The organism is Galbibacter pacificus (assembly GCF_029603165.1).
GTDB lineage: Bacteria > Bacteroidota > Bacteroidia > Flavobacteriales > Flavobacteriaceae > Galbibacter > Galbibacter pacificus.
In genome coordinates this window covers 519,042-634,384 of record NZ_JAQSVC010000003.1, presented here as the reverse complement: position 1 = coordinate 634,384, position 115,343 = coordinate 519,042, and the positions used below count along the sequence as shown (strand labels likewise).

The 115,343-nt window shown below is 37.5% G+C and carries 108 protein-coding genes, 1 tRNA gene and 1 pseudogene (2 of these 110 cut by a window edge); 54 read left to right on the top strand and 56 right to left on the bottom strand.

What is annotated here, in order from left to right; translation table 11 throughout:
- Positions 1 to 22: the beginning of a translation elongation factor 4 gene (gene lepA, locus PSF86_RS11250; protein ID WP_277900171.1), read on the bottom strand. 1,775 nt of this gene lie to the left of the window's left edge; only the first 22 of its 1,797 coding nucleotides appear in the window; it begins with the start codon at positions 20 to 22; the stop codon falls past the left edge of the window.
- A 160-nt stretch (positions 23 to 182) separates the two neighbouring features.
- Here lepA and PSF86_RS11245 point away from each other — a divergent pair, with 160 nt between their 5' ends.
- Both PSF86_RS11245 and PSF86_RS11240 read left to right on the top strand, forming a co-directional pair.
- Complete coding sequence (locus PSF86_RS11245; RefSeq protein WP_277900170.1) at positions 183 to 2,591, top strand: outer membrane beta-barrel protein; 2,409 nt, start codon at positions 183 to 185, stop codon at positions 2,589 to 2,591.
- Positions 2,592 to 2,659: 68 nt separating this feature from the next.
- Positions 2,660 to 3,862, top strand: a complete 1,203-nt coding sequence (locus PSF86_RS11240) for a C40 family peptidase (RefSeq protein WP_277900169.1) — start codon at positions 2,660 to 2,662, stop codon at positions 3,860 to 3,862.
- A 64-nt stretch (positions 3,863 to 3,926) separates the two neighbouring features.
- Here the strand turns inward: PSF86_RS11240 and PSF86_RS11235 are convergent, their stop codons facing one another.
- Positions 3,927 to 5,315: a SusD/RagB family nutrient-binding outer membrane lipoprotein gene (locus PSF86_RS11235; RefSeq protein WP_277900168.1), complete on the bottom strand. Its 1,389-nt coding sequence runs from the start codon at positions 5,313 to 5,315 to the stop codon at positions 3,927 to 3,929.
- Between the two features lie 11 nt (positions 5,316 to 5,326).
- Positions 5,327 to 8,509 carry a SusC/RagA family TonB-linked outer membrane protein gene (locus PSF86_RS11230; RefSeq protein WP_277900167.1) on the bottom strand — a complete coding sequence of 1,061 codons (3,183 nt, stop codon included), beginning with the start codon at positions 8,507 to 8,509 and terminating at the stop codon, positions 5,327 to 5,329.
- Positions 8,510 to 8,717: 208 nt separating this feature from the next.
- Here PSF86_RS11230 and dusB point away from each other — a divergent pair, with 208 nt between their 5' ends.
- Entirely contained in the window at positions 8,718 to 9,710 is a 993-nt protein-coding gene (dusB, locus tag PSF86_RS11225) for a tRNA dihydrouridine synthase DusB (RefSeq protein ID WP_277900166.1), read from the top strand.
- Between the two features lie 133 nt (positions 9,711 to 9,843).
- Here the strand turns inward: dusB and PSF86_RS11220 are convergent, their stop codons facing one another.
- Positions 9,844 to 11,061, bottom strand: a complete 1,218-nt coding sequence (locus tag PSF86_RS11220) for an ABC transporter permease (protein WP_277900165.1) — start codon at positions 11,059 to 11,061, stop codon at positions 9,844 to 9,846.
- Between the two features lie 6 nt (positions 11,062 to 11,067).
- Positions 11,068 to 11,460 carry a 30S ribosome-binding factor RbfA gene (gene rbfA, locus PSF86_RS11215; protein WP_277900164.1) on the bottom strand — a complete coding sequence of 131 codons (393 nt, stop codon included), beginning with the start codon at positions 11,458 to 11,460 and terminating at the stop codon, positions 11,068 to 11,070.
- 132 nt (positions 11,461 to 11,592) lie between these two features.
- Here rbfA and mce point away from each other — a divergent pair, with 132 nt between their 5' ends.
- The 17 genes from mce to PSF86_RS11130 all read left to right on the top strand — a co-directional run bounded on the left by mce (position 11,593) and on the right by PSF86_RS11130 (position 29,905).
- Positions 11,593 to 12,006 carry a methylmalonyl-CoA epimerase gene (gene mce / locus PSF86_RS11210; RefSeq protein ID WP_277900163.1) on the top strand — a complete coding sequence of 138 codons (414 nt, stop codon included), beginning with the start codon at positions 11,593 to 11,595 and terminating at the stop codon, positions 12,004 to 12,006.
- 66 nt (positions 12,007 to 12,072) lie between these two features.
- Positions 12,073 to 12,146, top strand: a tRNA-Ile gene (locus PSF86_RS11205).
- A gap of 380 nt (positions 12,147 to 12,526) precedes the next feature.
- A complete protein-coding gene (locus PSF86_RS11200; protein ID WP_277900162.1) occupies positions 12,527 to 13,423 on the top strand; it encodes a hypothetical protein in 897 nt (298 codons plus the stop codon).
- A 96-nt stretch (positions 13,424 to 13,519) separates the two neighbouring features.
- Complete coding sequence (locus PSF86_RS11195; RefSeq protein WP_277900161.1) at positions 13,520 to 13,828, top strand: helix-turn-helix transcriptional regulator; 309 nt, start codon at positions 13,520 to 13,522, stop codon at positions 13,826 to 13,828.
- Positions 13,815 to 15,866: a hypothetical protein gene (locus tag PSF86_RS11190; protein WP_277900160.1), complete on the top strand. Its 2,052-nt coding sequence runs from the start codon at positions 13,815 to 13,817 to the stop codon at positions 15,864 to 15,866. The genes PSF86_RS11195 and PSF86_RS11190 overlap by 14 nt, the downstream gene beginning before the upstream one ends.
- Positions 15,859 to 17,160, top strand: coding sequence for a DNA polymerase (locus PSF86_RS11185; protein ID WP_277900159.1), 1,302 nt, complete (start codon positions 15,859 to 15,861; stop codon positions 17,158 to 17,160). The genes PSF86_RS11190 and PSF86_RS11185 overlap by 8 nt, the downstream gene beginning before the upstream one ends.
- A 30-nt stretch (positions 17,161 to 17,190) precedes the next feature.
- Complete coding sequence (locus PSF86_RS11180; RefSeq protein ID WP_277900158.1) at positions 17,191 to 18,066, top strand: hypothetical protein; 876 nt, start codon at positions 17,191 to 17,193, stop codon at positions 18,064 to 18,066.
- A gap of 97 nt (positions 18,067 to 18,163) precedes the next feature.
- A complete protein-coding gene (locus PSF86_RS11175) occupies positions 18,164 to 19,441 on the top strand; it encodes a site-specific integrase (protein WP_277900157.1) in 1,278 nt (425 codons plus the stop codon).
- Positions 19,442 to 19,490: 49 nt separating this feature from the next.
- Positions 19,491 to 19,859, top strand: a complete 369-nt coding sequence (locus tag PSF86_RS11170) for a hypothetical protein (protein ID WP_277900156.1) — start codon at positions 19,491 to 19,493, stop codon at positions 19,857 to 19,859.
- 241 nt (positions 19,860 to 20,100) lie between these two features.
- Complete coding sequence (locus PSF86_RS11165; RefSeq protein ID WP_277900155.1) at positions 20,101 to 20,628, top strand: hypothetical protein; 528 nt, start codon at positions 20,101 to 20,103, stop codon at positions 20,626 to 20,628.
- A gap of 382 nt (positions 20,629 to 21,010) precedes the next feature.
- Entirely contained in the window at positions 21,011 to 21,535 is a 525-nt protein-coding gene (locus PSF86_RS11160; RefSeq protein ID WP_277900154.1) for a hypothetical protein, read from the top strand.
- A 21-nt stretch (positions 21,536 to 21,556) separates the two neighbouring features.
- Positions 21,557 to 21,928, top strand: a complete 372-nt coding sequence (locus PSF86_RS11155) for a hypothetical protein (protein WP_277900153.1) — start codon at positions 21,557 to 21,559, stop codon at positions 21,926 to 21,928.
- Between the two features lie 702 nt (positions 21,929 to 22,630).
- Positions 22,631 to 23,080, top strand: a complete 450-nt coding sequence (locus PSF86_RS11150) for a hypothetical protein (protein WP_277900152.1) — start codon at positions 22,631 to 22,633, stop codon at positions 23,078 to 23,080.
- Between the two features lie 273 nt (positions 23,081 to 23,353).
- A complete protein-coding gene (locus PSF86_RS11145) occupies positions 23,354 to 24,187 on the top strand; it encodes a hypothetical protein (protein WP_277900151.1) in 834 nt (277 codons plus the stop codon).
- A gap of 67 nt (positions 24,188 to 24,254) precedes the next feature.
- Positions 24,255 to 25,565, top strand: coding sequence for a hypothetical protein (locus tag PSF86_RS11140; protein WP_277900150.1), 1,311 nt, complete (start codon positions 24,255 to 24,257; stop codon positions 25,563 to 25,565).
- A 4-nt stretch (positions 25,566 to 25,569) separates the two neighbouring features.
- Positions 25,570 to 28,065 (top strand): ATP-binding protein, encoded by a 2,496-nt coding sequence (locus PSF86_RS11135; protein WP_277900149.1) that lies wholly within the window; start codon positions 25,570 to 25,572, stop codon positions 28,063 to 28,065.
- Between the two features lies 1 nt (position 28,066).
- A complete protein-coding gene (locus PSF86_RS11130; RefSeq protein ID WP_277900148.1) occupies positions 28,067 to 29,905 on the top strand; it encodes a hypothetical protein in 1,839 nt (612 codons plus the stop codon).
- A gap of 507 nt (positions 29,906 to 30,412) precedes the next feature.
- Here the strand turns inward: PSF86_RS11130 and PSF86_RS11125 are convergent.
- Together PSF86_RS11125 and PSF86_RS11120 are read right to left on the bottom strand one after the other, a co-directional pair.
- Positions 30,413 to 30,682 (bottom strand): hypothetical protein, encoded by a 270-nt coding sequence (locus tag PSF86_RS11125; RefSeq protein WP_277900147.1) that lies wholly within the window; start codon positions 30,680 to 30,682, stop codon positions 30,413 to 30,415.
- 372 nt (positions 30,683 to 31,054) lie between these two features.
- Positions 31,055 to 31,324: a Fic family protein gene (locus tag PSF86_RS11120; protein WP_277900146.1), complete on the bottom strand. Its 270-nt coding sequence runs from the start codon at positions 31,322 to 31,324 to the stop codon at positions 31,055 to 31,057.
- A 136-nt stretch (positions 31,325 to 31,460) separates the two neighbouring features.
- On the opposite strand from PSF86_RS11120, the gene rhuM reads away from it, so the two are divergent.
- From rhuM to PSF86_RS11080, 9 genes are all read left to right on the top strand, one after another.
- On the top strand, positions 31,461 to 31,673 hold the full coding sequence (gene rhuM, locus PSF86_RS11115; RefSeq protein ID WP_277900145.1) for a RhuM family protein: 213 nt from the start codon (positions 31,461 to 31,463) through the stop codon (positions 31,671 to 31,673).
- A 158-nt stretch (positions 31,674 to 31,831) separates the two neighbouring features.
- Complete coding sequence (locus tag PSF86_RS11110; protein ID WP_277900144.1) at positions 31,832 to 33,022, top strand: AAA family ATPase; 1,191 nt, start codon at positions 31,832 to 31,834, stop codon at positions 33,020 to 33,022.
- 99 nt (positions 33,023 to 33,121) lie between these two features.
- The gene (locus PSF86_RS17880) at positions 33,122 to 33,397 is read left to right on the top strand and encodes a Fic family protein (RefSeq protein ID WP_407933328.1); all 276 of its coding nucleotides are present in this window, start codon (positions 33,122 to 33,124) and stop codon (positions 33,395 to 33,397) included.
- A gap of 332 nt (positions 33,398 to 33,729) precedes the next feature.
- Positions 33,730 to 35,007, top strand: coding sequence for an O-acetylhomoserine aminocarboxypropyltransferase/cysteine synthase family protein (locus PSF86_RS11105; RefSeq protein ID WP_277900143.1), 1,278 nt, complete (start codon positions 33,730 to 33,732; stop codon positions 35,005 to 35,007).
- A gap of 130 nt (positions 35,008 to 35,137) precedes the next feature.
- Positions 35,138 to 36,073: a ketopantoate reductase family protein gene (locus PSF86_RS11100; protein ID WP_277900142.1), complete on the top strand. Its 936-nt coding sequence runs from the start codon at positions 35,138 to 35,140 to the stop codon at positions 36,071 to 36,073.
- Between the two features lie 8 nt (positions 36,074 to 36,081).
- A complete protein-coding gene (locus PSF86_RS11095; RefSeq protein WP_338424026.1) occupies positions 36,082 to 36,690 on the top strand; it encodes a Crp/Fnr family transcriptional regulator in 609 nt (202 codons plus the stop codon).
- A gap of 376 nt (positions 36,691 to 37,066) precedes the next feature.
- On the top strand, positions 37,067 to 37,360 hold the full coding sequence (locus PSF86_RS11090; RefSeq protein WP_277900141.1) for a hypothetical protein: 294 nt from the start codon (positions 37,067 to 37,069) through the stop codon (positions 37,358 to 37,360).
- A gap of 30 nt (positions 37,361 to 37,390) precedes the next feature.
- Positions 37,391 to 37,783, top strand: coding sequence for a group III truncated hemoglobin (locus PSF86_RS11085; protein WP_277900140.1), 393 nt, complete (start codon positions 37,391 to 37,393; stop codon positions 37,781 to 37,783).
- Positions 37,780 to 38,220, top strand: coding sequence for a hypothetical protein (locus tag PSF86_RS11080; RefSeq protein WP_277900139.1), 441 nt, complete (start codon positions 37,780 to 37,782; stop codon positions 38,218 to 38,220). Before PSF86_RS11085 ends, PSF86_RS11080 begins: the two co-directional genes overlap by 4 nt.
- Positions 38,221 to 38,280: 60 nt before the next feature.
- On the opposite strand, the gene PSF86_RS11075 is transcribed toward PSF86_RS11080, so the two are convergent.
- The gene (locus tag PSF86_RS11075) at positions 38,281 to 38,661 is read right to left on the bottom strand and encodes a hypothetical protein (RefSeq protein ID WP_277900138.1); all 381 of its coding nucleotides are present in this window, start codon (positions 38,659 to 38,661) and stop codon (positions 38,281 to 38,283) included.
- Positions 38,658 to 39,074 (bottom strand): GreA/GreB family elongation factor, encoded by a 417-nt coding sequence (locus PSF86_RS11070; protein ID WP_277900137.1) that lies wholly within the window; start codon positions 39,072 to 39,074, stop codon positions 38,658 to 38,660. Before PSF86_RS11070 ends, PSF86_RS11075 begins: the two co-directional genes overlap by 4 nt.
- Positions 39,075 to 39,617: 543 nt before the next feature.
- Here PSF86_RS11070 and PSF86_RS11065 point away from each other — a divergent pair.
- The 4 genes from PSF86_RS11065 to PSF86_RS11050 all read left to right on the top strand — a co-directional run bounded on the left by PSF86_RS11065 (position 39,618) and on the right by PSF86_RS11050 (position 44,099).
- Positions 39,618 to 40,703, top strand: a complete 1,086-nt coding sequence (locus PSF86_RS11065; protein WP_277900136.1) for a sensor histidine kinase — start codon at positions 39,618 to 39,620, stop codon at positions 40,701 to 40,703.
- A gap of 7 nt (positions 40,704 to 40,710) precedes the next feature.
- Complete coding sequence (locus PSF86_RS11060) at positions 40,711 to 42,024, top strand: sigma-54-dependent transcriptional regulator (RefSeq protein ID WP_277900135.1); 1,314 nt, start codon at positions 40,711 to 40,713, stop codon at positions 42,022 to 42,024.
- Between the two features lie 360 nt (positions 42,025 to 42,384).
- Positions 42,385 to 43,674 (top strand): Glu/Leu/Phe/Val family dehydrogenase, encoded by a 1,290-nt coding sequence (locus tag PSF86_RS11055; RefSeq protein WP_277900134.1) that lies wholly within the window; start codon positions 42,385 to 42,387, stop codon positions 43,672 to 43,674.
- A 14-nt stretch (positions 43,675 to 43,688) separates the two neighbouring features.
- Positions 43,689 to 44,099 (top strand): GreA/GreB family elongation factor, encoded by a 411-nt coding sequence (locus PSF86_RS11050; protein WP_277900133.1) that lies wholly within the window; start codon positions 43,689 to 43,691, stop codon positions 44,097 to 44,099.
- Between the two features lie 33 nt (positions 44,100 to 44,132).
- Here the strand turns inward: PSF86_RS11050 and PSF86_RS17875 are convergent, their stop codons facing one another.
- A complete protein-coding gene (locus PSF86_RS17875) occupies positions 44,133 to 44,303 on the bottom strand; it encodes an ATP-binding protein (RefSeq protein WP_407933327.1) in 171 nt (56 codons plus the stop codon).
- A gap of 137 nt (positions 44,304 to 44,440) precedes the next feature.
- Here PSF86_RS17875 and PSF86_RS11045 point away from each other — a divergent pair, with 137 nt between their 5' ends.
- From PSF86_RS11045 to PSF86_RS11030, 4 genes are all read left to right on the top strand, one after another.
- Positions 44,441 to 44,533, top strand: a complete 93-nt coding sequence (locus tag PSF86_RS11045; protein ID WP_407933322.1) for a DUF6364 family protein — start codon at positions 44,441 to 44,443, stop codon at positions 44,531 to 44,533.
- Positions 44,534 to 45,029: 496 nt separating this feature from the next.
- Positions 45,030 to 46,094 carry a sensor histidine kinase gene (locus PSF86_RS11040; protein ID WP_277900132.1) on the top strand — a complete coding sequence of 355 codons (1,065 nt, stop codon included), beginning with the start codon at positions 45,030 to 45,032 and terminating at the stop codon, positions 46,092 to 46,094.
- The gene (locus PSF86_RS11035; RefSeq protein ID WP_277900131.1) at positions 46,091 to 46,810 is read left to right on the top strand and encodes a LytR/AlgR family response regulator transcription factor; all 720 of its coding nucleotides are present in this window, start codon (positions 46,091 to 46,093) and stop codon (positions 46,808 to 46,810) included. Before PSF86_RS11040 ends, PSF86_RS11035 begins: the two co-directional genes overlap by 4 nt.
- A gap of 82 nt (positions 46,811 to 46,892) precedes the next feature.
- Positions 46,893 to 48,704 (top strand): CocE/NonD family hydrolase, encoded by a 1,812-nt coding sequence (locus PSF86_RS11030; RefSeq protein WP_277900130.1) that lies wholly within the window; start codon positions 46,893 to 46,895, stop codon positions 48,702 to 48,704.
- A 333-nt stretch (positions 48,705 to 49,037) separates the two neighbouring features.
- Here PSF86_RS11030 and PSF86_RS11025 read toward each other — a convergent pair whose 3' ends face one another.
- The 21 genes from PSF86_RS11025 to PSF86_RS10925 form a co-directional block, all read right to left on the bottom strand.
- Positions 49,038 to 49,247, bottom strand: a complete 210-nt coding sequence (locus PSF86_RS11025) for a hypothetical protein (protein ID WP_277900129.1) — start codon at positions 49,245 to 49,247, stop codon at positions 49,038 to 49,040.
- Positions 49,248 to 49,495: 248 nt separating this feature from the next.
- Positions 49,496 to 50,287, bottom strand: coding sequence for a hypothetical protein (locus PSF86_RS11020; protein ID WP_277900128.1), 792 nt, complete (start codon positions 50,285 to 50,287; stop codon positions 49,496 to 49,498).
- 19 nt (positions 50,288 to 50,306) lie between these two features.
- Positions 50,307 to 51,224, bottom strand: coding sequence for a hypothetical protein (locus PSF86_RS11015; RefSeq protein ID WP_277900127.1), 918 nt, complete (start codon positions 51,222 to 51,224; stop codon positions 50,307 to 50,309).
- A 39-nt stretch (positions 51,225 to 51,263) separates the two neighbouring features.
- Positions 51,264 to 51,995 (bottom strand): hypothetical protein, encoded by a 732-nt coding sequence (locus PSF86_RS11010; RefSeq protein ID WP_277900126.1) that lies wholly within the window; start codon positions 51,993 to 51,995, stop codon positions 51,264 to 51,266.
- Positions 51,992 to 52,510 (bottom strand): hypothetical protein, encoded by a 519-nt coding sequence (locus tag PSF86_RS11005; protein ID WP_277900125.1) that lies wholly within the window; start codon positions 52,508 to 52,510, stop codon positions 51,992 to 51,994. The genes PSF86_RS11010 and PSF86_RS11005 overlap by 4 nt, the downstream gene beginning before the upstream one ends.
- Positions 52,507 to 53,493, bottom strand: coding sequence for an OmpA family protein (locus PSF86_RS11000; RefSeq protein WP_277900124.1), 987 nt, complete (start codon positions 53,491 to 53,493; stop codon positions 52,507 to 52,509). Before PSF86_RS11000 ends, PSF86_RS11005 begins: the two co-directional genes overlap by 4 nt.
- A gap of 49 nt (positions 53,494 to 53,542) precedes the next feature.
- Positions 53,543 to 53,950 carry an MmpS family transport accessory protein gene (locus tag PSF86_RS10995; RefSeq protein WP_277900123.1) on the bottom strand — a complete coding sequence of 136 codons (408 nt, stop codon included), beginning with the start codon at positions 53,948 to 53,950 and terminating at the stop codon, positions 53,543 to 53,545.
- 590 nt (positions 53,951 to 54,540) lie between these two features.
- Positions 54,541 to 54,753 (bottom strand): helix-turn-helix domain-containing protein, encoded by a 213-nt coding sequence (locus PSF86_RS10990; protein WP_277900122.1) that lies wholly within the window; start codon positions 54,751 to 54,753, stop codon positions 54,541 to 54,543.
- Positions 54,754 to 54,755: 2 nt separating this feature from the next.
- The gene (locus tag PSF86_RS10985; RefSeq protein ID WP_277900121.1) at positions 54,756 to 55,157 is read right to left on the bottom strand and encodes a DUF2975 domain-containing protein; all 402 of its coding nucleotides are present in this window, start codon (positions 55,155 to 55,157) and stop codon (positions 54,756 to 54,758) included.
- A gap of 362 nt (positions 55,158 to 55,519) precedes the next feature.
- Positions 55,520 to 56,347, bottom strand: coding sequence for a DUF4138 domain-containing protein (locus tag PSF86_RS10980; RefSeq protein WP_277900120.1), 828 nt, complete (start codon positions 56,345 to 56,347; stop codon positions 55,520 to 55,522).
- A gap of 11 nt (positions 56,348 to 56,358) precedes the next feature.
- Positions 56,359 to 57,309, bottom strand: coding sequence for a conjugative transposon protein TraM (traM, locus tag PSF86_RS10975; protein WP_277900119.1), 951 nt, complete (start codon positions 57,307 to 57,309; stop codon positions 56,359 to 56,361).
- A gap of 13 nt (positions 57,310 to 57,322) precedes the next feature.
- Positions 57,323 to 57,937 (bottom strand): conjugal transfer protein TraK, encoded by a 615-nt coding sequence (locus PSF86_RS10970; protein WP_277900118.1) that lies wholly within the window; start codon positions 57,935 to 57,937, stop codon positions 57,323 to 57,325.
- Between the two features lie 33 nt (positions 57,938 to 57,970).
- The gene (locus tag PSF86_RS10965) at positions 57,971 to 58,813 is read right to left on the bottom strand and encodes a hypothetical protein (RefSeq protein ID WP_277900117.1); all 843 of its coding nucleotides are present in this window, start codon (positions 58,811 to 58,813) and stop codon (positions 57,971 to 57,973) included.
- 3 nt (positions 58,814 to 58,816) lie between these two features.
- Positions 58,817 to 59,374: a conjugal transfer protein gene (locus tag PSF86_RS10960; protein ID WP_493559036.1), complete on the bottom strand. Its 558-nt coding sequence runs from the start codon at positions 59,372 to 59,374 to the stop codon at positions 58,817 to 58,819.
- A gap of 43 nt (positions 59,375 to 59,417) precedes the next feature.
- On the bottom strand, positions 59,418 to 61,814 hold the full coding sequence (locus PSF86_RS10955) for a TraG family conjugative transposon ATPase (protein ID WP_277900115.1): 2,397 nt from the start codon (positions 61,812 to 61,814) through the stop codon (positions 59,418 to 59,420).
- Positions 61,798 to 62,079 (bottom strand): hypothetical protein, encoded by a 282-nt coding sequence (locus PSF86_RS10950; protein WP_277900114.1) that lies wholly within the window; start codon positions 62,077 to 62,079, stop codon positions 61,798 to 61,800. The genes PSF86_RS10955 and PSF86_RS10950 overlap by 17 nt, the downstream gene beginning before the upstream one ends.
- Positions 62,079 to 62,366, bottom strand: coding sequence for a hypothetical protein (locus tag PSF86_RS10945; protein ID WP_277900113.1), 288 nt, complete (start codon positions 62,364 to 62,366; stop codon positions 62,079 to 62,081). The genes PSF86_RS10950 and PSF86_RS10945 overlap by 1 nt, the downstream gene beginning before the upstream one ends.
- 602 nt (positions 62,367 to 62,968) lie before the next feature.
- Positions 62,969 to 64,282: an OmpA family protein gene (locus tag PSF86_RS10940; RefSeq protein ID WP_277900112.1), complete on the bottom strand. Its 1,314-nt coding sequence runs from the start codon at positions 64,280 to 64,282 to the stop codon at positions 62,969 to 62,971.
- A 23-nt stretch (positions 64,283 to 64,305) separates the two neighbouring features.
- Positions 64,306 to 68,046: an MBG domain-containing protein gene (locus PSF86_RS10935; protein WP_277900111.1), complete on the bottom strand. Its 3,741-nt coding sequence runs from the start codon at positions 68,044 to 68,046 to the stop codon at positions 64,306 to 64,308.
- Between the two features lie 137 nt (positions 68,047 to 68,183).
- A complete protein-coding gene (locus PSF86_RS10930) occupies positions 68,184 to 68,813 on the bottom strand; it encodes a response regulator transcription factor (protein WP_277900110.1) in 630 nt (209 codons plus the stop codon).
- On the bottom strand, positions 68,810 to 70,756 hold the full coding sequence (locus PSF86_RS10925) for a sensor histidine kinase (protein WP_277900109.1): 1,947 nt from the start codon (positions 70,754 to 70,756) through the stop codon (positions 68,810 to 68,812). Before PSF86_RS10925 ends, PSF86_RS10930 begins: the two co-directional genes overlap by 4 nt.
- A 347-nt stretch (positions 70,757 to 71,103) precedes the next feature.
- On the opposite strand from PSF86_RS10925, the gene PSF86_RS10920 reads away from it, so the two are divergent.
- Together PSF86_RS10920 and PSF86_RS10915 are read left to right on the top strand one after the other, a co-directional pair.
- Positions 71,104 to 71,892, top strand: a complete 789-nt coding sequence (locus tag PSF86_RS10920; protein WP_338424028.1) for a GIY-YIG nuclease family protein — start codon at positions 71,104 to 71,106, stop codon at positions 71,890 to 71,892.
- Between the two features lie 128 nt (positions 71,893 to 72,020).
- Positions 72,021 to 72,272, top strand: a complete 252-nt coding sequence (locus tag PSF86_RS10915; RefSeq protein ID WP_277900108.1) for a hypothetical protein — start codon at positions 72,021 to 72,023, stop codon at positions 72,270 to 72,272.
- A 431-nt stretch (positions 72,273 to 72,703) separates the two neighbouring features.
- On the opposite strand, the gene PSF86_RS10910 is transcribed toward PSF86_RS10915, so the two are convergent.
- Genes PSF86_RS10910 through PSF86_RS10895 form a run of 4 tightly spaced genes read right to left on the bottom strand, consistent with a single transcriptional unit; the run spans position 72,704 to position 79,646 of the window.
- Entirely contained in the window at positions 72,704 to 74,185 is a 1,482-nt protein-coding gene (locus PSF86_RS10910) for an SLC13 family permease (RefSeq protein WP_277900107.1), read from the bottom strand.
- Positions 74,182 to 74,940 (bottom strand): SGNH/GDSL hydrolase family protein, encoded by a 759-nt coding sequence (locus PSF86_RS10905; protein WP_277900106.1) that lies wholly within the window; start codon positions 74,938 to 74,940, stop codon positions 74,182 to 74,184. The genes PSF86_RS10910 and PSF86_RS10905 overlap by 4 nt, the downstream gene beginning before the upstream one ends.
- A gap of 31 nt (positions 74,941 to 74,971) precedes the next feature.
- Complete coding sequence (locus PSF86_RS10900) at positions 74,972 to 76,660, bottom strand: RagB/SusD family nutrient uptake outer membrane protein (protein ID WP_277900105.1); 1,689 nt, start codon at positions 76,658 to 76,660, stop codon at positions 74,972 to 74,974.
- Between the two features lie 43 nt (positions 76,661 to 76,703).
- Positions 76,704 to 79,646 carry a SusC/RagA family TonB-linked outer membrane protein gene (locus tag PSF86_RS10895; protein ID WP_277900104.1) on the bottom strand — a complete coding sequence of 981 codons (2,943 nt, stop codon included), beginning with the start codon at positions 79,644 to 79,646 and terminating at the stop codon, positions 76,704 to 76,706.
- A 157-nt stretch (positions 79,647 to 79,803) separates the two neighbouring features.
- Between PSF86_RS10895 and PSF86_RS10890 the strand changes: the two genes are divergently transcribed.
- Positions 79,804 to 80,949, top strand: coding sequence for a hypothetical protein (locus PSF86_RS10890; protein ID WP_277900103.1), 1,146 nt, complete (start codon positions 79,804 to 79,806; stop codon positions 80,947 to 80,949).
- Between the two features lies 1 nt (position 80,950).
- On the opposite strand, the gene pckA is transcribed toward PSF86_RS10890, so the two are convergent.
- Positions 80,951 to 82,543, bottom strand: coding sequence for a phosphoenolpyruvate carboxykinase (ATP) (gene pckA, locus PSF86_RS10885; protein WP_277900102.1), 1,593 nt, complete (start codon positions 82,541 to 82,543; stop codon positions 80,951 to 80,953).
- A gap of 130 nt (positions 82,544 to 82,673) precedes the next feature.
- Here pckA and PSF86_RS10880 point away from each other — a divergent pair, with 130 nt between their 5' ends.
- A complete protein-coding gene (locus PSF86_RS10880; RefSeq protein WP_277900101.1) occupies positions 82,674 to 82,823 on the top strand; it encodes a hypothetical protein in 150 nt (49 codons plus the stop codon).
- 126 nt (positions 82,824 to 82,949) lie between these two features.
- Here the strand turns inward: PSF86_RS10880 and PSF86_RS10875 are convergent, their stop codons facing one another.
- Positions 82,950 to 83,279 (bottom strand): YegP family protein, encoded by a 330-nt coding sequence (locus PSF86_RS10875; protein WP_277900100.1) that lies wholly within the window; start codon positions 83,277 to 83,279, stop codon positions 82,950 to 82,952.
- 331 nt (positions 83,280 to 83,610) lie between these two features.
- On the opposite strand from PSF86_RS10875, the gene PSF86_RS10870 reads away from it, so the two are divergent.
- The 8 genes from PSF86_RS10870 to PSF86_RS10835 all read left to right on the top strand — a co-directional run bounded on the left by PSF86_RS10870 (position 83,611) and on the right by PSF86_RS10835 (position 89,207).
- Positions 83,611 to 83,886: a hypothetical protein gene (locus PSF86_RS10870; RefSeq protein WP_277900099.1), complete on the top strand. Its 276-nt coding sequence runs from the start codon at positions 83,611 to 83,613 to the stop codon at positions 83,884 to 83,886.
- A 268-nt stretch (positions 83,887 to 84,154) separates the two neighbouring features.
- Complete coding sequence (locus tag PSF86_RS10865; protein ID WP_277900098.1) at positions 84,155 to 84,715, top strand: TetR/AcrR family transcriptional regulator; 561 nt, start codon at positions 84,155 to 84,157, stop codon at positions 84,713 to 84,715.
- Positions 84,716 to 84,769: 54 nt separating this feature from the next.
- Positions 84,770 to 85,690: an AraC family transcriptional regulator gene (locus PSF86_RS10860; RefSeq protein WP_277900097.1), complete on the top strand. Its 921-nt coding sequence runs from the start codon at positions 84,770 to 84,772 to the stop codon at positions 85,688 to 85,690.
- Positions 85,691 to 85,792: 102 nt separating this feature from the next.
- Positions 85,793 to 86,548, top strand: a complete 756-nt coding sequence (locus tag PSF86_RS10855) for an SDR family oxidoreductase (RefSeq protein WP_277900096.1) — start codon at positions 85,793 to 85,795, stop codon at positions 86,546 to 86,548.
- 201 nt (positions 86,549 to 86,749) lie between these two features.
- Positions 86,750 to 87,097 carry a DoxX family protein gene (locus tag PSF86_RS10850; RefSeq protein ID WP_277900095.1) on the top strand — a complete coding sequence of 116 codons (348 nt, stop codon included), beginning with the start codon at positions 86,750 to 86,752 and terminating at the stop codon, positions 87,095 to 87,097.
- Between the two features lie 95 nt (positions 87,098 to 87,192).
- On the top strand, positions 87,193 to 87,507 hold the full coding sequence (locus PSF86_RS10845) for a hypothetical protein (protein ID WP_277900094.1): 315 nt from the start codon (positions 87,193 to 87,195) through the stop codon (positions 87,505 to 87,507).
- A gap of 2 nt (positions 87,508 to 87,509) precedes the next feature.
- Positions 87,510 to 88,190, top strand: a complete 681-nt coding sequence (locus PSF86_RS10840; RefSeq protein ID WP_277900093.1) for a potassium channel family protein — start codon at positions 87,510 to 87,512, stop codon at positions 88,188 to 88,190.
- A gap of 3 nt (positions 88,191 to 88,193) precedes the next feature.
- A complete protein-coding gene (locus PSF86_RS10835) occupies positions 88,194 to 89,207 on the top strand; it encodes a bestrophin family protein (RefSeq protein ID WP_277900092.1) in 1,014 nt (337 codons plus the stop codon).
- Between the two features lie 88 nt (positions 89,208 to 89,295).
- Here PSF86_RS10835 and PSF86_RS10830 read toward each other — a convergent pair whose 3' ends face one another.
- From PSF86_RS10830 to PSF86_RS10810, 5 genes are all read right to left on the bottom strand, one after another.
- The gene (locus tag PSF86_RS10830) at positions 89,296 to 90,246 is read right to left on the bottom strand and encodes a HipA domain-containing protein (protein WP_277900091.1); all 951 of its coding nucleotides are present in this window, start codon (positions 90,244 to 90,246) and stop codon (positions 89,296 to 89,298) included.
- Entirely contained in the window at positions 90,246 to 90,560 is a 315-nt protein-coding gene (locus PSF86_RS10825; protein WP_277900090.1) for a HipA N-terminal domain-containing protein, read from the bottom strand. Before PSF86_RS10825 ends, PSF86_RS10830 begins: the two co-directional genes overlap by 1 nt.
- Positions 90,532 to 90,774, bottom strand: a complete 243-nt coding sequence (locus PSF86_RS10820) for a helix-turn-helix transcriptional regulator (protein WP_277900089.1) — start codon at positions 90,772 to 90,774, stop codon at positions 90,532 to 90,534. Before PSF86_RS10820 ends, PSF86_RS10825 begins: the two co-directional genes overlap by 29 nt.
- A 239-nt stretch (positions 90,775 to 91,013) precedes the next feature.
- Positions 91,014 to 92,090 carry a nucleotidyl transferase AbiEii/AbiGii toxin family protein gene (locus tag PSF86_RS10815; protein ID WP_277900088.1) on the bottom strand — a complete coding sequence of 359 codons (1,077 nt, stop codon included), beginning with the start codon at positions 92,088 to 92,090 and terminating at the stop codon, positions 91,014 to 91,016.
- Complete coding sequence (locus PSF86_RS10810; protein WP_277900087.1) at positions 92,087 to 92,857, bottom strand: DUF6577 family protein; 771 nt, start codon at positions 92,855 to 92,857, stop codon at positions 92,087 to 92,089. Before PSF86_RS10810 ends, PSF86_RS10815 begins: the two co-directional genes overlap by 4 nt.
- A gap of 184 nt (positions 92,858 to 93,041) precedes the next feature.
- On the opposite strand from PSF86_RS10810, the pseudogene PSF86_RS10805 reads away from it, so the two are divergent.
- The 3 genes and pseudogenes from PSF86_RS10805 to PSF86_RS10795 all read left to right on the top strand — a co-directional run.
- Positions 93,042 to 93,182 (top strand): annotated as a pseudogene (locus PSF86_RS10805) (transposase domain-containing protein); the annotation flags it as partial.
- Positions 93,183 to 93,602: 420 nt separating this feature from the next.
- Complete coding sequence (locus PSF86_RS10800) at positions 93,603 to 95,435, top strand: amidohydrolase family protein (RefSeq protein WP_277900086.1); 1,833 nt, start codon at positions 93,603 to 93,605, stop codon at positions 95,433 to 95,435.
- A 254-nt stretch (positions 95,436 to 95,689) separates the two neighbouring features.
- Entirely contained in the window at positions 95,690 to 96,829 is a 1,140-nt protein-coding gene (locus tag PSF86_RS10795) for a lanthionine synthetase LanC family protein (RefSeq protein ID WP_277900085.1), read from the top strand.
- Here the strand turns inward: PSF86_RS10795 and PSF86_RS10790 are convergent.
- From PSF86_RS10790 to PSF86_RS10770, 5 genes are read right to left on the bottom strand one after another with little or no spacing between them, the layout of a single operon-like run.
- On the bottom strand, positions 96,821 to 97,231 hold the full coding sequence (locus PSF86_RS10790; RefSeq protein ID WP_277900084.1) for a hypothetical protein: 411 nt from the start codon (positions 97,229 to 97,231) through the stop codon (positions 96,821 to 96,823). The two genes, PSF86_RS10795 and PSF86_RS10790, sit on opposite strands and share 9 nt — an antisense overlap.
- A complete protein-coding gene (locus PSF86_RS10785) occupies positions 97,215 to 99,425 on the bottom strand; it encodes a peptidase domain-containing ABC transporter (RefSeq protein ID WP_277900083.1) in 2,211 nt (736 codons plus the stop codon). The genes PSF86_RS10790 and PSF86_RS10785 overlap by 17 nt, the downstream gene beginning before the upstream one ends.
- Complete coding sequence (locus PSF86_RS10780; protein ID WP_277900082.1) at positions 99,418 to 102,600, bottom strand: lantibiotic dehydratase; 3,183 nt, start codon at positions 102,598 to 102,600, stop codon at positions 99,418 to 99,420. Before PSF86_RS10780 ends, PSF86_RS10785 begins: the two co-directional genes overlap by 8 nt.
- Positions 102,590 to 103,531, bottom strand: coding sequence for an LLM class flavin-dependent oxidoreductase (locus tag PSF86_RS10775; RefSeq protein ID WP_277900081.1), 942 nt, complete (start codon positions 103,529 to 103,531; stop codon positions 102,590 to 102,592). Before PSF86_RS10775 ends, PSF86_RS10780 begins: the two co-directional genes overlap by 11 nt.
- Positions 103,532 to 103,536: 5 nt before the next feature.
- The gene (locus PSF86_RS10770) at positions 103,537 to 104,805 is read right to left on the bottom strand and encodes a lanthionine synthetase LanC family protein (RefSeq protein WP_277900080.1); all 1,269 of its coding nucleotides are present in this window, start codon (positions 104,803 to 104,805) and stop codon (positions 103,537 to 103,539) included.
- 132 nt (positions 104,806 to 104,937) lie between these two features.
- On the opposite strand from PSF86_RS10770, the gene PSF86_RS10765 reads away from it, so the two are divergent.
- Positions 104,938 to 105,477 (top strand): hypothetical protein, encoded by a 540-nt coding sequence (locus tag PSF86_RS10765; RefSeq protein ID WP_277900079.1) that lies wholly within the window; start codon positions 104,938 to 104,940, stop codon positions 105,475 to 105,477.
- 7 nt (positions 105,478 to 105,484) lie between these two features.
- Here the strand turns inward: PSF86_RS10765 and PSF86_RS10760 are convergent, their stop codons facing one another.
- The 9 genes from PSF86_RS10760 to PSF86_RS10720 all read right to left on the bottom strand — a co-directional run bounded on the left by PSF86_RS10760 (position 105,485) and on the right by PSF86_RS10720 (position 114,222).
- A complete protein-coding gene (locus tag PSF86_RS10760) occupies positions 105,485 to 106,153 on the bottom strand; it encodes a response regulator (RefSeq protein ID WP_277900078.1) in 669 nt (222 codons plus the stop codon).
- An 8-nt stretch (positions 106,154 to 106,161) separates the two neighbouring features.
- Entirely contained in the window at positions 106,162 to 108,195 is a 2,034-nt protein-coding gene (locus PSF86_RS10755) for a tetratricopeptide repeat-containing sensor histidine kinase (RefSeq protein ID WP_277900077.1), read from the bottom strand.
- Between the two features lie 12 nt (positions 108,196 to 108,207).
- Positions 108,208 to 108,444: a hypothetical protein gene (locus tag PSF86_RS10750; RefSeq protein WP_277900076.1), complete on the bottom strand. Its 237-nt coding sequence runs from the start codon at positions 108,442 to 108,444 to the stop codon at positions 108,208 to 108,210.
- 210 nt (positions 108,445 to 108,654) lie between these two features.
- Positions 108,655 to 109,548, bottom strand: a complete 894-nt coding sequence (locus tag PSF86_RS10745) for a peptide arginase, FlmR/OhkR family (RefSeq protein WP_277900075.1) — start codon at positions 109,546 to 109,548, stop codon at positions 108,655 to 108,657.
- Positions 109,549 to 109,552: 4 nt separating this feature from the next.
- On the bottom strand, positions 109,553 to 111,979 hold the full coding sequence (locus PSF86_RS10740) for a TonB-dependent receptor (protein ID WP_277900074.1): 2,427 nt from the start codon (positions 111,977 to 111,979) through the stop codon (positions 109,553 to 109,555).
- Between the two features lie 172 nt (positions 111,980 to 112,151).
- The gene (locus PSF86_RS10735) at positions 112,152 to 112,283 is read right to left on the bottom strand and encodes a hypothetical protein (RefSeq protein ID WP_277900073.1); all 132 of its coding nucleotides are present in this window, start codon (positions 112,281 to 112,283) and stop codon (positions 112,152 to 112,154) included.
- Between the two features lie 720 nt (positions 112,284 to 113,003).
- Positions 113,004 to 113,297 carry a hypothetical protein gene (locus PSF86_RS10730; protein WP_277900072.1) on the bottom strand — a complete coding sequence of 98 codons (294 nt, stop codon included), beginning with the start codon at positions 113,295 to 113,297 and terminating at the stop codon, positions 113,004 to 113,006.
- Positions 113,251 to 113,427, bottom strand: a complete 177-nt coding sequence (locus tag PSF86_RS10725) for a hypothetical protein (protein ID WP_277900071.1) — start codon at positions 113,425 to 113,427, stop codon at positions 113,251 to 113,253. Before PSF86_RS10725 ends, PSF86_RS10730 begins: the two co-directional genes overlap by 47 nt.
- A gap of 219 nt (positions 113,428 to 113,646) precedes the next feature.
- Positions 113,647 to 114,222, bottom strand: a complete 576-nt coding sequence (locus PSF86_RS10720) for a hypothetical protein (RefSeq protein WP_277900070.1) — start codon at positions 114,220 to 114,222, stop codon at positions 113,647 to 113,649.
- Between the two features lie 203 nt (positions 114,223 to 114,425).
- Between PSF86_RS10720 and PSF86_RS10715 the strand changes: the two genes are divergently transcribed.
- Positions 114,426 to 115,343: the 5' portion of a site-specific integrase gene (locus PSF86_RS10715; RefSeq protein WP_277900069.1), read on the top strand. It continues 300 nt past the right edge of the window; only the first 918 of its 1,218 coding nucleotides appear in the window; it begins with the start codon at positions 114,426 to 114,428; its stop codon lies off the right edge, out of view.

Below are 115,343 nucleotides of genomic sequence, written 5' to 3'. Positions count from 1 at the left end.
AAAAGTTCCTAATGTGCTTCATAGCCGTATATCAATGCGTTTTTTCAATTCGCAAATATAAGTTATTTTAACACGCTTGAATAAGATATTGTTCATAATTAAGGAGGATATAAAAAAAATGTTTTAAAAAATATGATTAATTGATAAAAAATTCTATATTTAGAAACCAAATTGCTCTGAACATGCTTGACCAAAAGGTTGTTTTCTTCTGTATATCCTTTTTTGCCGTCCATTTTATCTATGCCCAGCATTATAAAATAGAGGGCCATGTAAGCAATAAAAATAACCAGCCCCTGCCCTATGTAAACCTTATTCTTTTGGCCAAGGATTCAACGGCCATTTCCGGAACTTCCACAGAAGAAAACGGAACTTTTATCATGAGCCAAATTTCCAAAGGGAGTTATATTCTGCAAACGTCCTATGTAGGATATAAAAACACATACAGCCCCGTTGAAGTGAATGCCAATGTACAGATTGGGAATCTGGTCATGCTTGAAAATGTTGAAAATCTGGACGGGGTAACCGTAATTCATCAAAGGCCCCGAATAGAAAAAAAAGGAGGTAAACTTATTTTTCAGGTAGAAAATTCCACCTTGTCATCAATGTCCGGATATGAAATATTAAAAAGAACCCCTGCAGTGATTATTGTAAACGATAATATTTCAATAAAAAACTCCAAAACAACCGTTTATATCAACAATAAAAGAGTTTATTTAAATGATACGGAACTAAAAAACCTTCTGGAAAATTTTTCGGGAACAAATATTGCTTCTGTTGAAGTAATTACCAATCCATCTTCTAAATATGATGCAGAAGGGGGCGCCGTTTTAAATATTGTTACGTCCAAAAACATATCTATTGGCTATAAAGGAAGCGTAAACGGCAATTATGAACAGGGGATTTTCCCTAAATATAGGTTTGGTACCGACCATTATTACAAAAGCAGTTTTGTTAACTTATATGCAGGATATACTTTTAACCCCAGAAAGGACTATAAAAGAAGCGATAGTTATACCAACTTTTTTAACGGCAATTTGCCCGGTAATCAATGGAAAGCGTCCTTGTATAAAACCACACGGTCCAAGGTACACAACTTAAATACCATTGTAGATTTTGATCTGGATACTAAAAATACATTAAGCATAACTTCCAATTTTAATTTTAGTCCCGAAAAAACAATAGATAATCTTGTAGACACCCATATTTTTGATGCCGATGAAAATCCAAACGGAGCATTTATTTCTACCAGTAATATTGAAAACGATAATGTAAATTTAAGCTTTAATGCTACCTATAACAGGGAAATGGGAAATGGCACGACGTTAAGCGCACAGGCAAATTATGTATACTATAACGACGAACAATTTCAGGACATTTTAACTGATTATTACAATGAAAACAATGCGTATGAATATAGCAATATTTTTGGCACGCATTGGACACAGCAGAACAATATTTTTACAGGCCAAGTAGATATTTCTGCTATATGGAACGAAAACAATATTGATTTTGGAACTAAATATTCCGGGATAAAGGGAAACAGCGAGATGATCTTCTTTGGAGATTACATGCCCGAACAAGCCAATAATGACGATTTTGATTATGATGAAAATATTTGGGCGGGCTATGTCAATTTAAATCGGGAATGGGAAAAATGGGCGCTGGAATTAGGGTTGAGGGGAGAATATACCAATGCCATTGGGAACTCGGCTGCTTATGGGGAAGTAAACCATCAGGATTATTTCGAGTTGTTCCCGACCATTAGCATACACAATACCATATCTGGCACCCATGAATGGGGAATAAGCTATAAAAGGGCCATAGATCGCCCCCGGTACCAAAGTTTAAATCCGTTTAGGTATTATTTAAATGAAAACAACTTTATAACGGGAAATCCAACCTTAACACCTTCCATAGAAAATAAGGTAACCTTGGACTATACTTATAATGGAAACTATATTTTTTCCCTCTATTACCAACATGAAAACAACGACCTTGGTAGCTTAACATTTCAAAACAACGAAGACGAAATAGCATACAATGCTGTTTTTAATTTAGACGAATCTTTTCAATATAGCATCGACTTGGTACACTACCGCTACCTAACCAAGTGGTGGTATTTAAGCACGTACTTATCTGAATTTTACTATGAACTAAGCTTTTTGGCCAGAGAAAGCAACAACCAAAAACAAACAATGAGTACCTTTGGCTTCTTTGGCCAAGTATACAATTCATTTACCTTGTCCAAAAACCGTACATGGAGCGCAAGTTTATACCTGGAATACCTTTCCCGTTTTTTAGCCGGAAATTATATAATGAAAGACCGCTTTAAGGCCAATATCGGGATAAGAAAAAAATTAGGGGACGGCAGGGCAGAAATCACCTTGAATGCCAACGATATATTCAATACCTTTAACATTCCCTTTGCCACAAAATACCTCAACCAAGACAATGGATATTTGCCAAAACCAGAAACCCGGACGGTATCGGTTGGTTTTAAATACAACTTCGGAAATTACCGTTTAAAAGACAATAAAAGGGAAATCGACTTCAAAGAAGAAGAAAGATTAAACGAAGAAGAAACATTTTAACATACGAAACCAAAAATGTTGTGTTACTTTGCTTTTTAAGCAAATTTTTTCATTCAAAAGAAACAGACATGACAATTTACAATAAGAAAATATTACTATTGCTCGCGGGAGTAGTTTTATCATTTGTTTCATGCAGCACAACAACCGGCAAAAACGATGCCCCAGATGCAGTTGAAACAATAATTACAGAAGTGAAGAATGAATATGCGCCAGACAAAAGAGTTGCTATTTTTAACATTGAGACCAAAAAAACAAAAGACGGATATGTTTTAAAAGGAAGTTCAAACTTGCCAAAAGCGGTTAATAAATTTACCAAAAAGTTAACCGAAGCAAAAATACATTTTACAGATAGTATTGAAATGCTTCCGGCCCCATCTTTAGAAGGAAAAACACAAGGAGTAATAAAACTTTCGGCAGCCAATTTACGGGGCAATCCAAAACATTCGGCAGAATTGGTAACACAGGGAACCTTGGGAATGCCTGTTAACATATACAAAAAGGAGGGAAGCTGGTACCTTGTGCAAACACCAGACCATTATATTGCATGGGTTGATTATGGAGGAGTAGAACCTATGGACAAAGAGGCTTTTGCAAAATGGAAAGCAGGCAAAAAACTTATTTATACAAAAACTTCCGGAAATTCGCATGCCGAAGCCAATGAAGAAGCTCAGGTAATATCCGACTTAGTGGCAGGAAATATTTTAAGTTTACAAGGCGAGAAAGGAAACTTTTACGAGGTAAAATATCCAGACGGGCGCACAGCCTATGTTTCTAAAAAAGAAGCAGCCCCATACAATGAATGGGTGCAATCGCTTGAACAGACCAAAGAGGACCTGGTATCTATCTCCAAAACATTGATGGGACTGCCGTATTTATGGGGAGGGACATCTCCAAAAGGAGTAGATTGTAGCGGGTTTACCAAAACCGTTTATTTTTTAAACGGAATGATTATTCCCAGAGATGCATCGCAACAAATACACGAAGGGATTTTGGTTGATGACAGCAAGGATTTTTCCAAGCTTCAACCTGGAGATTTGCTTTTCTTCGGAAAAAAAGCAACCGATTCTACAAAAGAGCGCGTCATACATGTAGGCATGTGGATAGGCAACAACGAGTTTATTCATTCGGCAGGGAGTGTCCATATAAGCAGTATGGACAAGAATGCCTCAAATTACGATGAATACAATTACAACCGTTATTTACGCTCCAAACGTATTTTAAATGAAGAAAGTAAAGGATTAATAGACTTGAAAGACAAGGAAGTTTTTTAAACGCTAAAACCCCGGAATTTCCGGGGTTTTTATTTTTAAAGTTAAAAAAGAGAGATAAAAAAAATTATTTATCCCACCAAAGAGTTCCGTATATACTGTCTTCTCCTCCAAACTGTCTTTGTACAGCATCCGTATAGTTGGTCTCATTATTAAAAGCTTCGTTATCTGGATAAGCCAATCGGGTTGGTACATTAACACCGTTCGGTTTTACCATAATGTCAGGTAGCCCTGTCCTGCGCCATTCGGCCCAAGCTTCATATCCAAACATATATAAATGTACCCAGCGCTGGGTAGCTATTTGTTCCATGGCATTAGCTGGATCGAATGCAACCTCAGATTGAGCCATAAAATCTGTAACCTCTTCTGTACTTCCTGTCCATTGTTCAATGGAGCTTTCAATAGCCTGATTGTAATAAGTTTCAGTATCTCCAGTTATCCAACCCCTTTCAGAGGCTTCAGCCATTGCAAACTGTACCTGGGCATATGTTAATAAATAAACAGGAGCATCTTGGGCATAAATGGCATCTCCCAACAATGAATATTCTTCGGTACCAATATTGTCTTCTTCTCCAAACAACAGGCCTACATATTCATCGCTATCACGAGCTGGATTCCCGTATATTGGCAGTCTGGGGTCATCTAGAGGTTTCATTACACTAACGAGACTTTCAGTAAGTGCCCACCATTCCCTGTTGTCATTTTCAACCTGATCGTACCAGTAATTTTGATTATTGGCATCGGCTAAATGCTGAAAAAACAAATTATCGTCATTTGAGATAAAGACGCCGTCATTAACAGCATTGTTAAATTCTGCTTCTGCAGTTGCAGGATTCACTTCAGATAAACGAAGCGCCATTATCATACGAATGGTATTGGCAAATCTTTCCCATTTCCCCATATCTCCGTCATAGACAATATCGTTGGAGAGGTTTCCACTTACCATCATATCACTAGCTTCTTTTAGTTCTGCAAACAGGTCGGTGTATATGCTTTCTTGTGTGTCATAAGCGGGTGTGAAATCATCCACTCCCTGTAATGCTTCGCTATAAGGCACATCGCCCCACCGGTCTGTAATGTTCCAAAAATAATATGCTTTTAATATTTTGGCAACAGCCAATTGATTTTCAATGGGACCTTCATTAGCGGTAAGGTCGTCTGCATTCAATACTGCTTGAAGGTCGGCCAACGGCCCTTGATACCAGCTATAAAAACTGGTACTTTGCTGTGGGTAAAGAGAGAGACCAACATATTGTGTTTCTGCTAAATATTGAGCCATAAACTCTCCTTGAGGGGAAGAACTAAGCCCTGGGAGCCATAATTCTGCCTGGGAAATTAACTGCATTCCGGAGGCTTGGCTCGGATCGTTGGTGGTTGTATTAATATCTTCGTCAAAATTGCTGCAGCCTGTAAGAACAGTTACTCCAAACAATATGGTTATATATAATTTTTTCATTTTTTGATAGTTTAAAATGTGACGTTCAAATTTACACCGAATGACCTTACCGAAGGTAATTGACCAGATTCATACCAGCTTATGGCCTGGGCACCGGTTGAGATTTCAGATGGGTTAATGCCCTTAGGAGCTTTTTGCCATATCATTGCAGGGTTTCTTGCAATTAAAGCAAGGCTCATGGTGCTAAAGGGAAGTTTTTCCATAATCTTTTCCCCTAGGTTATATTGAACACGCACTTCCCTAAGTTTAACATAAGAAGCATCATAAAGCCATTCTTCGTAAATTCTTCTTCCAATTACATTTCTATAATAAGATCGGGCATCTACATACGCGGTAACATCTTCACCTGTTGATGCAGAAATTCCGGTGACTTTTACACCTCCGCCATCTTCAAGTGGATCACGGACGTTCATGCCATTATCATTGGTGGCAACGGTTAAAATATCCTGCCCGGTTCTAACCGACAACATTTTAGAACGACTAAAGAACTGACCGCCTCCTTGGAAATCTATCATTGCGGCAATATTGAATTGTCCTATGCGGATATTATTTTGAAAACCGCCATTAAAATCTGGGAGAACGGTTCCAAAGTTATGAGTTGCATCGGTATATAGAGGCATATTCTCATCGTCCAAAAGTATTTTTCCAGAGGCCTCATCTCTTTGATACGCCTGTCCTACCAAGCTTCCAAAAGGCTCCCCTTCATATGAATTTAAATAACTTGTTACACTGGAATAAGTTGTGGACCCATAAGTATAAACGTCTATCCCCGGAGCCAGTTCTACAACTTCGCTATTGTTTTTGTTGATGTTGAACGTGAAATCCCATGAGAAATTATTAATTTTTACCGGGGCCGCATTTACCGAAAGTTCAAAACCATCGTTTTCAATCAAACCTGCGTTAATAATAGTAGAATCATATCCACTTGTTCCTGAAATATCCAAGTCGAGAATCTGATCTTTATTTTTCTGTTGATAATACGTAAAATCAAAACCTAAACGGTTATTAAAGAAATTTAGCTCTAACCCCGCTTCAAAAGAATTTGAAAAAGAAGGTTTTATGTTGGGGTTGTTAAGTTTATCTGGGACATACAAGGTACTCGTACCATTATAGACCGTTCCCACCTCATAAAAAGGAGTAGTAAGATATGGATCTAGATCGGATCCTGCTTTTGCATAACTTGCCCGGACTTTACCAAACGACAGCGGCTCCCATTCTAACAATTCGCTAAAAACAATACTCCCCGAAAAAGAAGGATACCAATAAGAGTTATTGTCATCGGGAAGCGTGGAAGAATTATCATTCCTTAAAGAGGCGTCTATAAAAAATGTTCCATCATACCCTAAAGAAACCAAGCTATAAAAACTGCGTATTTGTTTTTCAAGTAAATATGAATCTACTTCAGGTCTGTCTATGGAGGCATCTATATTGTAAAACCCAGGAGAGGATAATCCGCCAACGGTTGCTTGAGACAAATAGGTATACTCGCGATCATAAATATTGCCACCAACGGTTGCATCTAGCGATAATTTTTCCCATGATTTTTTGTATTGGGCCAAAAGTTCATAGTTAAACTCTTTATTTTGGTATTTTCCAATTGAAAAAGAGGGAACCCGAGTTCCTCCAAATGCTTGGCGGCTTTGAATGTTTTGTGTAAACATATCTGAACGGACAAAACCACTTATCTCCAGTTCGGGTATTATTTTGTATGAAACCCCAATATCGCCAAAGAAACGGTCACGATAATCATCGCTGGTATTTTCATAAGCTTCAAAATAGGGGTTATTCCAATAAAGAGGTTCGAAATCGGTTATTTCCCCGGTATTAGAATCGGGCCTACTTAAATTCCAATGTAGAAAAGTTCCATCGTCATATTTATAATTCCGTAACCGGTTCATGTCAACATTTCTTTGAAACCACTGTACCATGTAATTGGCACCATATTCTGAACCTTGTGATGGACGCCTTCCTTTATTTCCGGCATAATTTATATTAGAAGAAACAGTAACCTTGTCATTTAAGTCCAAACTAACGCTTAAGCCTACATTTGTTCTGTCTAGGTTAGTATTGGGTACAATCCCTTCAATTTGTGTGTTATTAAAACTTAAGCGAACGGAAGTATTTTCATTTCCGCCACTAATGCTAACATTGTTATTAAAGGTTGTTCCTGTATTGTAATAATTTTTTACATTATTGGGATGTGCCACAAAAGGTGTTAGTTGGCCATATTCCGGATCTTGCGGATAAAAGCTGAATACTTGTCTCACAGGAGTACCGTCTAGTTTTGGCCCCCAGCTTTCATCTACACTCATATCTACATAAGGTTGACCGTTTGGAAGTGTCCTGAAAGTTTGACTGGAACCGCCTCCATACATATTTTGTAGCTCTATAAAGTTATATGCCGATTCGACTGAAAAAGTAGAAGAAAAATCAACACTTACTTTTTTTGGTCCTTTTTTTCCTTTTTTGGTGGTAATCATAATTACACCATACTGTCCGCGAATACCATATAGGGCAGAGGCAGCAGGCCCTTTTAAAACATTTACCGATTCAATGTCGTTAGGGTTTACATCTTGTGCTAAGTTACCATAATCTGCCTGGTCGCTACCGGAAAAATTTGCATTGGAAATTGGAGTTCCATCAATGACGATTAATGGTTGATCGCCTGCTCCAATGGAGTTAACTCCACGAATTTTAATTTTCTGGGTTCCCCCCATACTTGCCCCTGAAGCACCAGTAACCTGAACACCGGCAACACGCCCGGAGAGCGATCCTAATACGTTTTGTTCGTTGGTTAAGTTAAAATTTTCCCCGTCCACTTCTTGGGTAGCATATCCTAATGATTTTTTGTCTCGAGATATTCCCAAGGCAGTAACAACAACTTCGTCAAGCCCTTGCATGCTTTCCACTAATGCAATGTTGATAGTTGTTTGCCCGTTTACAGGTACTTCTTGAACAGCAAAGCCAATGGATGAAAAAGATAAAACATCTCCTTGGTTTGTAGTAATGGAATAGTTTCCATCCATATCTGTAGAAGTACCTTGATTGGTTCCTTTAATCATTACGGTAACGCCGGGTAATGGCATACCGTCACTTGCTACTGTAACCGTTCCTGTAATGGGTATCTCTTGCGCAGATAAACCCCAAAAAGGGACACATATCAGTAGCATAATTACTGAAATTTTGTAATTCATTTGTTTGAGTTTGTTAAGGTTAAATTGTTGTATATTTTAAAGATAGTTAAATATTTGTTATATTTTGTTTATGATATTGGATATTGAAATGAATTTAAAATGAATAAAAATTATTTAATACAACTGTATTCTGTTTAAAAAGTAATAAAATGATTTTCGATACCATTTTTATAATTACCTATCTTTGCAGTTCAAAAAAAGACTTGTTTTGGCAAAAATTGGATCGATAGATGTAGGAGCGTTTCCACTTTTATTGGCACCTATGGAAGATGTTAGCGACCCACCGTTTCGGGCGTTATGCAAGGAGCAAGGTGCAGACGTGGTTTATACTGAATTTATTTCTTCGGAAGGATTAATACGCGATGCCGCAAAGAGCACGCAAAAACTTGATATTTACGAAAAGGAACGTCCGGTGGGTATCCAGATATTTGGAGCCGAACTGGATTCTATGCTACAGGCCATAGATATTGTGGAAAGGTCCAACCCCGATATTATTGATATTAATTTTGGCTGCCCGGTAAAAAAGGTGGTCTGTAAAAATGCCGGAGCCGGAATTTTAAGAGACATACCACTTATGGTAAAACTTACCGAAGAAATGGTAAAGCGCACTAAATTGCCGGTAACCGTAAAAACCCGCTTGGGCTGGGACAGCGATTCCGTTAAAATAGTTGAAGTAGCCGAAAGACTTCAAGATGTGGGTATTCAGGCCATATCCATTCACGGGCGGACAAGGGTGCAAATGTATAAGGGGAATGCCGATTGGCAACCGATAGCCGATGTAAAAAACAACCAGCGGATGCATATCCCCGTTTTTGGCAATGGTGATGTAGACACCCCCGAAATGGCACTTAAAATGCGCGATGAATATGGTCTTGACGGGGCAATGATTGGCCGTGCCAGTATTGGGTATCCTTGGTTTTTTAAAGAGGTAAAACATTTTTTTAATACAGGAGAACATTTGGCGCCACCAACAATTCAGGAACGTGTGGCGGCCGCAAGGAGGCACCTGGAAATGTCCATTGACTGGAAAGGCGATAAATTGGGCGTTTTTGAAACCAGGAGGCACTACACGAATTATTTTAAAGGAATACCGCATTTTAAGGAATACCGCATGAAAATGGTAACAAGCGACGATGCTGCCGATGTTTTTGCTGCCTTTGATGAGGTAGAGGAAAAATTTGCTGATTTTCAGTTTGTATAGTTTTTCGAACAGGTTGAGGTTGAGATGTTTTGAGGCATGATCGCTGACGGGAATAACTATTTTTAAAAGGCGCAAGGGGGCAACAGCAACAGCTACTTTCCCGATAGATGGGGCTCCCCCTGTTTTTTAAAAATTACTTGTACTGGATAAGTTGTTTGTTGACCCGGCTGGATGCAATTTTGGCCGCTATGAATCCTAAAACAAAAATGGTCGCAAAGACAATGCCCACGTTAAGGAAATTGTACTCCACGGGATAGGCTAGGGTTGGCGTAAGCTTTATCCACTGAAACGTTATTTGGGTCCATACCAAAGCAGAGGCCAACAGAATGCCCACGATGCCCCCAACAGAAGTTACCAGCAAGCCCTGAAGGAAAAATATGCGCTTAAGCTTTTTAATGGAAACGCCCATACTGTAAAGGGTTGAGGCGTTGTCTTTTTTGTCCAGAATCATCATGATTATGGCCCCGACAACATTAAAGAGCGCTATAATTAGTACTAGCGTAAATATAAGATAGATAGCCAGATTTTCGGTATTCAGCATTTTGTAAAGCGAGTCGTTTAATTGTTGACGCGTTTTTAGGGAAACTTTTTCCTTGAGTATTTCTTTTATGGAACTGCTTACGGCATTGATATCGGCCAGGGGCTTTAATTTAAAGTTGATGCCCGTTATTTGGTTTTCATTTTTTTCTAACAGGGGCTGTACGGTAGAAAGGCGGGCAAATACGTATTTTTTATCGAGGTCGTCGTTTATGGAATACACGCCGGAAACGGTAACGGAAAGCTCGTTGTAGGGTTTTTTGGTGCCAGAAAGCCCGCTGGTAATACTTCCGTCGCCGGGTTTTGGGGCCAATATTTTTAGCGGACTCCTATAATCGTTAATACCGAGCCCCAATAAATTGGCTATGCCGAGCCCAGTAACTACTTGATAGGGATCTTTATTTATCCAGCTGCCATAATACAAAGTGCTATCTACATTGGTTACACGCGTATAATTACTGTCTACAGCTTTTATGTATGCTATGTGCTGGCGTTGCTTGTGGGTAAGAAAAATTCGTTCTTCAATTTCTTTTGAATAGCTTGCTATCCCTTCCAGGTTGTCTAATTTAGCCAATTCTTCTTTGGTAAGCGAAAAATATTTTCCCTTAGCGGTAACGGCCTTTAAGTCTGGGTCGAAGGTATTTGAAAACGAAAGGCTAAACGTTTTGAGCCCGGCAAAAGCCGATAATACAATAAATAAGGAGGCGGCCCCAATAACAATAACCAAAAAGGTCACAAAATTGATGATGTTGACCGCATTTTGGCTGCTTTTGGAAATCAAGTACCTTTTTGCTATGTATAGGGAAATATTCAAAAAAAATTAAGACTTCTTTCTTTTGTCCAACAGGTTGGGGTTTTCAATAGGGTTGTCGCTGCCTTTTAAGGATTGGTCAATCCGGTCGATGTATTCCAGAGAATCATCAATAAAAAATTCCAGTTCGGGCACACGCCTAAGCTGGTTTTTTGTTCGCTGCGATAATTCGTGTTTAATAAGCGGCTGGTTGGAGCGGATGCCCTTAATGAGCTCTTCGCTGTTGTTGTGCGGAAAAATGCTTACATATACCTTGGCCTGGGAAAGGTCGGATGTAACGTTTACCTTGGTAACACTAATTAAGGTTCCAGACATTCCCCCCTCCTTTGCTGCTCTTTGTAGAATTTCCGCCAAATCGCGTTGAATCACGCCACCGATCTTTTTCTGTCTGTTTGTTTCCATAATGCAAAAGTACGAGAATAATAAATACAATTTAAAGTATTATTTTTGAGGTAAGAATGAATTGTTCGGAGCGGTTGCCTAAAATTTTTAACTATAAGGGGTTAAAATCAATAAAAACAAAAAGTTTTAATAATGAATAAAATAGAACATTTGGGAATTGCGGTAAAAGACTTAACGGCCTCCAACACCTTGTTTCAACAGTTATTGGGCGTGGCAAATTACAAAACAGAAGAAGTTGCCACCGAAGGGGTCCGCACATCTTTTTTTAAAACCGGAGAAAGCAAGATAGAGCTTTTAGAGGCAATGACTAGAGACAGCCCAATTGCAAAATTTATTGAAAAAAGAGGCGAAGGATTACATCATGTCGCCTTTGAAGTAGCCGATATCCAAGCAGAAATAAAAAGACTTAAAGATGAAGGGTTTACAGTTTTAAGCGAAACGCCCAAACGCGGTGCAGACAATAAATGGGTTGTATTTTTGCACCCAAAAACTACCAATGGGGTATTAATAGAATTATGCCAAGAGATAGAAACAGAAACGGAGTAAAACAAAAACCGTTAAAAGGTTTGCAGAGATTAAAAATATATAGTAATATTGCATCCGCAAATTGCAGGTCCCATAGCTCAGCTGGTTAGAGCACCTGACTCATAATCAGGGGGTCCATGGTTCGAGCCCATGTGGGACCACTTTTAATTAGATGTAAAGCGTTGTAAATCAATAAGATATACGACGCTTTTTTTATACCAGCTCAAATATATGCTCAAACCTCTCTGAAAACTCCCGCCAATAAAGGGATTCGAGAATCTCCCTTACCTCACATAAACCGCGAGAGAATGATTTTGTGATGATGATTTACTAAAAATTTCATTTTCCATTAGTGCTCAAACCGTATATCTCTAAAGAGATTACCAAAGTTTCTCTTTTTGTCAATTGGGGAATGAGTAGGATTAATTAGGGAATATTTTTAAATTAGTCCAACAAATAGTCCTCTTTTTCAGTGAATCACGATTTATCAGATATACCGATTAAATCAGTAATTAAGATTTTTAAATTTCTAGATGTTCTTTTGGAAGAAGAAAATCTTGCCTCTGATTATTTTAAGAATAACCTTCATAAGTTTACTGTTGGGGAGAAATATTTTTTATTTCTTTATGCTTCAAAATATTTTAGTCTTGATAAAGAAAGTTTTTTAGATCTGTGGCTAACACAAATTTACCATGATTATAGCACTGATGACACTTCTGAATATTTGAGTAAAATTGCACGTAATGCGGAGAAAATACTAAAAACCACAAACTCTGAAAATATTAGATTACTTTCTAAAGAGTTTTCTGCTATTTTAGGAATTTCTGAAAAGGAGAAGGAAAATAGAATAACCTCCGAGATACCCTTGAGGTTTTTTGGAAAAAATGAAAAAAATGAGACAGAAGAGACAGAAGAGACAGAAAAAGAAGAAATAAATTTTAGAATTTATAATCGAATCCCTTTACATGTAGATAAAGAGCATAGAGAAAAATTTAGGAATGATTTTTTTAATGAACTCAACGATTGTTTGGACTATCCTTCAATAGAACAACTATTTTATAACACGTTTGAGACATATAGCAATAATTTGGTTGAACTTAAATTATTGTACTTACATGTGGAATCCAAATCATTACTTGAACAAGCAATCAGAAGGGTAATAAAATCATACAGAGAAAACGTTTCAGACCATTTGAAGAAAAAAGATTACTTTGGTGAGATAAATGAAACAATTGATGAAAAATTATCTTCCTCCAGTTCATTCCTAAAGAAACTTCAGCCCAAGAAGTATAAATATCAGAAAGTAACCCGTTACCATTTTATGATTGCTCTGTATAACGCTTTTCCATATATTAGGGAAGGTTACCAAAAAGCGGTTGAGGAGAGTCCTTCCAAAACACATGAAGAATTTCTTAAAGAAAGAATGAAAAACATTTAAAAAGGCGTAAAAATTTATACGGTTTCATCCCAAGTTTACGCCTTTTCAAAATCCCCTCCTTTTCAACATAATTTAGCCTTCACAAAACAACACATTGTGGAGGATAAAGAGTTAACATATCATCTTTTAAAAATAATCACGGAGCTGGAGCATCGGATAGCAGAGCGAGTAATCGTTTCTCTTCCCGATCTTCCAGCTTCCGTTGTTTCTACTCATAACGAAAAGCTACTTAAGGATGTGGAACTATGCGACCTCTTACAAATATCCACCAGTCATTTTTACAAGCTTAAGAAAAAGCACAAGAACTTCCCAACTCACTGCATAGGGGAAGCCAAACGCTATAAGCAATCAGAAGTAGAACATTTCTTTAAACAATTAAATCAGCAAAAAGATGGGGAAGTATAACAACGGAGATTTTATCTCTTATTGGTATTCGGATAAAAAAGGAACGCTATGTATAGACAACTTGAAGTTCATGAAACACTTAGCTGAAGATCATGGTTACTGTAATGCAATGATCTATGGAACACGTCAGTATGCCAGAATTGAAGATAATGTTGTTGAGGTTTTCGACGATAAGACTTTTATCATTGATTATGAACTTCGTTGGTTGGATGCCAATTTTGACTTTAAAGTTGATGAAGATGTTTTAAAAGATGCAATAAAGGGAAAACTTCTTAATAAAACCCAGTTTTTATTGGGGAACCCTTCACTGATGTTTCTGCCTTTGAAACATATTGATTTACATTTCGATACAGCAACAGAGAGTTATTTCTACTTCAAAAATACGGTTGTTAAGGTAACCGCACAAGAGATTAGCTGTATTGCTTACAAGGATTTGCAAGGCTATGTATTAAAAGAACAAATAGTAGATAGAGTGTACACCCCTCCTAAAGCTGAAGATATTTTAGCAACGCCATACGCTTTGTTCTGCTATAATATCTGCAATCAAGACCCAACACGTTTTGAACCGCTTATGACCGTGACGGGTTACTTGTTAAGCCGTTTTCAAGACCCCGCCAATACGAAAGCAATTGTATTGTTGGATGCCCATATAAATGAGTTGGACGGACAGATAGAGGGTGGGCGTGGGAAATCGTTGAAAGCAAGTTCTCTTGGTTATATGCGCTCGCTAATAGATATCGATGGCAAAGAATTTAGTAGTAGTTACGACTTTAAATTCGGTAGTGTAACAGCTTCAACAAATATCCTTTGTATTAACGATTTAAAACCGAATGAAAATTTCGAAAATCACTTTGGTCTGACCGAAGGAATTACAATTAATCAAAAGTATAAGCCTGTTGTTAAAATTCCATTTAATAGAAGCCCAAAGCGGTTGTTCACTTCAAATCACATGCTTAAAGCCCCTTCAGGAAATAGTACCGATAGACGCCTGTATCTGTTTGAACTTGGCGATTATTACGGAAAACACCTTACAGTATACGATGATTTCGGGCACTATTTCTTCCATGATTGGAATCAGGAACAATGGAATGAGTTTACATTTTTCATGCTTTGCTGCGTTCAATTATACCTTGAAAAAGGGTTGATAAAAGCTCCAAGTATTCACTTAGAGCAACGTCGCCTTGTTACCGAAGTAGGTATCGAGTATATGGATTTCTTTGATGAGTTGCTTACATCGACCACTTCAAGATTTCACAAAAAGGAACAGTACAAAGATTTCATAGCAGGAGGGTATGTACTTGCTAAGAACCGCCCTACCCAACGTACTTTTACCATAAAGCTAAAGAAATACTTAGCATGCAAGGAGATTGATTATATAGAGACTCCGCAGAATACCAAAGCCTATATACAGATTATAGGCGAAGCATATAATAAAGAGCAACAATTCCTTACGCTTAAAGATGTTGACGTTTCTTATAAAACTGTAAATACTCCTATCAAGATGACCAAAATGGTGAAAGCGCTTACCAAACATTTTGAGACTGTAAAGGAGAAGATTATGGCGGTAGATTTAGAAACAACCAGTCTTGATCCATTAGAAGGGAAAATCATAAGCGTTGCCATTTCAGTTGAGAAGCATAAGGGGTATAATGTTTTTTTACCAAAACAGAGTGCTCAAGTAGCATCGTTTCTAGCACCGTTGCTAACGTTTTTAGAAGATGGGACCATCAGCAAAGTGTTCCATAACTATAAATTCGATTGCAAATTTTTGCACCATTACAACATACAGTTAGGTGGAGTAATCCACGATACTATGTTGTTGGATTATTTATTAGACCCAAATCGTAAAATTCATGGACTCAAGGAAATCTCCGAGTTACATCTTGGGTATAAGCAAATAAGTTTTAAAAAGATGCTTGACGGCAAAGATATTACAGAAGTCCCTGTAGATGAACTTACCCAATATGCTGTAGAAGATGCCGATCTAACACTACAGTTATACCATTATTTAACACAAAAATTACAAGAAGATGAATAAACAACAAACAGACAAAACTTTTTGGTGGGCTGATACCTACCAAATGGAACAGCAGTTGACACCCGTTGTTGCACGGATGGAACAATCGGGAATTAAAATAAACGTATCGATGCTACAAAATATGGGAAACGAGCTCTTGCAAATAAAATCAGATTTGGAACAAGCAATTCACCAAATTATAGGAACGACTGTAAATATCAATAGCAACGAGCAGTTAAGTGTTGCTTTGTTCGAGCAATTACAGTTAAAACCTCAGATAACAACCAAGAATAAAAAAGGTTTATTCCCAGTTGATAAAAAACACTTGAACAAAATAAAACAGCAGCATCAGATAATACAGCTTTTACTGGACTATAGAAAGTCAAACAGTCTGTTAAAGTTTGTTGGTCAGTTGAGTGATGTACACCCTAAAACAAAACGCATACATGCGGGGTTTCACCAGATTGGTACAGCCACAGGAAGATTTAGCAGTAGTCGACCAAACTTGCAAAATATTCCTAATGTAAAATTAGATGCGGACGAAACCAACCCATTAAAAATACTGGAATCAAAGTTCAGGGAAGTTGTTATTCCTGCTAAGGGGAAGATTTTTATATGTGCGGATTATTCACAGATAGAGCTACGTATTACAGCTGTATACAGTCAAGATCCTTTTTTACTCGATGCTTACCATAACGGATTGGATATCCATACGTTAACCGCCTCTCAGGTATATGATAGTTCATTGGAAAGTATTACAGATCAGCAGCGCAAGGTTGCCAAGAGCATCAACTTTGGGTTAATCTATGGAATGACATCAGTGGGACTGGCAGAATCTTTAACACAGGTTACAGGTAAAGTGCACAGCAAAGAAGAAGCCGAAAAGTTAATGACAACTTATTTTAATAGATTCTCCAAAGTAAAACAATGCTTGGATGATCTTATCAAACAAGCAGAAGAAAATGGGTTCTCCACCGCCCTATTTGGTAGAAGACGCCCTATACCGCAGTTACGCTCTAACAAATTATCCGAACGCAAAAGCGGTAAGCGAATAGCAATGAACTCTCCTATCCAAGGAACTGCGGCAGATATCATTAAAAAAGCGATGATCAAGCTGGATAATGAAATAATTCAAAAACAATTGAAAGCAAAAATTGTATTACAGGTTCATGATGAAATCCTTGTAGAGTGCCCTAAAGATGAAGCGCATCAAGTTGAAAAGTTAGTTAAAGAAACCATGGAAAATGTTGTAAAACTAACAGTGCCCTTAGAGGTCGGACTTGAAAAAGGAAGTAATTGGGCAATGGCTCATTAAAGCAATAGTAATTTTAAATTAAAGAAAGCAATGAAACAATTACATCACTATCAGTATGACTTTATTGAGATTACATTGCCAAATGTAAATCGAAGTCAAATAAAATGGCAACATTTAAAGCCACATCCAACACTTCATAACTACTATCAACTTAAAGCAAACTCTTCTTTGCATGGTGATCGTTTTGGAATGTTTGTTAACGGAAACGGGTTTTTAAAGATTAAAACAAGTATCCCTTATTTATTGCATAACCATAATTATATAAGTGTTGACGAAAGTGATTTACTACAAACCATATTATTGTTGTCGGATATTATTGGCTTAAAGTTGATTAAGTCACATGTTACGCAGATAGAATATGGGGCCTATGAGCGCATAAATCAAGAAGCCAGAGAGTACCTTTCTAAGATAATTGGGGTTTACGATTATCAAATTGAAAAATCCAGTAACCATTTGAAAATGTTTGGTAATGGTAAATTACATTATAAGATATACGATGCGGTTAAAAATGCAAAATCAAAGAAGACATATCGTAGGGGAAATTACCCGAAAGAAAACCTTATAAAGCATGAGCTCAAACTCACAGATGTTTCGAAGGTTATGAAAAAACCGACTTCAGTGGAACAGCTATGTCAACAATCGACAAAAGAATATTTTGATACAATGCTACATACACATCACAGTTCGCTTTGCCTTGAAAAGCAGCTTTGCATCGAGCCTATCGGAAATACGTTCTCCGATGTTTTGTACGCAGGACTGAAGCAACTGGAACAACAATATGGTCAATCTACATATACACTGGTTTCTAAGTTAATTGACACGATGAAACTCTCTCCTTCTCAAAAGAGTAAGCGTAGGAAATCACTTCAACAGTTAGAAACAATATACAATGAAAAAGCACCGTGAATAAACAAACAGCAACAAAACAAGGGAGGTTAGATGGTAATATTTCCTGAAGGTTGACCCGATAAATTAAAATAAGGTTTAATAAAAAAAGAAAATCATGGCTAGTTTAAAGTTCGTTTTGAATAAATCACAGCATCAAAAAAAGATTAAAAGCAGAAAATCAATGTTGATGTTGCGATATACGCATAAAAAAAAGGTAACCTATTTTACCACGAGTAAAAACATAGAAGATAATTATTGGGATACTAAAAGGGAGTGTGTAAAGAAAAGTTGCCCTGGAAGTGATCGTTTTAATATCTATTTAAAAAAACTACGCCAGAAGGTTGACGATATTGCCAACGATATGATGATAGATGGCATTGACCCGATGACACACCTTGTTAAACAGCAGTATCAAAAAGGAAAAGAAGAGAAGCTAAAAATAATGCAATATACCTTTTTCCAGTATGCAGAAAAGTATTTACAGGACAGCAAATCAAATAAGACCAAGGGTACGGTTAAAACATATCAAACAACACTCAACAAGTTAAAGCAGTACGAAAAATATGCTCGGGTAAAACTTGATTGGAACAGTTTTGATATGGATTTTTACTACGATTTCTTGGAGTTCTATACTGGTGTACAAGGGTATACCAACAATGGGTTTGGCAGATGCATTAAAATATTAAAAGTGATCCTAAACGATGCTTTTGATAAAGGGTATAATGCTTTTACACAATACAAGCACAAAAATTTTAAAACGTTAAAGGAAGAAACCAATAATATTTATCTTACTGAAGCAGAGTTACGGCAAATAATAGGTTTAGATTTATCAGATGACTGCAAACTTGATCAAGTTCGCGATTTGTTCATCGTTGGCTGCTATACAGGGTTGCGTTTTAGTGATTTCAGTAAAATTAGAAAAGAGCATTTTTCAGGAGAGATTCTTAAAATTAAAACTCAAAAAACGGATGAGTGGGTGCAGATTCCCGTACTTGAACCTGTGAAAAAAATTATGGAAAAATATAGAGGTGTAAGTGTGAACTCCCTGCCCAAATCTGTTACCAACCAAACCATGAACAAATATTTAAAAAAGATTGGAGCACTTGCTGGGTTTGATCAAGAAGTGTTGAAAATCCGAAATAGCGGAAAAAATCGAATTGAAGAAGTTTACAAAAAGTACGAGTTAATTTCCACGCATACGGCAAGACGCTCTTTCGCAACCAATATGTTTAAAAGAGGAATTCCTTCCCGTGTTGTCATGCAGATTACAGGACATCGAACAGAAGTAGCGTTTAGATCTTATATAAAAATATCGATGGAAGAAAACGCAGAACTGATGTTAAAATACTTTAACCAAAGTAATCGGGAAAGAATCTCGAGTGAAACAGAATAATTTGTAGAAACAGTTTAAAATACGTAGAAACCAAAAAAAATATAATATAATGACAGGAAAAAAAATAACAATGAAGCAATTAATTAAGTTAATCGATACATGCATTGAAAATATGGCAACCAAAAGAGTGTATTATCCAAGACGATTAAAAACAAAATGGATATCACTTATTGATGATAGTGACAAATTGGTAATGTTTGAGGAATACCTTTCAAAGAAAACAATTTCTATTGGGCTTGATAAACTTATGTCCGTTGACTTATGCCATAAAACATTGGAAGCAGTTCTTTTAGAAAATTTGGGAGTATTGGGTTGGTTATCAAAAAAAGAAATTTTGCAGAACTGTATCAATAAGCTATCGAAACATGAAAATGGGAGGATGTATTTAAAGGCTAACGGTTATTGTATCGACAATTAATTTTTGAAACACTTCTCCCTTGAAAAATGGTTTTAGAAATAAAAAGAGGAACAATGATGAAAACGTAGTTTTCTTCGAACTTGTTCCCAATTTCTTAATTCACTAGTTAATTCATTGTTTATATTAACTTATTATATATAGGGCTAAAATCGGTGGTAGTCGAATCCAAAATCGGTGAGCCGACAGTCCAAATACGGTGAGCATAAAATCCAAAATCGGTGATTGAATAAAAAATAAAAAAATGACATCAACCATATGTTTAATTATACCACAAACAGTTTTATCACTAAAAACGTTAAAGCCTAACGATAAATTAGTATATGGGATACATTATGCCCTTTCTAAAAAGAAAGGGTATACCAGATACACAAATGTAAGTATCGCTCGAATGCTTGGGATTCATCCAAATTTAGTGGGGCAAGCACAAATGAATTTAATTGAAGCGCACTTGATAGAAAAGAATGAGGCGGGTTATGTGATAGTAAAAAATGAACTATATCAAAAAGAACGAAATATTTATATTTTTTATCCTGTATACAGCTATAAATTAAATCCAGGAGCAAAATTATTATGGGGGGAATATAATTCGTTTAGCAAAGGTAGAGAAGTGTATTTTGCTAGTAGAGAGTATAGTGCCTTAAGACTTGGGGTTTCCGTCCAAAGTATTACAGCTTGGACGAAACAATTATTTAAAGAAGGTTTTTTAACACGGTATGAAACCCATAGTGGGGGGAGAAAGATTGTAACAAAAAGTTTTGAATCGTCGTAGGAGGTTTTGCTCACAAATTGAGTGGGAGTAGTTATGACCAAGAAGTGGGCGATTGGTCGACTAGATCCCATAAAACAAATAAAGTATTGAAATATCTTAAAAAGAGTTAGTATTTTCGTACAAAATAAAAACAATATAACAGTATAAGAGGAAACAAACACATCCTATAACATATTGATAAGACTGCATTTTAGCAAACTTATTTTCTGTCTTTGAAAAGTCGAAATTTCATGTGTACAACAGGAAAAGAGTTTAGCAAAATGCTCAGGCTAAGGGCTTGGGCGTTGCTTTACTTTTGTTGTACAGGGCTTCGACTCCCTCAAAGACAGGTAAGGACTAACGTTTCCAAGCCTGTTTTTTTAATTAATTAATACATATTATTATGAAAATGATGATTTTAAGTAAAACCTCACACTTACCTTTATTTGCCTTGTTTACTCTTATGATGATTTCAGCTAAATGTGCCGCTCAAAATCGATATACAGGGTATGAATATGATTTGAATTATGATGATTATTATGAATTTAAGTATACGCGAGAATATAAAGAGGAAGGAAACATTTATACAACGATATATAAAATATTTCACCCAACAAAAAAACAACATATATATACAATTACTGCGGTACATTATAAGTCTGAAAAAAGGATAAAAGTTAATGTTGATAAAGCGGGAGGGGGGATTTTTGCCCATATAAATGATGAAGAAATCACTTATGATAACCCTTCTTTGAAACCTTTTGGTTTTCGTGGCTCGGTTGGAGTACTTGGAGGTAGCCGTGTTCCAAACCAGCTAAAAGTGAAGTTTATTAGTGGAAAATATGAGAATATAAACGTTGCGAATGTTAATTCGACTTCATCAGGGTCAAATAACTTTTATTTCTTCGTTCTGGACGACGTAAAATAACATCTAAAATTAAATTACACGATGAAAAAAGGGATAATCTTAGGATTTCTAGTTATAATATTTATAACTTATTCTTGCGATAGTAAAGTTAAATCAGATAGAATTAGTGAAAGATATGTTGGGGCTTGGAAACTAATAGGAACAATACCGAAAACACCTGAAAACGACCATTCAATGGATGGTATTATTTGTGAAATGGAACAATATAATAGTACTGATAGAACATTTAAGTTTCATCTCTTTTCAGGAAACCTTTTAATACTTTCTGCGAAAAGTGATATTTATTTAAAAGGGGAAAATGCTAATATTGATGTACGATTTGACGAAGCTAAACAATTGCTTTACATGACGGTCTCTCAAAAAAATAAATACATTTTTGAAAAATTAAAGTGATCTATTTAAGATTGGAATGAGAGCAATACAGTATTATAGAGAGATGGGAATCGATTTGGAGAAAATTTCTCAACCTAACAGAATTACAATCGATTCGTTTTTACTCGATGGTTATACATAGACTAAATAGGAACTGATTGAGTAAAGGTAAAATATCAATGAGGTAAGATGAAACAGAGATTAAACGGACATAAACCCAGCACATACGAGCAAAGGCATCGCCTATCAGCGAACCAGTATTACAAACAATACGCAAACGTTGATTTAGATAAAATTTCTGGTTCTGCGATAGGTTCTAACTACCTCGAAGACATATTATATCCAGTTAATGAATTAGTAGAAAAATATGGAGAACAAATTTTGATACAGGAATCATAGGTTACTACAGAAATAAAAGAAGATAGAACAACTTAAAGAAAGAGTTAAAGTAACTGCTTCAAAAATAGATTGAAGGAAGTTCTACGAAAGCAAAACAATAGCAATTGTTTGTGAGACCAATATAATAGTTTGCTTTCAGTGTCTTTTTATTGAAGAGGAAGGCACTCAAAGAAACTTCTGTTGTTGTTTTAACAATAACGTACTAAAGAAATACGACATAACCTCTACTCTATATAGAGGTCATAAAGTCCATCTTTTAAAAACAGGGATACAACAGGTTAATTAAAGATGAAAATGCGGAAAGTTGTAGAAAAACTTTTCGTTATGGAATCAGCACATCAAGACCGTAAATTGATTGGAGATTATAAAAAATATCTAAAATTTAAACAACTCCAATTTACTAATGCGCAAATAGCAGAACAACTTGATTATTCAAAACAAGAACTTGCCAACTTAATAAGTACATATACCTTTAGGAGTAATCTTGAATATAAATTACAGGAAGAAGAAGGAGATTATTACTTTAATGGTGTGTTTTATGTTACTCAAACAGTTCGAAACACATTGACTGCAAATGAGATTTTGGAAATTTACATTTTCACTCAAGATTTGGTGGAGCAACATAAAGGGATAGATTATCTGCAAGTATTTTATTTAATTGAACACGATTGTAAGCTGTTTTTTATTGATCAGTTAAGTAAAGCTATGATTGAAAGCAACCAATATTCTACAGAGGATAATTATTGTACGTTAATGCTCTCGTCTGAATATTGATTTTACAGGCAAAATCAGTGTTCTTGGTTGTCTTAGGACCACATTAAACTATTATCTACTCCTTTAAATAAAGGGGTTAATACTTTCACAATACTGAAAGCTCAAGGATATGCTTAAACTTTTGGCTAGTTTGTTTGAATCGTTAAAAGAAATTATTTTTATAATTAAGTAGGATATTGTACATTACAAGATTACGTTTGTTTAAAAGAGTATATATTAATTTTAAGAACTAATGATTAGTTATGAAACTGTTATCATAAGTTACTTTAATAATTGGCAAATAAGCATCAAGAATTGAATAAAACATTCTACATTTTAATCGATGAAGCACAGTTCACAAGAGATATTCTCGGAAGTGGAATAACACAAATTGGAAGAGCAAATTATGGGCAGCGAGGTATGTATTTTCAAGCCTTCACAGGGATATCAACTGGATTAGAAAGAATTGGTAAACTATGTTTATTACTAGATTATTATATTCAACACAATGGTACTTTTCCCGACGATAAATATCTTAAAAATGAAATTGGGCATGATTTAATTAAAATTTATGAGAAGTCTAAATTGATAATTGATCGGAACGAAATTGAATTTTCATTTCAGAACGGAGTTATAGACCCCATTCAAATAGAAATTTTAAAGATTCTATCTAAATTTGCTAAAGGCGATAGGTATTCGAATATCGACTTTCTTGTGAATAGTAAATATCAGAGTGATCCTATACGAAATTGGCACGAAAAGATTGATAAGGAACTTTATAAAAAGAGAGTTTCTAAACAGAAAAAAGAGAAGATTGAGTTTAATGCAAAAATCATTGGCAAGTTACTGGATCCAGTATCCTCTGTTCGACACTATAGCGAGTCACGAGAAGAAATTAATAATATGGAAAGTGCGAGTTTTTTAACGGGAATGATGGAATCTATAGCTAAATACAGGCAACTTTATATCTTACAAATTGTGAGATACTGGGTTGAAGTAATTAGAAGCTTACAATCCAAAGCAAGAAAATTAGGATATAATGATATTCCTTGGTTTACTGAAGTGTTTGCAATTTTCAATAATAAAGATTCATATTTTTTGACAAGAAAAACGTACGAAACAGACTGATGAGTATTTAACAATATAAGATATATATAAAAGTCGTATCTTTTCAGATTAAAATGATTTATAAGCTGTGATATCCACCATAAATTTAAAAAAAGAGTTGAGTTCCATTAGTGCTGAAGTATTAAATGGTAATAGTTTTGATAGAAATGACTATGCAAGAAAAATATTGAATTATCCTGCTATGATGGTTCCAAGTGTTCAGGAGCCTATAATAAAAACATTAATTGACGCTTTACCAGAAAACTCTTCAATGATAGATCCTTTTATGGGAGCCTCAAACACTATCATTACATCAATGCGTTATGGTATAAATTCATTTGGTCAGGATATAAACCCATTGTCGCTATTAATAAGTCAAGTAAAGACTTATATTTATTCAGAAGATTTAAAAGTAAGTTTTTCTAAATTAAAAAAGCGTATACATAGAGCTCGTTCGGAAAAAATAGACATTAGTTTTAAAAATATTGATAAATGGTTTAAAAAAGAGGTTCAGATTGAATTATCACAGATTAGAAGATTAATTATTCAAGAAGAAAATTTATTTATAAGAAAATTTTATTGGGTTGCTTTAGCGGAAGTTATTCGTTTAACGAATAACGATAGAACATCAACATTTAAAATGCATATTAGAAAACAAGAAGAAATTCACAGTAGACAGGTGTCCCCTGTTAAGTATTTTCTAAAGGTATGTAAAAGAAGTATTGATGATGTTTTTATGGTTAAACAGAAGTTGATTGAGAATGATCTTATAATAAATGACAAATATATTTATGATGTTCAAGTTGCATGGGGTGATTCTAAAAAGAAATTAAATACTAATAAAGAATACAATCTTCTCGTAACTTCACCTCCTTATGGGGACAACCATACTACAGTTACCTACGGTCAGTTCTCATATTTACCTTTACAATGGATTCCAGTAGCAGATATTGATAGCTCAATTGATATGAACTATTTAGACGTGATACAAGAAATTGACAGAAGAAGTTTAGGTGGGAAATTAATATCTGACTATCGTAAAATAGAAGAAGAGTACTTTGACATTTCTAATTCTCTAAAGGATTTTTTCCAAGGATTTACCGAAGAAGAGAAAATGAAAGCACGAAAAGTAGTTGTTTTTATAAATGATTTAAGCATTACAATTGATAATGCTCTAAAAAAGATGATGCCTAATTCTTATATGGCATGGACAGTAGGTAATAGAAATGTTAACACAAAAGAGGTTCAGAACGATTCAATTTTAATCGAGTTGATGGAGCACAAAGGAGTACAGCTATTAACCGATTTAGACAGGGATATTCTTAGTAAACGAATGCCTGGTAAAAATAACTTTTCTAAAACTATGAATAAGGAGAAAATTTTAATTTTTAAGGTATAGTATTATGTCTGAAAAGTATAAGTTTGATATAACACCTCATATTGTAAAACAGCTTGGAGAGCAGCTTGTTCCTGATGAGGTAACTGCTTTGTTGGAGTTGATTAAAAACTCTTATGATGCTGATGCCTCATATGTTTCAATAGATATAAGTACAGCAGGTCAGTATAAAAAAGAAAAACTTATATACCCTAATCATAATGGATTTATTGCGATAGAAGATGATGGATTTGGTATGAATGAAGAAACCATACTTAAATCATGGTTAATAATATCAAACTCCGAAAAAAGAAAGTTTAAAGAAGAAAAAAAGAAAACACCTGAAGGAAGAACCCCATTAGGAGATAAAGGACTTGGAAGGTTAAGTACTCAAAGGCTTGCTAATAAATGTGAAATTCTTACAAAAAAGATTGATGATAAAGGAGTTCATTTAGCATTTGATTGGAAAGATTTTGATAAAGTTGAAAAGTTGAGTGATGTTGATATTAAATCTTCAAGTTTTGAAACAAATAAAAAAACGGGGACAATATTAGTTCTTGGAGATATCAGCTACCCCGAAGTATGGAAAGGGAAAAACCTTGAACGCTTTAAAGGGCAAGTTTCTCAACTGATATCTCCCTACAAAGAAAACAGACCCTTTAAAGTTTATATTTCAATAAATGGTATTCCAGTTGATATTGAAGAATCAAATGAACATTTAAGAGACCTTGCTATTTCAAGATTTGAGTTCTATTTTCAACTAAATAAAAATAGTAATTTTGAGCTTATAGTAAAAGGAAAAACTAAGCTTACAAAGTTTCGGGGTAATAAAACAGAGAGTTGGGAAGATTATAATACTTATATACAACCTGATAATGGTAAAAAATTCGGGGATCTTATTGCTAAAAAATATAATTATATAAGTCTGTCTAATAATGCTGGGTACTTTTTAGAGTTTGAGCAATCATTTTCTTTCGACAAGGATATTCCGAACATTGAAAAAGTTGAAACCTTTGTTAATGGAGAAAAGAAAATGAGGCATGCAAATCCAGGGTTCTTTGAAGGTAAAATAGATGAGTATAGTTTTTCAAGTAAAGAAGATATATCATCCGAGGTTTTTGGAAGCAAGGCAGATTATAAAGCGTTTGCTAAAAACCAATTAGGTATTAAAATTTATCGAAATGGGTTTGCCGTTTTACCATACGGAATTGAAAATCAAGACTGGTTGAAAATGTCAGAGTCTCAAACCAAAACTACTTTCTATGATTTGCGTCCTGGAAATACAATTGGTTATTTTGCTATTGACGAAGCAGAAAACTTTCATTTAAAAGAGAAAACTGATAGACAAGGTTTTGTTTCTAACCCCTATACTTCAAATTTTTTTAAAATCGCTCATTTTATTATTGATACCTTAAATATTTATCAAAGAACAATCAGGAGGGGTTATGATAAATTTTTAAAAGACTACAAGGTAGAAAATAATGGAATAAGGACAACAACAGAGTCTTTTGAAGAGCTTAAGGGAATTAAAGAGGCTTCTTTACAGATAAATCAAAAGGAGATTGCAGAAGCTACAAAATCATTAGATAAAACAGTTAAGGAACAGAAAATAATTGTTGAAGAAGTAGAGAATAATGCTTTGTTCGCTTCTGAAGAAAACCATAGGGAATACGAAAAGGCAAAGGAACTATTAGACCGATTAAAAAAAGTTCAAGATAATTTTATAAAACTTCAAGCAATAGTTGACAAATCAAAAAGAGTTGAGGAAGTAATCAATATTCTTGAACCTAAAATACAGGTTTTAGAGGAACAGATTGATGATTTTTCAGAGTTGGCTGCTTTAGGTCTTACTGCTGAAACAATAAGTCATGAATTTGCTAATATAGCAGATAATCTTTCTGAAAAATCGAATTTTTACTCAAATAAATTGCACTCCAATACTCTCTCTAATAATGACAGTTATGTACTAATGGAGTATATAAATAATACAGTTAACGGATTGAAAGTGCAGCTAAAACATTTAGACCCTGCACTTAAATATAGTAGAGAGAAAAGAGACACATTTTCTATTGAGTCTTTTTTTAAAGAAGAAAAAGCATATTATGAAAATCGATTCAAAAACTCTAAGATTTCATTTAATATTAAGTCTGTGGAAGATTTTAGTGTTAAGGTTAATAAAGGGCGGCTTACTCAAATAATTGACAATATTGTTATTAATTCAGAGTATTGGCTTAAGCATAAAAGGAGTAATATCAATTTTTCTCCAGAAATGACCATTGCTATAGATTCTCCTTGGATATATATAAGTGACAATGGATATGGGATTCCTACTTCTGTAGAAAACCATTTATTTGAACCCTTTGTAACCACTAAGCCAAAAGGAGAAGGTAGAGGGTTAGGGTTATTTATTGTAAATCAATTATTAGATAGTATTAATTGTAGTATAGCATTAGAAGGGGAAAGAAACGCTGAAGGGCGGAAGTATATTTTTGCTATAAACCTTGCTAATGTAATTAAGGACTAACATGGAACAATTAAATCAACTTGAAAAACAAAGGGTAGTTTTAGAAAAAAAGATTGCTGAACTTAGGATTCAAAATCAAAATAGAGAGAATAGGCAAAAAGCTATTGATTCCGTACTTGAAATTTTAGAAAAAGAAGGTGTATCTAAAATTTATTACATTGATGATAGGTTCAAACCTGATGAAATTAAAACCTCGTTTAATTCTAAAATGAAAAGGATAAAAAATGAGGTAGAAAGATCTGAAAGAGAAATTGACACAATAGAGGGTTTTAACTCTATTGAATGGACAGCTCCTATGCCGAAGTTTGAGAGTGATATCTCTGATTTATGGGAAAATGGGAATAAAATAGAACTTTATCATAATATATGCTCTATTATTGGAGATGATGAAAGCTCAAATGTAGTGCCACTTATGGAAATTCAAAAGGATTTTGAAGATATAGTTGAAGTGTTTACCCCAGATGAATGGCAAGAAAAAGAGGATGAAATTTTAAACGGATTACAGGAAACTACAAAGGGATTGTTTCTGTTTGATTTTGAGTTTATTAAAGATTGGAAAGGTAAGCGAGGGGAAAGAAATGGAGTCGACCTTGCCAAAAGAATTGTGGAAAGCGATAAATCAGAGTCTGTTTATTGTGGTATATTTTCACATACTTTTAGTGTAGAGCAAGAAGATGAATATCGAATTCAGTATACGAGGGAGTACGATATTGAAAAAAATTCTTTTTATACAGTTTCAAAGAAAAGATATGCCTATGACCCTAGATTATCTGCATTTGCAGATGGAGTTAAAAATATTGTAGCATTAAGGTATATTGAAAATTTGAAAGAAATTTCTGAGAAAATACTACAAAAAAGTATAGATGATTCCTTTGATGAACTGAAAGCAATATCTCCTAAAACATTCAATCAGATAATTCAGAAGTCTGCAAGAGAAGAAGGGACTTTGGAAGTTAAAGAACTTTTTAGAGTTTTTAGTTTGATGATTAATTCTAATAACCACCAAAGCTTAATTGATGTGGAAATGAGGAGACAATTTAACAATGCTGTTTCAAGAATTAGAGATATTGATGTAGATACAGGCTATAAATATTCTAATAAGGATGCTAAAGCAATTGAATTAAGAACAAAGGAAATATATTTTTCTGATGAAATAATAAACCAGTTGAATATACCAATATCTAACGGGGATGTTTTTAAGATTGGTAATAAAGAATTTATACTTTTAATTCAACCTTGTAATGTTTCTCTAAGGACAAATAACAGTCAATTTGGTAAGAGAAATTATAATTATAACAAAGGGCATTTAGTTCCCATTAGAAAAATAAGTTCTGGAAAGGTTAGTCCATTAACTCATCAAGTATTAGAAACAACTGATAACTCTGATAATGAAAAATATTGTGTTGAATTTCCAAAATTTACTATTGTTGAACTTGATATTCTTGACTTAGCAGTATTTAATCCAAATGGCATTTGTAAAATAGACTTGAATGTTGATGAACCCGCAAATGAATTAATTCAATCGCATTGGAAAAGGAGATATGAAAAACTTCATTCTATATATTCCAATCACGAAAAAGCTATAATTGCTTTTAATGAAATAAGTGATTCCGTAGCAGATAAAGAAAAATTGGGACTACTAAAACCATATATTAAAAAGCCTTATTGTATTAAAGATTTTAATATTGGTAACAATGATGTTTATAATAAACAAAATAGGACATTTGACTTCAAGATGAAGCGAACTAAAAATTATAGAACGCCATATTCTACTGATTTACTTCAAAACTTTATGGCTTATTTATCAAGGAATGCTTTTAACCATGATTTTACAATTTAAAATTAAAGCTATAGGTTTAAAATAACTAAATATTTCCAATCGATGCTCAAACCTTTATACATCTATATGGGTGTATATAACCCTTCGATATACAGAATTGAAAGTACAAACACTCTATTATACTGTGATTTACAGTATGTGAGTATAATAAACAACAATACATGTGGGACCACCAGTAAATTCAAGGCTTCGGAGAAATTCACTTCTGAAGCCTTTTTATTTGCACGCCATTTGCAATTCCTTAAAATTTTAACAGTTTTTAACAATAAAGTTAAGGATGATGAGGTTAAATTCATTGGCGTGTATCTCAAGATATTTTTATGAACCCTTCGTTATTGTCCAAAAGTTTCCGTTGGCTTTTTTTTCAATTTTTTGTCAGAATTAATGGCATCTCGAACCATTTTTTCAGAATTTTGAAGCTTGGATTCTTCTGTGCTGCTTGGTGGTCGAGTAAATCGTTTAAGTTATTCTTTGATGAATTTTCCCATTAAATATATGTCTAGTAGTTTATACACCAACGAACTCAGTTGCTTTTACAGCTACAGCTTTTTCCAATTTCACGTTTAAATTGGCACAAATAATTTTTAAATCATTAATAGCTTGATTAGATGATTTTTTTTGATGCCATAACGTTGTATTTGGTAGATGATAGGTTTTAGGGTCATTACTGTTTTTAAATTTATCCATATAACCTAAATTTTCTAAAGTTGTTTTAACTTGAGTGTGTAATTTATCAACATCATATGAAATCAATATATTTCCAATTGTTGTTCCCATAATTTTAAATTATTTTTTATAAAGTTACGAACAAGTATCAAGTATAAATTACGGTTTTCCTTAATGTTGTGTCTCTCCATTTTTGAGACACAATAAAAGTATAAAAATGGCCATATTAAGAGAAAATAAGATCAATAAGTCATCAACAATCATTTGATTTACAATGTTTTATTGATGAATGGAATCAAATAAAATCTCAGTCTATTTGCTCGATACAATATGTAACTTTCCTTATTTCATAAGGGCTAATAGGGTGTGAGATGCAAATGAGAAACAAAAAATTAGTGCTGTTTTTTTAAGCTGGTAATATCTTTTTCATTTTTTGGCTGATAGGTGATATTTAAGTTGAAATTAATAAAATCACCATTAAAGTCACTTAATCTGTTTTCCTTTTTCCGTTAGCCTATATAGTTGCTTACTACTTTTTGGTTTGTCCGGGATTGTCATTTCTATCAATTCTGCATCAATTGCCGGTTGTAAATAATTTTTTCTGAAGTTTTCTCTGTCTGCTAAGCCAAGTAGCTCTTGTAACTCCTGTCTGTCATGCTCCTGAGTTATGACATTCAATAAGCGCTCAACTTGCGGGGTAATCTCTTCTGAGACAGGAAAAGTCATTTTAGAGAGGACAAGAATTAAATTCACATCTGGTTTTAATTTTATAATATTGTATACCATTATGGAAAAGCAGAAACAAATACTTATATATGAGGCCGAGAATGGGCAAACGTAGATAGATGTTAGGCTTGAAAAAGAGACAGTTTGGTTAACTCAGGCGCAAATGATAGAGCTGTTCGATTCCAGTAAAGCTAATATTAGCGAGCATATTAAGCATATATTAAGTTCAGGTGAATTAGATGAAGAGGCAACTGTTCGGAATTTTCGAACAGTTCAACAAGAAGGAAATCGAAGCGTTACCAGAAATAGACTCCACTATAATTTGGATATGATTATATCTGTAGGCTGTAGAGTTAATTCTAAAATTGCAAAATAGAGCTTGAGACTAAGCTACTAGAACAATTTAAGACTCAAAAGCAATACTTTTTACAAAACCTATTCATTTAAACTGCTTTTTATGTAAAGCAAAAAATGATAAAAATGCTATATAGAAACAACAAAAATAAATATATTTGCTTTCTATAAAGAGCAAGTATGGAGAGTTTATTATTAGAATTTCAGTCAAAAATTGCACAAATACCGTTAGATATACAACGGTATCTTGTTGACCAAATAGATTTAAGCAACAGGCTGATTGCCGTAAAAGGTGCAAGAGGTGCGGGAAAAACCACTTTGCTGTTACAGCTTACAAAATTGCATTTGCCACTGTCATCAAGCCTTTATGTGAGTTTAGACCACATCTATTTCTTTGAGAACAAACTGTACGATTTGGCGAAACAGTTTACCCAATTTGGAGGAACGCATTTATTGCTCGATGAGGTTCATAAATACCCCAATTGGTCAAGAGAAATAAAGCTGATCTACGATAATTTTCCGGAACTCAAGGTAATTTTTACTTCATCTTCAATGCTTGAAATCTATAGATCTGAATCGGATTTGAGCCGAAGAGCGGTTACGTATTACCTTAAAGAGCTGTCTTTTAGAGAGTTTATTACATTTGAAATCCAAAAATCATTTCAAAATTATACTTTCCAGGAAATTTTAGAGAACCACAACCAAATTGCCAGCCAACTTTTAGAAGAAATAAAACCCTTACCGTTATTTGAAAAATATTTAAAAATAGGCGTTTACCCTTATTACAAGGAAAATGAAACACTCTATCTCCAAAAACTGCAAAACACTATCAACCTCATTATAGAAATAGATATTAATGCGGTAGAATATTTGCAATATGATACCTTGATAAAGCTTAAAAAGCTATTGATAAGCGTGGCTTCGAGTGCCCCGTTTACCCCCAACATTACAAAACTGAGCGAAAAAGTAGGTGTTTCCCGCAATATGTTGGTGCAAAGCATAAAAATTTTGGAACGTGCGGGCTTGGTTAACGAGTTGTATAAAGATACTTCGGGCATTGGTGTATTGACCAAACCGGAAAAGCTGTATTTAAACAACAGTAACTTGATGTATGCCTTAGCAAAAGAAAATAGCAATATAGGGAATGTTCGGGAAACATTTTTCTTAAATCAATTTAAAGGATTACACGAAATAAACCGCTCAGAAATAGCCGATTTTTTAATTGATAAAACCTACACCTTTGAAATAGGTGGAAAAAACAAAGCCAAAAAGCAAATAGCAGGTACACAAAATGCCTATGTTGCAAAAGACGGCATAGAAATAGGTTTTGGAAACATCGTTCCTGTTTGGCTTTTTGGCTTTATGTATTAAATAAACAGATTTTGCAAAAAGTTTTTTTTCTGTTGTTGGTATCTATTAACCGTATCAAAAATAGAGGAGATTCATAATATTCTGACCAAGGAGCTTTGAATTGAACAAAATCTAAGAAAGAGACGTGTTGGTGTTTCAGGAACGAATTACAAGCCTCTTGACAATGAGTTTCAGACATTGGAAGCTGTTAGCAGTACTTGTGATATATGTAACAACAAAGAAAATATATATGAAAAGGCATTACTTGCTTTGGTTTTGATTTCCTCCATCCTGTCATTTATGGGTGGAAATAAAAGAACAGCAAAAATTGTAAGCAATGCTATTTTGATAAACCATGGTTATTGTCCTTTGTCATTCAGAACCGTTGCTTTATAGATTATTAAAAAGCAATATTTCTAATTTTAAAGACCTTTTTATTGGCCAATTTGAATTTGCAGTTAAAGCATACTTTTAAAGAGAAACGGCTCTACTGTAATTTGCTTTTACCCTATTATCATGATAGATTTTGTAGTTTTTAAAATTTCACATACTTTTGCAACAGTATCCTAGCAAAGATAGTATGGTCAAAAAGTTTGTAAATAACAGATGCATGTATTATTCAATGATTCATTGAGGCGAATGCACTTTTATATATACCGAACAATATTTAAAGTTATATCCTCAAGAAATTGAGGATTTTTTTTTAACATTAATCCATTCAAATAATTATGAGTTCAGAAAAATTTTCAACTTTAGCGTTACATGCAGGTCATGATGTAACTGCTCACGGAGGCACAAGAGCGGTACCCATATACCAATCTTCCTCCTATGTTTTTAAAGATTCAGACCATGCGGCCAATTTATTTAATTTATCAGAACCCGGGTTTATTTACACAAGGCTTAACAACCCTACAAACGACATTCTGGAACAGCGGCTAACAGCGTTGGAGGGAGGGATCGGTGCGGTAACCACCGCCTCAGGAATGGCTGCCATAGCAACTACGCTACTGACCCTTTTAAAAACAGGAGATCATATTGTGGCATCCAACAGTCTCTATGGAGGAACCTACAATTTATTCAATGTTACCCTTCCTAGACTGGGGATCACAACGACTTTTATCGACCCTTCAAAACCAGGAAATTTTAAAGAAGCGATTCAAGACAATACCAAAGCATTGTTTCTTGAATCTTTAGGAAATCCCAAACTTGACATCCCTAATATTTCCGGGATAGCGGAAATTGCGCATACAGCTTCCGTTCCATTGATCGTGGACAATACGGTGGCTACCCCTTATCTTTTAAAACCGATTCGGTACGGCGCCGATATTGTGGTCCATTCCCTGACCAAATACATAAGCGGCAACGGTACTTCTATTGGGGGAGCCATTATTGATGCAGGGAATTTTGATTGGAGCAGTGGTAAGTTTCCGGAATTCACGGACCCTTCTCCCGGTTATCACGGATTGATATACCATGAACAACTTGGGCCTGCCGCCTTTATTGCTAAGGCCAGAATAGAAGGGCTCAGGGATTTGGGGGCTTCTATTAGTCCCTACAACGCCTTTCAAATAATCCAAGGTTTGGAAACACTGGAGGTGCGAATAAAAAAGCACAGTCAGAATGCACTGGCCATTGCAAAATGGCTTGAAACCAGGGAAGAAGTAGTATGGGTCAATTACCCCGGACTTCAAAGCAGTCCTTACCATCAACAGGCAATGGAATACCTTCCTGAAGGACAAAGCGGGATTGTTACCTTTGGCGTTAAAGGCGGTTATAAAGCCGCAAAGCAAATTGCGGACAATACCCGATTATTCTCCTTATTGGCAAACATAGGGGATACCAAATCCCTGATTATTCACCCTGCAAGTACGACCCATCAGCAATTAAATCCGGAGCAACAAAAGACCACAGGCGTTACGGAAGATTTAATCAGGCTTTCCGTTGGGCTGGAAGACATTGAGGACCTTAAGAATGACTTGATCCAGGCATTCCAACATTTGAAATAGCCTTAAAGGTGCAGTCCATATACCAAGAAGGAAATCTCCTTCTTGGTATATACTGTATTTAACGTTTCCGTATGTTTTTTAAGTGCATATGACTGCCATAATTCATAACTTTACAAAACACAATAATCCTATGAACATTCTAATATACGGTATCGGTGGTGTTGGGGGATATTTTGGAGGAAAACTTGCCAATACAAAACACCATGTTTCTTTTATAGCCCGGGGGGGACACCTGAAAGCGATTCAAGAAAAAGGCCTTTTCGTTAAAAGTTTTCTTGGAGATTTTAAGGCAACACCTGATCTGGCAACGGACCGCCTGACCAACATCCCTACTCCCGATCTGATTTTAATGGGGGTAAAAAGTTGGCAACTGGAACAGGCGGCTAAAGAATTGGCGCCCCATATTTCCAATGGTACCTTAGTCCTGCCACTGCAAAACGGGGTCAACAATCCTGAAAAATTGATGACATCCATTTCGGAAGATCAGATTTTAAACGGTTTTTGTAATTTGATCAGTTTTATTGAAGCCCCCGGGATCATATGCCATCAAGCGTTTCGCCCTACTTTGAGCATGGGGGAATTGGACAACCGAAGAACAGATAGGATCGAAAGGATCCATGCTGTTTTTTTAGAGGCCGGGGTTGAAAGCAAGATTCCGGAAGATATCCATCGCGAACAATGGAAGAAATTTATGTTCATTACTACCATCAGCGCCATAGGAGGACTTACCCGATCGACCATTGGGGAGATGCGCAGCAGTCCCTACCTTTATCAAATGATGAGAGATACTGCCTTTGAAATCCTTAAAGTAGCACAGGCCAAACACATCAATATTGCTCGTGATGATGTAGACAAAGTTTTTGAGATTATAGCTAAACAAGACCCACAATCCACGGCATCAACCCAACGGGACCTAATGCATGGGAAGCCTTCCGAATTGGAAAATTTCAATGGATATATTGTCGAGCAGGCTAAAAAACACGGGATTCAAGCCCCTGTCAACGAACTCATCCTGGCATGTTTGCTTCCCATGGAACGCAGAGCCAGGGCCGGTTTGAAAAGTTAATTCAATACATGGTTGCAAGTATGATTGAAGAATCGCTATTAATAACATACGGAGCAAAAATTAAGAAATATAAAAAAAACGAGTACGTTTTCAAAGAAGGTCAGAAAGCACGGTATTATTATCAAGTTTCTTCGGGAGAAGTGAAGATGAACAATTTTCTTGAAAACGGAAAAGAATTTGTTCAAAGTTTCTTTAATGCACCCCGAAGCTTTGGAGAGCCACCCCTGTTTTCAGACATTCTATACCCTGCAAATGCTGTTGCTACCAAGGATTCGGAAATCCTCCAATTGGAAAAGACCACTTTTTTAAACCTGCTAAGGGAAAACCCGGACATCCACCTTAAAGTTACCCAGGCCATAGCCTTGCGGTTGTATTATAAGGCCATTATGGCAACCGAAATATCTTCTCAAGAGCCCGAACACTGTATCTTGAGAGTTTTAGATTATTTAAAGAAAGATGTATATGGGCTATCCGGGCCTTTTTCATTTAAGGTGAACTTAACGCGTCAACAAATAGCCCACCTGACCGGGCTACGGGTAGAGACTGTTATCAGGGCTACTAAAAGCCTGGAAAAGAAAAATGAATTGCTCATAAAAAACAGAAAATTATACCGATAGCTTAAGTGCAAATAGTTCTTAGCGTTTGACAGAAACGTATTCTTTTTCCCGTTACAATTTATTTCCTGGTAAAATAATTCATGGTAATTCCCACCGATGGGGGGGTGGGATAAAGAGCCGCGTATACCGTTGTGGTCACATTAAAAATATCATGCTCCAAAACCGCCGTTAATTCTTTGAACGTTAGTTCCGGGATGGCGGCTAATGAAGCCTACAATCAATACAGCCACCACCAACTCATAACCCCCTTAGGCATTTTGAATTTAAATACAAAAAACAAGAACAGCGGGACATTCACATGAATGAATGCCTTATGATTCAAATCATAAAATTCAACAAATAACCCCACTAATTTTACCATAAATTAAAAACACGTATGATGACACTCTATCATAAATATTTATCCGTTTTTGAGAAATCGTTCTACCTGTACATTTCTTTTGGGATTTTACTTTCCAGTTGCATGGGAGGTGCTGCAGCCATGGTCGTATTAATGAAAGGTTTTGGGTTTGTGGAAATGTTTCAACTCTTTATTATTACCTGTATTTGCATGGGGTACAACACGGCCGTTTTGGCAAACCTAAAGCCCAAGACCACCTACACGATCCTTCTGATAAGTGTTCTGTTGAGCATATTGGTAATTACCTTTAATTTATGTACAATAGTTTAAGTTCTGTAAGCTTGTTCAAAGAAATTTACAATGGCAACTAAAAAGCGTATCGAAACCCTGGCAGATATAAAACATTTGATTGATAGCTTTTACGATAAGGTAAGGCGTGACAATCTTCTCGGCCCTGTTTTCAATGAAAAAATCGGCAATCAATGGGCTTCACACCTGGAAAAAATGTACCGTTTCTGGCAAACGGTCCTATTGGAAGAGCATACCTATAATGGTACACCGTTTATGGCCCATGGTTCCTTACCCATACATCAAATACATTTTGATACATGGCTTGACTTATTTGAAAATACCGTTGACTCCCTTTTTACCGGAGAGAAGGCAAGGGAGGCTAAATGGAGGGCCCGAAAAATGGCTGAAATGTTCCAACTTAAACTGCAGTACCATCGATCCGATCAAACCAAACCGCTATGATGAATTTAAAAGCTTCGTATGCGTATCGAATAGGGGCCGTTTATATATGGATCGGCCTTATAATAGCCATTAGTTTTATGGAGGCCTGGCTAAAGTTTCAAGCCCCGGGAATTACATTAGCGCTTGGTCTTGGCATTGGGAAGCTTGTCTTTCATGCACTTAATTATATGGAATGCGTTCTTTTACTTATTGTGCTATTACATATTGTATACACAAAGGAAGGCCTTTTGTATAAAAGCAATTGCTTTATCATTATAATTGCCTTCTTACTGCTTCTACAGACTTTTTGGTTGCTCCCCGCCCTGGATTCCAACGCACAAATAATCATAGCTGGAAAAGATCCTCCGGGATCATTGCTTCATTATCTGTATGTCGGATTTGAAATGATAAAAACAGGGTGCCTTTTTCTCTATGGAAGAAAGCAGTTGTACCCATAAGAATGAGCTGTCCATGACCGGGGATATGCCTTTTGATGCATGTGGAAATCTCGTCAACGTTCATTTACGAATATACCGATTGTATAGTTCATTTTTGATACTTCTAACTTGTTGAACATGACCCCGATATATTTTTCTGTTTTTTTCATGCAAATAATGATAAAAATTATCACAGGAAACAGTATCGCATTCCATACTTTTTTGCAACGCGTTTGAATAGGTATATATCTTTGTCAGCAATAAAGTATTGTCCCTTCTTATGGACACTATTTGCTCCTTTAATGACGCTGAATTAGGTTGTTTTTTCAGGAATGACATCAGTGCAGCAAGCGTTTCATTTATAGATTCCAAATGAAGGCCCCAATCCGCTACCTCTTGACGGTCCTTTTTAATGATTATTGATTTTTCCGAATCATTTGGGTAAATTTTGATGTCGCTCATAATTCCAACGTTTTTTGATTTCGAACGATGTTCTCCACATGGAGAATTGTGATCTGTTGCTTGCCCAACGGAAATTTCCAGCTAAAGACATCCCCTTTTCGATGACCGTATAAGGCAATACCCATAGGCGATAATACAGAGATCAAGTCCTCTTTCAAATTGCCTTCTTTGGGAAGCACGATCTTAAATTGTTTCTCCCACCCGTTATTTAACCTTACGGACACCTTCGAATACAACCGGATTACATCCTCGGGGATGCTGTCTTCTTCTACGACGACGGCATCTTTAAATTCTTCCATCAAATGTCTGACGGACTCCTTTAACAGCACATCGTTATAATAATTTGATTCAAAGGCCAATTTTTTTAAAAAGGCTAATTCTATTCGCTCTACAATGAGTATTGCTTTTTTCATTTTTTACTTTTTTGGATGGAAAAATCATATTCACTACAACTATAAACAGCCCCTTTATCATGTGTGATTACGCAATATTCAACATGCACGCATGCATTACATATGCTGTTGCCTTCTTTAACCATAACGTTTGTTTATATTTAAATGATGGCTATACCAATTCCTATGCCCGATTGTTATGGCCCTCCTAAAAATAAATGTAAGAAACTAACTATTAGTTAATTACAATAAAAAAAAGCTGCTTTTAACGCCTTTTAAATGAGGAATATTTACCCATGCGGGACAATATTCCTCAGTGCTTTACAACAGCGAAGGCATTTAACCGCCCCCGGGGTAATTGAACCCATTTTTCGCAGTTCAGTATAGGGCCTTGTGGCTTTGAGTGAGTAAAAGGGACCTTTCCTTTGCCATAGCGATTACCAGGGATTTGGTACGGGGTAAAAATGAAACAAGTATTTTTATGTAACCGGCCGTTGGGCTACAAACTGAATGCCGCACATGTAACAAACAAACATTTATTTGCTTAATTTTGGACGATACGATATGGACTCAACAGAATATAAGTTAAGAGAACGCATTAAAGAACTTACCTGTATGTACGAGGTCACTTCTATTATTGTGAACAGTGATTTTGAAAAGCTTGAAATGAGCCTGGAGTCGATTGCTTATTGCTTAAAAAAAGCTTTCCAATATCCAAAAGACACCTATGTGCACATAGCGTGCCCCGACCATTTGGTGAGCGTGGGCACCTATTGTGACGACACGGTTTTTTTAAGGGCGCCGATCAAGATATTTAATGAAGAAAACGGGTTTATTTCGGTTAATTATCCTTCAAATACCTATCGGTCAAGTGATTTTTTGGAAGAGGAAAGCAAGCTCTTGACCAATGTCTGTTTGGAGGTGGGGAACCTATTGGAGCGGAAGCAGATAAAAGAAAAAGAGGCCCGTATCCGTAAACAAATGGAGCACAGCGACCGGCTTACCATTTTGGGAGAAATTACTGCCGGGATTGCGCATGAGCTTAATACGCCCCTTACCAATATCATTGGTTTTACGGAGCTTTTGGATGAAGAAATTAAAAAGGGACCGGTACATAACGATTTAAATAAGATTAAAGAAAATGCCCTTTTTTGCCGGGAAATCGTAAAAAAGCTTATGTTTTTTGCATGTGAGATACCGCAACAAATACAGGAGACCGCCCTGTTCCCGGTACTTGAAAATGTACTGAATTTATTGGGTCCCACGTTTAAGGAAAAGGAAGTCTCGTTTGATTTGCTGTGCCCCGACAAAAGTATCGGTATCAAGGCTGATGAAATACAGCTTACACAGGTTTTATTTAACGTAATTATGAATGCACTCTATTATGCCCCCAAACGATCTACCATAACGGTAACCGTACAAAGCACCCATAAGGATGTCGAAATATGCATTGGGGATCAAGGGAAGGGAATCTCACCGAAAATTTCTGATAAAATTTTTGAACCCTTTTTCACCACCAAACCGGTAGGGGACGGCTCGGGATTGGGATTAAGTGTCGTTCATGGAATCATGAACAGTCATAAAGGAAGCATTTCCTTTAAGAAAAATAAACCCACAGGAACGATATTTAAGCTTGCTTTTCCTAAATAAGACAAACATGAATTATCATAAGGAGAACATACTGATTGTTGATGATGACATTCACATACTTGAGCTGCTAAAGCGTCATTTACAATCCTTGCATTATTATACCTTTAAAGCAGTATCGGTAAAAGAAGCATTGGCCATATTGAAAAGTAAGCGCATCGATTTGTTGATTACCGATATTAAGATGCCAGAGGTAGATGGATTTGAACTGATCAAATATGTTTCGGAACATTACCCATTGCTGCCGGTATTGGTTATAAGCGGTTATATTTCTGCAAAAGGCGCCTTGGAAATGGGAAAATCCGGGGTGGTCGATTACTTGGTAAAGCCCTTTACCAAGGAAGAATTAAAAGGCGCTGTAGCACATTCAATCCAGTCAAATGTTTCTACAAAAAAAGTAAAAGAACAGCCGGCTTATCAATTTAAAGAGCTTATCGGGAATTCTAAAGCATTTAATAATGTAAAAGAAATTATTCACCGTATAAAAGATATTAAGGCAACCGTGCTTATTCAAGGCGAAAGCGGTACCGGAAAGGAGTTAATTGCCAGGGCTATTCACTACCATGGGAAATACTCCAGGAAACCTTTTGTAGCAGTTAATTGCGGAGCCATTCCCGAAGATTTATTGGAAGCTGAATTATTTGGGTATGAAAAAGGAGCATTTACCGGGGCCAACGATACACGTAACGGTTTCTTTCAGGCAGCAGAGGGGGGCACTATTTTTTTAGACGAGATAGGGAATGCTTCCCCTAAAGCCCAAAACAGCCTGCTTCGTGTTTTACAGGAAAAAGAAGTGTCAAAAGTGGGGGCCCAAAAAGCCAGTAAGATCGATATCAGGGTCATTGCAGCGACCAACATCAATTTACTGGAGGCCGTTGGGCAAGGTAAATTCAGAGAAGATTTATATTACCGGCTCTCCGTGGTGGAAATAGAAGCGCCTCCATTGCGCCGCCGCAGTGAAGATATTCCTTTACTTGTCGCCAGGTTTGTGCAAAAATATGCCCTAGAGTACAAAGATCAGGTGATGGGAATCGCTCCCGAGGCCATTCAGATTTTACAGCGCTATAGTTGGCCCGGGAACATACGGGAGCTGGAAAATTGCATTCAGCGTGCCGTAATTATGAGCGACCGTAAAATTATGCCGCAACACCTACCGGATTTATATAAGTTCCAGATTGATTTTCCTGAAACCCAGCTCAAAAGCCTGTCCGAAATGGAAAAAGAATATATAACCAAGGTGCTGGCCCTTGTCAACAATAATAAAACCAAGGCCGCAGAGATTTTAGGGATTGATCGCAAAACACTGCGCGCCAAACTCAATTGAACGGTAAACAGCTTCAGGAGCATTTGTCTGAACCGGGTCGTTTTTCCCCGGATGAGGAATTTTTCCCCGACTTTAATCTTTTCGTAAACGCCGTAATTGGCTACAACAAGCTGTTAATCATATTTTTATATGTTTTTTATGTAGCCGGTTTTTTTATGGTATGGCTATTGCCATAGGTGTTTCGTATGATAAAAAACAACATGAAAAGATGAATAAAGGCGTAAGTATCTGCATCACGTGTGTGTATTTTCAGAATTGCACCTATACAAGCAACAAAAGTGATATTGTATTTTGTAATGAATTTGACAGTCAGGACATTCAACAAAATACCCTTTTATTGGTTTAATTAATTAGTTATTGATGATCACGGAAAAATTAAAAGAAAAGAAAGCGACAAAACAGGGAATGTTATCGAACGTAATGCGACAATTTAACAATGCATCCGATAAAATTCAATTAAACAGCAATATCAGAAAGATATTGGAAATCACTAATAATGAATTGGTAGTTCATTTTCCCGTTAAAATGGACAATGGTGAAGTAGCCGTTTTTACGGGCTATAGGGTACAGCATAACAATGCATTAGGGCCCTACAAAGGCGGACTGCGTTACCATCCGACAGTCGATATAGATGCAGCACGTGCCCTGGCAATGTGGATGACCTGGAAAACGGCATTGGCAGGATTGCCCTATGGAGGTGCCAAGGGCGGGATTCAAATTGACCCCAAGAAATATTCAACCGCCGAATTAGAACGGATTACGCGCAGGTTTACATATGCCTTGGGAGATAATATCGGTCCGGAGCTGGACATTCCCGCTCCTGACGTAAATACCAATCCACAGACAATGGCTTGGATTTTAGACACCTATATGTCGACTAAATCTCCTAACGAACGTTCTACTAATTTACATGTGGTAACCGGTAAGCCTATTGGTGCAGGAGGTTCTGAGGGCAGGGACAGGGCTACGGGATACGGTGTTTTCTTGTGCATAAAATTTTGGGCAGAACAAAACGAAGTTTCGTTAAGGGATAAAAAATTTATTGTTCAAGGGTTTGGAAACGTAGGATATTGGGCCGCTTATTTTTTGGAATCGGAAGGGGCCAAAATGATCGGGGTGCAGGATGCTTCCGGAACTTTGTATAACAACAACGGGATTTCGGTAGGGAGCTTAGCAGCGTATCAAAATGCGACGGGGGCTTTGTCCGGATACACGAATGCCGAGGCCATTCCAGGCAATGATTTTTTTGGCCTGGATTGTGACATTTGTATTCCGGCCGCTTTGGGAAATCAAATAACCGAACACAATGCCGGGGATATAAAGGCAAAGGTAATAGCCGAAGGGGCCAATGGGCCCACCGATGTACCGGCGGAAGCAATGCTCTTGGAAAGGGGCATAACCATAATTCCGGACATTTTATGCAATTCCGGTGGTGTTATAGGGAGTTATTATGAATGGCTCCAAAACAGAAACGGAGAAATATGGACCCTGGAAGAGGTGATGGAAAAGCTGGAAAAGAAACTCCGAACCTCTTTCGAGAAAATCAATAAAGTGGTAGGGGAGCGTAAGGTAGATGCCCGAACGGCTGCTTTTATCATAGCAATAGAACGTTTGGAACAAGCCTATTTACAAAGGGGGATATTTCCATAAAATAAAAGAGGAGCATGTCAGAGGAGAGGTTTCTTATTGAAAAAAAGGAATATGTGCTTTTGAAACAGGCCGTGAGCTTGTCCAGTCACCATACCCCTTTAACTGAAAACAAACCAGTTGTAAACTTGAAGGAAAAACTTCAAAGGGCAAAGATTATGGATGATGAATATATGCCGCTGGATGTTGTTCGGCTTAATACCATGGTAACGGTATCGCTAAGGGGAGGAGCTCAAAGGCGATTCCTATTAGTGATGCCAAGCCCCGGTGTCTGTCACAAAGATGAAGTCTCGGTATTATCCCCCTTGGGGATTACCTTATTGGGCAGTAGCGTAGGTCGTGTGCTGTCCATGGAAAAGCAGCACCTGACGATAACGCATATTGAACAAAAGAGGATGACAGAAAACAGCACATTCAACTCTTTTTGAGCGATTAAAAAACCGTGATACTGGCACTAAAATTCAGCGGATTATTACCAATAGTATATTACACTGTTTATGATCAATTTGTTTAAGACCAAAATCGTCGGTAATAAGCAGTTTTGTCTTAGTTATTTTATCCATAAACTTAAAATAGCTACCGTCTGACTTGGCCGGGGTCATTTGATCCAGGAGTTTATTGGCCGTAAATATATAGTTTTAAGTTCCTGGGCATACGTCTGGAACCCCAAAGCACAGGCTATAAATGATTTCCCTACCCCAGTGGGTCGTTAGGAACCGTTAGCTCTCATTTCAAGAAAACACGCGTATTTGTCATAAAAGGGAATAGTATGAATACCAAATTAACTTTGGCAATAGAAAAAGAGGTTATCGAAATCGCAAAGGAATATGCAAAAGAAAAAGGCAAAGCCTTTCAGAAATGATAGCGAACTATTTCAGGTTTGTGACTGTAAAAAGGATTAAACTCAGATTTTTTGTTTTCTTTCTTCACGATTTTTTCGAGACGTGAAATTACATCTTCACTTTGAATTTTTAAAAACTCTTGAATAAGTTCTAATTTTCTCGTTTGCAAATTCATTTTATTAGCTTTTTTATCAAAGACACAAAATTATAAATTCGGTTGTTTTTATAATTGTCGATTTTTTAGCTTGTTGCCAACGCCTTTCGTTTCAACTTCATATATTGATGGTTTGACCTTTTTCAACCAGGATTTTCCCTATCGGTTCTCTTTATTGCTCTGGCCCTTTTAGGTTAAAGCGAGGAATGTGGGCGGAAAAGATAAGAAAGCATGGTTCAAATGGGGTAAGTTATAACGGCAACCCCTGTCTGATTTGGGACAATATTCAACGTTTAGCCCCGATAATAGGCATTGGTATATTTTAGCTTTGTTCGATAGTATGTTATTTGTTTCTTTGTGGTATGCCAGAAACCAAAAGAGCACAACTATTGCCCCTTTATTGGAAATGCCAGATCATCGGTTGGGGAATTGTTTCCCTATTATGGCTATATATTGCCTTGGTAAGGGATCGATTTAGTATTATGGATGCGCTGACCAACTATGTACTTGATATTGCCATTTGCATTGGCCTAACTCATTCCTATCGGACCATTTCTTTAAAAAAGGGATGGGGTCGATTGGGCATCAAAGAGTTGATAAAGAGGGTGATTCCTTCTATTTTGATACTCTCCGTTATGTTTATGCTTTTAATGAACATTAAAATGGCCGCTTATATTTATATGCTCAATGGAAACAATACCTTTTCGGAAAACTTGCTTTTATGGAATCCGGTACTGATTACAGGGGTAAGGCACATGTCCATATGGGTACTTGCTTATCATGCCTATAAATTTTATGTCAGAGAGATCAATACCGCAAAAAAGAATGCCCAGCTTTCGGTTATTGCCAAGCAGACCCAATTGGACAAGCTGTCCATGCAATTAAACCCACATTTTTTATTCAACTCGCTCAATTCCATCAAAGCTTTAACCCTTGAAAGCCCAAAAACTGCGCGTAGAGCTATCGATTTGTTATCTGACCTTTTGCGTTCGTCACTTTATGAAAAGGAGCATGCCACCATAACTATTGCAGAAGAGTTGTCCTTGGTCAAAGACTATGTGGAATTGGAGCAATTACGATTTGAGGAGCGGTTGAGGGTGATCATGAATGTTGATGAAACCATAAAGGGCTTTGCCGTTCCCCCGCTGTGCATCCAACTTCTGGTTGAAAATGCCATCAAACATGGAATAGACCAACAATTGGATGGTGGAACGGTGAAGATTTCAGTCCAGACGGACACTTGTTTTATAATTATCAATGTCAAAAACCCGGGGGGCCTTTCAAAGAAGGAGCATAAGGGACTTGGACTGAAAAACCTAAGGGAACGTCTTTTATTACAGTATGAGGGAAAGGCACAATTGGAGATTGGGGCCCCCACGGAGCATTTGATCTCGACAACACTAAAGATTCCAATCGATAAAACATGATTTATAAGACATTGATCGTTGATGATGAACGCTTGGCCCGCGAAGAAGTACGAAGGGCCCTGAAAGGGTATCCTGAATTTTGCATCGTGGGAGAGGCGAACAATGTAGAAGTGGCCATTGGCCTGATCGAGACAGAACAACCCGACATCCTGTTTCTGGATATTTATATGCCCGAAAAATCAGGGTTTGACCTGTTGGATGAGTTGGGGACCGTACCAGAAGTAATCTTCACCACGGCCTATGATCAATATGCCGTAAAGGCCTTTGAAGTAAATGCCCTAGATTATTTGGTGAAACCTTTGAGGGAAGAGCGTTTTGCCAAGGCTATAAAAAAGGTCAAAATAGAATTGAAAAAGAAAGCCGGGGAAAAGGAAGCGCCTTTTGCCAGCCATCAAAAAATTTTTATCAAAGATGGTGAAAAGGTACATTTTATTGCATTGGGGGACATCTCCTTGATCGAATCCATGGACAATTATGCACAACTGCACTTCGGCAACGAGAAGGCCATGATCAAACGTTCATTGAACCTATTGGAAAAAAAACTGGATCCTCATGTGTTTTTCAGGGCCAACAGGGGCCAGATCATCAATACTGAATATATCAGGGACATTCAGCCGTATTTTAATAACAGACTACGGATTGTGCTGACAACAGGGAAAACCATCGAAGTTTCAAGTAGGCAGTCGGTGTTGTTCAAGAAATTGAAAAGTCTGTAGTCAACAAGCCTATTAAGAAAATCCATATCGCCGACGGCAAGAGCACCAGGAGAATGGGGAAATATATTTAACACCGGTCCGAATGAAAAAAAGAATCATGATATCTTTTATTGTCCCAATCACAATCTTTTGTTTTTTAATTTATTACAATCAAAAAGATTCTATACAGTCTCCATATACGGTCATTGAAAACAACACCACCTATCTCATCCAAGACAGTATTTTGATCCAGACGAGGGAAGGGGCTAAAATCCATGCCATGGTGGTCAGGGATTCCACAATGACCATGCCGGGTCCTGCACTGCTTTTCCATACGATATATTCTCGAAAAAGTGATTTACAAAAGGCAAAAATAGCTGTAGAGCATGGTTATGTTGGAGTCATATCATACACCCGGGGGAAAGGATTAAGTCAGGATTCCATAATCCCCTTTAAAAAAGAAGCGACGGACACTTATGATGTTATAGAATGGATAAGCAAACAGGAATGGAGCAACCAAAAAGTGGGTATGTATGGCGGGAGTTATCTGGGTTTTGCCCAATGGGCCTCGGTCAAGCACAAAGTGCACCCGGCATTGAAGACCATTGTCCCATCAGTATCTGTGGCCCCGGGAATTGCCGAGCCCATGGAAAATGGTGTCTATCAAAACTTTCATTTTCCCTGGCATCATTATGTCTCGAATGACAGGTACTTGGATACCATGCTATATTCCAATGCGAAAAGGTGGCAAAGCCTGAACATGAAATGGTACATGGAGGGGGTTGCCTATAACAAAATGGACAGTCTGGACGGATTGCCCAACCCACAGTTCAAGGAGCGGTTATTACATCCTACCTATGATAGCTACTGGCAAGGCATGATGCCCTATAAAGAAGAGTTTTCGCACATAGACATTCCGATCTTGGCTACAACAGGATATTATGATGGAGGTCAAACAGGAACAAGGTATTATTTGAACGAGCATACGACATACAACAAAGATGCGGCTCATTATTTGGTCATTGGCCCCTATACCCATTTTGGTGCCCAGGGAAAGCCCAAGGCCCATATTTTAGGATATGATATAGACCCTGTGGCCCAAATAGATATTACCAATTTGATTTTTGAATGGTTTGATTATGTATTGAAGGGGATGGAGAAACCGCCTTTGTTGAAGGACAAAATCAATTACGAGGTTATGGGGGCCAATAAATGGGAACATGTCCCTTCATTGGAACAGATGGCGAATGATACACTCACCTATTACCTGAGCAATCGACGATCGGGAGTGGGCTTCAGGTCCACTTATGATTCTGGAAACAATGGGGAGAATATCCACTTCACTTTGGATGAACGCCTCAGTAACCCTGACGGGTATTTGGAACAGACAATAGACTTTTCAGATCGGAGGAACTTCACTTGGAATTCAAGCGGGTGGGGAAGCATCATTGCAGAGCATCTAACTATTGGCCAAGGTTTTTCCTTTGTTACCGAGCCCTTTCCCTCCGATTTTGAGCTCAACGGCTCTTTTGGAGGGGAAATGTCGGTATCCATCAATAAAAAGGATTTTGATTACAGTGTAGCATTGTATGAGCAGACCCCTGATGGAAAGTTCTTTGCATTGACATTGCCCTATGTGGGTAGAGCCAGTTATGTATTGAACCGGGAACAAAGGCAATTATTGAAACCGAACGTCAAAACAACAATCCCTTTTGGCATTGTCCGGATGACCAGCAAAAAAATCAGTAAAGGCAGCAGGTTAGTAGTTGTGATCAATGGGATCAAGGAACCTTTTACGGAGATCAACTATGGTTCGGGCAAGCCGGTAAGTGAAGAGTCCATATCAGATGGCAAAAACCCCCTTGTGATTACATGGTATAGTAGCAGTCATATTAAGATTCCCGTAAAAAAGTAAGAGGATGTATATGATGGCAAATAAAGGTAATAACTTCGCACATCTTACCCGACAGACATTTAAACCATTGGAGTGTTGACCGTAGAAATTTAACGGCTTATTTCTTCATGGAAGAAAGATTTTGTCTGGCATCAAATATCTTAACGATATGGAATGTTTTTTTGGTTTTATCCACTATATAGCGTATTTTTTGGTTCCTGGCTACGATTCTTCTATAAGCAGGGAAGTATTCCTTTATTTGTATTTGCTCTGAGAAGTGCAATGATTTTACAGCGCTCCTTTATATCCAATACAACGCTCTTTGCTCCCTGTACGGATTTTTGCCTAATAAAATTATAGAAATCCCTTAAATCGGTTTTTCGTAGTATGGGCAATTTCCTTTATAAATAGTAGCGGCCATTTACCAATTTCAAGCGATTCAGCCAAATTATTATCAGAAGCAACCCGACCAGCTTCAATATCATCCAGCTCCTTTTGTATCTCTGCCTTATATTGAGCCACATTCAATGGCTCTCCTTTGGCCATATAGGCCACAATGTCCATCTTTTGCTCCTTGCGGATGTAACCTTCTTGATTTTGTTTATAACAGAACCTTAGGCAGTATCAAGAATGTATTTTTCCAATTGTTCTCTGGTAAATTTATGGCCTCCATAACAACAAATGCACAATCATCATATCCAATGTACATTTCACGTATCTAAAAATATAGAAGCCTTTTTATTGCACGTCCACAGCGAGGTTGTTCGACTAAGGAGATACTTTCTCATACCTCATATTATTCCCTGATTTATTTATAACGCATCCGTTTTCATTGAAGAAAAACTTGAAGTTAAAGCGCCATGGGCATCAAAAAAATTGATTTTTCCCACTCCTAATGAATCTACCTTCAACTGGAGTCTCACTGTTCCCATTCGATCGGAAAGGTTTAGTACAGCAGATTTTTGTTTGTCCTTCCCAATAAAAACCCTGTTGGCGAAGGCTTTCTGACCCTTTTTAGGCTCCATTAACTCCCTGAGTAACTTGTCTTTTTCAGGGCTATCGGGAAGTTTTTCCGCTTCTTTGTACGTTTTTCTGAATTCGTGAAAAGGGGGTTCCTCCTGCCAGTCATCTACATATAGGCCAACTTTTCTGGAACCATTATCATCCAGGTATTGTAAATAAAGGGTTTGGTTTTGGTTGTATTGGTCAAATGAAAGATGTCCGCTTTGAAAATAGTCACCACTTTTAGGGTCCTTGACTCCCGAAAATACCAAGCCTCCAATTTCAGATTCTTCATCATCTAAAAATATAAACCCGGGCCTGTTGCCACCAGGGATACCCATAGGTTTTCCTTTGTACAGGTTTGCTATGGACCGCTCTTTATTTGAAATGGACAAACGTAGTTTTCCATCTTCTTCGATTACATTGATTTTTTTTACATTGATTTCATCAAAATCTGTTACCGGTAAAGTAGAAAAAGTATTAAAACTTCGTACCAGAGCGGTTAAACCAATTGCTCCTAAAATGAGTGTGATGCCAACTGCATATCGGGTTAAAAAAGAAACTTGCTTTTTTAATTTCGTAATATCTTCTTGTGTATTCATTTTTTTGCATGTTTAGTGTTTAATTTGCTCCGAACATGATTCCCATAAGCTTGCCGGATATTTTCTGGAAATCGGTTTTAGCCTTGTAAACCGGTTTTTTTTCAACAATACTTAAATCTGAAGCACTCAGCTTTTTTTTGGAAACGGTTTTAAATTCATACACCATAGCGGTACCATCTATACCATTTGCAAATAAGTCTATTTTCATGATGCCATTGGGCTCCTCTATGTAGTAAGGATGAATAAAGTTAAGCGATTTGGGCATTTGTTCTGAAGTCCAGACCTCTAATTTTGCTACACTCATGGGAGCATTTGTTTTTGAGATATAAATGCTTTTTTTGCATATGTAGCCAGCGATGACCTTGGTTTCACGGGTTGTCTGCCTGGTATAAGTTTCCGTGTCAATTTTTGTTTGAAATTGGCTCTTTCCAAAAAAGTCTTTATCGTAATCAATAGTAATGGCATTGGAAGTATCGGCTCGTGAAACAACGTACACGGTTCCGGTATTTGAATGGGTATCTACCGTGTTTTCAATATGATAACTTAATCCATCGCATTTGGCAGTTGCTATGTTTTCTTTAACATATATGATACTATGCAATGGTGCCATCAGAACTTGCATGGCCACAAATGGGTTGCTTGCAGTAACGGTATTTATTTTTTGTTGTTCTTCAGAAGAAAGTACTTCGATTAATGACTTTAACTGCTGTTCGATACTTCCTTTTCCTGGCTCAATCTTATTCAATATGTTGCTTAATTGACTTCCTGGAAAATGGATGTCCACATCTATGATTCCTTCCCTAAAGTCTTCTTTTAAAGTAACGGGAAGCGTTTGTGAAACCGAAAGGGTAGCTTTTTCCTCAACGTTTTTATTCTCTCCCTGTTTACAGGAAATTATAACGGTATTTAAAATGAGTAAAATAAGAATGTTTTTCATATTTCCAGGGTTTGGGACTGTCTGTATGTTGACAGTTTTTTATTTAAATCGATGGCTTAGGTATGTATTTAAATCTTCTGCATATTTATTAAAAAAGTCCTCAATCAGGGCTTTATTAACTGGATTTACCACATTTCCCTCGGGGTCAAATATGCTGTCAGGATATGCCTGTTTAAGCGAATGTTTTTTTCGTTTTGCTCTTGACCCCAAGAAAATTTTTGAAGCGGTGGAACCTGATGACAAATATATTTTATCGGCAGGTTGTACGTATTTATATTTGTTGAATGGGGCATCCGAATCTGAAGCCACATTGTCGTCCATGGTAATCCGAAGTACGGCATCATTTAACGAGGCGAATATTTCACTGGTGCTTACATCAAGTTTTACCGTTCCGTCTTCTTCAGGAATAATATACATATACACCAGCCCCGTTAGACCTGCAAAGCATTGTTCCTTATTCCCAATGGTTGCAAAATCCCTGTATATAATAAGGTGCTCATTCGTAAACTTTGGCTTTAAAATCAAAGTGGGCCGCTTCTTTAAGTAATCCATAATGGCTTTGTGAAGCGTTCCCTTGCTTATGTCTTTAAAGTGCAATGTTGCATAGGGTTGGTCATCAAGGGGTTTTATACGGCCATAATAGATGTATCCCCGATCATCGTATGGGTGGGTGTTTTTTTCAGCTACTATTTCAAAATACTTGCCCTGTGAATAGGTTGCGGTTATTGAAAGAAAGAAAATCAGTATTGCAATATATTCTTGTTTTCTCATCTCTTGTTTTCTGTATAAGAATTGTCGTATTTTATCTCTCTGATAATGCCGCTATTATCGGCATACACACCAATGGTCTCAAAATAGGAACTGGACCAACGGGTATCTTCTGATTTTTTTTCCTCGACCACATTTCCAAATCCGTTTGTAATCACATACCCTGGTGTATAGGTGCCGCCGGAGTTAAAAGAAGCCTTCTCATATACCGCTATCTTACCATCTGCACCATCGGAAACCATTCTTGAAGGGGGTCCCCAAGTGGCAATCAAATCCGATAATTCCAAACCGATCCAGGTGCCCCTGTTAAATGCGGCCCTCCTGCTTTCGGCATAGGCTTTATCACTTTTGTACCGTTCTTCTAAGGCGAAACGCAGCTCTTTTGCTGCTGCTTTTTTCTTTACTTGCGCGAAAACCGGCATTCCAAATGCAAAAAAAAAGATAGGAAAAAAGAATTTAAAGCGCTTGTGAACTGTATGGATGTTCGTCATTTCAAGGAAATTAAATTTTACGGTCATTTTTTGATGAGTTCCACCCGTCGATTTTTTGCCCTTCCTTCGGGTGTTGTGTTATCGGCAATGGGGCTTTGCGAGCCAAATCCTTCCGCTGTCAAGCGGGATTTACTTATGCCCAAGGACGCCAATTCCGTAACTACGGCTTGTGCCCGTTGCTCGGATAAGGTGATATTATGAGCCTGGTTTCCTATGTTATCGGTATAACCATGAACGGCCATTTTTAAATTGGTATTGTTTTTAAGGACATGGCCGATTTCCCATATGGCCGTTTTCCCTTCTGGTTTTAGAGTCGCTTTGTCCGTATCGAAGTTGATATACAAAATGGATTTTCCTTTTTCATTCAAATCTTTTTCAATTTGGTCTGCTTTTATCAACCCTATGGTTTGCCTAAAGGCTTCTTTTTGAAGAATCTGAATGGCTCCATATTTTGCATCAAACTGGATGTAAACATCCTCGCCGTCCGGTCTGCGGATGATATACGAATGGATGGGGTTGTTGTAAAAATCCAACGAGCCCTCTTCGCCCAGATATTCAGCATTCTCTTTCATAAATTTCACGTGCTCGAGTGAGAATTTACCCTCAAAAAGCTTTACGCCACCGACTTCTTTGATGGCCTCATCATAGCTTCTTTTAAAATACGCCTGGTTCCATTCACTATTTCCTGAACCCGTGACATATGCCTTAAAGGAACGTCCGCTAATTTTCTCCAACTTACCTGTTCCGCTTACAGGGAAATAGATTTCATCAAAGTCCCGTTGCATCGGCTTGTTTACATATTGCGTGTTTTTGGGCAAACCAAAAAAAGGAAAATCCCCTAAATCTGCCGTTGAGAGGGGAATGGTATCTTGGGAAGCATTATAAGTGTGGCTTGTCGATTGGTTTTTTTTTGAAAAGGAGCACTCTTTTTGCTTGCTGTTGCTAAAAGCCATTGCAAGGATTGAACAGCTAAGAACGGCCGATAGTGCGAATATTGATTGGATGTTCATTTTAATGGGTTTTATTTTTCCTATTAGAGTACAAGACAATAGTTTTTCTTTATAAATCAAATGAATATGATATACCTAATTCTATGAACCCATTATTTGTTGCCGTCGCGGTTGATTCTTCGACCGCTTCTTCATTTCGGTAAATTTTCAATGTAATGGTTTCTCCTGATTCTCCAGGATTGTCAACACCGCTATTGCCTGCTGACAGTGCAATAGCCGAGATGTCGCTATCGATAGACAACGATTCTGACCAAGGCAGCGAATTGACATTGATGGTTTGAATATTTCCACTTTTATCCGCAAAGGAAACGGTTAATCTTCCGCCATAATTTCCGGTTATTTCATATTTAATATTTCTTGGCTGTGGAGTGGAATCATCATCTTCTGAACAACTTGTAAAAGTGAATAATAAAGCCAGGATACTGGCTAAAAGCAAAATTGATCTTGTGTGTTTCATAAATAAAGATTGTTTAAATTAAAAATTAATGTTACAAATATATAAATTAAAATAAAACAATAATTAATTAACTATAAACAATTATTATTTATTTCTATATTCGATTAAAAGAGAGTTCGGGAGGAATCCTGTATGCGTTCCTTGCCAAAATTAAATATGACTACTGTCTTTTTCCATACTGTAATTGACAGCTCTATGGAAACATGTTTCGCAGGAGATAGCCTATTTGCTTTTGAGATAACCGAGAGTTTTTACCCTTACATTTTTGCTATCTTTCCAAAAAATTTTCAAACCCCTTATAGATACAATGGAATACAATAGCGCCCTTTGAATTCAATAATGGCCGGGTTACTTGTTTTTTCTGGTGCAATACAAAGAAACTAATAACATACGATCGATTAAAGTTAAAATACACGATTGTCATAAATCGGGGTCAAACGTTGATGAATAAGGGATTAGAGTGAAAAAGAAGAAAATAAAGATCCGTAAATCATCTATAGGCCTTTCTTCAAAAAAGCGATTATAAGGGACTGATTATGATTCCAATTACTAGGTGTCATTTCCTATCGATAATCATAAATTAACGGTTCTTAAGTCGTATTGACCTTACGTTCAAGAATATCTCCAGGCTGGCAATCCAAAACCTCGCAAATGGCATCAAGTGTTTCAAACCGGACCCCTTTTGCCTTTCCTGTTTTTAATATGGAAAGATTGACCGTGGTTATTCCTATCCGCTCAGCTAATTCCTTACTTTGCATTTTTCGCTTTGCGAGCATCACATCTAAATTAACGACTATTGCCATAACTATATATACAAATCATGTTCGTCTTGCAGACCAATTCCCTGGGTGAAAATTTCGGCAAGAAAGTAAATAAAAACCCCAAGAATAAAGTGTACCAGTGACAACATCCAGATACCATTGGGGATTTTGATAAAAAAGCTACATAAAATGGCAATTGGAAATGGTAAGAACAAATTGATACCATAAAATAGCTGAAGGTATTTTATGTTCTCTTTGGTGAACAACCTATCTAAAGTGAAAACTTTAAACACATTGGAGGCCACCAAAAAGAAAAAAGCATAGAGTAGTAAAGGCAATATAAAACCAAAGAGGAGATATGGTTTATGATTCTCCAGATTCAAAAATGGATTTTCTGAAAAAGGATAAAGGATACTTGCAATATCCGTATCTCTTGTTATTTTCATATTTATTCCTGTAAGAAGGCAGAACAAGGAATAACCGATGATAATGAAATAAACAAGCGCCAAAACTCTTGCTATTGCATATAGTATTTTTGCTAACGATTTTGATTTTTTCTTCATTGATCCATAAAAATTTAGCCATATATTTAATAAGAAAAAATAATGTCTCAAATATACTAATTAAAATAACTCGATAAATAAGCAGCAATATTGATGATTAACTCCTTAAATATTCCCCCTCTATACTTAGCCGCTATAATTCCCAAGTGAATTGAACAGCATGTACCAGGATTTACCCTTTTAGAGAAAGGCAATACAATTAAATCGGTCTGATAAAGCCTATATAAAATACAAGCTCAACTTATTTATGGAATAGTTAATAGGCTTATATGGGGGTGTCTTAATGTTACCTGCATCGATCTGCTCCCGTTTCGTTCCTCTACAGAAATCCTTAAGCGTTCATTCCCCGTAAAAACATACTTGGGAAGTACGAACACAAATTTTTTGATAGCTCCTTTTTGTATAATGGTAGGTGCCTGCCATGAAAAAATAGGTTGTATGGGCACCTCTTGATAGGAAGATTTCCGTTTTTTATTACCGACCACGCTTGCTATCCTTACCGCATCTACCTCATAATCTATCTTGGATTTATTGATAAGGGCCATCACCAGAAACATTTCATCGCTTTCATAAACCAGCTTGTGGATTTTTAATGCAAGTTTATTTTTCCTTTTCATGGCCAGTCTCTCCGACTTTTGCTTTACTAAAAACCTTGAAAATTTAGTGTAGTACACCTTTGTTAAAGAATCGGGTCTGGATGCTGAAACAGGCTTTTTAACTTCCGGTTTTTCCCGGCCGATACGCTCTTTTTTATCCAAGAAATAATTCAACCGGGGAAGGCTTTCCGTATATTTTATAATATAGGTATATACGTTTCCCTTGGTGGTAATGGCCAAAAGGTTTCCGGGGGGTCCCGGTAGCGCTTGCAACAGTCCAAAATACTGCCCGGACTCCCTGTTGTAGTTAAACGTAAAATGTTCGCCGCCTACAATGGCCTGTCTTATGGGGGCGGGGAAAAATACCGCCACCACCTTTTTGTCATTTCCGTATAAGGTATCCAATACCTCCGTCTGAGTTTGTGCATGGGCCAAAAAAGTGAGCATCAGTATTCCTGTACATATGGGTGTTTTCATCGTTTCTTTTTTTAATGATCAGTTGGTTTTAACAGTAAATGGTAGTTGTCATGGACTGTGACCTTTACCTTTCGGTTGTTTCTTTGAAAAATCCGTTTGATCCCGTTTACCTGGGGCAACCCGGCTATGTTTATATCTTCCACCACATCGCCCAAGACTTCCTTTCGGGCCTGTTCCCGAAAACTGTTCTTGATATAGATGCCTTCCCCGCCGTCCTGCAGGTCATAGGCCGTCATTGCTATTGGAATGCCCGTGATATTATCAATACGCAATAAGGTCCGGTTGGGCTTAAAGGATACTATCCCGTACACCGGGGTGTGCCGTTTAAAGTGTCTTCTGCCTATGGTAACCGCTTTTTCAAGTTTTAACGCCAAACGCTCGTGTGCCTTAACGCGTTGTGTCCCCTTAACGGTTACGGGAATAGCGGCCATTTGTTTTCCGGCTACCGATAAGGCCGGGATTGTTTGGGGGTTGGAGGCAAAAAACAGTTGATGCGCCAGTGCCAGTTCCTTAATGTGGGTCTTTTTTTCTTTTATTTGCTCCTTTTTGGATTGCGCTCGCTTTTTAACAGCGCTGTTAGTCGCTGCTTTTGAAGTTGGACTCCGGTATGAATGCAGTTTTTGATACCGCTGTTTTCCCAACTCGTACACACTGTCCATGATCCGTTTCTTTTCCATGTCCGACAGGTTTTTGTTGTAATATCCCGAGCTGTCGAGATACTTTTCCGGGTATACACTCGGCACCGTGGTCTCCCGCTCATCTTCCAGGGCATCTACGGCTTCCAGGCGCGACTTATATGCTTCTGTATCTTTTTCCAGTTCGGGAACCGTTACCGTTCCCTTCTCTAAAAAGGGCTCTTTGCCCCCTCCAAAAGTCAGGATTCCATAGGCCCCGATAAATAGGAGGGCAAAGAGCACCATTCCCATAAAGATCAGTTTCTTTTTGTCTTTTGTCCATTCCATAATCTTAAAAAGTTTAAGGGTTTAATTTTTGCAGGCTGTTTTCATAGAAATCCGTTATCAAAAGCCCATGCGGGTTGTGCGGAAAATTCCGTGCAATACGGATAAGTTTCCCGCTGGTCACCAGCTTGTACCGGTCGGTCACCCCGCCTCTTTTGATTTCAAAGTACACTTGCGTTTCAAATACAAAGGGCTTCTTGTCAAGATGGACTTTGGGCTGTACATCGGTTACTTTTTGCAAAAGGGCATATTGCAGCAACCGGTTATAGACCCCTTCAACTTTTTTTTGGCGGTAGACTTCATCCACCGAGCTGTCCCCCAACCAGAGGGCCTTTTCAAGTTGTGATCTGTAATTTCCCGTATCCAGCCCATAAAAACAGCGGTGAAAACGATCCAGGTGCGCCAGTGCCTCTACCTTTAGGCTCTCCCGTTCCGTGGCTACCTTTAAGGGGATCACATCCCCATGACGGCCAATCACAAAGGCATTTCGAAGGGTTTCTTTATGGAGTCTGATGACCAGTAGCAGGGAGACTACCGAGGTAATCACACTCCCAATTATAGAAGCAAGCACAAGGAGCCGGTTTTGCCCCAGTACCCGGTAAATGTTCTTATAAGGTGTTTTTAGTTTCATCTGAGAAGTCTTGTAATTTGTATGGTTTGTTACTTAGTTTCCTGTAAACAGTCTAAAGACAAAGGAGGTCGCCCTCTTGTACAGTTTAAATTTGATGAGCACGATAAAGCCCACAGTGGCCAGTTCGATCAGCGGCGCAAAAAATTCAGACCCCCAGTCAGTTCCAAAAAGATCATTCCAGAAATTCCCGCTGATTTCCCGATAGAGGTTGTTGACAAAGACATTGACTAGGAAAAAGGCCGGTACCAGCATGTACACGCCGGTATAGAGCTTAAAATAATTATAGGCGAGCCCCCGGAATTTTTCAAAAACCGCCAAACTGATGACCAGTGGAAAGAAAGCCTGCATGATCCCCAAAAGAAAATAGCGCTCTGTCAAAAACAGCGGATAGATAAACAGGTCCATCAACCACAAGAAAACGGCTAGGATAAAGGCCAGGAGCTTCATGCCATAGAGCGGGGTCACCAGGGATTCATACAGCAGGGCCAATGCCTTTTTGGCGGCTTCCACGGCGCCCACTTCCCGCTCGATCTCCACATCCTGTAACTGCAAGGGAAGGAGCGCTGGGGCCGTATCCCTGTAACTGCTTTCTACCGCTACTAGAACTGCATCAAAAAAGCCGAGTATCCGGGTCGAGAAGATAACCAGTAGCACCACGGCAAAGTTTTTGACCAGTTCCCCCGGGGACAGTCCCCAGGTATATCCGTCGCGTGCTACCGCGCCTTCATGGTATTTCTTTAGGATATTGACCAAGAACAAAAGCACTGCCAGGGATTTGACCCCGGTAATGGTATAGCGGGAGAAGTCGCTATTTTTGATTGCCTGGAAAACAGCGTCCACATATTCCAGTCCGATATATAAAAGCATCCCCTGCATGTTTTAGTAATCTGTTTTCCTGCCGTTGATAATGGCCTGCATCTTCCGAAATGAAATAATCTCATGATACCTGCGCAGCTTGTTTTCAATCTCGGCCACCATCTCCTTGGACCGTTGTTCTTTTTCCGTCAAGAGCCGTACCCGGTCCGCATCGGTCATCTTCAACAGATTATTGGATAAGAGCTGCTCTACATATTCCAGGCTTTCCACGGCGTTTACCATGATGGCATCAAAGGAATCCGATATCCGCCCTGTTTCATCCGCTTTGATATAAGGGGAGCGCAAGACCTCTTGCAGGTCGGACCGTACCATTTCAAAAAGGCGCTGGTTGTTTGCCGTCAGTTCCTTGAGCGCCCGGAGTTGCCGTATCACCGAATTGACCTTTACCAGGTTTTCCTTTTGCTGTTTTAAAAATTCCACGGTCCGGATCATCTGGGAGGTCTGCTTTCCGGATTCGATAAGCTGTTTGGCCAGGCTGATAAAGTTGGTGTTGTCATACACCGGCATCCCCTGGGCGGTAGCGCCGCCGGACAGGCATAGAACAGTTATGCATAATAACATTAAATTTAGACGACTTTCTTTCTTTATAATTCTTTTCATAGTCTCATGTTTGTTGTTGTTTTACAAATACCCGGATGGCCTTTTCCATACAACCCGACCGCTTATACAATTGCAGGATGTGCTCGTTTTCTTTCCCGTCGGTCAGATAGGCGGCGTAGACCTCCGGGGGTACTTCCAATCGGAATACATTGCCCTGTTTGCCAATTTTGATAAAGACCTCGGTGTATGTCCGTGCTCCCGTAAAGTTGTTCCGGAGCGAGGCGAGTTGATCATGGTCATGACCGGAGAGCTGGAGCCGTTGTACCAGTGCGTCATACCCCTTTTCATTGCGCAGGCTGTAGATTACCTGCGTATTCTCCAAAATACTGGCCGAGGCACTGTTCTGTGGCAGTTGGTTGATGGATTGCAGGATGATCCCGATGGCACCGTTCTGCTTCCGGATGGCCTGGTAATAAAACTCCACGCTCTCCAATACGTTTTTGAACTTCAATTGCTTGGCAAATTCATCGAAGAGGATGATGCCCCGTTCGGACCGGTTCCGCCAAATGGTACGCTGCACCGCGGTCTTTATGAGTTTGAGCATCACCGAGAGCACCTCCTTGTTGTCCCGGATCTCGTCCAGTTCAAAAACGATGAGCCGTTTGTCCTCCAGCCGGAAACTCCGGTCTTCTTCCATACCAAAGAGAAAACCGTACAGCCCTCCCTTTACATATTCCGAGAGGATGTGCAAAAAGGCATAGGGGCTAAAGTCGGTTTCCCTGATAGCCAGCGCTTTTAAAATGCTTTCTTTTCTTGCCCTCACAAATCCGTACAGGGAATTCAGGGAATGCCCCTTACGCACCTTTCTGTAGTAATACAGCAGCACTTTTTTTAAAGCGACTTCTTTACCCTTGGAAAAAGGTGCGTCACCGGCCATCAGCTCGGAAAGAAAGACCATTAGGTTCTCCAGGCGCTCCGGGGTCAGGTCGCTCTCCGAGGCCAGGTAAAAAGGATTGATGCCGAGGCTTTTCCCTTCTTGGTAGCGCAACAGGAGGTGGTCATCGGGATAGAGTTTGGCAAACTTCGTATAGGAACCGCCCAAGTCAATGATGACCAATCGGACACCGTCCTCAAAATATTGCCGGAGGATGTGATTGGCCAAAAAGGATTTTCCTTCCCCGGTGGGGGCAAAGATGGCAAAGTTGCGTGCCTTGATACGTTTTTTATCCCTGTCCCAGACATCTTTTTTTACCGGGATGTTAAACTGCCGGTCATTAAAAACAATCCCTTTCTTATCGGACCGGTAATTGGTGGTATTGACCCATAGGCAAAGGGCGTGCTTTAAGTCCGTCACATACAGGTCGGCATTTGAGAAATTGGAACTGTGGGTAAAAAATGAATTCAGAAAATAGCTTTTCCGGTCTTCGCCCTTAGGGGCATAGGGCATGATATCCAGTTCCTTAAAAACGGCCTTTACTTTTGAAGAAATGTTATTGAGCCACCCGGCTTCCGGGCTCCAAAAAAGAACGTTCAGGTGCCCGCGAACAATCCGGGCACTTTCATCGGTATTGAGCCTTTCCAGAACCTGCCCGACCTTGTCAAGGGTCACTTTGTTCCGGGAACCGAAACGAACACTTTTGCGCAGTTCTTCCACCCGCTTGTCCAATAACCTGCGCCATTGGTGCCTGTCATCGATATACAGGATATGGTTGATGATATGATCCGCTTTTATATCCAGTCCGAGCCCGTCGATAAAACCCTGATGAAACTCAAAGGTATCCGAGGTATACTTGGGGTTTGCCTTACTGCTCTGTACTCCTTCCCCAAAACAGCCCTCATGGGTGACCGCCAGTACGTCCACATACTGATCGCCGGCCTGAATTGCCTGCCCTCCCAACAGCACATCGGTATCCACCTCCCTTTGAAACCCGTTGAAATAACCCTTTGTAAGTTCTTTTACAAGCTCACAAGACATGGGCGATAAGTATAGCTGTCGGCTGTTATTGATATAGGCCACGGCATCGGAAACCGCCCGGGTGAACTCCCGGATTTTTTCATCGGTTTTTCTGTAGGACCCCTTTCCAAGTTTTCGAAAGGGATTGGCCGAGACGGCTTTAAGGGGCATCGGACAGGTAAAAAACAGATAACTCTCATGGGATAGGTATTCCCGGTCTTTAAAATGACGAAAGGTGGCTTTTTGTAAAAAATGTTTTCGGGGGAGTTCTGCTCCCTGGTAGTTCTTTTTTCGGTACCATTCCTGTTTATGGATTACCGTTCCCACAGGCAGGGCCTTTAATCCCTGGAACCAGGTCCCATGGAGTTTTTCAAAATCGGATTCCGATAGGGAATATACCTCGGGAAGTGACGCTTTATAGCACAGTACCAGATTGCCGTTAGCGGCAAAGACGGTATGGCCCTGTATGTCCAGAATGGGATGGTATGTGTTAAAATTGATCTTCATTGTTTAAAAAGTTTGATTTTTTATTGGAAATGGTCCGGGGCAGTCGTGACCGAAGCGTGAATGAAAAGCATGCACTGTTTAACAGCCCTGCATACAGCGCTCCATTAAAGAGAAAAAGGCTTATGATAATCCAAAGCTTAAAGGAAAATATAATGACCAAGAGCGACCCGATGACCGAAGCCATCATAAGGGCGAACAGGGAGATGGACAGCCCCATGATGACAGCACCCTTTCGGATATTTCTATAGACGGCGAACTGTTTCATCAGACCACGATTCCGATGAGATAGGTAAAGATCCCGACCACGGCCCCGGCTATCAGTACAAAGACCAATACCCGGGTAATCCCTCTCTTCAGGTCGGCGTTCTCCCCGAAGAAATGTCCGGCATTGAACAAGAAGCCCACTAAAAAGATGACCCCTAAAGTCATGGGAAAAATTGTCCGGATGGTATCGGAGATATTGGCTACCGAATCTTCGATGCCGCCAATCTGTGCAAAGAGGATTTTTGAAGCTCCCAAAAATGCACTTATAGATAATTGTAATTTTCGCATAACAAAACTTGTTTAAATTCTACGTCTGTTTTTTGATATGTGAAAGCTACTGTATATATCGATTCAAATTACTGATGTTCAGTAATTTGAGGATAACATATGCGTTGCTGCAGTTTATGTCCTTTTAAGGGGTATTCGTTGCAAATCATATGAGAAACCAATAAGGGAGTGTTGATAAGTGAAGAACTCAAAATGGTGGCGGAGGAAAAAAACGTCAAGTTTATAGGACGGGAGGGAATTAAAACTATATATGCAGGCCCTTTATGCATGGATTAAGATGTAATAAATAAAGCACATAATCTGGCAATTTCCGATTATCTTATAAAATAATTACATAATGAACTTTAGAATAATGATAGAATTGTATGCGGAAGCCCCCTATATCCAGACATTTAATTTTACAGTTGCTTAGCAATTATAAGAGCCCAAAATGATAAGATTAGTGAGTTGCTCAAAAGCAAAGATCTTATGGCTATTAGAAGAGGGTTATATATGACCGGTTCTACACTGTATCTACCATCACCGGAACCATTTTTAATAGCAAACCATCTGAGGGAACTGTGGTGCTTCATTAATTGCCTTTTTAAAAGACACTGTCCCTTTTATTCTTCCGAAATCACATCGATGGAAACCCTCCTGTTCTTTTCCCTGTTTTCAGCAGAGGTGTTGGGCAGCAAAGGTTCCGATTCCCCTTTCGACAGCAGTTCCATCCGGTCCCTGGACACCCCTTGTGCCTCTAGATAAGTTGCCACCGCCACCGCCCTTTCCATCCCGATCCTTTTGTTTAAAGATTCATTCCCCACATTGCACGTATGGCCCGTGATCCGGAGCTGTGCGGTCTCCTCTTTATTCAACATATCGGCAATGGTGTCCAACCGTCCTGTCAATGGTTCGGGTATGTCCGTCCGGTCGATATTGCCGAAGACCAATGGCCCCTCTATATAAGCGATTTCCGTACCGGTAAAGACGGGCCGCTTTGCTGCCCCTCCCTTAGGCTCCTTTACAACTACCGGTGCCTGCTCCTTCACCTCCACAGTTTCTTTTACGACTATTCGTTCTTCCCCTTGTTCTGGAACATCCCTCTTCCCGGGCTGAAAGCCCAACTTCACCTGGATCCCCGCGGAGAGGTAATTGCTGTTCTTTACGGTCCCTTCGGTACTCATCACGCCATTGGCAGCGGTTGCCTCAATGCCCCCGGCGCTATAACTCACCAAGTTTGACGATGGGCCTTTCCCTTGTAGGTCCGTAAGGCCGTAATCGGCATATACTCCCGTATACAGCCTTAGGTTCTTCCTTAACCGGAAACTAAGCCCGCCCTCCATGCTCAATAACACCGATGTTCTTAGCGATACACTGGTATCGTCCTCCCAGTCATTGACAGTACCGAACCCATGCACCGGAAGGTCGTTTATCTCCAGGTCCAGATCGGGATAATAACCGCTCAGGGACAATGTCTGCGCACCGGCCTTTATTTTCTGTCCGGTCGGGAACAATACCTTTCCCCCAAGACCTATATAAAATCCCGTTTTTGACGAGACGCTCCCCCGGTACTGCAACAGCAACGGAACGGCAAAGGAATAAAAGTGCTGTTCTTCTTTATAACTTACGGCGCTTGCCCTGTACTCAAACGCGGACCCCTGATCGTCTATCTCATCGGAGGTGACCTGCCGGCCATCGTCCAGCTCAAAGGTGTTACCGTTATATTGTGCCTCGATCCCGGTCTGGATGCCCCAACGACCGTTTAAAAAATAGGTATATCCAAGACCGGTACCCCCTCCAAGACCCAAAGATCCATTTCCCACGGGGCTCTCATAAGAGATCCCTGATAGTCCCCCGTTTAATTTGAACGTTATTTCCTGGGCCCGTCCAAATAGTACCCCTATCAGTGACAGGCCTGTTAATATTTTTATTTTCATCGGTTGCTGATTGATTTGCTGTTTTATCTTACCAAAAGGTTTACTGTCCTTCTCTCGCCATTGGGCAGGCTTAGCGATACCACATATATTCCCGATTGCGAGGGCGCGCCAAGCCTTGTCCGGTTACCGGTCGCCGGGAGCGTTTGCAGGGCCCTTCCGTTGAGGTCGATGATACTGACGGTGGCCCCGTTTAGTAGCGACCCTTCAAAATCGCTCTCCAGGACAAATGCTGCGTTCGCCGCTACGGGATTGGGTAGGATGCTGACTTTTTTAGTGAATTCTTCTCCCGACAGTTCCAGCGAACAAGAGGTGATGACCGCTCCGCCTTCCGTGGTTGCCGTTACGCGATAGCTGCCGTCCAAAGGGCCGTTCTCATGATAATACTGCCCGGTGGCACCCGGGACGGCCACACCGTCCTTATACCACTGGTAACCCACAAAGTCCCCGCTGCTGTTATCAAATACCAGGACATCCCCCCAATGTTGGCGAATAAGGCCGGCCTGGCTTACAAGCACCTGTTTTTCCACAGAAGTGGCCGGAAGATGGTTCTCATCGCCCGGTTGATGTGCCATGGCCAAGGTGCCCCCCGACAGCTTTTTATGTAAAACGCCCGCCATGACCCCTGCAATGGACGGGTCCCGTACCGTATAGGAAACGGGCAGTCCGCTACTGGCCGTTGCGGTCAGGGCGATTTCAGGACCGCTGTCACAGCTGAAGTTCAATTCCTGGTCCCAGGTTATCTCCTGAGCGGCTTTGGCTATTACGAATTCAGAAGTTTCAAAGGCAATGTCGTAATTGTCCCCTGCGCTTAAATCCCCCAGATCGATCGGATAGCTTCCCGCTCCTTCTCCCGGGGCCCTCGACAGGGCCCCCGTTAAGACGTTTTCGGTATCGTTGTTTACAAGGCCGTCAACTGTATAGGCCAGCTCAGGGTCGGGCGCCCCATAGACCTTCATCTGACCGGCATTGGCCGAGACCGTCAAAGTGGCCGGCGTGATCTCAAGTTCACCTGTAGTGTAATTGATCGTATAATTTACTGAAGTCTTACCACTGGCCGTGATTGCATAAGTCCCCGCATCTTCGCCTGTGGCACGGGCTACCGTCAGGCTGCCGCCAAGGTCCGCCTCATCATCATCGCTCACAAAGCCCGAATAGCTTACCGTCAACGTTGGGTCGGCTTCCCCGTAAACCTTGGACTTGCCTTCTGCTGCTACCGTCAGGGTTGCCGGGTTCACCGTTAATGTTCGGTGTACCGATACTGCAACATTGGTCGTTTCGTCTCCGTTCTGGGCCGCGGTAATTACTGTGGTTCCCGCTTTGAGGACGGTGGCCTGATTGCCGCTGATGCCGACTATCGACGGGTCGTCTGCCACATACGTGACGGTCAAACCTTCGTCTGTCTGTAGTTCGCCCAAGGCGAACGGTACAGCTCCATACGTCTTGGGGGCAATGGCCCCGAAGGCAATGGCCTGGTCCACCTTTACCGGGCCCTCCGGCGCGCTCTCTGCGGTCGTACCCAGGTCAATCCCGTCATTGGGGGTTACCCCAAAGCTGATGTATTTTCCCCTGTCTTCGTTTTGCAGCGCATATTGGCCGGAAACCGCCCCTGCAATTGCCGTTTTCCCGCTTCCAGAACTATCATCGGCACGGTACCACTTATATGCCGTCCCGCTTTCCGTATCCCCGTCGGGGTCACTGAAGGTGTAGCCGGCCGTCAAGGCCTCTCCTACCGTAAGCGGCCCAACTATAGAAAGGTTGTTCGCCGAAGGGGCTTCATTGGTGTCCTTTGTACTGGTATCCGTCACCGGAGAGCCCACATTCCCGGCAGGATCCTCCAAGGTTACGGAAAGGGTGACCGTCCCATCTTCCAGTCCGGAAAGGTCAATCCCCGTAATTTGGGCGGTAGCCGTGCTGATGGCTCCGGTTCCGGTAACGGCCGTGCCGCCCCCGCCACTGGAGAACGTATAATTATAGGTGGCCCCCGCTTCGGCCCCTGCAAAGGTATAGCCTATGGCAGGTTGATTGGATCTATCGATTGGGTCCTGGTCTATCGATACACTATAGCCATTTGGCGCGGTCTGGTCCAGGACGGCCGAATTGTCGGTGACAACATTTCCCGTATTCCCGCTGTCATCGGTAAGGGAAGCGGTGACCGTCAAGTGGCCGTCCATCAAACTGCTCAGGTCCACTGTAAGGGTTTCTTCTGAGCTACCAACCAATTTGTTACTCGTGATAGTCGCCGTATTCCCGTCCCCGCTGGAGGAAATGACATAATTTAGCGTCGAGCCCACTTCCGCACCGGAAATGGTGAACGAAGTAGCTGCCGCTTCCGTGGCGTTTATCAGGGCATCGTCCCAGGCCGCAGAATATCCGGAAGGGGCCCCAGCGTCTTTGGTGCCCGTAGCAACGGCATCCGCCCCGTGGTTTCCTGCCGGATCGCTCAGGTATGCCGTCAAGGTAATATGGCCATCGGCCAGGCCGGAGAGGTCAAACCCGGCACCACCGTTATCAAACTGCTGGTTAGCGGAAGTGACCGTACGGGTACCTGATACCACACTGCCCCCTGCGTCACTTTCAAAGGAATAGTGCAAGGTGGCGCCCACCTCCAGCCCCGAGCCCGAAAACTCGATCATGGACTGATTGGAACTATTAATGACTAATTCGCCCAATAAGTCCAGCGTTACCGAATAGCCGGAAGGTGGGGTGTTATCGGGAGTAATCAACGTTATATTCTCCATGGTAGTACAATCGTTACTATCTGTTATGGTACAGGTATATGTCCCCCCTGCAAGACCGGTAGCCGTAGGAGCAGTTCCTCCGGAAGGAGACCAATAATAGCTATAAGGGGATACGCCTCCGGTTGCTGTAACGCTTGCCGTTCCGTCATTGACAAATTCCGTAGTAGGATCGGTTTTTGTAATACTACTGTTCAGTGCCGTAGGTTCTGTTATTGTGAAGTTTTTCACTATGGACCTATCACTATTATCTGTAATTGTACATGTGTATGTTCCTGCAGAAAGCCCTGTAGCAAGACTTCCGGTCCCCCCGGAAGGACTCCAAGCATAAGTATAGGGTGGATCTCCGCTTACTACCACTACGGAAGCACTCCCTGAATTATCTCCATTGCACCCTACATTGCCTTTAGAGGTAGAAGCTATTAGCGGTGGCAGATCATCGTCGGAGGATACGCTTATATCATCGATCCAAAAATCACTATTAGCCTGCAGGTTGATGCTTATACTGGTTACTTCAATATGCTGAGTTATTTCATTCTGATAAACAGTATATGTCCCAGAACTCATCGGGGTATTGTCGGTATAGGTTTCTGTCCCACCTCCGGCTTTATGATAGTTGATTATATAAAATGGCGGAAGGGATATTCCTCCCGATCCATCGTATGAATTTATTCCCTCCCCCTTCAACCAAAAGCCATAAAAATAGAATGGTTGGTTATCTACCCGTTTGAATAGTAAGGTTTCTGTACTTGCTCCTTGTTTTCTTAAACATGCTGAATTGTTTTTCCCTCCGGTAGTTGGAGCAGTCAGATCTCCATTAATACCATTGCTAATAGAATATTCAACGCCATTTACAGTAAAAACAGCTTTATCATCCCACGTACCTCCTTCACTTGATAATATAGGTGGGGTAGAAAAATCATAAGTGGTTTGTGCTATTGCATTCCATGTAAAGAAGGCAAATAACATGACGGATAAGAACTTTCGATTTCCTGTAATCAAGGTTATCGAGTAGACAAAAATTGTCATAATCAGTAGTTTAGGTTAGTTCCGTTAATAATTAAGAAAAAACGTTCTGCGAATAGTTTCTTCAGATAACAATCACAAAACTACGACAAGATCCATGAGCAAGAAATAAGTACCACTACGTATTATTCATTTTAAAATTATAACAAGCTGTCAATGTTTTTTTGTACCCATAAGACTAAAGCGTGAGGACTGCTATCCAAATTTAATTTTTTAACTACATTGCTGCGGTGTTTTTCCACCGTTCGTTTGGAAAGGAATAAACTGTCTGCGATTTCTTGTGAAGTCATGTTTTTTGCAATCAGTCTGAGTATTTTTACTTCTGACACTGTTAGATTCTTTATTTCCTCGTTTTTAGGGTCATACAAGTTGGCATTTTTGATCGTAGAACTAACATAATTCTTATGTGATAAAAGCACATCGATACATGTCAACAATTCAGATAATGCATCTTCTTTAAGGATGTAGCCATCGATGCAAAGACCAATGTTCCTTAAAATATCTTCATTCTTGTGCAGGGATAGTATTATTATTTTTATGTGGAACTGTTTCCCCTTTAACGCGCGGGCAACTTCAATACCATTTAGAACAGGCATATCCATGTCCAGGATCGCAAAATCCGGCTGCTCCTTCAGGATTTGATTAAATGCATCATTCCCATTGGTGGCAACTCCTTTTATTAAAAATCCGTTTTTACTCAAAAAAGCAGCATTCCCTTCTAATATAAGTGGATGGTCATCTGCTAAAATAAAGGATAAACCGTTACTCATTTTTTTGGAATTTTTAAATGCACTATCGTACCTTCATTGACAATACTGGTTATCTTAAAAGATGCCCCAATGGCCATAGCCCTCCCTCGCATGGTTCTCATTCCTAACGAATTATTTACATCCGTCCTTTTAGGGGACACAAACCCCTTCCCGTTGTCTTTTACAATAAAATTAATAGCGTCAACCTCGGAATTCACTACCAGGGAACAAGCTTTTGCTTCAGAGTGCTTTATGACGTTATTAAGTGCTTCTTGAATAATCCTAAAAACATGTAAGTGCTTTTCTTTACATAAGTTACGTCCTATGTTTTCTTTTTGATCAATTTGTTCGGAGAAAAAGATTACGGTGTTCTCCTGCAATACTTTAATGGTGTCTTTCAGTGATTGTATTAACCCGATTTTTTCAAACTTATACGGATGAAGGTCTTGGGAGATATCCCTAATGCCCTTTATGGTATTGTCTACAATAGATACATCTTCATTTTCATCTTTACTTAAGAACTTATTTTTAATGATCAGCAGGTTCTGTCCTATACTGTCATGCAAATCACCAGCGATACTCTCACGCTCTTTTTCGATTGACAGGAGCATGTTTTCGTAAAACGCCTTTTGAAGTCTTTGATTGTGCTTTTGAAATGCTCGCGACCGCAATAAATAAATCACTGAAAATATGCTCACCAAGCAAATACCGCCTATAAGTATCCATTGTGATTTGAGTTTGTTTTTAGCTCCTAACAGCGAGATGTATTGTTTTTGTTCCGAAATTTCTAAATCCTTTTTTTGCATTTCAAATTGGCTTTGAACATATGCAAAACGCTTTCTGGAGGTGCTTTTTTCTATGGAGTCCTTTAATTTTATATAATTTTTATAATGCATCAACGAACTTCCCAAGTCCCCTGTTTCTTGATAGTTTTGTGCCAATAAATATTCAAAAGCCAAAATGTTTTCAGGTTCCTTGGATTGTTTCACATTTTCAAGCACGGCCAACAGATAGCCATTTGAATTTTTATAATCTTTATGCGCAAAAGCATTTTGGGCCCGGGCAAGCGAATAATAGGTTTTTAAAAAAGTACTTCCCTGTTCCCCTTCCATCAAAGCGATCATCTTTTTTAAATGGTGGTCAGATTCATCCAATAAGTTTTGACGGGCAAATACATAGGTGGCACAAGCACTCGTTAGGATTGCTATAATATTTTTTGCATTCGAAGTCATTTGATCCTTCAGTAAAAGTGCTTGCCTGACATGGTAAAGTTCTTTATCGGATTGATGTTGCGTGGTTGCTTCAATAGCGGCCGTTATATGTGCCATTACAACCACCTCTACTTCATCAATTTTATCGCTCCATAAAAAAATAGGGGTTCGTGCCTCATCAGCTTCATTAAACAATCCATTATTCCCCAACAATCTGCTTAAGCCATTTTGAGACCATAGAAAAGAAATGGTGTCCTTTTGTTGTAGAAAAATCTCAGAAGCTTTTTTAAAATAGGTAACACTCGCTATCAAGCTATTTATTTTAGAGCTATTTTCACCGGCCTTTAAATATATATAAGCATACGCACTGATGACCGAATCTCTTTTTGGCTCCAAATGGGACATGGCCTGTTCAAGGATTTCCAACGAGGCATGGTATTTTTGGAGGTATGTTGCTGCCTCTGCATAGGCGATGTAATACTTGGCAACTTGTTGAATATTATGGATTTTTGGAAGATGTTGCTTGAAATTTTTTAATGAATCATAGACAGCTTTATGATTCATTCTGTAATAGATATCATAATTAGCCAGAGCATTTTGTATAACAATCGCAGCTTCCCAATCTTCATTTTTCTTGGCGATTGACAGATATTCTTCAAAGCTTCGGGCATCGCCTTCATTATCTATAACTTTTCCGGATTTAATTTCTTCAACGCTTAACCGAAATTGTTCTATAGGTATTTGACTCGGCACGACACTTTTGTGGGCATAACATGAAACACATAAAATCAACCATATAAAGAAGGGTTTTTTCCTAAAAATTTGTAGACAGTTCCTCTTCTTGGCTAAGAACTCTTTACGATCTGATGTATCCATTATTGATTGAAAGTTTGTAATATGCTATTAACCTGGGCGTCGTCTGTCCGTAAAATTAACAAAACAGTCTTATTTTTAGTGTTCCATCATCAGTTTATGGATTGAATTTACGCTTTCCACCACAGAAATGTTTAAAGTTAATATTATTTTTACATATTTAAGCCATTTGGCTTTATGGGACGCTTATTATTGCATCATCATTTAGATTGATTTAAAAAGGCTATATTTTTATCAAACAAGTATCACAAATATCGGAATTACCGACACTGCCCGGCGTTTATTTCTTTTATGACCGGAGCGGTCAACTTATCTATATCGGTAAGAGTATCAATATACAGAAACGGGTACAGCAGCATTTCTCCGGCAAAGACAGAAAATCACAAAAGCTACAGTTCTTTACCAAAAGAATTTGCTATGAAGGTATGGGCAGTGAACTTATTTCTTTACTTTACGAATCCCATCTCATCAAAGAATACCATCCGATCTATAACCGTTCGCAACGCCGTAAAATAAATCAATATGGTCTTTTTCTCCATGAACGTTCTGGCTATAAGGCGCTTATGATTGACAAAATAAAGCCGGAAACTAATGCCATTACTGTATTTTCTTCATTGACAGAAGCAAAAAACACCCTCTTTCGAATTACAGGGAAACACAAGCTCTGCCAAAAAATAAATGGGTTGTATAAAACCAAAAATTATTGCTTTCAATACCAGATAAAGGAATGTTACGGTGCCTGTATATCCGTTGAGCCGGTAAATTCCTACAACAGCCGGGTTGAGGACTTTTTAAAGAATGCCAATTTAGAAAAACTGACCAAACTGGTTGAACTCCAAGGGAGAAATGATAATGAAACCGGACTGGTTTACATTGAAAATGGAGCCTACAAAGGGTTTGGATTTTGCCCTAAAGGCACCCCTATAGACGCCCGATTGTCTTACATAAAGGCTTATGATGACAATAGGGATATTCAACGAATTTTGCAAAACTACCTTCAAAGGTTACCCCTTTAAGGACTCCTCCTGACTTGTCCGAGGTGATTTTTACTAATGCTTAATCGACTGATAACATGTGTGTTAGATTCTAATATTTTGTTTCGTTTACTTGACATTTAAACATTGTTCCTTACCTGTGCAGAACAATGGGGATTTCACAAAAAATACAGAAGCAAATTAGCAAGTTAGCCGAAGGCACAACATTCAAATACGAACGGTTGTCGGTTGAACCACAGGAATTTGTTGCAGCAGCCAAAGCCATTGAACGGCTGATTGCCAAAGGTATTATCAAGCGGGTTTCAACAGGTGTCTTTTACAAACCCAAGAAAACCGTTTTTGGTGAACTCAAGCCCAACGACAGCAATCATATTTTCAGACACAGCAGACACTTGGGATAAAATCAAAGATGTTTACACAAGCAGTTTCAGCGAATTGGTCTTTGGCGAACTTCCATCCGAAACCGACATACTGAAAACCTTGAAAACAGTAGCGGACAGATTAAAACCAATCAAACGGAACATAAAACCTTAACCCAAGTTAAAACTATAAACATTGCCAAGTCGCACAGGTCCACCCCCTCAAAAATATGGATAGGCTATCTGGCGACAACCATTCAATTAACAGAAGAACAAATTCCTAGTTTAGATAATATAAGTAATGTATCATTAGGCTATCCTCACGATTTATTAGCTACTGTAAGAAGTTAAAAAAGTATAACAATTATCTCAATAAATTCGTTATTAATTAATTATTTTCTAATAAATATGACAAGTATAAGAGACCGCCCTTATAGAACAGTCTCTTAAAGGAAGCTAACCGGATTGTATGATTATGGAGCTATTAACCTCATAAAATGCTGGACGTCTTTGGGGTCGAACCCCCAGATCAGTGGCAAAAGAAAATAAACCGTCAGGGTTAAGATTAAAATAGAAATTACGTTCATCCATAGGCCCGTTTTTATCATATCGGGGATTTTTAAATATCCCGAACCGAACACAACGGCATTTGGAGGAGTCGCTACCGGGAGCATAAATGCACAAGAAGCAGCGAGGGTAGTGGCAACCATTAAAACGTAAGGATTAATCTCCAGAGACAGGGCTACAGGTGCCAGTATGGGTAATAGCATGGCGGTAGTTGCTAAATTGGAAGTTACCTCCGTAATAAAATTAACAGCTGTGATTATTACAAGAATGAGCGCCAACAAGGGTAAACCGTTTAAAAGCTTTACCTGGCTTCCGAACCATGTCGCCAAGCCGGTAATTTCAAAACCGGAAGCCAATGCCATGCCACCGCCAAAGAGTAAAATAATCCCCCAGGGCATTTTAACGGCTTCTTTCCATGTAATGATGGGATGCCCTTTCCTGGTGGTAGGCAATATAAACAGCAGGAGGCCAGCGGTGATTGCTATTATTGTATCATCGATGTTTGAGATGATATGCTGTAACAGAAAAGACCGGGTGATCCAACAAAAAGCAGTAAGAATAAAAAGGCCCAGGACGGTCTTCTCTTCCGGTTTCATCGGTCCCAGCTCATGGAGCAATCGTTGAATCTCTTCTTTACCACCGGGAAATTTTTTCTGTTTGAAGGTAAAGGCATGATGTGTGAGGTAATACCATCCGATTATTAAAAGCACCACGGAAATCGGGAAGCCTATTTTCATCCATGTCATAAACGAAATTTCAATATGATAAGTCTCCTCTATAAAGCCAGCAAATACAAGATTTGGCGGGGTTCCGATTAATGTAGCCACGCCGCCTATGGAAGCACTGTAGGCAATTGAAAGCATCAAGGCCTTGCCGAAAATTAGATTCTCATTTTCTTCGGTCAGGGGATTGTCTTTCAACTGGGATACGATGGACATTCCAATGGGCAGCATCATCACTGAAGTAGCCGTATTTGAAATCCACATGGATAAAAAAGCTGTGGCTACCATAAAACCCAATATGATTCGCGTGACATTTACCCCTATGAGTTTTATAATGTGGAGCGCAATGCGTTTATGTAAATTCCACTTTTCAATGGCAATTGCCAACATAAACCCTCCCATATACAGAAAAATATATTTGTGTCCGAAGGAAGCGGTCGTTGTTGAAATATCCACCGCTCCGGTTATCGGAAATAAGATAATGGGCAGTAGGGCCGTCACTCCGATCGGGATGACTTCCGTTATCCACCAAACGGCCATCCATAAAGTGATGGCCAGCATATCAAAGGCACTTTCCGACATCCCTTCAGGGGTACGCATACACTGAAGCGAAAAGAATATCAGCGGGCCTAAAATCAAAAAAACGATACGTCTTTGGGAGATCATTCTTGAATAAGCTTGGTTGTAAACTCGGTTTCCTCGACAAGTTGTCGTAAAAACTCTCCTGTTTCATGGTGAATAAAAGATAAAATGACCTGTTCTCCGCGCTGGTCTTTTGACAACAATCGGTCCGGAACGTCTTTTACCGAATTGCCCGTCAAAGCTTTATACATGATTAAGCCTATTAGATAGGAACCGATGGACGAGGGGTGTTTGTCATCAAAATAAAAATTGAGGTCCGGACGTAATTTTCGGGCTTTCATAAAAATGTCCCCCACCGGAATGGCCTCCGTATTTAATTCATGGGCCAATGCATTGTATTTATTTGAAATAACGTCCTGCATTAACGGGTTCGATAAATAAGCCCATGTCATCATTAAATAGGGTTTGGCCCCTGCTTTGACCACGGCCCCGGCCAACTTTTTTCCATATTCGTCAAATCGACCGGGGGCTTCGATAGTACTCAAGCTATGGTCCTGTAAGATGACGTAATCCCATGGTTTGCTTTTTAACAAAAGGCGTGTCTGCGAGCCTCTTTTTTCATTGTAATGTTCTTCCCAGGTTGCCCCTCCTATGGTAGATTGGTGAACTTCCATAGGGTAGCCGTCTTCCGCGGCCATGGCATTTACCATTTGCGGCATGTTCCAAAAGTACGTAAAACTGTTTCCTACCATGAGGACCTTTTTCGGCATGGCTTTTTGAGCAGTGAGCCATAGGGGAGCCGTTATGAACAGTAGAAGGAATATTTTTAGATGTTTCATTTTTTATGTGTTATTGTTTACGATTGTTTTTTTAATAGCCGGTGTTCTGCGCCATTACCGAGCCGGTGTTCGAATCGATAACCGATTGGGGGATCGGCCATAGCTTATGGTAATCCTTTAAGTGAAAATACATAAATCTATTGTGTTTCCTGGCCCTTTCCAGGAATTTGCCCGTTCTGACCAGTGCATGCCGTCTGGCCACCTCTCCGAATAGCTCCCGAGCTCTTTCATCCAGTATAAAATCAATATCGACCGTGCCCGTATATTCAGAGGCGTTGGAGCGCCTGCGTAAAACATTTAAGGTCTCCTTGGCGGCTTCGGGTTGTCCATTTCCCAATTGCGCTTCGGCATATATCAAATAGGTTTCAGCCAATCGGATATAAATAAAATCATTATAGGAATTTACCCCCTTGGGGTCCGATGGATTTACATAATCCCATTTTCGGGTATAAGGCCACTCCGCACTGGCTCCCCCGGTTCCTTCCTCCTTTTCGGTTTGATAGAACTCATCATCAAAAGTAGTGGTATGTGTGTACAACAGGGTGTCTATTTGGGAAGGGTTTTCCATATTGGGAAAGACAATGTATTTTGCCATGGTATATGCATCTGTCCGCATATCCTGCTCTTCATACAAACCATACGCCCATTCTGTAATGGCGGCCCGTTGGGCGCCTTTCCCTCCATTGTATTCATATACCATTAACTGGTCATCGGTAGGGACGTTGTTGTCTTTCATGTAATCCTTTACTGGGGTAGCATTGCTGTAATAGGAGTAATATTGATCTCTTATACGGTTGTTGAAATTGCCTTCGGGGTTTACATCCTGTTCAATATTTAAAAACCCCCATAAGGTTTCTGTATTGCCATTGGCATAAAAAGGCTCTCGGAACATATCGATAAATAGGTTGCCAGGATTGGAAGCATTTCTTCCAAATCGATTTCTTACCAGGGCATAGCCGGAATTTTTTATTACATTTTCCGCTGCGGCAACTGCTTTTTCATAGTCTTGGGCCGCGCAATAGGTTTCCGCCAAATAGTGCAGGGCCACCGCTTTATTGGCCCTGCCCGGGTTCGGGTACTTCCAGGGCAGGTATTCCCCGGCAAAGCTCAGGTCTTCGATCATTTGGGCCCTTACCTCCGCTACCGGGGCCCTTACCCAATCCGTTTTGTAATTGGCACCATCAATTTCGTCCAAGCTCAAGGGCACATCCCCATAGAGATAGGTCAGGTGCCTGTATGCCCAAGCTCTTAACAGGCGTGCATGCGCTATGACTTCGTTCTTTTTAGCCTCGTTTTCCGAAGCGTTGCTTCCCTGCCAGTCAACCTCGGGATTTGATGCCCTGGCAATAATTTTGTTCACCGAATTGATCTCCCTGTAGAGCCACATAAAGATGTCTTCTATCGCATCGTTATCAGGAGCTAGGTCCGTGCTCCAGTTTAACCAATCCGAATCGGAACCGCTCGTATTGGGACTCCATGCAATATCGGTTCCCGAAAGCATATATACCTGTGCGCCGAGGGAGGTGTTGGCAGTGGTGGCAAATTCTTCCCGGACCATGGCATAAGAGGCGTTTAATGCCATTTGAAACCCGTTGTAATCCGAATACAGCTGATCCGCATAAATATCATCTCTTGGTTCTTCGGTTAAAAATTCATCCTCATCGCACGCACTGCACAAGCTCAGGAGAAAGAATATCATTAAATATTTTGATGTTTTCATTTTTTATTTCTTTACAGTTAGTATACGTATATCCCTTTTTGAACTACAGGCTTACCTTTAGGCCTATTAAATAGCTTTTGGGCATTGGGTTTCCCTGATTGGAGACATGCTCCGGGTCGACGCCTATCCAATCCGTCCAGGTATGTACATTCTTTAAATCGATATATACCTGCAGGCTGTTCAATCCCATTTTGTCCATTAAGTCCTTTTCAAAATTATAGCTAAGGGTAATATCCTGCAACCGTACAAAAGTTGCACTATCAAAATAATCCGTGTCGTACTTATTGGATCCGGGGGTATTCTTCGGGTAAATGGTATTGGTGTTGTCCTCCCGCCAATAATCGACAATATCATAAACATTTTCCAGTTGAGGGATGAAGTTGTTCAGGACCGGATTCCTTCTGTCAATACCGAAGATGCCGTTTAAAAAGAAACTGAAGCTGAAGTTTTTATAGGATATAATGTTGGTGAGCCCTGCCGAGAAAGTAGGAACGGCACTTCCGATAATGGTTTGATCGCTGGCGTCCACATCCCCGTCCCCGTCCACATCCTTGTATTTCATGTCTCCCGGACGGTATCCTTCTTTCATACTATCGGGAATAGCGGGGTCATTAAAATCCGCTACCTGCCATACCCCGTCAATGAGATAATCGTAATTGACATTTATGGGCTGTCCTATAAACCACCTGCTGGCAACATCATCAATGTAATTTCCGTTGTCATCGGTCAACCCGACATTTACAATTTCCGTTTTGTACCTGGAAAAGACAACATTGGTTCTCCACGTAAAATCCGTTTTGGCAATATTAATGGTGTTGAGGGTTATATCGACCCCCTGGTTTTTGGTTTCCCCCACATTTTCGGTAATTTGGTCGGTGCCGTTGAGTGCGGGAATGGTCCTGTTTAACAATAAATCGGTGGTCTTGGAGAAATACACGTCCACGTTTCCCGACACCCTGTTTTTCCAGAGCGAAAAATCCGTTCCAATATTAAAGGAACGCGTGGTTTCCCAACTCAGCTCTGGATTTCCTAGTTTTTCCGGGTAGTACCCGACAGCCGTTTGATGATTTTCATCCAGGTTGGCCTTTGGGTAGAGTGGGGCCAACGAACTGTAAGGGGCAATCGCTTCATTTCCGTTCTCCCCGTATGAGAGCCTTAGTTTAAGCTGGGATATAAAACCGAGTTTTTCCGAATTTTTAATAAAACCTTCATTGGCCAGGTTCCATCCAAAGGCAAAGGAAGGAAATACCCCAAACTTATTATCCTTTCCAAAGCCGGAATAGCCGTCCCGTCGGACGGTAAAAGTCAGCAGGTAACGGTCATCAAAGGTATAATTGCTTCTAAACATTTGAGACACATAATTCCTTTGGGTATAGTTGGCATCTCCCGATAAGGAACTCGCATTGGATGGTTGGTAATATCCCAAAAGATCATTGGGAAACCCACGTCCGGTAAGCGTATTGAACTGATATGAATTTTCTTGGGTACTGTAAAGGCCGGTCAAAAACAGGGAGTGCTTGCCAAAGGTCCGGTTGTAGCTGATAATGTTCTCAACGACCCAATCTTTGTCATACTGGTACGAGTTATAGAGTTCTCCGTTGACCTTGTTGCCGGTCCTGGTATCCATCCCGTAATAACGTTCGTATTGCCGGTGGCTGTAATTGTAACCAACGTTCAGTTTATAGGAAAGTCCCGCTACAAAGGGAATTTTGATATCGAAATAATTATTGGTAATGATCCTCCAGGTATCATTGTTGTTATCGGCAGCGGTATCTGCCATGGGATTTGCTGCCCAAAAGGCATCTTCCCAGGAATCTAGCGTGTAGGACCCATCCTCATTATAAGCATCTCCCAAAGGGTTAGAATTAAAGGCTTTATCGACATCAGCCGATATACCGTCCCGGTCGTAAAAACCAAGCTGGGTAGTGGTTCCAAAGGTAATCCAATCGGCAATCTCAGTTTCGATATTGGTCCTTAGGCTGACTCTTTTAAAATCGTCCCCAACCACAATTCCCGTGTTGTCGTTGATTCCTGCAGATATATAATAGTTGATTTTTTCGGAAGCCCCCCGGACCGATAGGTTATGTTGTACGGATGCTCCCGTTCTCGTAGCGATATCCATCCAATCGGTAGTATGTCCGGCATCGTAATTTTTCTGCTCGATATTGGTCAGGGGCTCTCCGTAGGTTACCTTGGCATCACCGAATCGCCGACCGTCCATCATCGCTGGATAATAGCCCACGGCATCCAAACGGTAATAGGTATCATAGGTAATCATCGGCTTTCCTGTTTTCCCCTTTTTGGTGGTAATCAGGATAACACCGTTTGCCCCTCGGGAACCGTAAATGGCCGTGGAGGAGGCATCTTTGAGTACGTCCATGGATTGAATGTCCACCGGATTAATCTCGGAAAGATTTCCGTAATAGGGAATACCATCCAAAATGATCAGGGGTGAATTGGATGCTGAAATGGAGTTTTGACCCCTGATCTGGATACTTGTTCCGGAGCCTTCGGCATCACTGGCATTAACGCGGATGTTCAATCCCGACACCTGTCCCTGAAGTGCTTCGGCAGCATTTGTTTTGGGAAAGCGCTCTAATTGTTCCGCATCAACAGAGGAGACCGCTCCCGTCAAATCACTTTTTTTCATCTTACCATACCCTACTACGACTACTTCATCAAGTATTTCCCGGTTCTCTTCAAGGGTTACATCCATGATATCCTGACCCCGGACGGGGATTTCTTGTGTCTTAAAACCGATATAACTAAAGATTAAAACGGCATTGTCGGAGTCCGTTGCCAGGGAATAGGTCCCATCAAAATCGGAAACCGTTCCGTTATCCGTTCCCGCTTCCATAATGGTGACCCCGGGAATAGGTACTTGGGAAGCATCTGTGATTTTTCCTTTAACAGTGCTTTGGGCAAAGGCCAATTGGGCACTGAAAAATACAATTCCAAGAATTGCTTTCTTTAAGTCGGCTTTCATTTCAGTTAGTTTTTTAAAGTTGTTTTTATACATTTACAAAATCAAAAAAGACAAATAATCAATTTTTTAATGTAAATTTTGACAATTATATAATTTTTAATTAAAAAAATTATCACTTTACTAATTTTTATCAATTTTTATCAATTTTTATTGTAGAATGAATAACCAAACCGAACTTCATAAAACCTTTATTTCGAAACTGGAGATTTATTACGGGCCCTTCAGTCCGGAAAATAACAGGTTTCAGTCTACCAGTAATTCTAAGATTGCAAGAGACCTATTTTACAGCGATTCTCAATTTTCAAGATTGATAAACAACACGGCCTCGGAGGGGGAATTGCAACGGGCACTGGCCAATGTAGAACGGCTTTTAAAGGTAAATTCCTTACAGCAAAAAATTGATAAGATTCAAAACAGTCGGTCACATCCCGGGATGGCCCTGTGGAAAAAATGGGCCTTTATAGGCGTGACTACCGGTATCATTGCCCTTATGGCCCTTTTTTTACTGAGAAGTATGCAAGAGGGGCAGCAACGGACCATGCCTTCGACATCCCGCTATGAGATGTTAAAATGGAGCTTTGAAAATAATTACATACGCCCCTATATCACGTTGAAAGAGCTCCCGGAAGACTGTTATTTTCCCTGCTATAAGTACCAGGGCAGATGGGAGCTAGATAAGGAGTATAAAATCCCCTTCTTTCGGGAAAGAAACGGCTTCCATTATGTGGCCAAACAAGCCACCATGTATGCTACCTGCAGCGATAAGACCGCTACAAGCGGTGAACTCTTTGAAGGATACGAATATCAAAAGCATGAAATATGGTATGATCTACGAGAGTTCCCCATCGATTCTTTTTTGGTAAAGGGTTCCAAGACAGCCGTCCGCCCGGCATATAACGAGGCCGTATTGGAGGAAGATCCGAACTTTGTAAAGCTGGCGTATGTACATACATTTTTTAAAACAGCGTTTCACCTTGACAGTACGAGCATACAACGTACGGGAAAAACCATAGGGCGCGACATTGAATTTTTACCGGAGAATGCAGTAATATCACAATTGGAGTCCAAAGAACTGCTCAATGAATTAAAAACTGAGATCAATGCCATTGCCAGGAACCGTTTGGAGGATTTTTCCAAACCTGTTATGTGCAATCCCGCTACCGCTCCCAAAGAAGATTTTAACCTCATTGAGGAAGGGGATATTTTAAGTTTTGATTGTCAGTTCAGTACCGGTCGGTTTCTGGTGGGATATACCAAAAATTATGTTCTTGAAGATCAATACATCAACAACTATTGCAGGTAAATTAGATGAAAGGCCCTGATTTATATATCGATTCGCTGACCAGCCCTTTATATTTCTCAAAGTTTCGTTGAAAGGCATCGGCGAGTTTTTTTTCAGTTTTGTGATAAGCACCCTTATCCTTCCAGTTTCTGACAGGGTTTAAGATACCCTCGGGGACGGCACCGCACTTTTTGGGCATTGCTAGCTTAAAAGTAGGGTGTACGGTATAGCGTCCCTGGTCCGACATTTTAAGTTCCCCCTTGAGAACGGCATTTATCATTGCTCTTGTATACTTTAACGGGATGCGTTCCCCAACTCCATATGAGCCTCCGATCCACCCTGTGTTTACCAGCCATACCGATACCTTATCCTGCTTTAACTTTTCCAATAGCATAGCCGTATATTTCACGGGGCTTAATGGTAGGAAAGGGGCTCCGAAACAAGCTGAAAATGAAGGAACCGGTTCAGTGATCCCCTTTTCGGTTCCCGCAACTTTGGCCGTGTAACCGGAAATGAAATAATAAGCTGCCTGATCCTGGTTTAATTTGGCAATGGGGGGTAAGACCCCAAAAGCATCTGCGGTTAAAAGAAAAATATGTTTTGGGGCTGTTCCAGTGGAAGGCTGCTGAATGTTGCGCAGAAAATGGATCGGGTAACTGACCCTTGTATTTTGGGTGATGGAAGCATCCGTGTAATCAACGCTTCCGTTGGGCATGAACGAGACGTTCTCCAGCAGCGCCCCTTTTTTGATGGCATCAAAAATTTCCGGTTCTTTTTCAGGGGAGAGGCCGATGACTTTTGCATAGCACCCCCCTTCAAAGTTAAAGACCCCTTCTTTGGACCAGCCGTGTTCATCATCGCCGATCAGCTTGCGGTTCACATCGGCCGAGAGCGTGGTCTTTCCCGTACCGGAGAGCCCGAAAAAAAGTGCTGTTTCACCATTTTTTCCGACATTTGCTGCACAATGCATCGGGAAAACGCCTTCTTTCACCGGCAGCAAAAAATTGAGGGCCGAAAAGACGCCCTTCTTAATTTCCCCGGTATATCCGGTCCCCCCGATTAAGATGATCCTTTTTGAAAAATTAATAATGGTAAAGTTTGTATTCTTGGTTTTATGCTCCCCGGGAGTGGCCTTGTACCCAGGCGCATTTATGACGGTCCATTCCGGTTTGAAGGTGTCGAGTTCCTGCGCTTCCGGTCTTAAGAACATATTATAGGCAAATAAATTGGACCAAGGATATTCCGTAATTACACGGATGTTCATTTTATAGTTTTCCCCTGCACATACCTGCGCATCCCTCACATAAACAGTATCTTGCAAATAGGCGGTCACTTGCCGGTATAGCATATCAAAGGATTTTTGATCAAAGGGCAGATTGACTGCTCCCCAATCTACGGTTTTCCGGGTTAGGGCATCAACTACGATATACCTGTCCTCAGGGGACCTTCCCGTGAATTTACCGGTATGTACCGCAAGGGTCCCGTTTTCGGTCTCTCGGCCCATGTTTAGTAAGATGGTCTGCTTTTGAAGGGCTTCGGGGGACCACTGATAATGGATAAGGTTCGCGTTTATCCCCAGGTCAAGGTTCAGGCTTTCTTTAATTTTGGCTGTCATAACAGGTGTTTTAATGGCGTGCTATTCCATATGGTTTGTCTCTAAAATCAAACAAGTTTAACAACTAAAAACCTAAAAGTCAGTACTTTATTAAATTTTATTGTTTTTTACTGATATTTAGCAAGCTCCCATGGACAAGGCCGCTGGAGCACCCTTTTATAAAGCAGCCCTGACCGGTATCCATGTAAGAAACGGTAGGGCAACCATCGGGTTTTATGCCCATGGGGCCCCAGGGGCAAGCTGCCAAATAGATGATGTGGTCTTTACCCGAACAAAATAAAGGTAAAAATTAAGGGACAGGACTTTACCTTTTCAAGAGACATCAAACAAAAAACAGACCACCGATAAGGCAGTCTGTCCTGTGATGATCTATAAGATCATAAGTAAAAAGAGAATCTTTATAATTTTATGAGTTGTCTTCTATTTCAGCTTTGGGGGCATTTGTTTTGACCGAAGCAATGCCATTCTCCATGGCACTGTTGCCGGAATACATTTCACTGGTGCCGATTACCTGGCCGTTGGAAGCCTTTAGATTGAAATAAGGACTGCCGTCAGTTGCTGTCAAACGTTCAAAATGATCATCGTTTTGAGAATTGGTACGAACGGATTCAATTCCATTTTCACAAGACGCCTTTGAGGAATACCCTTGGCTGCTTAAGATAACCTGTCCGTTGGATGCCTTTAAATTAAACCGGAACTTTCCGCCTTTGTCAGTTTTGATTTCAAATTTTCCCATAATTAAAATTTTGTTTTTTCTAAGATATGAAATTTTTATTTGTTATAGAATTTTATCGAGGGGCTTTGGATACAATCGAACTCCTCGAGAATTTAGACAACAAGTACCGCATGTATGAAAAATCAAATTTTGACGCTTGCTATACTATTTTTAATTCGCCCTAACCCCGCACTTTTTAAAAGTGTACAGAACCCAAAAAGTAGCTTCACCATGTAATAGCCAATAGTAAGAAGGAAAGCTCTAAACCAATTATGAAGAACTTGATCCGAACAAAAATTTGTCTTCCGTTTGTGCTGTCCTTAAATATTGTTTAACTAAAAATTTCATTATCATGGAAATAAAAACAAAATCGAACGGAACAGCTAAAAGAGCAAATGGAGCCGTTAAAAAGGAAGTACAGAACAAGTTGACCAATGAGGCCATTGGAAAAATAGTAGTATCTGAAAAGAAAGTAACGGTTGAAAGGCCCGTTATCAACTTGGATGACCGTATCCAGAAGTTTGAAAAATGTCGAGGATTGGCCACGCACCGTGAAGGGCTGACGGAAACATTGAAGGAACAGACCAAGTTAATTACAACCCAGATGGTTCGAGTTCGTTCCACATAAGGAATTCCAAATACTTAGAGGTCAAGATTACCAACTCCAATCTGATAAATTGGTTACTACGCATTTACAGTCCACCTTGGAACATCGAAAATCCGAAATTGAACAGGAGATTGTAGAATTCGAGCTTTGATCTTAAAAGTTCATTAAATGTGAAAGCCTGCTCGCATGAGTGGGGTTTCTTTTTCATGTAAAATTTTGGAATAGACACAAAAGTTTTAATTACCATATATTTAGGGTTTATTAATAATCAGGTCAAATTTACGTTACCATGCCAAAAAAAGAATCCATACTTATCGCCTCATTAAAACTAATTGTCCAAAAAGGTTTGCACGCAGTTACAATGGCAGAAATAGCAAAAGAAGCCAAAGTAGGTATAGGTACTATATATAAACACTTTAAAGACAAAGAGGATATCGTTCAACAGCTTTGGATATTTCAAAAACAGGACGAATCAGAGTTTATTTTCAAGGATTATATTGTCGAAGGTATTGTGAAAGAACGGTTCTGGTTTCTTTGGGAAAAGGTTATTCAATACTTTATATCACACCACGATGAATATTACTTTTCATATCACTTTGCTGCTTCCCCTATTTTAACTAAAGAAATTCATAACATTGCTATGAAAGATTTTTTAGCTTTTGATGTGATGTTTGAAGAAGGCCTTAAAGAAGGCTTATTTAAAGAGAACATGAGCGCTCGACATTTAAGGCTTTATACATTTAGTACAATCAATGGTTGGATATTATGGTCTTTTGATCAAAAAATTGATTTTACAGACGAAAAGATAGATCAGTTTATTACGATGGCTTGGGATGCTATCAAGGGTTAGTCTTTTTAATATTTTTCTGAATGAATATTCAGTCAGTTTATTATATTTGTGTTAATGACACAGAAACAAGACATTATATATTTTGAAAGCGTAAGTGATTTATACCAATCATTGGGGATGCCAATTGAGCAAGATGCTCAATTCACAATTAATAACTTATTGAACATTCATAGAGAGATTCCGTACAAATCACCAATTTTTCGAGCTAATTATTATTCATTCATATTTGTAAAAGAGGGAAAAGGTAATTATACAACAGATGCCAATACGTTCAACTACACTTCAAAAGCACTTTATTTTACCAATCCAGGCCATCTAAAAGCATTTGAGTTTCTAGAGCTTCAAGAAGGTTACCTTATTACTTTGAGTGAAGAATTTTTAAAGCGAAATGTGAAAAAAGGAGTTTTTAATGATTTTCCATTTTTATTGTCTGAAATCGTACCACCCAGACAACTAACAGATGAAGAGTATAACGAGTTTGAAACACTATACCTACAAATTTTTAAAGAATACAGTAAAGTCTCACCTTATAAATATAAGATTATAGGCAGCCTATTTGTCGTTTTATTATTAAGGATAAAAGAATTGTTTTGGTCAAATTATTACCCGTTGGAAGAAGGTGATAGAAGTTCCCATATAGTAAAGAATTTTAAGACAGCGTTGGAGAGGTACTATCGTTCACTTTACGAGGGTATAGAAAATAAACCTATGCAAGTGAATGATTATGCAAAAAAACAAAATTTAAACTCAGCTTATTTCAGTCAAGTTATCAAAAGTAAAACAGGTCGTTCAGTATCAACTTGGATTTCAGAAAAAACGATTACATATGCTAAATCACAACTTAAAAATTCAACATTCTCAATTAAAGAAATATGCTATCAATTAGGGTTTTCGGAACCTGCTTATTTCAGTAATTTTTTCAAAAAGAAAACCGGTGTTTCACCTACCAAATACAGAAAATTAATGCGAAAGTAATAAACCTATAAAAAATATAAGTATTTCTATAAATCCCGTAACCTTTCAGCCAAATATTAATAGGAATTTTACGTAAATAATGAATCACATAATTTTAATAAAATGAGTAAAATCGATTTAAAGGACAAAGTAGTTTTAATAGCTGGTGGAGGTAAAAATCTTGGCGGCTTGTTAAGTAGAAATTTTGCAGCTAAAGGAGCGAAATTGGCTATTCATTACAATAGTGATAGTTCTAAAGTGGCAAGTGAAGAAACATTGGCAGCGGTTAAAGCAGCTGGTGGTGAAGGGTTTTTATATCAAGGAGATCTAACCAAGGTAGAAAACATTACCAAATTTTTTGACGAAGCCATCTCTAAATATGGGGGTATTGATGTGGCCATCAATACTGTGGGGATGGTGCTAAAAAAGCCATTTGAAGATACTACCGAGGCAGAATATGATACCATGTTTGCCATAAACTCAAAAGTGGCATATTTCTTTATTCAGGAAGCAGGCAGAAAATTAAATGATAATGGAAAGCTATGTACCATAGTAACATCGCTATTGGCAGCTTATACAGGCCTATATTCTACCTATGCAGGAGCTAAAGCGCCGGTAGAGCATTTCACAAGAATGGCGTCCAAAGAGTTTGGTGGTAGAGGGATTTCCGTAACTGCCGTAGGTCCGGGGCCAATGGATACGCCTTTCTTTTACGGGCAAGAGTCTGATGATGCTGTAGCATACCACAAATCTGCGTCAGCGTTAGGAGGTTTAACAGACATTAAAGACATAGCGCCATTAATTGAGTTTTTAGTGACCGATGGTTGGTGGATTACTGGTCAGACAATCTTCGCAAACGGAGGTTATACAACTAGGTAATCTTATGATAAATACACTTGGCAATTATTGCACTAATAGTTGCCAAGTTTTTCAATTTTTAAAAACACAAGACCATGAATGCCTTCCAGTCCATTTTTGACAAAGAGAAGAGAATTATTTTTCAGATTCTACCAAATTTTATCAAGGAAAGGATATTGGTAAAGCATTTAGCTTATTTTCTTAATTAAAAACGATAACACAATGGTATCTAAAATAAGTAGTACTGTATTAATATTAGTAATACTCTTTATGGGTATTAAACAAGGTTTGGCAATGGTTACCGGAAAACCAGAAATGCTTGAAATGTTTGGTAAATGGGGTTTTAATAAAACCGGTGTAATGGTTTTTGGAGTACTAACCCTTTTAAGTACAGCATTAATTGCTATTCCAAAAACATTTATATGGGGTAATTTTTTAATGGCAGCAACAATATTGTTGATTATCTGCTTTCAGCTATTTGATGGAAATCTAAAAGGAGCTGCTATTGAAGTGCCTTTCCTGCTTCTTAACTTACTAGTATTGTATTTAAAACATCCTCTAAACAATTAATAATGAAAAAGGCTTTTGGCACATCACTTCTATCAGTAACGATAGTTGCATAAGCCCAAAACAATAAAAATAAATCAAAAACTAAAACTATGGATTTGAGTATAATTACAAATGAAACCGTCAAAGGTGCAATAGAAGCACTTCAAAATAAAGATAAAAACAAATGGCTAACTTATTTCACGGCAGATACAAAAATGACTGATGATGGAAACCCTAGGGATTTCCATAGTTTTTCCAGAAATGCGGTTGGAAATGAATGGTTTACAGAAATACATCGCGTAGAAAACAACGGAAAAGACATTTATGGACACCTAACAACCAAACAATGGGGTGCGTTTAATGTGTATTTTAAGTTTCACGTTAATAATGAAGGAAAAATACATCAACTTGATATAGGGCAAGCAAATTAACAATGCTCAAAAAATTTTATCATATAACACATACATACAAATATGAAATATTGCTGATTGCACTATTGGCACATTTGTATATAGGTATTGTATTAAGCGATTTAACATTTTATACTGCTGTAATCTGGCCGGTGAATATGCTTATTTTAGGTGTAGCCAGTATTGGTGTATTTATTGAAAAAGGCAGGATAAAAAAACTAATTAAAAATGGGCTACTGGGAATGGTTATAGCTTTGCCAATAAGTATTCCGTTTTTTGGTCATGTCCAGTATTTTATGACCATGTTAAGCGCTGTGTACTGTCTGTTTTTTGGTTTTATTTTAATTGAAATCCTACGATTCTTAATAAAACCGAGCTATATCAATACAGATATTATTTCAGCTTCTGCTTGTGGCTTTTTCTTATTGATAGAAATGGCTGTTTTCTTACTACAGGCCATTTTTTATTTGGACAATTCAACGATCAATAATATAGATAGCTCTCAAGCTGCCACAATTTATATGGATTTGGTGTACTTTAGTTCCATTACCGTAACAACAATTGGATTTGGTGACATTACCCCTAATACATATAGTACAAAGCTTATAGTTTCTCTTATGGGAGTTGTCAGTCAATTTTATACCGCTGTTTTAATAGGAATTCTCATTAGCAAATTTGTGTCTCAAGAACAACAAAATAAATAACTTATGAATACAGGAAGTCATTACAAAATTCATCATTTCATTCCTTGGACAAGAAGGAATATTTTCAGGCTATTAATAATTGCAACAATCCCTACGGTCATCTATGCCATTTTTGATATAGATTGGATAGCTATCCCCTGGACAATTATTGGTTTAGTAGGTATAGGAGCTACTTTCATTACAGGATTTAGAAATACCCAGACTTATAATCGTTTATGGGAAGCGAGAATGATTTGGGGAGCTATTGTAAATGATAGTAGAACTTGGGGGGTAATGGTTAAAGATTTTATAGTAGGGGGTAATAAGACAGAAGAGAACGAAGATATCAAAGCCATTCATAAGCGATTGGTATATAGACACATTGCGTGGCTTACAGCTTTGCGTCATCAATTGCGTAAACCACAGGCCTGGGAAAATCAAAACAAACCTTATTTTAAGGAATACCTTAAACATTATAAAGTTCCTGAATGGGAAACAAGTATACAGGATGACCTTAAGCCTTACTTATCTCAACAAGACTTGAATTATGTAATGGCAAAGAAAAATAGGGCAACACAAGTTTTGAGTTTACAATCGGCCGATCTAAAAAGAATAAGACAGCAAAGACTCATTGAGGCATATCCATATGTTAGTATAGAAGTTATGTTAAAAGACTTTTTTACACATCAAGGAAAAGCAGAGCGTATTAAGAACTTTCCATACCCGCGTCAGTTCACAAGTATAAGCCTGTACTTCATATGGTTGCTTGTAATATTAATTCCTTTTGGGTTATTAGAGCCATTGAGTAAGCTAGGGGAATATGGTGTTTGGTTAAATATCCCTTTTAGTGTTATAGTAGGATGGGTATTTACATCATTAGAGCAAGTAGGTGAAAGTACCGAAAACCCTTTTGAAGGAGGGGCAAACGATATTCCAATGGCTGCATTGTCAAGAACTATAGAGATAGATTTAAGGGAAATGTTAGAAGAAACCAATTTACCACCGGCTGCAGAAGCAATCAATAAAATATTAATGTAAGAACACACCTATGAAAAATCAAAAGACACTATCCTAATGCAAAAACTATCGAAGAGAGGTGTAAACTGAACTCCGTCAGAATACTTACTTATCTTAAATTCAATTCAACCTGACTTGCCCTTGTACTGATAAGTTCTAATAATATTTCTTTTTCTTGTTTGTTTAGAAAACTGTTTTGTACCATTAACGGCCAATTTTTCATACCCTTTTCAATCCTGTTCCAAAGGTTTTCTATTGCCTTTTCTGGGATATGTGCTTTGGCCATGGCCTCATTAAAATCTTTTCGTTTTAGCTTTCTTTTTTTACCGTTAAGATTTAGAGCCAATTCCTCTGGATCATCGGGTATTAATAATTTAACTGCTACCATATCGTAGGCCGGGGATAACTGATACTGGTTGTCTTTAAATGCTATTAATGAAAAGTTTTTTAAGTGCATATCGTTGTTTCCAATAAGAAAGGATACGATTACTTGCTGGTAAAACTTCACCACTTCCAACAGCGGGTTTTGTGCATAGGTTATTATCCCCTTTGCTATCTGCTCATACGAGCCACGATATTTGTGTTCTGTTAAGCGCTCGGTAAATTGACATGCATCTTCCATTGGGTGTTTTTCATTTTTTTCAGTACGGTCTATGCGCCTTGTCAAGTATGCCAGCTCTCCACTTTTCATTGGAATTAATAAAAAAGGTACTGTATCAATACTGCACGCCTGGGTTAATAACATTGATAAGGCTTCTATTTCTGGCATTTGAGGATATAATTCAAAAGGCGGTTTTAGAATGTATCTACCATTTAATGCTCCTACAATTGTCAATCTATTCTTCTTTTCCTCTCCGGTAAACCCTAATGATAATTTTGGCTGTACTCCAGTCACTATAACCTGTTGTGCTATATTTTCTTTGGCCAATTCTTCTATTTTGGAAAGCTCATAGTCTAACTCCAGGACAGGTGTATCTTCTTGCCAAAATGCTTTTAAGCAACTTTTGTGGTACCTTATGTCACCTTCTAACTCTTTATTACAGGCTAAACAATAGTTCATTATGTACTTCTCACACTTATATTACCTATACAATCCCGACAGGTTGTTAGTAACAGTCCCATACGATCCCTAGGGTTTATTTTCCAATTTTTATGTGCGATGTCCAACAACCATCCTTCTGGTATGAGACCGTCAAAAAAAGGAAATAAACTTTCTGAATGAAATGGGTCTTTATGTAATGGCAAGGTCAATGATACCGGAGACGCTTTTTCTTGCTCTAAATACTCTTTGTTGTAATTAAAGTGATAGCCGTTATCATCTTCAGTCAATACTCCCGCCAATTGATTATTCACCCAAATTTCTCCTTGTCTCATCACTTATAGGTGTTGGCGTTAATGTATGCCCAAAAAACAGCAATATTTGATTAATCTTATCCGTCATTAAATTGGGTTTTCCTTGTTCTAACTCGCGTACAAAACGAACTCCTACACCCGTTACATCTGCTAGTTCTATTTGGGTTAGGTTTGATTTTTTACGCCTATTTCGTACAAACTCTGCTATCTCACTATTTCTATTCCACTCTTGCATAGTTATACCTTTATGGGTGCAATATAATAAATCTATATTAATATTATACCTTTATGGGTGTAATTCATATTAAAAACATACTTTTACACCCTTTTGGGTGTAAAAAAATATTTGGCTATAAATATAATAGCATACAACTTTGGCAAATTTTGGATTATTTGCCAAAGTTTAATTGGGTTTTTGCCTAGAATTTTCGGTGTTCTCATTCATTTCATCAAGACTTTCTTGATCAAAAGCAATTAAATTAAAGAGTTACTCGACTCGTTAAGAGCCGTATACCAATAGAAAAATGCAGCTTTGTCTCTTGATTTTTTGAGTTTGTTCAAGAAGTTTAGCTCACCAGTAATTTCTAGTTTACTTACATCCTGACCATTAAATTTAACTATAGCCGAATAGTCTTTGTTTTTCAATTTTTTAGCTAGGTAAGCTGCTTTACCTGCTGCCAATATAGCATCTTCTATTTTGAAATTTTCAGCGATTAAAAATCCTTCGAACCTTCGTATTCCATTAGTGAGTTCCATAAACCTTGTTTTGTCTGGCTCTTCAGTATTCTTGGTTCGTTTAGCTATAAGTAAAGAAGTAGTAAAAATATCATCTAGTATATCTCCTAAACCAATTTCAAGTTCACGGTATCTAATTTCCTTACTTCCAATTTTCTCAAAGCTCAATGCTATTTCTTCTACGTTTTCGACTTCATCAAAAAGGCAACCTATATCAAAAAGTTGCTTAATAATCTCCTGCTCTTTGCCTTTGTCATAAAGGATTCCAACAGTATTTGGAGCAAATGCAGTAAGTTTATCGCCAAAAATAGATTCTATGGAGGGTACGGCTACCTCCAATATTTCTTCAGATTCAATCCACTCCGATCGTATAGGAGCTAACAACAATCTTGGGTAATCGGTTTTCTCAAATAAAATATCTAACAGCACAAAATGAGCACTTTGGTTCAGGCTCGATTCATAATCAAATTCGTAATGAGCCTTTGGCACACCTTCTTTGTAACTTCTTCGATCTTGTAAATCCCATTTGGTGAAATGTGAACTCGCTACCACTTTGTCCAAAATAGCTTCTACTTCTTTACGGGTTTGAGTAGTAATTATATCGATATCAACAGAAAACCTTCTCGACTTAGCAAGTAGTAAAACGAGGCTTGTCCCTCCTTTAAAGGTAAAATCCAGACCATGAGCTTTTAACTGTTGTAAAAGTGATAGTGCTTGTATCATCTTCTCTAGAACTGGAGGATTGATACGCTTCAAATGCTTTTGCTGTTTAAAACCGTTGATCCACTCTTTAGTAAAACAATGTGCTTTTATCATTCTAAAATACCTTTTACAAAGTCACCAAAGTTGTTCTCTAAGTAACTTTTAATTTGAATCTCCTTATTTCTTCTTCTGGCGTAGCTAATGAGTTTGGTAAAGTTTATTTGATAGCGTTTCAAGGCATTTTCAAACAGTGTATCCATTTCACTTCCCTGAATAGCATAGAAGGTTACAGCATCGCTATACACATCAATTAGTATTTTCTCCAAGGTCGGCACATAGATGTTATCCTTGGACTTTTCCTTAACTGTAATTTTCTGTTTTGGCGAACGGCTGATTAATGGTTTAATGACTATAGAAATTTCGCTTTCTACATACCTTTCCATGATGTCCTCTGTAGGATCGAGGTACACCCTATACTGTTTAGATTCTGAATACGCATTGAATATTTCCTCTATAAAATCCTTTTCCACCTCCAGTATATAAAAGAAGGTTCCCAATTGATGCCGTGTAAAATCATTCAACCATTCAGTACTCCAAAGACAATAATCCAATTCGTCAAATTCTTTGGCCACAATCTTTGATAATTGAGCCAGTTTATTCGATACAAATGGTTTATAAGCTTCTTTATTTGAAATGGTATATACTCCCAACTTCACTTGATCAATCACCTTTCTCTTGACCAAATCATGAATTCTCCATGTTAATGCACTTTCCGTGAATTCCGGATTCAAATCATTCAAAAAGGAACTAAGGGTATCTCGGTCGAAATACCCTTTACTTTTAAAATGTTTTGATATTTGACGATCAATAATTTTAGACATAGCTCAATTTTGCCAGTATTTAATATTTTTGGCATATTTATGAATTACTCATTTTTGCCTTTACTACAAATATAGTGACATTTTTTAAAATTACTCATTTTTACCAGTAAAATCTATTTACTGGCATTTTTGAGTAAAAACGCCAAGACCTATCGACCCTATATCTAAAATGGCATTTTAAAATTCGCAAATAGCGATCTGCAAAAAACACGAGGTAAACCCATATCAGTGGCTCAAATATACCTTAGAGAATATCATGTCCATCAATCATAAAGATATCCGAAATCTTTATCCTCAGAACTACAAGAAATTAAAGCAAGTTTAGATCAAACAAAACCAGTAAATAAACTTACCCTAAGTTAAAAGATGTACTTGATGGGGTGCATACGTACCCAAAGGATATAAAAAAAGCCTTCCATATCCGAAGCCTTGAATTTACTGGTGGTCCCACATGGGCTCGAACCATGGACCCCCTGATTATGAGTTTTTTAAAATAGGGATTTTCGGAAACTTATAAAATTGTAATATACTGATTATCAATATATTGATAATTTTTGTGTTTAAATCAATACAGAAAACATCAAACTTTTGTTTGCAAATGGCGTGCAAATTTTTTCAGTAACTTGTTGCTTATGAAAACATTTTTATCACTCACACTAGATTGTCAGAAGCAGTATCTTTTAGTAATTGAATATTTCGTAACAATTTTTTAAATGTATCGTCTTTAGTATATAAAGCCAATACCATGAAGAAATTAGTTTTAATTCTCTTGGGAATTTTAGTATTCTCTGCCTGTAAAAAAGATACAAATTATGATGTAGCGATACGGAACGTAACAGTTTTCGATAGTAAGCATAAAAAAATACTTCACAAAAAAACAGTTTTAATTAATAAGGACACTATAGCTGCCATTATCAATGCTTCCCAAAAATCCAAGGCAACCCGTGTTATTGAAGGAAACGGACGTTTACTGATCCCGGGGTTTATTGACACCCATACACATCTTTGTCAACTCTATGCCATAGGAGATGATGTGGCTCCAGAATTTATTGATGATTCTTACCGAAAAAGACTGTCTGAAACGTATTTAAAATTCGGCACTACTACCATCGTAAGTATGGGAGATCCTGAACCGTGGATGGATGTTACCCTTAACTGGCAACAAAATCCATCTCCGGATTATCCCAATCTGTTTATCAGTGGAGGGGCTTTAATTTCAGATGAAGAAAGAGAACCCGTTCAACATCATGTAGAAATCATGAGTCCGGAAGATGGTAAAAAGAAAATCCGTGAATACGCTGAATTAGGAGTAAAGCATATTAAGTTGTATTCAAGATTGCGTGAACCCGAAATGAAGGCGATCCTAAGGGAAGCCAAAAAAGAACATATGAATGTTTCAGGTCACATCCAGTATAGAGTTAGCCTTCAAGATGCTATGGACTCAGGACTTAAAAATTTCGAGCATTTTTTCACCTTGGCAGCCAATGTCTTTAATTATGAAAAGCATTGGGAACCATTTGTTAAAAAATATAAATTGGAACGGACAGGGACGCTGGATGAGTTTGCCGCGGACATGGCATTGTTCTTTGACTATATAAAAGATACCCCCGAATTGAATGCTGAGATAGAGGCATTATTGGACAGAATGGCCAGGAAAGGTGCTACAATAAGCACAACCGTCAACGTACTGGCCTCTGCTACCGGAGATACAGATTTCTATACCTCATTCAACAGCTTTCCATTAAGAGATACACCCTACATCCCAACCAATACCAATCGTTTTAAAAAACAAACCTCCAAAGGTTTTAACGCTATGATGGAGGTCCTGAAAACAGCACATGATAAAGGGGTTAAAATTAGAATTGGCACCGATTGTAAATATGGTGGTAGAGCGCTTTTGTCTGAGCTTCTCCAGCTTAGTAAAGCAGGTTTTCCTATGGAAGACATCCTTCAGATAGCGACATGGAACGGAGCAAAGGCCATGAATATTACAGGAGAATACGGTTCTATCGAAATAGGAAAAAAGGCAGATTTGGTGCTCTTTGATAAAAGCCCGTTTACAAATCATGAAAATTTCTTATCCGATAAAACAGTTATAAAAGGAGGAAAAGTTTATGTCCCTGAAGAAAGTAACATACAACAAATGGTAACCAACATCAATGAGAATGGGGTCACATCAGCCATTCAATGGTATAACAGCCTCGAAGAAAAACCGTTAAACGGAATCGAATTAAATGAAGTGGGGCATCAACTACTAAAGTCAGGTAAGATACAGGAAGCGATAAGTATTTTTAAATTGAATGCTGCCTTTTTTCAAAACCGAAAAATTTATACTACCCACCATATGATGGAAGAAAGTTTAATTAATGAAGGGAACTATTTAGTCTATAAAGGAATGAACAAAGAAGCTATGGAAATATACAAATACACTGTTGAGATATTTCCTAATTCATCAGAAGCCCATCAGAGTTCGGCCGAAGAATACTTAGCTGAAGGAAATAAAGAACTAGCCATTCAGCACTATAAAAAGGTGATAGAACTTGACCCTGAAAACAATAGTGCAGTCTACACGAATTAGAGCACTTATTGTTAAACCTTCCGGATTGCGGGAGTAAACAAGAAGAACAATTTTGTAATAAATTTGCTTACTGAATCAGGGTGCTATTTTTTTCATAATTTTATAATTAGAAGATTAAACAATAGGTAATGGCGGCCAATGAGGAGAACATTCATCAGAAAGCCATCTTTAGCTTTTGTTTAAAAACAAGAAGGTATTTGGATGTATATAGGATTAGTTGAATTCCCTGTACTAAAAAATAAACAATTTTAAAAATGCACAAATTACCATATTTAGATCAATGGCAGGATATCCTACTCCAAAATCAATATCAGTTTAAAAGAAATGATATTGGTTATGGTAAATCCGGAACCATCCTCTTTTTATGGTATAAATACTTAGTATATAAAAAAGAGACTGATTTATATGTGTGTCAGGATTTATGTGAGGATTTAATGCAATCAATCCAAAATTCACTAGAAAAACCCAGTTCATTTTTATTTATTGAATTAACGGAGGTAAGCTTGTTATTAGATATCTTGGATTTAGAGGCTTTCCAAAAACTCGACTTACAAAGTTTTAAATCTGAGGTTTACAATCTCCTGCTGTCCTATTCCCGAAATTTTCTTGTAAGCGATAATATTGATCCATATACCGGAGGAGGTTATATTTATTATCTTTTCTTATTAAGAAAGGATAAATTAAAGATACAGGAATTCATTTCTTATTTAGAATTAAATAAAAAGGTTACTATAGAAGGAGCATATATACGTAATCAAAATGATAGATCAGTACAATTAGGTCTTGCTCATGGTATCAGTTTTATAGTGACTTACTTAAGCTTGGTAAATAAAGTGTATCCGGAACTAGGCAGTAAGAACCTTCTAGAACAATTTACACTATTTTTAATCAATCAAAAACAGGATCATGGTCTTTATCAATCTGTATTTCCTGATAAATATGGTCAAAAGCCAATTAGCCGATTAAATATTTGTTACGGTGACGCCGGAATCTTATATGCGCTCCAACATAGTAATAAAGCTTTGGATGGTCTTATCCAAAAGGAATTGAATGAAATTGAGCCCTTTATATTAAATCGTATACAAACTACTATTATGGAAGGTCCAAAACCAGGGCTATTATATGGTCAAACCGGCCTTGCTACTTTTCTGGAAATTTACCAAAGCTTATCAATCGACAAGAATAGTTTATCTATACTTTGTGATCAGAATTACCGATTTTTAACAAATCAGATAATTGAATCAAAGATCCGGAAAAGTAGTATTAATTCATTTACCATAAAGAACATGTCTTTCGCTGAAGGAATAATAGGGCAATTAATATTCATGATGGGAAAGAAAGCCAACGACTATAGATATGCTAAATCATTTTTCCTTTTGGAAAATTTAATATGACAATAAATCGCTCAGAATTACTTTTTCAGACGCTTTCCTTTTAAAAATTGTACCCTCTAATACTGTATAATGATTAATCATCTTTGGACTGGAATCACTTATTTTAATTTTTAGAAATTGGGAGTGCCCCTTAAGAATTTCAAAATTAATAAAATGTTCTTCACCATTTGATTTAATCTTCATCACCTGTTTTCTTTCCGTGAAATTTATAGAATCTTCGGCATAAAGATCTCCAGTCCAAAATTCATTTTGTTTATGAAGATTGTCAATTCTAATATTAACAGATTTGTAATCAACTGTTTTACAACATAATAATACATAAAGTAAGGTTGTGATAAAACCTATATAAACTAACGTTGCTCCTACAAGAAGATAATAAGGTTTTCTATTGAGAAATTGCATATGTTGATTGATTTAATTGGCGTTGAACCAGATTGTAATAAATTCCACCTGAATTGATCAATTCATCATGACTACCAGATTCTCCAATCATGCCGTCTTTGAAAACATATATTTTATTGGCATGTTTTACAGTACTTAGCCTGTGGGCTATAAGAACTACCGTTTTCTTTGAGGCATGGCCGTTGAGGTTATTAATAATATTTGTCTCGGTTTCAGAATCCAGTGCGTTAGTCGCCTCATCCAATAATAAAATTTCAGGTTGCTTATAAACTGCTCTGGCAATTAATATTCTTTGTTTTTGACCTTGGCTTAAACCCATTCCGTCATCACCGATAACTGTATTATATTTTAATGGTAAAGTTTTAACATACTGATCAAGGTCAGCTATTCTAACTGCCTCTCTTATTTTATTCATATCAAATTTTTCTGATAAGGCAATATTTTTTGCCAAAGTATCCGAAAAAATATAGTTATCCTGAAGTACCACTCCGCATTTCTTTCTCCAACTTTCAATATTCAAAGAATTCAATTCTCTGTTATCAATAGAGATAGAGCCATTGTAATCTGAATAATATCCTAGTAATAACTTTAAAATAGTGGTTTTTCCACTACCACTACTTCCTACAATGGCTATAGTTTCTCCTTTCCTGATTTCAATATTGACATCATTTAAAATAAAACTTGACTGATGACCACCATGCTTAAATCGCACATTTTTAAACGCTATTTTAGATTCAAAATCTTCTATTTTATTATCTTGATGATTTTCTTCAGGAGCATCCCATAAATCAAATATTCTATCAAAACTTAATTTGGCTTCGACTCCAAAAATTACAGACATCAATAATTGTTGAACAGGTGATATCAACTGACCAATAATGAATTGAATAGACAACATTGAACCAATGGTTAATTGATTCATAATAATCAATCGTGCAGAGAAAAACAATATTACAATTTGCGACAATTGATAAATATATGATGCGCCAGTCTCCTGTATTTGAGTGATTTTTAATGTTTTAAAAGCGTTTTTTATATAATCTTTCTGATTTGATTTCCATTTACTTAGGAGATAGGGAAATGCACCATAAATTTTCAAGTCTTGAATTCCACTAATAGCCTGAACTAAAATTGTTTGATTTCTGGATCCTACTTCAAATCTCTCCCAATCAATTTTTTTCCGAGTTGGCAGAAAAATCATGATCCATGAAACATATAACACTGTAGCTCCGAGAAATAGAAAGAAAAAAATCTTATTAAAAATGAATAGAACGGTAGAGAAGACCATTACTGTTAAAATTGATATCGAGACATTCAAAAGGGACTTGGTTAAAAAAAACTCCACTCTTTGATGATCCTTAATTCTCTGTAGTAAATCACCTATTTTTCTTTTCTCAAAAAAAGGAACTGTCAACTTAAAAAGTTTTTCAATAAAATTGGCCAATAGAGAATAATTGATTCTCACACTTAAATGTTGTATAATATAATTTCTAGAAGCTTCAAATATGGCTTTGCTAATAATTAAGAAAAATTGGCCCATCAAAAGATACTTGATCATATCAAGATCACCATTCTTGATTCCAACGTCTACAACATTCTTAGTGAGAAAAGGCAATACGAATTGAATACTCATTAACGCCAACAATCCCAAAAAGATTACGACAAAATAAAATTTTTTATCCCGTAAATGTTTCTTTATAAAGTCAATTTTTGGCAATCGTTGAGATTTATCATCTTGAATTTTTTCAAAAGCTTCGGTTGGCTCCAGAGTTAAAATATTTGCTGCTGGAGCTTGTGCACTACCTCTATCCGTTTTAAAGGCTTTTTTATAAAATTCTTTATATGAAACGCGCAAAATACCCTTTGCGGGATCTCCAATTACAATGCTCCTTTTACCCAGACTATAGACAGTGACAAAATGTTTACGGTTCCAGTGTACAATAAAGGGTAAATCCTTTGATAGAAGTTTTAGCTGGTCAAGTTCAGTTAATCTGAATCCCTGTACATCAAGTCCTATGCTCTCTCCGGTTTTCTTTATACCGGCCATGGAAATACCAACATTTTCCACTTCGACTATATTCAATAGTGTCGATGCAGCTATTCGCTTCCCATAATATTTACAAATCATACGCAAACAGGTGATTCCACAATCCATGGAATTTTTCTGTCGATAAAAGGGTCTTTTTTTATACATGTGATTTACTATTAGCTTTTGATTTACCCACCTTAATACGGTAATGACACTCAATAATTGAAAAAATAAAGTATTCATGTAGTCTGTTTTTTGATGGGAGTATTCTAATCAAGGACATATGAATATAACTTACTAAAAGTCTTATTTCCAATGACCTGGAGTTGCCTTGAATATCGCTTTGATAAAAATTACTAAGATCCTTTTCAAAAGCTTCGAATTCTTCAACCAATTTCTTTGGGAAAATACTTTGAGGTTTATTTATTACCTTATTAATTGCTTGCTCATTATCTTTATATTTATTTAATATTTTTCTTTTTTGAATTTTATTTGCATTAAATTCTCTACTCAGATCTTCTTTTTTTCTTTTGGAAAATTGAAGCTTTAATGCATCTCCAAAATCAAAGGCATTCATATAGATATCACATATTTTTAATGCAATTAACCAATAATTTTCCCTAAGTACCGGATGATTGTTAATGCTTTTTAACAGAGATAATGACCATTCACTATCAATTTGAAATATAGTCTCAGACTGGTTCATTAGCTGATCACCTCCGTAACGTTCAATTTCTCTTTCGTAGGTATCCAGGTTTATGCGTGATATTTTTTTGGACTTTAAATGGCCTTCGAATAATTTAAAGACGGATTCGATGACTACCCCGGTTTGCTGCCTTTTAAATAACTTAAATCTAAGCCTCAAATGATTTTCAGGATCCGAATATTTAATGAAGAACCACTTCTGAATTATTCCTTTTGATTTTAAATAATCAATTAATGGTGAGAGTTGTTGTATGATAATCTCTCTTGTATGTATACCTGAAAAAATTTTAAAATAAACCCATTCAGATCCTGGATGAAATTTTCTTTGAGTAACATATGAATCATAATTATTATCGTCCGTAAATTTGGCGTCCTCAAGCCGAGAATGGTTTTTAAATGGTACTATAAGTTCATGTAAAAAATTACCCTTTTCATTATTTATTACACTGCTGAAATTTTCTCCATATGGGTTTTCTTCAATAATGATAGCCCCGTATTTATGAATTTCTTCTGAAAATAATAACAAGGATGGGTAAGGAATATTTTGAAAATCTATCAATAGTTTATTATCACCACTGGTAATGAAAAATTGTTTAGGAAGGTGGTTCTTTTTTAAATATTGCTTTATTGCATCCAATCTTTTGCTTTCGGGTGTATTAAACAACCAATCAAAATCTTTCTTTCGTAGCTTCCATGTTGCCAGTCTGAGAATAGTTTTCTTATGGGTAATCCTCGGTATATGATCGAGTAAAGTAGTAATAGGACCCAAATTTAAATTCATATACAACCGCTCTTGATCAGATTCATTCTGAATATCGCATAGAAACTTATAAATCGGCAAGCTGTCTTTTTTGAAATTGTGAGCATTGGATAATATTGGAATAATTTGCCGCTTATTTTCAATATCCAGAATTTTAAATTTCCCATCAACCAATTTAACATACAGTTTATTAATGTCAATTAAACCTGTTTCGTTGGAATTTGATTTTGTAACATAAGGTATTTCATGTTTTCTAAACTTACTTCGTGAAATTATATTACCAATTTTAGCATTTGGCAAATGATTAATTTCTGATAATATTTTATGACTGGGAAGACATTTTTGCTCAAAAGAAGAAATATCCTTAACCAATTCGTCCATTTCAGGTGATAACGATGTAAAACGCCCCAAAATAGTAGTTGCCGAATCTGAACCCCAATTTTTTAAATGAATGAGATATTCGTTGTTTTGGTCAGGAATAAGTTGAAGAAAAGCTGTAATGGTAGCCGGTATGTGTGATTGATCAAAACTATAGCTTTCTAGATCTTGAACTTCTATTTTAACGTGATCGTGAGTTTTTAGTGCATTCAGGATTTTATTAAATAGCATTGTATGTACCTTATTATTCCAAACCAGTAAATCGGAATCACTTTTTCTTTTGGATATGGGAATATCATCAATAATGGGACAAGGATATAATTGATTATCTGAAAACTGCCCATAGCTGAGTCCTAATTCGGGGTCCAGTAGCTCTACTAATCGTACCGATTTAGAACCATAACGTTCTTTAAAGCTATTTTTAAATGAAATTATCTCGTTATTCTGGTTGCTTAAAGAGGTTAATTGGAGAAACACTTTCATAGATTTCTTGATATCCCAAACGGTCTTCTTCGGTAGATTTGAATGGCTATGCAGCATTTCAGAATCAATTTGAAAATAATTCTTAACCTTCTTATCTATAATAGTTTTAAGGCTGTTTTCAATTTGGAGTAAATAGCTATAAACGAGTGTAGTAGTGTTTAGTGATTCAAGGTCTCTTACAGCAGATTTTAGAGTAGACAATGTGTTTTTTTGTTTTGCACTTAGAAGGCTCCCCTTAGATTCTAAGGTGTTAATAAGTCTATATTCATAGGAAGAATCACTTATAATATGAGGTTCAAGTTCCGAAATTAAAATTTTAGAATCTATTAGGTCGTCAATATACTCAATAGCGCTGTCCTTTGCGATATTGGAATCAAGCAAAAATTTTAGTATCTCCTGATAGGTTAAGCCCTTCTTGGATTGTTCCAATATCCAAGACAAATAAGGAGTCTTCATAATACTTGAGAGGGTATGATTCCGTTTTTTTTGGGTATTATTGTATGCAATGTATCTATATTCATCTGATAATTCATATACGGTGTTATTTGTATAAAACCTAAACAACCTCCGATCTTCCGGGTTTTTAAGAATTCCTTCTTTGACCAATTCCAAAAATTCCATATCAAATCGCACTTTTCGATTTATCCTGTTTTCAGAGCGTGGTGTAACTTGAATACTTTCCCCATCAACATTCCCAACACCACAACCGGCAAACACTCCGAATGGTGTAGGTCTGGTACAAATCCTATTAAGATATTTCAAAGCAGTAGTTCTAAAACTAATCATCCTTTTGGAATTCTTTTCGGCATAATCATCATTGTCAATAAATTTTAAAACCTCGTCCAGAAAAGCCGGTGAGGCAAGATATAATGCTTCTTGAAATTCCTTATTACTTAAAAGCTTCTTTAAATTTCTATCATATGCATCAACAGATCCCAATGTCATTAATTCTTCTACATTTAAAGCAGGAATCCTGTATATAAAACGGTTAAATGGTTCAATATTAAATTTCATTATAAAGGGATTTTTCTTTAGTTAAATTGAAAGTATGACTAAGTTTTTTTAAAGTATCTATTCGCCTTGAATTAAGGGGATCACAATCATGAAATATAAATTCATCCACATCAAAATTATATTGGTGCTCCTTCAATTGCTCATAAAACATTTCTGGGGTACCAATAATGGCATTAAAAAAGTTTTTATATCCAGACTCCTTTGCAATATTCTTAGCCTTTTGTTCTGTCTCTGCACAAACACCTGTGAAGGCTATTGAAACTTTGGGGAAATCCCCATATCGATTATAAAACTTTTCTCTATATTGCTGAATCGTATCCTTTTGGTATACCAAACTAAACTTGTTATGAAAAATAGATTTTGAAATATTGAGCTTTAATTTTAAAGCTTCCTCTGTTTTATTGAAAGAATTACTCAACATATATAATTGAGGGACACGTCCTTTAAATGGAGGGATAATTATATGATCATTTTTCGCTATTTCATCTTCGGCATGATAAAAGTCCGAAATCTCCTGTAATTTTGTCGGCAAGGTATTTGGACGCTCATCAAATTTATTTTGACACAAAAGTTGTGAGATTTTCATGGGAGGCGTCCCAGCTGCAAAACCTAAATCCACTCGTGAGGGAAATAAATTTGCTAACATCTTGAAATTTGTAGCTGTCGAATAAGATGAGTAATAGTTAAGCAGTACACCAGCCATTCCCACATTAATTCTTTGGGTTTCAGAAAGAATCAGTGGAAGTAGCATCTGCGGACTTGACCATGCTTCTTCCCTGGAAAAATTATGATGTTCTGAAAGCCAGAATCTTGAAAACCCCAATTGATCTGCTTCTATTGCATAATCAATCACATCAAGCACTTTTCCCATACTACTGTATTCTGATTTTCTTTTACCAAAATCTAGTAATCCTAATTGAATTTTTTTCATAATATTTAGTTTAATAAGAATATTTCATTCCAATCTTCTCCACTCGGTTTTGTTCTTGCCAATGCAGCTAATACCGGTCCTCCTAATCCGTTTAATAAGCAGCGCGTGGCACTAATCTTTATAAAATCATTTATATTTTTTTGTGTATGACCTAGCATATGATGATACCAAAAGTCACTTGCATCTTTGAAAAGCTGCCTTGAAGTTTCCTGATATAATCTTAAAAAGGTGTAAGCCACTCCACTTGAACCGTGACAGAAAAAAACATTGGTGATTTTGGTGTCACCCTTATTAATCCTCATTGCAGAGAACTCACCTATTTTCTCAGCTTTCCTTAAGAACTCTTTTTTTCCAAAAATTTTATATAGTTTTATATAAAGCATTGCCATATTTAAGTCTCCATAGCACCAACCCAGACGAGAATTATAAAATTCTAAATTTCGCATATCATTTTGGGGAAGGTTTTCTATAAAGCTAACGGGATACATTGCTCTATATCCTTGGTGACCTGGATCAATCACCTTATTTTCAATGTATTTCAATCCACTTTCAATAAGAGATTTTACTTTTTTGGTTTTAATACCTTTTTTGTACACCTCCAGAAAAATCATAAGATGTCCAATAATACCATGTGCCAGACCTAGGTCATATTCGTTCGACTCTCGCTCCAATAAAGAACGATTTACTATCCGAAGACCTGAGCTGTCTATTAATGCAGCACTGGAATAAGCTTCCAACATGGATTCTATATATTGACGGTTTTTCGAACTATTTGGTTGGTTAAGAAAATAATATAGAACACCAAGTCCCCCGTGTAAGTAATCAATATCGTTTTTAGAAATTGCCTTAATCCCTCTTTCGAAAAGAAACTCTTCAATTTCAGATAGTCCATGAATTTTTTCTGATAAAAATCCTTTTTTTTGTAAATGGGAAAGCGAAAAAAGAACTCCCGAAAGACCATTGCAAAATGAATAAATATTGGAAAGACTAAAAGTCTGTGAGTTTAAACATTTTATAATATGAGTAACCATGCGATCACCTTCAATAATGAAAGCTTTCTTTTCTAAATAATTACCAACATAAAAATTAACTAAAGCAGAGCCTGCAAGTCCCGTCATTAATCCGATTTGGTTCCATTCTGCTGTGGGATTATCACTTTTCCAATAAGTCTCATTAATTGCTTTAGTTCTGGCAATTATAAATTTTTTCAGTCTAAAATCGGTATCTCCATCTGATATAGAGTGAGGTATGAATGACTTAATAGCAGTTTTCATTTTATGAAGTTTTGAGTAAAATTACCCTGAAAAGTATTCAAATACCCCTGCAGTCACCTTACAGTTTTACGGTAAAACCATATATATGAATTAATATTTAGACATACCTTAGTCTAGCTAATTATAGAAACTATGGTAATTAAAAAACACAATTCGCCTTTAAAACTTGGATATCCTATACATATAGTTGATGACTTATATAGTTTCTCAACCATTGAAGGGAACAAAATAGCAGCTACTTTTACCAAGGTATCTTTTGAATTAAGTGACATTATCGGATACTTTAAAGAAGAAATTGAAATATTTGAATATAGTTTTGAGAGAACAAAATTTGTATCCAGCAAATTTGATAAAAGAATCTCTCTTACAATTTTAAATATAGCAGTTGACTTTTTAAGCCGAAATAAGATAGCTTTTTTTACTGCTGATAGTCCAACTAGGAAGGATAAGGAATTATTTAAACTCTATGATATCTGGTACAGAAATTATTTAACCCAATACATTAATAAACTCAATAAGGTTGTGGTGATAGGTACAAATGAAATATACTTCTCCTGCATTATGCGAAAGGATTTCGTACTAACCCATGAAGAATTGGATAAAATTTTTGAACAGGTGCTTTTAGAATTATATCCAAATTCTTATATCAGAAAATATGAAGATTCTATATAATCATTTTTTAGATAAAGCCATTCTCTCTCGACCTTTCGATCAGTGCCTGATCACCTGCCGAAGAGACATCGAAAATAATTTTTAGATTCTTTTTCCTCTTTTCAATAGCAGCTAAGGATAATGGGACATAATTAGGCAAATCCTTAGTTTTAACACCCTTTGAAATATGAAATAGAATTCCCCGGTCAAAGTCATCCAATAAAAAATCATTAGATATTTGAGTCCTCAAATGCCTATTTACCGTATGGCTATAATATGGTGGTCTCTCAAGTATCGTTTTAACAGCTGTTATTATTTCTTCTGAATCTACATCCGATTTAATTAACAAGCCTTCTGGGTCTATATTTTTTAGAATATTATATATTCTGTAATTATTGTTGAACATAGTTAATATGGCAATTTTAGCCTCAGGCAACAGTCTTTTTGCTCTTAATGCTAAATCTTCCCCTGAAACTATTTTACCGTCTTTGGAAGGGGGGAGTTTTATGTCTAAAAGTATAATATCATAACCAATGGATACAGACGCTTTTTTAATTTTATGCAAACCCGTATCACAGGAATCCGCTATATCAATTTTAAAAATATAATCACCGCCATCCATATTTTCAATAGCATTTTTGTATCCTTCAACAATCATTGGATGATCATCCACAATTAAAATTTTAACTTCTTTCATAGCCTTAATTAATTTACACTTGGAATTGTAATAATAATTGATGTACCCTCTTTTTCTTTGGACTGGATACTTAAAATCCCATTCATTTTTGAAACCCTATTTCTCATACTATTAATACCAATGCCTTGAGCGTTTTTAGCGGTATTGAAACCTTTTCCATCGTCTGAAATAGTTAAAATCAAGTCATTCTTTTTATTCTCAAAATTAATATAAACATTTTTTGCATTAGCATGTTTAATGACGTTTTGTAAAGCTTCTTGAATAAGACGATAAATATTAATTTTCAAATCATTCCCTAGATAATGCCAAGGTATATCATTTGCAATATGTACATGAAATTTGAATTTTCCTAATTTTGACTTCCTTTCAATCAATTCTTGGATTAAATCACCAAAATCAGTTTCTTTAATTTTAGAGTCATTGAATAATTCATGTGATAAATCCCTAATTTCTTCTTCAATTTTGCGAATTTCATCAATATAACGGGCCCTTACCCCTATAGAATAGTCATCCTTCTTGTTATTCAGACCATCCAAGCTTAATCGAAGTCCAAATATTTTCCCCAAAATGCCATCATGTAATTCAGAGGAAATCCTATTTTTTTCCTGCTGTCTGACCTCTTGCAATTTTGATTGCTGTGATAGCATCAAGGCGTAAACTTCTTCATTTGCTTGTTGTCTTTCCTTTTCAGACTGTAATATTTTATATTTACTACGGTTATTTTTGATAACGAAAACGAGTCCAACGGAGACAGCAAACATTACTAATAGTCCAATCAAATAAATTTTTTGTTTTCTTAACTGCTGATTCCTATATTTAAATTGCTCTGTCTCGTAGGCTATGCGTATAAACTTATTTCGTTGGGCTCTTTCAACCCTGTTTAGGCTATCGGCAATCTTCGAATATTCATTTAAATATTTAAATCTGGTTACAGCTCGAATTTCGGATAAAATTTTTAATGACCTCAATAGATTTTTATAGTCCTCTATTTTTTTTGAAATGTCTCTAGCGTCTAATGCATATTTATATGCTTCAACTGAATTACCCTGTTCTTTAAAATATTCGGATAAATGAATATTGCTAATGGCAAGACCATTATAATCTTTAATGCTATCTCGGATATGTTTTGCTAGTTGAAAGTTATGTTCTATTTTTTTATTTATAATCTTTCCTTTGAACTGATTGTAGGTCAGGTTATCTAAAATCATAGCATATAATTTTATATTTCTATGCCGTAAATTATTATCTTGAAGCAATCCCTTAAATATGGCTATTGCCTGAGGGTAAAAGCCCTGATTTTGCCTAACAATCCCAATATTATTTTTCGTGTTTTCTTCAAAATTATTATTGTTATCTGTTCCCTCAATAATATTTAAGGCTTTTTCATGATAGGAAATAGATTTCTGGTATTCTCCCAGCTCATTGTATATAATACCCAAGTTATTATAGCACCTATAAAGTTGAAAAGGTTTTTCTTCATTTGCCTGATTTAGTAATTCGAGCGCCTTTATAGAATTAATTTCACTTCCTACATAATCTTTTATTGAGTTTTGAACAATGGCTTTATTTATCAACATTCGACTTTCTAAAAAAGATCGATCCAAATTTTTAAAGAGTTTTTGAGCTTGAGAATAGTAAAAAAATGCACTATCCTTCAGTATCCCTTTCGCATAATAATTTCCAATATCCCAGTATAAATTCGCTAAAGAAATGGAATCTTGCTTTTCTCTGGCAATTTTCTGAGATTGATGATTGATTGCCAAAAAGACAGAATCTGTATGTTCCTTATATAAATTATAGGATATTTTGCTAAGCAGCCTTGACTTTATAGAATCGTTTGCATTTTCAATGATAAGATTATAAGCCTTTACAAGGCTATCCTTTCTTGCCGAGGAAGTTTCCAGATTGTCTAGATTATCAATTAATTCTGTAATTCTACCAATCAAGTGATCCTGTACTGAAGAATCATTCTTTTCCAAAAATTCTTCAGTACAGGATATTAATAAAAAAATTAAAGTGAAAAGAAATAATTGTCTTTTCATAAATGTTAAAATTTAGTCTTCAGTTTCTCTATCGTCATCTATAGGATTTCCTTGGTCCCCGGTATCATCTGCTCTTGTACTATCTACAACATTATTAACTAAGCTATCAATCGTTTTTTCCGGGATAGAATCAACAGGCTTGGATTGAATTTCTACAGGATAATAATCAATTTCTTCTGGTTCACAGGAAACAATAAAAGTCAAAGATAATAATACAGTTAATACCGCGATAAAATTTAGTTTATTCATTTTAGCTTTATTTTTAAGTTATTATATGCTAAAATTAACATCGATTTAACGGTTTATGGAACGTAAAACTGTATCAGAAGTACAGATAAACAGTACTTTACAATATCTCGATTTATAATGTATATTCACTTTTAAAATCACTAAGGACGACATAAAATGTCGCCCTTAGTGATAGATTATGATGATCTGACCGTTAAATATATAAATTCATTAAAAACTTGCGATGGAGTTTTCTCTCATCTTATATATTTGACTTAAACCATTCTTTAATTCCTGTTCTATAAATCTCCACTGATCTCTGGGAGTATATCCGCTATAAACAGATCTGCATATAGTAATTAAATCTGGATTGATGGAAAATTCTTTTAATTTCCCTATGAAATCCTGAATTCTTTTTTTAATAATTGCCTCACTCACCTTTCTAGGACTGGGAAATATATCTTGATAATAATTAATAATTAAAAAATATGAGTTTTCATGAACTCTGGATTGTATACTATTACAAATAAATCTAATAGGATGATATTTATCGTGGTTAAAATTCAAGTATTCTTCTTCGCTTACTTCAATTATAATTTCATTATTATTTTCTGGTTGTATAATACATGAAAAAAAATCTAAATCAATATCCAGCAATACTTTTTTAGCATCATGTTCTTCAAAATCTTTTAACCCGACAATTTCGTAATTTACGATTTGGTGAGGGTTATTTAATAATGGATTAGCGTCCAATTGGTTGCCTGAAATTAAATTTTTCGCATCATTATTATAAGAGGTGATAAAAAAATCTTTTTTCATTTTGACCTTATGGTCCACTTTGCACCAGATAATTTTATTAAACACACCAATAAATGATGCTACTTTTATGAAAGATGCGATTGTTAATTCTTCGTATGTAAATCTGCTTAACTTCTTATCTGACCATTCAAAGACGTTTTCGAGTGGAGTATTCACCCTTAGCGTTGTCATATCACTATGATCATCAAAATGCAATAGGGTATAATTTTTTTTATCCTTTCTATGTTTTAAAAAATTAATCCATATATAAAAAGCTTCATTGTGCTCTTCAACAATAAATAAAGGAATAGTGGCTTTATTTTTCATATATCTAATTCTTAAATCTCGTTATCTCTTTTGAATTATCCGTAGATGTTGATTTTTTATTTTTATTCCATCCCGTTGAAAAAGAATATACTACCGATAGTTTAAATCTGGTAAGGCTTAAATCGGTTTCATAATTATTTTGATAGCCATCAAAATAGGAGATATTGTCATAATTATAAGTATTAAATATGTCATCAACACCTGCGGTAATTTTTAAAGAATCATTAAATAGATTTCCTGTAACCCCTAAATCAAGTCGCCATCGACTGGCCTGATAAATCTGGTAAAATGTTGAATTGGATCGGTACGAAAAACGATTGAATATTTCAATATTTGGAGTAATCTCATAACTATTATTAAATTTTACGGAGTAATATTGAAATTGATCCAAATCCCTCGTATCTGTAACGAATTGTGGTTTGATATCGTAATTGTAGGTTTCTCCATAGAAGCTTAACTGACCACTCCATTTATTATCAAGTAAACGATAATAAATACCTACACTAGCATAAAAATCATTGATAGAAGTGGCATTTTCGGGTCTAGTTCTGGTATAAAGACTATTCTCAAGTCGACGACTAACCAACATAATCATATCATTATAACGATGGTAGCCCAAATCAATATCCAAAAAATCAAATAGTGAATTTTCCAAAGAAATGGTGTTTCTTTTAACTGGTTTTAAATCTGGATTACCTACCCTATAAGAAAATTCTGAGATATAATATTCATATGGATTCAAATAAACATAGTCAGGTCTAGTTAGTCCTGATGTGAATTTTAAAGCAGAAGAAAGATTTTTTGTTTTGTAACTTACAACAAAATTAGGTAAGAAATTTGTATAAGAGTTCGCAGAGATGGTTTGCGTTGATAGAAATGCGGATGCATTCTCTGTATGTTCTATTCTAACGCCTCCTTTAAATGACATATTACCAACAGAGGTACTCAAAAGACTATAACCTGCAAAAACCTTTTCATCGTATATTAGACTATCTGACCTACTACCGTTCAGCATTTCTAAGCCATCAATATCGTCAAAATAGGTTGCGTTATTTTCAATCTCACTATCGGTATATTTTGCACCGGCTTCAATTAAAAAAACCGAAACGGGTATTTCAAAATCAAGACCCATTATAAATTGGTGTCCATCTAAAGGAATTTCTGCACGGCCTTTATTAAGAGAATCAATTGTACTTCCCGTAATAAACTTATTTTCGAAGTTTTGTGTTTCATCTATAAAACCTGTTAGGTATCCTATATTTGATTTAATTTTAAAATCAGAGCTATCTTTTGTGTAAGTATGTGAGAGATTCATACTTGTTAGGTTGTCCTCAGCATTTTTTAAATTTTTAAATTTTAGGATAAAATTTTGTTCGCCGTAATAAGAATTTTGCTGTTGTATGTTGGTCTGCTTATTTGTACTATAGCTACTAAAATTGAAATTCAACTCGTTGCTTTGATCTATTTTGTAATTTAGATTTGAATATAAGCTGAGAACCTTACTATCTATATCATAGTTTTTTAGGTAGTCTTGTTGAGTATCTTCATCAGAATTATCGTAAAAAATATTTCCGTTTTCAGTTCCATAACTTTTTGAATTTCTATAGCCAACAGATGCTGAGCCGCTGAATCGCCCGCTAACTAAGTTTACATAAGCATTTTGAAAATCACTTATCTCTTCATTCACATATGAATAACTTGATAGATTAACACTCAATCCATCTACAGCCTTATTCTTGGTTATAATATTTACTATTGTCCCTCTATCTGCGTCATATTTGGCCGATCCACCCGAAATAACCTCAATCTTTTTAATGTTATTTGCAGGAATAGTTTTAAGAAGATTTAAGTCTTGGGAGTTTTTAAACCCCTGCCTTCTACCATTTATAAGAATCGTTACTTCACTACTGCCATTGAAAGCTATGGAAGATTCATTTTCAATCCAAAACCCAGGTAATTTTCCCAACAATTCTATTCCATTATCTCCCTCAATACCCGGAATTCTCTCCACATAAATACTCTTTTTATCTCCATCCAAAACCGCAATGGGTCTAGTTGCTTCAACGATCACTTCGTCTAATTCATTTGTGTTTTCTTCAAGTGAAAAAATTTTATTGCTTACATTGTGAACAAGATTAATTGGCTTGCTTATATATACAGCATATAATGGATGCGATATTCTCATGAAGTATTTCTCCTTTTCTATTCTTGAAATTTTAAAATTCCCCTGATCATCTGTGTTTTGAGCAAATACGAAAGTTGAATCGCTCATCTTAAATAATTCAACAAATGCATTTTTCAAGGGTTCACCGCTTTGATTTACCTGTACGACCCCGGCTATTGAATGTAGAGATTCTTGGGCATGGAGATTGTTTATAATTAAGGAAAGCCCCAACATTAATTGACTAAAAATTATAACTTTATTCTTCATTGTATTCTCGAATTATTAAGGAGCTTCTAAGTTTTAAAATCTCTTTTTATAATTATTTTAGGAATATCCCAGCCCCTTGCGAGCTGGAATATTTCCATTGAAATGACAGGCTACTGAATATATCGAATCCTAGCCTGATCTAAATTCCAAATTTTCATTGCTGATTTGAAGGTTAACATGACCTTCTGCAACAACTTTCTTCAACCGCAGGCAATTTTATTGTTGCATCGCAAGTGGCTCCAGAATCTCCGGACATATCTTCAGCACCAATTAGTGATTTCATTTGGTCTTCCTGAAGATTCATCAGGGACGTTTTTTTAAGAGTTATCTTCTTTTTTTTCATTTTAATGAATGTTAAGGTTGTTAATTTCGACAGGATCTTCTACAACAGGAGTCATCTACAGCTTCTAATTTTACCGTGGCTCCACAAGTTGCACCCGAATCATCGGACATATCATCTGCCCCTATAAGGGATTTCATCTGATCGTCCTGTAAATTCATTAAGGACTTTTTCTCAAGAGTGATTTTCTTTTTTTTCATAAAAAAGTTTTAGGATTAATAATTAACAAGATCTTCTGCAGCATGATTCATCAACTACTGGTAACTTAATAGTTGCATCACAGGTCGCTCCTGAATCGTTAGACATTTCTTCGGCGCCGATCAGAGATTTCATCTGATCATCCTGAAGATTCATTAGGGATTTTTTCTTTAAAGTGATCTTCTTTTTTTTCATCACATTATTGGATTTAATTAAACATTTAGTTCTACTTCTTGGCCTTCGAAGCAATTTTGTTGAAAATCAACATTTCAAACTTATGCTATGTCATAAATTATTAGATGAGTTTTACCAATGTGAATTTTAGGGGAATACCGTAATTTTTTATATTAGTTCCTGCATTTCATGAACTGATCGTGTGATTAAAAGAAATGTGGCTGTATATGTTTCTGAGAATTTATGCCTTAATTTTACAAAAGTATTGGAATGCAGCAGGTAAAAGGATCACTAAAAATGCCTTTATAAACTTCAATTACCATTAACAAAAAAGAAAGATCTTCTGGTTTTTTGGGATGATTTGTCTATTAATAATAATACCATTAAATAAAATGAAACTTTCAAATGGTTGTATGCAAAAGGCACAATATCCTGTTGAAGCGTATCTTTATAAATGAACCGTTGCTTTTGGTCATTGTCCATGGTGAAATTTTCAAGCTTTAGGAGTTCTTGTTCAACGCTTAACCATTGTTCCCAATCGTTCACCGTAATCGCAATATCAAGATCGTAAGTTAAGCGTCCGGACTGCATATGGTGTAATTCCATAATGATATCCCGTGCGGTGGCACCGATTACAAAAAGAAATACCTGCTTCTTTGTAATATTCTATAAGTTCCAACAAAATAGGTTTTAATAGCGGATGCGTAAATTTCCCGCTAGATATACGGTAGTTCATTCTCTAGTATTTTTTTGCGGTCTCTATATTTCTTCCATAGCCACTATTTATTAAATCTGCATATACTAAAAGTGGGGGGGGCGGCTTGGTTGTTCGTATTGTTATCTTTCCAAAATTTTTGCAAGATTTCAACGGTACCGGTTTCACTTGGAATTAAACGTAATGTTTTTGCGACTTGAGAAAGTTCTAAATCTGTAAATAGGGTAAATTGCTCAGGTCTTAAATTGTCTGTATAAAGCCCCCTCCAGGTTCACCTCCCCAAAGGATAGAACCATTTTCTGAATGTAAATCTATAGTGTGCCAGTTTTTTAGTTGTTCCTGATCTATAAAACGCATTCGTTTTCTGAGAATTCGAGGTCTAAGGGTTGCATTAAAATCGACCACCCAACGTTCTAATAATTCTCTTTTATTTTTAAGAACTCGTTTATTACTTGTTTTCAATAAGTAATTTAAGGCTTCTAGTTCGCCCATTACATTGCTTACCGATCCTATGGACACATCAGCTAGTTCCGAAATTCTTCTGTAAGAATCATGGAGGCTTTCGGGCTTATTTAATAAATGAAAAATAATTTTTAACCCTGTTTCTTGAAAAGCTCGTGATTGATTTGTCTTGTCTTTCTTTGTGTTCTTTTGACCTTCTACGAAGATCGTTAAATCATTATGCCTTATAAACGCATTGCCGGCAACATCGATATAATTAATCCCACGTTCCTTCAGTTCCTGAGCTACTTTTTTTGAAATATATTCAGCTATTAAATATAATTTTAAACCGCAAATGAATCGCTGCTTAACCAATCTAAGTAACTATGTGTACACAACAAAATATTTAGAAATATACCTTTTTTAGGAGTTTTTTAAAATAGGGATTTTCGGAAACTTATAAAATTGTAATATGCTTATTATCAATATATTGATAATTTTTGTGTTTAAATCAATACAGAAAGCATCAAACTTTTGTTTGCAAATGGCGTGCAAATTTTTTCAGTAACTTGTTGCTTATGAAAACATTTTTATCACTCACACTAGATACGCGAAGATGCAAAATGGACGGGACTTTTCCAATTATTTTGCGGTTGACCCATCACCGAAGAAGTACTTCGATAGCCACCGGATTTTCAGTGAAGGAAATGTACTGGGATTCCAGAAAAAATGAAATCAAAAATAAGTATGAGGGGACCGAGTCGGTAGGAAGGCTTAACAATCTTTTGCTGAAAGAGAAAGCAAAGGCCGCCGATATCATAAACAAGCTTCACGATAAAGGGATGCTGAACTATATGTCCATCAATCAGGTGAAGTCCCGAATAACAAGAAGCGATGCGTACAGTTCCTTTTTTAAATTCGGGGAGGCCAAGGTCAGGGAACTTAATGAAATGCAGCGTTATGGTTCTGCCAAGGCATACGGTGTGCTGTTATCGGTGCTTAAGAATTTTACCAAGGGAAAGGATGTTAAGTTCCATGAGGTGAATTATGAATTTTTAATACAATTTGAAAAACACCACCTCTCCAAAGAGGGCAACTCGATCAACGGCGTTGCTTGCTATATGCGTACCTTAAGGGCCATCTATAACAAAGGGATCAAAGAAGGACTTATCGAACGGGAGGCCTACCCTTTTTACCATTATAAAATCAGAATGCAGCCCACACAAAAACGGGCCTTGCCCCTGGAGAGCATCCGTAAGATTATGCAATTGAAGACCAGAAGGGGATCGGCTATCTTCCATTACCGGAATTTCTTTTTAATATCCTATATGCTGTACGGAATGTCCTTTGTGGACCTGGCTTTTTTAAAAAAGAAGAACATCGTAAACGGACGGGTTCAGTTTCGCAGAAAGAAGACCTCTAAAATCTATGACATCAAGATCTCGGGCCAGTTGCATGAAATCCTTAAGTATTACCTCGAGGGCAAGAAGAAGGAA

Coding starts and splice junctions, on each gene's coding strand:
- PSF86_RS11245 (WP_277900170.1), top strand. CDS start 183: ATGCTTGACCAAAAGGTTGTTTTCTTCTGTATATCCTTTTTTGCCGTC.
- PSF86_RS11240 (WP_277900169.1), top strand. CDS start 2,660: ATGACAATTTACAATAAGAAAATATTACTATTGCTCGCGGGAGTAGTT.
- PSF86_RS11235 (WP_277900168.1), bottom strand. CDS start 5,315: ATGAAAAAATTATATATAACCATATTGTTTGGAGTAACTGTTCTTACA.
- PSF86_RS11230 (WP_277900167.1), bottom strand. CDS start 8,509: ATGAATTACAAAATTTCAGTAATTATGCTACTGATATGTGTCCCTTTT.
- rbfA (WP_277900164.1), bottom strand. CDS start 11,460: ATGGAAACAAACAGACAGAAAAAGATCGGTGGCGTGATTCAACGCGAT.
- mce (WP_277900163.1), top strand. CDS start 11,593: ATGAATAAAATAGAACATTTGGGAATTGCGGTAAAAGACTTAACGGCC.
- PSF86_RS11190 (WP_277900160.1), top strand. CDS start 13,815: ATGGGGAAGTATAACAACGGAGATTTTATCTCTTATTGGTATTCGGAT.
- PSF86_RS11185 (WP_277900159.1), top strand. CDS start 15,859: ATGAATAAACAACAAACAGACAAAACTTTTTGGTGGGCTGATACCTAC.
- PSF86_RS11180 (WP_277900158.1), top strand. CDS start 17,191: ATGAAACAATTACATCACTATCAGTATGACTTTATTGAGATTACATTG.
- PSF86_RS11175 (WP_277900157.1), top strand. CDS start 18,164: ATGGCTAGTTTAAAGTTCGTTTTGAATAAATCACAGCATCAAAAAAAG.
- PSF86_RS11170 (WP_277900156.1), top strand. CDS start 19,491: ATGACAGGAAAAAAAATAACAATGAAGCAATTAATTAAGTTAATCGAT.
- PSF86_RS11165 (WP_277900155.1), top strand. CDS start 20,101: ATGACATCAACCATATGTTTAATTATACCACAAACAGTTTTATCACTA.
- PSF86_RS11160 (WP_277900154.1), top strand. CDS start 21,011: ATGAAAATGATGATTTTAAGTAAAACCTCACACTTACCTTTATTTGCC.
- PSF86_RS11155 (WP_277900153.1), top strand. CDS start 21,557: ATGAAAAAAGGGATAATCTTAGGATTTCTAGTTATAATATTTATAACT.
- PSF86_RS11150 (WP_277900152.1), top strand. CDS start 22,631: ATGGAATCAGCACATCAAGACCGTAAATTGATTGGAGATTATAAAAAA.
- PSF86_RS11135 (WP_277900149.1), top strand. CDS start 25,570: ATGTCTGAAAAGTATAAGTTTGATATAACACCTCATATTGTAAAACAG.
- PSF86_RS11130 (WP_277900148.1), top strand. CDS start 28,067: ATGGAACAATTAAATCAACTTGAAAAACAAAGGGTAGTTTTAGAAAAA.
- PSF86_RS11125 (WP_277900147.1), bottom strand. CDS start 30,682: ATGGGAACAACAATTGGAAATATATTGATTTCATATGATGTTGATAAA.
- rhuM (WP_277900145.1), top strand. CDS start 31,461: ATGATAGAGCTGTTCGATTCCAGTAAAGCTAATATTAGCGAGCATATT.
- PSF86_RS11110 (WP_277900144.1), top strand. CDS start 31,832: ATGGAGAGTTTATTATTAGAATTTCAGTCAAAAATTGCACAAATACCG.
- PSF86_RS11105 (WP_277900143.1), top strand. CDS start 33,730: ATGAGTTCAGAAAAATTTTCAACTTTAGCGTTACATGCAGGTCATGAT.
- PSF86_RS11100 (WP_277900142.1), top strand. CDS start 35,138: ATGAACATTCTAATATACGGTATCGGTGGTGTTGGGGGATATTTTGGA.
- PSF86_RS11095 (WP_338424026.1), top strand. CDS start 36,082: ATGGTTGCAAGTATGATTGAAGAATCGCTATTAATAACATACGGAGCA.
- PSF86_RS11090 (WP_277900141.1), top strand. CDS start 37,067: ATGATGACACTCTATCATAAATATTTATCCGTTTTTGAGAAATCGTTC.
- PSF86_RS11085 (WP_277900140.1), top strand. CDS start 37,391: ATGGCAACTAAAAAGCGTATCGAAACCCTGGCAGATATAAAACATTTG.
- PSF86_RS11080 (WP_277900139.1), top strand. CDS start 37,780: ATGATGAATTTAAAAGCTTCGTATGCGTATCGAATAGGGGCCGTTTAT.
- PSF86_RS11075 (WP_277900138.1), bottom strand. CDS start 38,661: ATGAGCGACATCAAAATTTACCCAAATGATTCGGAAAAATCAATAATC.
- PSF86_RS11070 (WP_277900137.1), bottom strand. CDS start 39,074: ATGAAAAAAGCAATACTCATTGTAGAGCGAATAGAATTAGCCTTTTTA.
- PSF86_RS11065 (WP_277900136.1), top strand. CDS start 39,618: ATGGACTCAACAGAATATAAGTTAAGAGAACGCATTAAAGAACTTACC.
- PSF86_RS11060 (WP_277900135.1), top strand. CDS start 40,711: ATGAATTATCATAAGGAGAACATACTGATTGTTGATGATGACATTCAC.
- PSF86_RS11055 (WP_277900134.1), top strand. CDS start 42,385: ATGATCACGGAAAAATTAAAAGAAAAGAAAGCGACAAAACAGGGAATG.
- PSF86_RS11050 (WP_277900133.1), top strand. CDS start 43,689: ATGTCAGAGGAGAGGTTTCTTATTGAAAAAAAGGAATATGTGCTTTTG.
- PSF86_RS11045 (WP_407933322.1), top strand. CDS start 44,441: ATGAATACCAAATTAACTTTGGCAATAGAAAAAGAGGTTATCGAAATC.
- PSF86_RS11040 (WP_277900132.1), top strand. CDS start 45,030: ATGCCAGAAACCAAAAGAGCACAACTATTGCCCCTTTATTGGAAATGC.
- PSF86_RS11035 (WP_277900131.1), top strand. CDS start 46,091: ATGATTTATAAGACATTGATCGTTGATGATGAACGCTTGGCCCGCGAA.
- PSF86_RS11030 (WP_277900130.1), top strand. CDS start 46,893: ATGAAAAAAAGAATCATGATATCTTTTATTGTCCCAATCACAATCTTT.
- PSF86_RS11025 (WP_277900129.1), bottom strand. CDS start 49,247: ATGGACATTGTGGCCTATATGGCCAAAGGAGAGCCATTGAATGTGGCT.
- PSF86_RS11020 (WP_277900128.1), bottom strand. CDS start 50,287: ATGAATACACAAGAAGATATTACGAAATTAAAAAAGCAAGTTTCTTTT.
- PSF86_RS11015 (WP_277900127.1), bottom strand. CDS start 51,224: ATGAAAAACATTCTTATTTTACTCATTTTAAATACCGTTATAATTTCC.
- PSF86_RS11010 (WP_277900126.1), bottom strand. CDS start 51,995: ATGAGAAAACAAGAATATATTGCAATACTGATTTTCTTTCTTTCAATA.
- PSF86_RS11005 (WP_277900125.1), bottom strand. CDS start 52,510: ATGACCGTAAAATTTAATTTCCTTGAAATGACGAACATCCATACAGTT.
- PSF86_RS11000 (WP_277900124.1), bottom strand. CDS start 53,493: ATGAACATCCAATCAATATTCGCACTATCGGCCGTTCTTAGCTGTTCA.
- PSF86_RS10995 (WP_277900123.1), bottom strand. CDS start 53,950: ATGAAACACACAAGATCAATTTTGCTTTTAGCCAGTATCCTGGCTTTA.
- PSF86_RS10990 (WP_277900122.1), bottom strand. CDS start 54,753: ATGGCAATAGTCGTTAATTTAGATGTGATGCTCGCAAAGCGAAAAATG.
- PSF86_RS10985 (WP_277900121.1), bottom strand. CDS start 55,157: ATGAAAATAACAAGAGATACGGATATTGCAAGTATCCTTTATCCTTTT.
- PSF86_RS10980 (WP_277900120.1), bottom strand. CDS start 56,347: ATGAAAACACCCATATGTACAGGAATACTGATGCTCACTTTTTTGGCC.
- traM (WP_277900119.1), bottom strand. CDS start 57,309: ATGGAATGGACAAAAGACAAAAAGAAACTGATCTTTATGGGAATGGTG.
- PSF86_RS10970 (WP_277900118.1), bottom strand. CDS start 57,937: ATGAAACTAAAAACACCTTATAAGAACATTTACCGGGTACTGGGGCAA.
- PSF86_RS10965 (WP_277900117.1), bottom strand. CDS start 58,813: ATGCAGGGGATGCTTTTATATATCGGACTGGAATATGTGGACGCTGTT.
- PSF86_RS10960 (WP_493559036.1), bottom strand. CDS start 59,374: ATGTTATTATGCATAACTGTTCTATGCCTGTCCGGCGGCGCTACCGCC.
- PSF86_RS10955 (WP_277900115.1), bottom strand. CDS start 61,814: ATGAAGATCAATTTTAACACATACCATCCCATTCTGGACATACAGGGC.
- PSF86_RS10950 (WP_277900114.1), bottom strand. CDS start 62,079: ATGAAACAGTTCGCCGTCTATAGAAATATCCGAAAGGGTGCTGTCATC.
- PSF86_RS10945 (WP_277900113.1), bottom strand. CDS start 62,366: ATGCGAAAATTACAATTATCTATAAGTGCATTTTTGGGAGCTTCAAAA.
- PSF86_RS10940 (WP_277900112.1), bottom strand. CDS start 64,282: ATGAAAATAAAAATATTAACAGGCCTGTCACTGATAGGGGTACTATTT.
- PSF86_RS10935 (WP_277900111.1), bottom strand. CDS start 68,046: ATGACAATTTTTGTCTACTCGATAACCTTGATTACAGGAAATCGAAAG.
- PSF86_RS10930 (WP_277900110.1), bottom strand. CDS start 68,813: ATGAGTAACGGTTTATCCTTTATTTTAGCAGATGACCATCCACTTATA.
- PSF86_RS10915 (WP_277900108.1), top strand. CDS start 72,021: ATGGGGATTTCACAAAAAATACAGAAGCAAATTAGCAAGTTAGCCGAA.
- PSF86_RS10910 (WP_277900107.1), bottom strand. CDS start 74,185: ATGATCTCCCAAAGACGTATCGTTTTTTTGATTTTAGGCCCGCTGATA.
- PSF86_RS10905 (WP_277900106.1), bottom strand. CDS start 74,940: ATGAAACATCTAAAAATATTCCTTCTACTGTTCATAACGGCTCCCCTA.
- PSF86_RS10900 (WP_277900105.1), bottom strand. CDS start 76,660: ATGAAAACATCAAAATATTTAATGATATTCTTTCTCCTGAGCTTGTGC.
- PSF86_RS10895 (WP_277900104.1), bottom strand. CDS start 79,646: ATGAAAGCCGACTTAAAGAAAGCAATTCTTGGAATTGTATTTTTCAGT.
- PSF86_RS10890 (WP_277900103.1), top strand. CDS start 79,804: ATGAATAACCAAACCGAACTTCATAAAACCTTTATTTCGAAACTGGAG.
- pckA (WP_277900102.1), bottom strand. CDS start 82,543: ATGACAGCCAAAATTAAAGAAAGCCTGAACCTTGACCTGGGGATAAAC.
- PSF86_RS10880 (WP_277900101.1), top strand. CDS start 82,674: ATGGACAAGGCCGCTGGAGCACCCTTTTATAAAGCAGCCCTGACCGGT.
- PSF86_RS10875 (WP_277900100.1), bottom strand. CDS start 83,279: ATGGGAAAATTTGAAATCAAAACTGACAAAGGCGGAAAGTTCCGGTTT.
- PSF86_RS10870 (WP_277900099.1), top strand. CDS start 83,611: ATGGAAATAAAAACAAAATCGAACGGAACAGCTAAAAGAGCAAATGGA.
- PSF86_RS10865 (WP_277900098.1), top strand. CDS start 84,155: ATGCCAAAAAAAGAATCCATACTTATCGCCTCATTAAAACTAATTGTC.
- PSF86_RS10860 (WP_277900097.1), top strand. CDS start 84,770: ATGACACAGAAACAAGACATTATATATTTTGAAAGCGTAAGTGATTTA.
- PSF86_RS10855 (WP_277900096.1), top strand. CDS start 85,793: ATGAGTAAAATCGATTTAAAGGACAAAGTAGTTTTAATAGCTGGTGGA.
- PSF86_RS10850 (WP_277900095.1), top strand. CDS start 86,750: ATGGTATCTAAAATAAGTAGTACTGTATTAATATTAGTAATACTCTTT.
- PSF86_RS10840 (WP_277900093.1), top strand. CDS start 87,510: ATGCTCAAAAAATTTTATCATATAACACATACATACAAATATGAAATA.
- PSF86_RS10835 (WP_277900092.1), top strand. CDS start 88,194: ATGAATACAGGAAGTCATTACAAAATTCATCATTTCATTCCTTGGACA.
- PSF86_RS10830 (WP_277900091.1), bottom strand. CDS start 90,246: ATGAACTATTGTTTAGCCTGTAATAAAGAGTTAGAAGGTGACATAAGG.
- PSF86_RS10825 (WP_277900090.1), bottom strand. CDS start 90,560: ATGAGACAAGGAGAAATTTGGGTGAATAATCAATTGGCGGGAGTATTG.
- PSF86_RS10820 (WP_277900089.1), bottom strand. CDS start 90,774: ATGCAAGAGTGGAATAGAAATAGTGAGATAGCAGAGTTTGTACGAAAT.
- PSF86_RS10815 (WP_277900088.1), bottom strand. CDS start 92,090: ATGATAAAAGCACATTGTTTTACTAAAGAGTGGATCAACGGTTTTAAA.
- PSF86_RS10810 (WP_277900087.1), bottom strand. CDS start 92,857: ATGTCTAAAATTATTGATCGTCAAATATCAAAACATTTTAAAAGTAAA.
- PSF86_RS10800 (WP_277900086.1), top strand. CDS start 93,603: ATGAAGAAATTAGTTTTAATTCTCTTGGGAATTTTAGTATTCTCTGCC.
- PSF86_RS10795 (WP_277900085.1), top strand. CDS start 95,690: ATGCACAAATTACCATATTTAGATCAATGGCAGGATATCCTACTCCAA.
- PSF86_RS10790 (WP_277900084.1), bottom strand. CDS start 97,231: ATGCAATTTCTCAATAGAAAACCTTATTATCTTCTTGTAGGAGCAACG.
- PSF86_RS10785 (WP_277900083.1), bottom strand. CDS start 99,425: ATGTATAAAAAAAGACCCTTTTATCGACAGAAAAATTCCATGGATTGT.
- PSF86_RS10780 (WP_277900082.1), bottom strand. CDS start 102,600: ATGAAATTTAATATTGAACCATTTAACCGTTTTATATACAGGATTCCT.
- PSF86_RS10775 (WP_277900081.1), bottom strand. CDS start 103,531: ATGAAAAAAATTCAATTAGGATTACTAGATTTTGGTAAAAGAAAATCA.
- PSF86_RS10770 (WP_277900080.1), bottom strand. CDS start 104,805: ATGAAAACTGCTATTAAGTCATTCATACCTCACTCTATATCAGATGGA.
- PSF86_RS10765 (WP_277900079.1), top strand. CDS start 104,938: ATGGTAATTAAAAAACACAATTCGCCTTTAAAACTTGGATATCCTATA.
- PSF86_RS10760 (WP_277900078.1), bottom strand. CDS start 106,153: ATGAAAGAAGTTAAAATTTTAATTGTGGATGATCATCCAATGATTGTT.
- PSF86_RS10755 (WP_277900077.1), bottom strand. CDS start 108,195: ATGAAAAGACAATTATTTCTTTTCACTTTAATTTTTTTATTAATATCC.
- PSF86_RS10750 (WP_277900076.1), bottom strand. CDS start 108,444: ATGAATAAACTAAATTTTATCGCGGTATTAACTGTATTATTATCTTTG.
- PSF86_RS10745 (WP_277900075.1), bottom strand. CDS start 109,548: ATGAAAAATAAAGCCACTATTCCTTTATTTATTGTTGAAGAGCACAAT.
- PSF86_RS10740 (WP_277900074.1), bottom strand. CDS start 111,979: ATGAAGAATAAAGTTATAATTTTTAGTCAATTAATGTTGGGGCTTTCC.
- PSF86_RS10735 (WP_277900073.1), bottom strand. CDS start 112,283: ATGAATCTTCAGGAAGACCAAATGAAATCACTAATTGGTGCTGAAGAT.
- PSF86_RS10730 (WP_277900072.1), bottom strand. CDS start 113,297: ATGGAATTACACCATATGCAGTCCGGACGCTTAACTTACGATCTTGAT.
- PSF86_RS10725 (WP_277900071.1), bottom strand. CDS start 113,427: ATGAACTACCGTATATCTAGCGGGAAATTTACGCATCCGCTATTAAAA.